Source organism: Stenotrophomonas sp. STEN009 (genome assembly GCF_056760395.1).
On the sequence record NZ_JBRRES010000002.1, the window covers coordinates 115,344 to 206,441 of the forward strand.

Here is a 91,098-nt window from a genome sequence, read left to right on the forward strand (position 1 = left end):
CATTCGTGGGTGTGCGCCAGGGCGAACAGGACCAGCTGAGCATCAGCACGCAGCTGGTGGCCGGAACCCGCCGCCTGTTCGGCTATGGCAGCAATGGGTACGACTTCAGCCAGAAGCGGGCGTGGGCCGATCCCAGCTTCGTGGCACTCAAGGCCGATGTGTCGAATACGCATACCTTCGGCAGCGATTGGCAATGGTATGCACGTGGGGCCCTGCAGGTGACCGATGCGCCACTGGTCTCGGCCGAGCAGTTCGCCGCCGGTGGCATGTACACCGTGCGCGGCTACCTGTCGGCCGAGGCGATCGGTGACTACGGCGGTGTGGCGAACCTGGAATGGCGCACCCCGGCATGGCCGCTGTGGAGCGGCAGCCAGCTTCGCGTGTACAGCTTTGCCGACGCGGCCTACCTGCGCCTGCGGCGGCCGCTGCCCGAACAGCGCGACCAGTACAACCTGGCCTCGGTCGGGCTCGGCGCGCAGCTGCGCCTGGGAGATCACCTGCAGTTGCGCCTGGACTATGCGTGGCCCTATGCCGATGGGCCGGTGACCCGCAAGGACGACCCGCGGCTGCATTTCAACATCAGCACCAGTTACTGACCCTTCCCTTGAACATGCGTTCTCCGGAGACCCCTCGCATGGACCGTTTGCTTTCCCGGATGTTGCTGCTGCTGGCCGCGCTGATCGCGCTGCCCGCCGCTGCGGCCGATGCCAGCTGGTGGCAGGCCGAATGGAAATACCGCAAGCCGATCACGATCGACGCAGGCCCGCAGGGTGCCGGTCTGGCAGGCGATCCCGGTCGAACCCCGCTGCTGCTGCGCCTGCATACGGGCAACTTCGGTTTCGACGGCACCCAGGATGCCGGCAGCGATCTGCGTTTCGTGTCGGCGGACGGGCGCACCGTGCTGGCGCACCAGATCGAACAGTTCGACCCGGCGCTGGGGCTGGCCCTGGTGTGGGTGGATGTGCCGGCCGTCAGCGCCGCCGCACCTCAGACGATCTGGATGTACTACGGCAACGACAAGGCGCCGGCCAGTGGGAATGGACAGCAGGTATTCGATCCGGACTACACGCTGGTCTACCACTTCGCCGACGCCAATGCCCCGGCACGTGACACCACGGCCTACGGCAACAATGCGGGCGCAGTGGTGCCGGCCGCCGAAGGTTCGGTGATCGGTCGCGGCGTGCAGTTCGCCGGCACTGCGCTGCCGCTGCCAGCCAGTGCTTCGCTGGCGCAGGAGGCCGGCGCGCCATTGACCGTGTCCGCGTGGATCAAGCCGGGTGCACAGAATGCGGCGCAGGCCATCTATGCCCGTCGCGATGGCAGCGCGGAACTGCTGCTGGGCATCGACAACCGGGTGCCGTTCGTGCAGCTCAATGGCCAGCGCAGCACGCCTGCGCAGCCGATTCCGGAGGGACAGTGGGCGCATCTGGCGCTGACGGCAGAGAAGGGGTCGCTGCAGCTGTATCTCAATGGCCGCGTGGTGGCGCAGCTCAGCGGCGAACTTCCCGCCCTGTCCACCGCAGCGGTGGTGGGTGCTGATGCGCCGGGTGCCGAGCAGCCGCTGGCCAGCTTCGACGGTGCGCTGGATGAACTGCGGATTTCGCGGGTCGCGCGCCCGGCGGCGCTGCTGCTGGCCGATGCCACCGCGCAGGGCGCTGACTCACGCCTGATCAGCTATGGCGCCGATGAGCAGTCCACGGGCCAGAGTCACTTCGGCTTCATCCTGAAGGCGATGCCGTTCGATGCCTGGGTGGTGGTGGCCATCCTCGGCCTGATGATGCTGATGTCGTGGGCGATCATGATCGCCAAGAGCCGTCACTTCGGCCGCACCGGCAAGGCCAATGCGGTGTTCACTGATGCTTTCGGCAAGCTGGCCGGCGTGCCGCTGCGCACGCTCTCGGACATGGACCGGCAGGGCCAGGCACCGGCGGCCATGCGCGACGGTTCACTGTGGCGCATCTACCAGGTGGCCATCGATGAGATGCAGCAACGCCACCAGCGCGACGGCAACGGCGGCTATCTGAGCGCGGCGACCATCGCGGCGATCCGCGCATCGATGGATGCGGTGATGGTGCGCGAGCAGGAGGCGATGTCGCGTCGCATGAACTGGCTGTCCACCACCATCGAAGGCGCGCCCTATGTGGGCCTGTTCGGTACGGTGATCGGCATCATGCTGGTGTTCGTGGTCGCGGCGATGGCCGGTGCGGTGGACATCAACTCGGTCGCGCCGGGCATGGCGGCGGCCTTGCTGTGTACGGCCGCCGGCCTCGGCGTCGCGATCCCGGCACTGTTCGGCTACAACTGGCTGGGCGCACGCGCCGAGGCCATCGGTGCCGACATGGCCGTGTTCATCGACGAATTCGCCGCCCGCCTGGCTGAAGAGCAGGACGGGCGCGGCCCGGCCACGGTGCAGGGCTGAGGAGCGCGTCATGGCCCAGAAGGCGAAGTTCGGCATCAAGAAGCGCGAGAAGGGCATCAACGTGACGCCCTTCGTCGATGTGCTGCTGGTGGTGCTGGTGATCTTCATCCTCACCAGCAACGCCTCCATTCCCGGCATCGAGGTCAACCTGCCGAAGGCCAGCAACAGTGTGGCGCTGGAGAAGCCCAAGACCAAGGCGATCACCATCGATCCCAGCGGCCAGGTGTTCCTTGACGCCTACCCGGTGACGATGGCCGAGCTGGAGGACCGCCTGCGGACAGAGCGTGCGACCTCGCCGGACTTCCCGGTAATCGTGCGTGGCGACGCCCAGGTGCAGTACGCGCGCGTGGTCGAGGTGCTGGATCTGCTGCGGCGGCTGGAACTGGCCCAGGTTGGCCTGGTCACCGGCAAGGCACAGGGCTGAGGCATGACCGGCCCTCATTCCCCACGGCCGGAGCCCGGCATGCGTGACCGCCCGCTGCTGGTGACCGTCGCGCTGGTGCTGGCGGCGCTGCTGGTAGTGGGCGCCGTGCTGTGGTGGCTGCTGTTCAAGGACACGGCCAGCACCCGCCGCCCCGTGGTGCAGCCGCCGATGCTGGCGTTGCCACCCCCGCCGCCACCCCCACCGCCGCCGCCTGAGAAGCCCCCCGAACCGGAGACCCCGCCGGAGGAGACCCTGCCCGAGCCGGAGCCGCTGGATCAGCCGACCCCGGCCGAGGAGCCGACGCCGACGCCGGACAACGCCGACCCGGTGACCATGAACGCCGACGCGCAGGCGGGCGGTGACAACTTCGGCATCCAGGCGGGCAGTGGCGGCGGCGCGTCCGGTACCGGTCGCGGTGGTGCCGGCAATGCCACCTATGGCCGCTATCTGGGTTACCTGATGCAGCAGGCGATTGCGCGCGATGCGCGGGTCAAGCGCCTGGCCTTCCAGTTGCAGGTGAACGTGTGGCTGGCGCCGGATGGGCGCCTGGAGAAAGTAGAGCTGGTGCGCGGCAGCGGCAATGAAGAGGCCGACGCCGCCGTGCTCGACGCGCTGCGCCAGATCGGCCGGGTGGACCAGCCGCCGCCACCTTCACTGGACTTCCCCGCGCGCGTGCTTGTGCAGGGCCGCAGGCCGGGGGCGTGAACCGTGATTTCCCCGATTTCCCTTCTTCCGATGAGAACCGTGATGAACAACCACGTCCGCGCTCGAACCGACTCCCGCCCGTCGCGGCCGGCCCGACGGGCGCTGCTGTGCTGCGCTGTGCTGCTCAGCCTGGCGGCGCCGGCCGGTGCAATGGCTGCTGAGACCACCATGATCAAGCTGATCAAAGGCCTGATGGCCACTGGCGCGCTCAAGCCCGAGGACGGCCAGGCGCTGCTGGTGCAGGCCGAAGCCGAGGCAGCAGCAGCCCAGCGCGGTGCTGCCGGTGCTGCATCGGCCAGCAGTGGAGGCATCGCGCTTGAGGCGGGCGATGTGCGTGTGCCCTATGTGCCGCAGAGTGTCCGTGATGGCATCCGCGACGAAGTGCGCCAGGACGTAATGGCGCAGGCGAAGGCGGAGGGCTGGGCGGCGCCGAATGAGGTCGCCGAATGGACACAGCGCATCAAGGTGACCGGGGACGTGCGTGTGCGCAGCGAGTCGCGCTTCTATGGCGATGACAACAGCGGCATCGTCAGCAACTGGGCCGCGGTCAATGCGGGCAGTGGATTCGACACCAACACCAATACCAACCTGCAGCTGCCGCCCTTGCTCAACACCCGACAGGACCGCCGTAACCTGTGGCGCATCCGCGCCCGCCTGGGGGTCGAGGCCATGATCGGCGATCACACCACCGCTGGCATCCGCCTGGCCAGCGGCAGCAGCAATGGCCCGGTGTCCACCACCGAGCAGCTGGGGGGCGGCCTGAGCAAGAAGGACGTGTGGCTCGACCAGGCATGGCTGGCCTACAGTCCGGCTGACTGGGTGACCGTGCGTGGTGGCCGTTTCGGCAATCCGTTCTGGAGCAGCGACACCCTGTTCTCCAACGATCTGAACTTCGATGGACTGGCCGCCAACCTGAAGTACGGGTTCGGCGACGGCGATCTGGACCTGTTCGGCACCCTTGCCGTGGCGCCGCTGGAGTACACCTCGGACAGCCTGCAGAGCCGCAGCGGAGAGAAGTCGCCGAACGAGAACAAATGGCTGTCCGGCGCGCAGGCTGGCGTGAACTGGCGCTTCAACGACGACAACGCACTGCGGGCCGCACTGGGCTACTACGACTTCAAGAACATCAGCGGTCGGCTGTCCTCGCCCTGTGCCCTGTACTCCGGCGCCGTCGGCTGCGACACCGACTGGTCGCGCCCGGCGTTCATGCAGAAGGGCAACACCCTGATGCTGATCCGCGACATCGCGCTCAATCCGATGGATCCGGCCGGCACGCCGACGCCGCAGTATGTCGGCCTGGCGTCCGCCTTCCGCCTGGCCACGCTGAACCTGCGTTGGGATACCCGGCTGGCGCAGGACATCGGACTGCGCCTGGAAGGCGACTTCATCCGCAACCTGGCGTACGACACGCAGGCGATGTTCCGCCGCGCCAACAACGGCATCGTCAACAATTTCGGTGCGGGTGAAGCTCCCGGCATCGATACGTTCCGCAGCGGCGACACCGCGTGGATGCTGCAGGCAACGTTCGGCGCCACCGACCTGAAGGAGAAGGGGCAGTGGCAGGCACTGCTGGGCTACAAGCGGATCGAGGCCGATGCGCTGCCGGATGCCTACAACGATCCGAACTTCCATCTGGGTGGCACCAACGCGCGCGGCTATTACGTGGGTGGTGCCTATGCGTTGGACGCGCGCAGCTGGATCAGCGGCAAGTGGATGGCTGCCAAGGCGGTGTCGGGCCCGCCGCTGGCGATCGATGTGTTCCAGCTGGAGTTCAACACCGGCTTCTGAGCCGCCAGCGATGACGGGCCGGCACGAAACGTGGCGGGGGTGCAGCGATGCGCCCGTCTAGGGAAAGGAGACCACGCGTGGCAACAAGGAGGAGTGTGATGAGCCGTCGCAAGCTGTTCGAAAATCCCGGGACGTCCAGCCAGATGCTGGGCATCGGTCCGGCCTATGTCTCGGTGGAGGGCCTGCGCCAGCACCTGGCCGAGTTCCTGCTGTACGCCGGCCGCCCGGTGGTGATCATGCGCGGGCGCAGCGAGGTGGGCTATTTCCTGCCGTCCCGCTGCTGGCGCCAGCGTGACGACGATCCGCTGGCGGCCGCCGCGGCCAACCAGATGCTGGATGCCGCGGGTTTCCAGGCCGAGGACATCCAGCAGGTGGAGCGGGAGTTCAACGCGATGCGCCGGCGCACCGTGCTGCACCCGCGCCGTTAGCGCTTTCCGGGAGCGGCGTTCTGGCCGCGTTCGCTGGTGATGCGCGCCCCTTCGCGCATCACCAGGGTGACCGGGGTCTTCTCGACCACCTCCAGCAGTCGCTGCCATTGGGCATCGTCCAGCGCAGCGCTGGCATGCAGTATGCGGTGCACATGGAAACGGCCATCAGGATCGCGCTCCGAACGCAGTTCGGCATGGAACTCACCCAGCTCCCAGCCCTTGCGCTGGGCGTACATGCGCAGGGTGATGGCGGTGCAGGCGGCCAGTGAGGCCAGGTACAGGTCGAACGGGGCGAATCCCTTGCCCTGGCCGCCCAGCGAGGCCGGCTCGTCGGCGTTGACATCGAAGGTGCCGTTGCTGATGTGGTGCAGGTAGTTGTCAGCCGTCGAGACAATGCGTGCGTAGGCCATGGGCTTCTCCTGTGCGGGGGATGTGGGGCCGGATCAGGCGCGGTGCCGCGCGGCCATCACCGGTGATGATCGGGTGGCAGGGCTATCGTGACAATGGGACTGACGATCCCGGGAGTGGCGGGTGCCGTGGTGCGGGCTGGGCGTGATGGGGTGCCGCGCCCTACAATCACGTCCCGGACCGTCGCCATCACGCCCATCATTCCCCGGTCCGGCCTGGCACCTATGTCTCCCAATGCCCTGGCGCTGGTCGAGCTGTTGATCCGCGAGCGCCGTGCGTTGTCACGCTTCATCGCGCGCTACCTGGACCCGGCCAGCACCGAGGACACCCTGCAGAACCTGTACCTGAAGGCCAGCAGCGTGCCCGGCGATCCGCCGATCCTTGAACCGCGCGGTTACCTGTACCGCATGGCGTACCATCACGCCCTCAACCGCAGCCAGGCCGACGCACGCGAACGGCGGGCGATGGCCGAGTACGCGTGCGAGGTCGGCGATGCCGTTGGTGGTGAGCAACAGGCGCTGGACCAGGCGCAGCTGCGCGAGATCACCCGGACCATCCTTGCGCTGCCGCCGCAGGTGCGGGAGTGTTTCGTGCTCAACCGCTACCTGGGCCTGAGCGAGCGTGAGATCGCCGCCCGTCTGGGCATTTCCAAGAGCCTGGTCGGCAAGCATGTGCTGCGCGCGGCAATGCTGATCCAGCAGCACCAGCAGGGCGCACGCCGATGACCCGCAATTACCGTGGGCAGAGGCCGCCCGCCCTTGTCACAACAGTCACGCGCACCAGTTCGTGGTGCGACAGGCTACGACCATGACCACGTCCGAACCCTCGCCGCGACAGGCCAGGCATGCGTTGCGCTGGGTGATCCGGTGCAGTGCAGGCCCGTTGCCGGACCGGCAGCAGCGGGCCCTGCAGCGATGGCTGCAGGCCGATCCGCGCCATGCCTTGGCCTGGCGCCGTCAGCAGGCATTCTGGGACGGCCTGGACGCGGCTGGGCCGGAGGTGCTGGCCGCACTGCCGGCACTGACCTCCGATCGCCAGGGCCTGCGCCCGATCGCCCCGCGCAGGCGCCTGTCTTGGTGGTGGGCCAGCGTGGCCGCGGTGGTGCTGGCGGTCCCAGCCCTCCCCGGGGTCGCATTGTGGGCGCGCAGCGATCTGCGTAGCGGCGATGCACCCCGTGTGGTGCAACTGGAGGATGGCAGCACGATCGTGCTGGATGCCCGCACCGCGCTGGCCGTCGCATTCGATGGGGATCAGCGGCAACTGCGGCTGCTGCGCGGCCAGGCGTGGTTCCGGGTCGCGCATGAAGCGCGGCCGTTCCGGGTCGAGGCCGGCGGTGGTCTGATGCGCGACATCGGTACCGCGTTCAGCGTTTCGTTGCAGGACGCGGTGGTGACCGCCCAGGTCAGCGAAGGGGTAGTGGACGTACATCCCGGTGATGGCAGCCTGCAACGGCTGCATGCAGGGCAGGCACGCGCGTTCCGTGACGGACGCTGGCTGCAGCCGGTGAGCAGCCTCGCCAGCGACGCGGTGGCACCCTGGCGGCGCGGTGAGGTTGCCATCGACGATCTGAGCGCGGCACAGGCCATCGAACGGTTGGCGCGCTATCGGGCCGCACCGGTCTGGGTGCTGGGGACAAAAGCGGAGCAGATCCGCGTCAGTGGCCTGTTCCATCTGCGCCAGCCGGACCCGGCCATCACCGCAGTGGCGGCCCAGGCGGGCCTGCGCGTGCAGCGGCTGCCGGGTGGCGCGCTGGTGGTCTGGTGATGCCGGCAGGGTTTAGATCGCGATGAAAAAAGCCTGAAAAAAGCGTGGGCAGCCTGCAGCGTGCGCTGTCTATAGAGGTACAGCCAGAGCGAAACACCGTTTTTCCTCAAGCCAGACACACCACCGGCAGCAGCTGTGCCCGTGGTTTCCCCACGCTTGAGGAGTTCCGTCCATGCCGTCCACGGCGTCTGCCTGTCACCGTCGCGCCACCACACTGGCCCTGGCCATCTGCACCGCACTGCTGCCGCTGGCCCGGGTGCCGGCCGCGCAGGCGCAACCCAGCACAGCGGCGGCGCTGCGCCAGTACGCCATCCCGGAGCAGTCGCTGGCAGACGCGGTACGCGCGTTCGGGCGCCAGGCCGATGCGCAGGTGGTGTTCCGCAGCGACCTGGTCGAAGGGCGTCGTTCCAGCGCAGTGCAGGGCCAGTACAGCCAGATGCAGGCGCTGCAGCGGCTGCTGCAGGGCAGTGGGGTGCGTGCCCAGCGAGGCCTGGATGGCACCTGGAGCCTGCGCGCCGCGGCGGACGCAGCGCAGGCATCGGCCGAGGGGGAAGGGGTGCGGGTGACCGATACGCTGGACGTCGCCGGTCGCCTGCAGCCGGAAGGCGGCGAAGCGCGCGATCGCCGTGGCTATGACGACGTGTTCGCGCTGGACCTGACCACGGTGTATTCGGGGCGGGACCGGGTGGAGCGCTTCCGCGGCGCCAACCCGGCCGACGTGGTCAAGGATCTGGTCGGCGTTTTCAGCGGCGATGCGCGCAACAGCGGCGCGCTGGACATCAACATCCGCGGCATCCAGGGGCCGGGGCGGGTGCCGGTGAGCATTGACGGCGGTGAACAGGCCCTCACGGTCTGGCGGGGCTACAACGGCGTCAGCAACCGCAACTACATCGATCCCAACCTGATCGGTGGCATCCAGGTCATCAAGGGGCCCGGCCTGGTGCGTGACGTGCACAGCGGCATCGGCGGCGCGCTGGTCATCAGGACCATCGACATCGATGACGTCGTGCCGGCAGGCGAACGCTTCGGCGGGGAGCTGAAGATAGAAGGCAGCAGCAACGCGGTGGCGCCACGCCTGCCACGCCTCCACAGCGGCGAGGACTACCGGACGGTGCCGGGTTTCCCGCAGGGGTCGCCGAACTCGCCCTATGACGACCGTACCCTGGTGGTGCCGGTGCAGTCGCGCAGCGGCAACAATCCATTCGATGGCGAGGACCAGGCGTGGCGACTGGCGCTGGGCCTGCGCGGCGAGACGGTGGACGTGATGGCGGCCTATGCCTGGCGCCGGCGTGGCAACTATTTCTCCGGCAGCCAGGGCAGCGACTACTACGACCAGGACCCACGCGAGCAGTACGAGTACCAGGGCATCGACTACATCACCACGCTGGCCCGCTACTTCAAGCCGGGTGATGAAGTGCCCAATACGTCGAGTGAACAGGAGTCGTGGCAGCTCAAGGCGACGTGGCAGATCAATGACGACCAGCAGCTGAAGGCGAGCTGGCGGCACACGCTCTCGCACTACGGCGAGATCATGCCTTCGCGCATCCTGTCGGCGCCGGACTACGGCCGCATCCAGTGGCCGTTGAGCCGCGTCGACTCGGATGCCTGGAACCTGGAGTATCGCTGGCAGCCGGCCGGCAGCCGCTGGCTGGATCTGTATGCCAATCTGTGGCGCACCGAAACCGACAGCGATACCTATACCGCGGGCGGCTTCCCCAACTTCGCGCCGGGCAATCCGCAATGGGACCCGGAAGCCAGCCCGATCCTGCGCAACACCGCTCTGGCCAACGCGCGCAACGATCGCACCGGCCTGACGGTCAGCAACCGCTTCGCGTTGCACTCCAGCCTCGACCTGACCGTAGGGGGCAACTGGCAGTACGAGAGCCTGGGTTCGCGCGATCCCTACTTCGGCACCACTGATGGCTGGCGCATGTTTCCGCGTGCCGGCCGCCGCCAGGAGGGCGAGGGCTACCTCAACCTGGAATGGCGGCCGCTCGATGTCCTCACCCTCAACGCCGGCGTCCGCTACAGCCGCTACTGGGCCTTCGACGACTTCCTCGACGCGCACCCGGAGCTTCTGACCAAGGGGGTGGGCAGCAAGCAGGCTACCTATCGGGTCAACGAGCTGCCCGAGCGACCGGCCAGCCTGCAGGCAGAGATCGATGCGCTGGAAGCAGAACGCGAGTTCTGGGAGAGCATCGGCATGGGCTCGGTGATCGATGATTCGATCCGGGGACTGCTGGCCTATTACGAAACACCGCAGGCAGTGGAGCACAACATCGCGTGGCTGCCCGACGCCAACGGCAACTATGCCCGTGCCACCAACCCGTGCCTCAACGGCGAGGTGGCTGCGATCCCGGGCGTACTGCCGTTGTTCGCCGGCAGCGACCTGGTCTGCAGCATCGGCAACACCGTGCAGGCGCGGCCGGTGGATGGCAGCAACCGGCGCCAGCGCGATCACGCGTGGCTGCCCACTTTCTCGGCGACGGCGCATCTGTCGCCTGCCGCGCGCATCTACCTGCGCTACAGCGAAGCAGTGCGTTTCCCGAGCATGTTCGAAAGCACCATCGCCTTCTCCAGCAGCCTCAACCCGCTGTATGACCTCAAGCCGGAGCATGCCTACAACTACGAGCTGGGTTACGTGCACGACCTGTCGGCGCTGTTCGGAAACACCGCCGACGCCGACGTCAAGCTGGCCTATTACGTGCACAAGACCCGCAACGTGATCGAGCGCGATGCCTACTTCCTGTTCGACAACATCGACAAGCAGACCATCCGCGGCATCGAACTGCAGGCGCGCTTCGACAACCGCCGCTTCTTCACCGATCTGGGCATCGCCCGCACGCTGGAGAACGAGGTCTGCGACGAGAGCAGTGCCGTGCTGCTGGATGCCAACCGTGGCCTGGTCCCGAACTGCGTGCAGGACGGGTTCGTCAGCGGCTACCTGCTGACCCAGGCGATTCCGAAGCTGTCGGTCAACGCGTCACTGGGCACCCGCCTGTTCGACGAACGACTGGAGCTGGGCAGCCGCATCATCCACTACCGGCGCCACGAAAACCCGGACCTGCAGGCCTACCGCGACCGGTTGCTGGCCGGTGGCAGCAGCCTGCTCTGGCAGAACGTGCCCTTCACCTGGGGAAACATCACCACGGTGGATGCGTATGCGCGCTGGCGCTTCAACGAGCACGCCAGCGTGGAGCTGGTCGGCAGCAATCTCGGCAACCGCTACTACGTCGACCCGGCCACGCGGTCCACGCTGCCGGCGCCGGGCCGCACCCTCAAGCTGGGCATCACCGCACGCTTCTGAGCACCTGCATTCAAGCGTTGTACCCGTAGTTCCCTCAACCCAAGGAGCAACACCATGAAAATGATCTCCCGTTCCGTCCTGGCGGTCGCCGCCTCCTTCGCCCTGGCCGGCGCGGCGCAGGCAGCCGACATCGTCGGTGCGGCCAGCCCGGTGACCGATGCCGAGCTGTATGTCGCCGTCGGTGATTCCCAGGTCAACGGTGGCCCGCACTCGGCCGGCAAGGCCGGTATCGGCGTCGGCACCGTGTCCAACGCCCGTCGCGTCGATTTCCAGGGCCTGGCCAGCTATTCGGTGCCGACCACCATCAATGGCACCACCGTGCGCACGCTGGCCATGCCGATCACCGGTGCACCGGGCAGCCACGCGGGCATGGGCCACTTCAACTTCGTCAAGGTCGGCAGTGGCGATGTCTGGTTCGGTGAATGGTCCAAGGACGGCGCCGCAGGTGGCTTCAACAACCGCCAGGTCTACTTCGTCGGCGACCGTGCCGGCACCACCCTGCCGGCCGGCGTGGCCACCTACAGCGTGGCTGGCCTGAACAAGTTCAACGGCAGCAACCTGCTCAGCGGAACCTTCCGCGCCAACTTCGGCACCGGCACTCTGCTGGGCGGCCTCAGCGGCGGTGGCCTGTCGGTCAACATCAACGCCACCATCAACAGCGCCACCGCCTCGTTCGCAGGCGCGGCCACCGCCAACGGTTCGGTCAGTGGCACCACCCAGGGCCAGTTCTTCGGTGCCAATGCCGCCACCCTGGCCGGTATCGCCACCTTCGCCGGCAACAGCCAGTACGACACCGCCTTCGGCGGCAGCAAGAACTGATCGCCACGCCCCTGACGGGGCAGGGCAGGGACAAGCCGCGATCCGCCAGTCCCTGCTTCGGCCCGCTGCATCGCTTCACACCGGATCGACCATGCGCCTCCCTCTTTTCTGCCTCCTTCTGCTGGCGCTGACCGCCACGGCGCACGCCCAGCAGGATGACCTGCGCCGCGTGCTGGAGCAGGGCAACGACGTGCGCCATCAACGCCAGGACCAGCAGCGGCTGCAACAGGCCGAACCGGATCGGCCGACCGTCACCCTCGATGGCCGGACCCTGCGCGTGGAGCGCACGGTCGACGACCTGGGCCAGGCGCTGTACCTGTCGTTGCAGCACCAGCAATGGCCCGCCGCGCAGGCCTTCCTGCACGAGTACATTGAACTTCCCGGCCATGACCCGCTGCTGCGCCACTACGCGCAGGGCGCGCTGGCGCGGGTTGCGGGCGAGCATCATCGCGCGGCCCTTGAGTACGAGGCCCTGCTGGCCCGGCAGCCGGATTTCCTGCCTGCGCGGCTTGAACTGGCGCGGGTCTACGCCGAGGACCAGCGTGACCGGGAGGCGACGTCGCTGTTCACCGCGATCGCCGCCGACATCGATGACCGCGACCCTGCCACCGCCGGCGTGCGCGGCCGGGTGCAGGGGTATCTGCAGGCGCTACAGGCGCGGCGGCGCTGGAAGGGCGCACTGTCCGCCGGACCTGCATGGAGCGACAACATCAACCGCAGTTCGGCCAGCCGCACCTGCCTGTTCGGCGTGGGCGAGGACTGCATCATCGAGCGCAGGTTGCCCGATGCCCAGCGCGCACCGGGGGTGGACTACGACGGCAGCCTGGAACGCCGCTGGGCACTGGCCGGCCACCACGGCCTGTATGTGCGCGGGTTGGCCTTCGGCCAGGCATGGAAAGACAACCGCGCCTACAACGAACTCAACGCCACTGTGCAGGTGGGCTACAGCTGGCGCAGTGCGCGGCACACCCTGCTGCTGGCCCCCGGCTACGACTATCAGGCACTGGGTAACCGTACCCTGCAGGGCGCCGCAGGCGCGCATGCGGAATGGCAATACGCACTGGACCCGCGCAGCCTGCTGAAGCTGGAGGCGGACTGGAAGCGCCAGCGCTATCGGCAACCGGGGCTGGCCGACAACTACGATGGCGCGATGGGAGCACTGTACGCCACCTGGTTCCGTGCGCTCACTGCGCGCTGGACCGTCTTCGCCGGCATCGATCTGGCCGACAGCGGGGCGGCCGACGCGGCCAATGCCTATCGCCAGCGCGGCCTGCGCGTCGGCGCGGCGCGGCAGTGGAGCGGCACGACTGCCACGCTGTTCCTTTCGCTGCGCGAGCGCAGCTACGATGCCTGGAGTCCGCTGCTGGAAGCGCGCCGGCACGACGACGAGCAGAACCTCATCGCGCTGGTACGCAGCGAACGGCTGGCGGTGGCAGGCCTGGTGCCCAGCCTGAGCCTGCGCTACACCCGCATCGACAGCAATGTGGACTGGCTGTACAGCCATGACCGCAGCCTGCTGAGCCTGAAATGGGAGCGTGCGTTCTGACCGCGGGCCGGGCACACAGCGTGTTTGGCCAAGGTGAATGCGATCTCGCTGTTGTCTTCATCCGTCATCACGCGTTCTTGTAGGGCAACTCGCGCATCCTGCGGGCATTGCGGCCGGATGGGCCGCGCGTGTCAGGGAGTACAGCGTGCTGGAGTCGGGCGATGAACGGGAGGGGCTGCAGGGGCTGCGGGTGCTGGTGGCCGAAGATGAATTCGCCATTGCGATGTTCCTGGCCGACTATCTGCAGCTGAAGGGCGCGCACGTCGTGGGCCCGGCCGGTGACCTGCGCGAGTTGGCGCGTCTGGTCGATGATCACCCGATCGACGTCGCCCTGCTGGACATCAACCTGGGTGGTGAGCAGGTGTACCCGCTGGCCGACCGCCTGTCCGAGGCGGGGACGCCGTTCCTGCTGACCTCCGGTTACGACGACAACCTGCCGAGCCGCTTCGCCAGCGCGCCGCGCTGCCCCAAGCCCTACCATATCGACGCGTTGGCCCGGCAGCTGGCCGGACTGGTCGCCGCACCGCGGGCTGCTGCGGGCAAGGTCTGACTGCGCGGCATGGGCCGGCGATTGGATACCGCTGCTCGCTCGTCCGTGCGCGGCACAGCACCTCCGGCGCATCGTCTGGGTGGACTGCATGACGGCATGGCTGTGCGCATCGCGCGCCATGACTGGTCAGGGACGCCGCTTGGCCCGACTGGGCGGTGGCCGGCGCATCTGCGCGCCACCGTGGACATGATGCTGGCTCATGGGTTTCCCATGATCATCCTGTGGGGCCAGGAGCTCATCCAGCTCTACAACGACGGCTATGCCGAGATCCTTGCCGACAAGCATCCCGCTGGCCTGGGGCAGCCCACCCGCGACTGCTGGCCCGAGGTCTGGCACATCAACGGGCCGATCTACGACCGGGTCTGGCAGGGTGAGACCGTCACGTTCGAGGACAAGTTGTACCCGCTGGCCCGGCAGGGCCGGCTGGAGGACGTCTGGTTCACCATCACCTACAGCCCGCTCCGCGGCGAGGAAGGGCAGGTGGGCGGTGTGCTGGTCACCATGTTCGAGACCACGGCAGCGCACGTGGCACAGGCCGCGCGTGAGCGCGAGGAGCGGCGGCGGCAGGAGAGCGACCGGCGCCTGGCGCTGGTGTTCAAGGTATTGCCGGTCGGCCTGTGCATTGTCGATGCGCAGGGGCGGATGCAGCTGTCGAACGACCAGATGCGCGCGTATCTTCCCAGCAGCCAGGTGCCCTCGGCCGATCCGGTCAACCAGCACCGATGGCAGGGCTGGCATGCCGATGGCAGCCCGATCGCACCCGAGGATTTCGCCATTGCACGGGCCCTGCGCGGAGAAACCGTGGTGCCCGGACTGGAGTTCCAGTTCACCCACGATGATGGGTGTGTCCGCTGGACGCGGGTCGCGGCGGCGCCGCTGCGAGATGTCGACGGCGAGGTGACCGGCGTGTTCGCCATCGCGGTGGACATCGATGATCTCAAGCGTGCCACCGAGCGGCAGGCGGTATTGCTGGCCGAGCTGCAGCACCGCGTGCGCAACATCATGGCCACGATCCACGCCATCGCCTGGCGCACACGCGAGTCGGTCGACAGCGTGGACGAGTACGCTGACCGCCTGTGCGCACGCCTCATGTCGCTTTCTCGCACGCAGACCCTGCTCACCCGCAGCGCCAATGCCGGGGTGAGCCTGCGTGGCATGCTGGACCAGGAGATCGCGGTGCAGGGACACGCGCCCGACGGATTCCTTCTGCAGGGCGAGGAGGACGTGCTGCTGCCGCCCAAGGCGGCCGAGGTGCTGTCGCTGGCGGTCCATGAACTGGCCAGCAACGCGCTCACGCACGGCGCATCGGTGCACAGCGATACGCGGATCGAGGTGTCCTGGTCGGTGCAGGACATCGACGGTGAGGCTTGGCTGGACCTGCACTGGTGCGAGCGGCGCGCGGTGAACGACGACTGGGTCGTCCCTTCGCATCGCGGGCTGGGTCGGGCGCTGGTCGAACAGCGCATTCCCTACGAGCTTGGCGGTAGCGGCGAACTTGCGTTCTCACCCCAGGGCGTGGATGCGTGGATCCGCTTGCCGCTGCGCGAGCGCGACAGCCTGCTGCAGACTGATGCCACCTCCAGCCTGTCGCCGCCGCGCGGGTAGCGCCTGCGTTCCTTCAATGGCTGGCCGGGTCAGTGCGTGGCGGCTGCGCCGATCAGGGTGCAGGCGAGCGCCATCGCGACCGGTACCGCCAGATGACGCGTCGCCAGCGCGGTGCCCGTGGTCATCAGCGAAGCCAGGGCAATGCCGAGCGCGAGCACCGGCTGGCCCTGCAGGAACTGGTGGATGCAGCCGGCGCATCCAGCGACGGCCAGGCCAACGGCGAAGCAGACATGGAGCAGGGAGGCAGCATGCATGGGGGTTCCTCGCGGTGATGCCGTGGGTAGCGGCCGGCGCCGGGGCAAGTTGAGCCGCGATCTTCCATTCCAACGAATGGATCACATTGTGTGCGCGCCACGGTTACGGTGGGCGACCTAGGGTGGTGCTGCAGAAACATTCGAAACCCGTACGAGGAGGCAGCGATGGCACGAACGATTCCCGAGGGGACGCTGGTGGTGGTGGCCGATGGTGGTTCGGCCCGGGTGTTCACCAATGTCGGCAGCGCGCAGCAGCTCACGCTGAAGCAGGAGGGCGAACTGCGGCTGCAGGACATCAGCGAGACGGGCGTCTCCGGGCAGGGCCCGGCCGGTGCCGTTCCCAAGGACATGTCCATCGCCCAGCTCAACGAAGCGACCTTCGCCAAGCAGGTGGCCGAACAGCTCAACGAGGATGCGCTCAACAACCGCTATGCCCACCTGCTGCTGGTGGCCGACCCCACCACGCTCGGACGGATCCGTCCGCTGCTGCACAAGGAGACGCAGGCACGGTTGCTGGGCGACATCGCCAAGGACCTGACCAACGCGCCGCTGGCAGACATCCAGCGCAGCCTGGCGGGGTAACGCCTGTGCCCTTCATGCGCACGCACCTGTCCAGCGAGCCGTCACGCGCCGAAGTGGAGGGGCGCGACGGCTGGCAGCTGCTGGAATTCGGCGCGCCCTGGTGCGGCCATTGCCAGGCGGCACAGCCGGCGCTGCAGGAGGTCGTGGAAGCACATGATCTGGCGCACTGGAAGATCGAGGATGGGAAAGGGCGGGCGCTCGGGCGCTCGTTCCAGGTGAAGCTGTGGCCCACGGTGATCCTGCTGCACGACGGCCGGGAAGTGGCACGCGTGGTGCGTCCGCGCGTGCGTGCCGATCTCGCCGCGCTGGAGGGCGCGCTGCCGGACTGAGGGCACGCTGCACCGGGGACTGCGGCCGCACTGCAGCATGCGATGCACGGGCACTGGTGCTAGCATCGGTACACCATCTGAATCGATCCAAATGCCGATGCCCACGCTGGACCGTCGTCTCCTGATCGCCTTCGCCGCCACCGCCATGCTCGCCTCCGGCGCGGCCTGGGCAGCGCCTTCGAAGTCCGCCGCCGACAAGGCGTATGCCTCGGTGGACCCCTTCATCGGTACCGGTGGTGAAGGGCATACCTACCCCGGCGCGACGATACCCTTCGGCATGGTCCAGCTCAGCCCGGACACGCGCATCCAGCCGCGTGAGAAGGCCTACGGCTGGGCCGCCGGATACCGTTATGACGACAGCAGCATCGTCGGCTTTTCGCACACCCACTTCTCCGGCACCGGGCATTCTGATCTCGGCGACATCCTGGTGATGCCGTTCACCGGAAACCCGGGATTGGAACGCGGCGACCCCGAACGGCCCCGCAGCGGCTATGCGTCGCGCTTCCGCCATGACGACGAAAAGGCCGAACCGGGCTACTACGCGGTGACCCTGGACGATTACAAGGTGCGCGCCGAACTGACCACCAGCGCCCGGGTCGGTGTGCATCGCTACGCCTTCCCCAAGGGCGTCGATGCCAAGGTACTGCTGGACATGCGGACCAGCATGTACGACTACCCGGGCAAGGTGCTGTGGTCGCGGGTGCGGGTGCGTACGGACGGCACCATCACCGGTTTCCGCGAGACCCGCGGCTGGGCGCCGGGGCGCCAGCTGTATTTCGCCATGCGCTTCTCGCAAACGTTGGCAGGCCATGCGCTGCACAACACCGAGCAGGACATCGTGTACAAGGGCTTCCCGCCGCCGGGTGAGAAAGATCCGGCACAGCGCGCACAGATCGAAGGCCGCCAGCTGGTCGGCACGTTCGATTTCGGCAGGCTGGATGCTCCGCTGGTGGTGAAGGTGGCGATCTCGCCCGTGAGCGAGGCCGGTGCGATCGCCAACCTGGATGCCGAGGTCGCCGACTTCGACTTCGACCGCGTGCGCGCGCAGGCCCGGCAGGAATGGACGCAGGCACTATCGGTGCTGGACATCGATGCGCCGGAGCATGCGCGGCGTAGCGCCTACACCGCCCTGTACCACACGATGCTGGGGCCGACGCTGTTCATGGATGTGGATGGCCAGTATCGCGGCCCCGACAACGCCGTGCATGTCGCCAAGGGGTATGCCCACTATTCCACGTTCTCGTTGTGGGACACCTACCGGGCGCTGCATCCGCTGCTGACTCTGGTGCAGCCGGAAAAACGCAACAGCGACTTCATCAACTCGATGCTGGCTCACCACGAACACAGCCCGTACGGCATGCTCCCGGTGTGGTCGTTCCACGGCCTGGAAGACTGGTGCATGATCGGTTACCACGCGGTGCCGGTCATCGCCGACGCCTATGTGAAGGGCATCCGCGGCTTCGACGCCGCAAAGGCGCTCGACGCGATGGTGGAGACCGCCAATTACGGTCCCTACGACGGCATCGCGCAGTACCGTGAGCTGGGGTATGTGCCCATCGATGAAGAGGGCGAAGCGGCCAGCAAGACCCTGGAATACGCGTTCGACGACTGGACCATCGCGCGCATGGCGCAGGCGATGGGCAGGAGCGAGATCGCGGCGACATTCGACAAGCGTGCGGCGAACTGGCGCAATGCCTTCGACAAGGACACCGGCTTCATGCGTGCGCGCAAGCGCGACGGCAGTTTCCGCACCCCGTTCGATCCCAGCGCCAGCGGCTACGGCACCGACTACACCGAGGGCAATGCCTGGCAGTACTCGTGGTACGTCCCGCAGGACGTGGCGGGCCTGGCCGCCGCGCATGGCGGCAGCGACCGGCTGCTGGCGAGGCTGGACGAGGTGTTCAACGCCACGGTCGATCCGGCGGTCTTCGAGCACATGGAAGACATCACCGGCCTGATCGGCTGGTATGCGCATGGCAACGAGCCCAGCCATCACGTTGCGTACCTCTACGCCCACGCTGGTCAGCCCTGGCGCACGCAGGCGCGCCTGAAGCAGATCATGGACACCCAGTACGCCGACCGTCCCGATGGCCTGGCCGGCAACGATGACGTGGGCCAGATGTCGGCGTGGTACGTGTTCACCGCGCTGGGCTTCTATCCGGTGGCGCCCGGCTCGGGGGAGTACATCCTGGGCCGCCCGTTCCTGCCAAGGACCGCCATGCGCCTGCCCAACGGCAGGACCTTCACCATCGTGGCCGAGGGGCTGGATGACAGGCACACCTATGTGGGCAGTGTGTCCCTGAACGGCAAACCGCTGCAGCGCACCTTCCTGCGCCACGACGAGATCATGGCCGGGGGCGAGCTGCGCTTCACCATGCAGGCCGAGCCGAACAGGGACTGGCCCGGGCAGGGCGCGCAGGCGCCGTACTCGATGTCAACGCCGTAACGGTAGCGCCGGGCCATGCCCGGCGGCTTTGCCGTCACACCATCCCGCCATTGGCTCGCAGCACCTGGCCATTGATCCAGCCGCCGTCGGTGCCAGCCAGGAAAGCCACCGCGCCGGCGATGTCGTCCGGCGTGCCCAGCCGCTCCAGCGGATTCATCTGCGCCAGGCGCTCGATCAGTTCCGGCGACTTGCCCTCCAGGAACAGGTCGGTCGCGGTCGGGCCGGGTGCCACGGCATTGACCGTGATGCCACGGCCACGCAGCTCCTTGCTGAGTATCGCCGTCAGGGTTTCCACGGCCGCCTTGCTTGCGGCGTAGACACCGTAGTTCTCCAGCTTGAGGCCGACCACGCTGGTGGACAGCGCGACGATGCGGCCGCCGTCGCGGACGCGTCGCGCGCTCTCGCGCAGCACGTTGAAGGCGCCCTTGAGATTGATGGCGGTGACCCGATCGAACAACGCGTCGTCGGTGGCTGACAGCGGCGCAAGCTGCAGCACTCCGGCGCTGTTGACCACCACATCGATGCCCTTGAATCGAGCCTCGACGGCATCGAACAAGCGGCTCACCGCCTGCGGATCGGCCACGTCGGCCTGCAGCGCAATGGCTTGGCCGCCGGCGGAGACCAGCTCGGCGGCCAGGGCATCAGCCTCTTCGCGGCGGCCGGCATAGTTGATCGCAACCGCATGGCCGTCGGCCGCCAGCCGACGCGAGATCGCGGCGCCGATGCCGCGGGAGCCGCCGGTGACCAGGGCGACGGTACGGGGAGAGGAGCTGGACATGAAGGCTTCCTTCGAAGACGCGCCCGCGTGGCGCCCCATCATCTTGCTGGTTCCTGCCGCCCGGATAATCATGGAGAATCCGACAACATCATCCGGATGTTCGAACAATGGATCGATTCACCGCCCTGCGCGCTTTTGTCCGTATCGTCGAACGTCGCAGCTTCACCCGCGCTGCAGAGGACCTGGGGCTGCCGAGGGCCACGGTGACCGACGCGATCAAGGCGCTGGAGCGGCGGCTGGGAGTGAGGCTATTGCACAGGACCACGCGACGGGTGGTGCCGACCCTCGAGGGCGAAGCCTTCTATGGCCGCTGCCTGCGCCTGATCGCCGACATGGACGATGCCGAAGCCGCATTCCGTGATGTCCCGCCGCGCGGCACGCTGCGCATCGAAGTGCACGGAACGCTTGGTCGGCACTTGTTGTTTCCGCACCTGCCCGAGTTCCTGCAGCGCTATCCCGACATCGAGCTGGACGTGAGCGAGGGGGATCGCTACGTGGATCTGCTGCGCGAAGGCGTGGATGCCGCGCTTCGGGTCGGCACCCTGGCCGACAGCGATCTGGTCGCGCGGCGCCTGGCACTGCTGCGCGAAGTCACCGTTGCCTCACCGTCCTACGTGGGTTCGCATGGGCTGCCGGACAGCATCGACGCGCTGCTGTCCGGTCATCGGATGGTCGGTTTCCGTTCCGGTGCCAGCGGACAGTTGATTCCTCTGGAGTTCCAGCAGGCCGGGCAGGTGCGCCATGTGCCTCTGCCGGCAACCGTACGGGTATCCGGCGCAGATGCCTTCCTGGGGGCGGCACTGGCGGGGCTCGGCATCATCCAGGCGCCGCGCTACCGGCTGGATCCCTATATCGAACGTGGTCAGTTGCTGGAGTTGCTGGCGGAATCGCCGCCCACACCCAGCCCGTTGAGCCTGGTTCACCCGCGCAACCGCACGCCGTCGCCGCGGTTGCGGGTATTCATCGACTGGATTGCCGGCGTGTTTGCGCCGGACCGCTAGCGCCCGGCAGGGCCAGCTCGAACACGGTGCCCGATGCGTCGGAGACCACGCTCACCGATCCACCATGGGCCTGCACGATGGCGCGGGTGATCGCCAATCCCAGCCCGGCGCCCTCGTGCCGGCCGCGCTCGCCGCGGAAGAACCGGTCGAACAAGCGGGGCAGTGCCTGCATGGGAATCGGCGGACCGAGGTTGTGGACAGCAATCCGGCTCGTGGGCCCGGTGCCGTCCAGCCGCACCACGATCTCCGTACCCGGCGTGGCGTGCTGCAGGGCGTTGGAAAGCAGGTTGGCGACCGCCCGGTGCAGCATCAGGCGGTTGCCGTTGGCCTCTGCGCTGCCTTCCCGCCGCAGCGTGAGCTGGCGCTCCTCGGCCAGCAGATCGTAGAACTCCAGCAGCGCATCGACCATCGCATCCAGCGCCACCCCCTCGCGCGAGGGCAGGGCGCCGGGTGCTTCGGCCTGGGCCAGATAGAGCAGATCGCCCACGGTCTGTGCCAGCCGTTGCAGCTCTTCCGCGCAGGAGAGCAGCGTCTCGCGATAGGACTCGTTGCTGCGGGGGTGCGCGAGCACCACCTGCACCTGGGTCAGCATGTTGGTGATCGGCGTACGCAGTTCGTGGGCGAGGTCTCCGGAGAACCCGCTGAGGCGCTCGAAGTCCTGTTGCAGCCGCGCCAGCATCCCGTTCAGGCTCTGCGCCAGCTGTTCCAGTTCGACGGGCACGTGCTCGGCCGTGAGCCGGCGCTGCAGTCGTCCGGCGGTGATATGGCGGGCCTCGTCGGCCAGCGTGCGCAGTGGGCGCAGCGTCTGCCGCACGACGTAGCCCCCCAGCAGGCTGCTGGCCACGGCAGCAGTGACCAGAGCGACGGCCAGCAGGTGGCGGAAGCGCTGCAGGAAGTCCGCATGGCGCGCATCGTCGATCGCCAGCAGGGTGGCCAGGCGGCTGCCATCGGCCAGCGTCTGCCGCAGATTGAGGGCGTGCAGGCGGCTTCCGTCGGCCAGCGTCCAGTCATGGCGGCGCGGTTCAGTGTCGGCGGGTTGGGTCCGCGCATGCGCGCGCAAGGCCTCCGGCGCGGTGGAGAAGAGCACGCCGCCCTGCTCATCGACGATGTGGAAGGCGATATCGGGATGGTGGCGCAGCGCATCGCCCAGGCGCTGGGCGCGCTCATCGGACGTGCCGCTGCCGGCGAGGTCGGCGATCAACGCGGCCTTGTTCTCCAGTTCGGCGAAATCCTGTGCGACCAGATCATGGCGCGCGCTCAGATAGATCGCCACGCCCAGTGCAGCAAGCACCAGCGTACCGACCGTGGCGAACAGCACGGTGAGGCGGACGGCAATGGAGCGTCGCAGGCTCATTGCGGTTGCGCTGCTTCGACCTCGGGTGCCTCCAGCACGTAGCCCATCCCGCGCACAGTGACCACCAGCTTTTCGGCGAAGCCATCGTCGATCTTGGCGCGCAGGCGGCGTATCGCCACATCGATGACATTGGTGTCGCTGTCGAAATTCATGTCCCACACCTGCGAGGCGATCAACGAGCGTGGCAGGACCTCGCCGCGCCGTCGTGCCAGCAGCTCCAGCAGCGCGTATTCCTTCGGGCTCAGTGTGATGCGCTGGCCACCGCGCTCCACGCGCCGGCGCAGCGTATCCACCACCAGATCGGCGACGACGATGCGGTCAGGCTGAGACTGGCCCTGGCCGCGTCGCAGCAGGGTACGCACGCGTGCCAGCAGCTCGGCGAAGGCGAAAGGTTTGGCCAGGTAATCATCGGCACCCAGTTCCAGCCCCTGCACGCGGTCGGCAATGCTGCTGCGCGCCGACAGGAACAGCACCGGCACCTGCCACCCCGCATCGCGCAGGCGCGACAGGACGTTCCAGCCATCGAGACCGGGCAGCATCACATCGAGGATGACCAGCTGGTACTCGCCGCCTGCCGCCAGATGCAGGCCGTCCACGCCGTCGCAGGCGAGATCGACCACGTAGCCCGCTTCGATCAGGCCCTGTCGCAGGTAATTGCCGGTCTTGGGCTCGTCTTCGACGATCAGCAGCTTCATCGTGTGCATGCCGGCCCGCGCAGCGCCGCCCTCATGCCAGTGGGTCCAGCGTGCCGAGCACGGCCACGCAGGCCAGTACCAGCAGCCCGAGTGCGGCCTCGAAGGTGAGGCTGTGACGCAGCGAGCGCAGCGGGCGGAACTGCCAGCCGCCACGGATGGCGGTGGCGAGTGCCGGCACCAGCCGCCAGCGGTGCAGCGCGGCCAGGCCGAGCATGCCCGCGACCAGGGCCAGCTTGAACAGCAGCCAGCGCCCGTGCGCGGTGTTGAACAGGGTCTGCAGCGAGCCCTGCAGATCCACGTAGGTATAGGTGCCGGTCATCGCCAGCAGGGCCACGATTACCGTACCGGGCAGGGCGAAACCATGCGCCACCTGCCAGAGTTCATGGGTGCGTTCACGCAGGGAAGGGCCCTGGGTGCGCAGGGCCAGATGCAGCACCGCGGCGATCGCGCCGACCCATGCGCCTGCGGCGAGCAGGTGGACGGTCCCGGCCGCCAGGCGCAGCGCACCGCGGATGCCGTCGCCGGCGGCGGCGTGGCCGTTCCAGGCCAGGCTTGCCAGAGCGACCGCCGAGAGCGGCAGCAGGATGACACGGCGTGCCCCGGCCACTTTCGCGCTTGCGGCAAGCAGCGGCAGCATTGCCAGCAGCGCCAGCGCACGCACCAGTGCCGCTTCGCCGACCGGTGTGGCGGTGGTGAACCATGCGACGGTCGCTTGATCGACCGCGGCAAGCGGAAGCCCCAGCACGCCTGTCACCCGCACCGCCGCATCCAGCAGCACGACTGCCAGCGCGATCACGGCCAGTGGCAGGAAGATGCGACGCGCAGGCGCAGGGCGGATGAACAGCATCCTGCCGAACAGCAGCATCAAGGCCAGGTACAACGCCAGCCGCAGGGCATAGGGAGACAGTTCGATCACCACCGCAGCTTACTTCACGCTGAAACGATAGTCGCCGGTGACGGGGTGGCTGTCCTGGCCGACGGCGCGCCACTGCAGGCGATAGTCTCCGGCAGGCAGCGGCTTGGCGAAACTCACGACCAGCCGGTGACCATCGTCCGACACCTGCTGGGAAAGGGCAGGCATCGCCATCAGGGTGCGGCCATGGGCCATGCTCAGTTCGATGCGGGTGGCGCGCGGCATCACCCGCTCGCTGAAGGTCAGCTCGATGCGGTTGGCAGGCGCGACGCTGGCATCGGCGGCGGGCGTTGCCTTCACCAGGCTGGGGTGTGCAAGGGCCAGCGGAGCGGCGGCGACGCCCGGCAGCAGCAGGAGCAGAGCGGCGGAGCGGCGGAGCGAAGACGACATGGTGGGTGCCTGCAGGAATGGGGCGCTCAGGCTGACGGCGGGCACCTTTCGTGGCCCTGACCCGGACATTACCGATCTGTCAGGTTGGCCGGTGCCGGGCCGACCCGCCCTTCCCATCATCGGCGCGCGCGTGCGGAGGCACGCAGGGCGCGGCGGTTGCACAGGTGGGCCATCGCCAGCAGCCCACCGCCGCAGGCGGTGGCCATGCCGTGCCAGAGCAGCGATTCCTTCAGCGGTGGATACAGCGATGCGGACAACAGCAGGCCAGCCCCAGCCAGGGCCAGTCGCATCGGCAGCCAGTGGCGGTGCCGGCGCAGGCCCGCAGCGGTGCTGGCCAGCGCCAGCAGCGAGGCGAGCAACGCGAACGCCCACTCCCAGCGTGACATCAGCAGCAGGGTGGTCATCAGGGCATGGCCGGGGTGCTGGAACGAGCGCAACGCCATCATGGCCGCCGGGACGAAGGCCAGCAGCAGCGGCAGCGCGATGCAGTGCGCTGCGCAGGCCAATGACAGCCCTGCGCCGGCCAGATCGAAACGGGGATGCCAGCGTGCCGATGCTGGCGGCTGTGGCAGACCCCTTGCAGGAACGGTGGGGATGTGGTCCATAATGTTACATAGTAACACTAACGGTACCCTCATGAAGCTTCCCGCCACGTTTCTGCTGCTGCTTTCTGCGGCGTCCGCCCACGCCCATGAGGTGCGCCAGCAGGGCGCGCATGTGCATGGCCAGGCCACGGTCGATGTGGCGCTCGAACGGGGAACACTGGACCTGGCAATGCAGGCCCCCGGTATCGGCCTGCTCGATTTCGAGCGACCGCCCGCCACCCCGCAGGAGCGCGCCGCGCTCGCACGTGCGAAGGCACTGCTGAAGGAAGGCGCATGGGTCACCCTGCCGACTGCGGCCCAGTGCCGCCTTGCCGCCAGCAGCGTGGCCACCGACGGATTCGCTGCAGACCCGATGCACGATGCCGGGCACCACGGCCATGCCGGCTTCAGTGCCGGACTGCGTTTCCAGTGCGCGCATCCGTCCGCGCTGCGGGTGCTGGTGGTCCGCCTGCCGGTGCTGTTCCCTGGCCTGCATGAGGTCATCGTCAACAGCACCACGCCCGCCGGACAGGGACGGCACGTGCTGACCGCCGAGACTCTGCGCGTGGTACTTGCGCCGTGAGTGCGGCGGTCATCGATGTGCAGGACCTGCGCTTCGCCTACGGCGATCGCCCGGTACTGGAGATTCCGGCATTGCGCGTCGATGCGGGCAGCAGCGTGCTGCTGCGCGGTGCCAGTGGCGGTGGCAAAAGCACCCTGCTGGGTGTGCTGGCCGGCGTGCTGCGCGCTCGCCAGGGCCGGGTCGACGTCGCCGGACACTCCCTGCATGCGATGAACGGTCCGGCCCGCGACCGCTTCCGTGCCGACCAGCTGGGCGTGATCTTCCAGCAGTTCAACCTGCTGCCGTTCCTCAGCGTGCGCGAGAACATCGCGCTGGGTCTGCGCTTCTCGCGGCTGCGCAGGCAGCGCGTCGGCGCAGCGCTGGACGAGGAGATCGCACGGCTGCTGCAGTCCCTGCAGATCGACCCGACGCTGATGGGCCGTCCGGCGGGCAGGCTCAGTGTCGGCCAGCAGCAGCGCGTGGCAGCAGCACGCGCACTGATCGGGCGGCCGCAGGTGCTGCTTGCCGACGAGCCCACCTCGGCACTGGACCGGCACGCGGCGGACGCGTTCGTGCGCCTGATGACCCGGCAATGCCAGGCCTGCGGCACCACCGCGCTGGTGGTCAGCCACGATGAAAGCCTGCAGCCTCTGTTCGACCGGGTCATCGTCCTGGCCGAGATCAATCATGCCGGAGCTGCCCATGCTTGAACTTGCCTGGGCCAGCCTGCGCAGCCGCGCGCTCAGTGTTGCCCTCACGGTGCTGGTGATCGCCCTCAGCGTGGTTCTGCTGCTGGGCGTGGAGCGGGTCCGCACGCAGGCGCATGAAGGTTTTGCCAGCACAGTGTCCGGAACCGATCTGATCGTCGGTGCGCGCTCCGGACCGGTGAACCTGCTGCTCTATTCGGTGTTCCATATCGGCGATCCGACCAACAATGTCTCCTGGCAGTCCTACCAGGCACTGTCGGCGCTGCCGCAGGTGAAGTGGTCGGTGCCGCTCTCGCTGGGCGATTCCTGGCGGGGCTACCGCGTGGTCGGCACCACCGGCGGCTACTTCGAGCATTACCGCTACGGTGCCGGTCATGAACTGGCCTTCGCACAGGGCCGCCCCTTCGCGGATCTGTACGACGCGGTGATCGGCGCCGAAGTGGCGCAGGCGCAGAACATCACGCCGGGCGACCCGATCGTGCTGGCGCATGGCACCGGGGCGGTGCCCCTGGCCACGCATGCCGACAAGCCGTTCCGCGTGGTCGGGATCCTGCAGCGCACCGGAACACCGGTGGATGCGTCGGTACTGGTATCGCTGCCGGCGATCGAAGCGATCCACATCGACTGGCGCTCCGGCGTGCAGCTGCCCGGCCAGCATGTCAGCGCGGAGCAGGCGCGGCGGCTTGATCTGACCCCGACCAGCATCACTGCCTTCATGCTCGGCCTGAATACCCGCATCGCGACGTTCTCCGTGCAGCGCACGATCAACGACTATCCGGAGGAGGCGATGCTGGCGATCCTGCCGGGCGTCACCCTGCAGCAGTTGTGGCAGTCGTTGGGCACGGCCGAGCGGGCACTGCGGTTGATCAGCGCGATGGTGGTGCTGCTGGGAATGGTCTCGCTGGTGGCGCTGCTGGTATCAACCCTGCAGGAACGGCGCCGCGAGATGGCGGTGCTGCGCGCGGTCGGCGCGCGCCCGCGCTACATCGCCGGCCTGCTGGTGGTGGAGGCGGTGGCGACCAGCGCGCTGGCGTGCGGGCTGGCACTGGCGGCGCTGGTGCTGGCCAGTGCCGTGGGACGCAGCTGGGCGCTGGCGCAGTATGGCCTGTCGATCACCCACGTCTGGCCGGATGCGCGCGAGCTGGGCTGGGTGGCGGGCCTGCTGCTGGTCAGCGCCGTGGCGGGCCTGGTGCCGGCCGCGCTGGCCTACCGGCGCACGCTCGCCGACGGTTTGGCGTCGCCGGGATGAGCATGCGCCGGCTGGGTGGCTTGCCAGTGTTGCTGATGCTGGTTGCCTGCGAGCGGCCGGTCGACACCGGCGTGCAGGCGCTGCCGCCACCGGTGGCGGATCAGGGCGCAGCGACCGTGGAAGAGCAGGAGCTGGACTGGCTGCAGATGATGCCCGCCGACGAGCTGGCGGCGCTGGAACGTGGCGAAGGCCCTGAGGTGGAGCACAACGGCAGCCGACGCATGCCGCAGTTCGGCACGTTCCGCACCGTCGACGCCGTGCTGCAGCGCCCGGTGCGCCTGCCGGGCTACGTGGTGCCGCTCGCCAGTACTGCGGAAGGACGGCTCAGTGAATTCCTGTTCGTCCCGTATTACGGCGCGTGCATCCATGTGCCACCACCGCCGCCGAACCAGATCGTGCACGTGGTACTGGAACGGGCAATCGAGATGCCTGACATGTACGCTCCGTTCTTCCTGGCCGGAAACCTGCACGCCGAGCGCCTGGACGATGAGCTGGCAGGCTCTGCCTACAGCATGCGCGATGCACGGCTGAAACCCTATGCGCCGTGATTGCCTTGCAGGGCTCGTGGGATGCGTGCTGCTGGCCGGATGCGCCCGCGTGCCTGACGGTGCCGGACAGCAGCCGGCACCGTTGCCGGCTGCGGCGCCGTCTCCGTCGGCACGCCCGATCGACCGCTGGGACGTCCTGATGCCGGACGAGGACCGTTTCCAGCGACCGCCGCCGCAGATCGGCCTGTCACGCGACGGCATGGCCGGCGTCGGCGGCCTGATTGACGACAGCGGCGCCGGCACGCCGCCCGGTCAGGCGATCGACCACTCCCGTCCGGAGCGCGCCCGGCAGTTCGGCTCTTCGCGCGTGGTGGCATCGGTGGATGGACGTGCGGTGGACCTGGACGGTTACGTCGTGCCCCTGGGCACCACCGACGACGGACGCGTGGACGAGGTGCTGTTCGTCCCGTTCTATGGTGCCTGCATCCATGTACCCCCACCACCGCCGAACCAGATGATCCACGTGACGTTGGCCACGCCGATCACGCTGGGTGCGCTGTGGGCACCCTATCGACTCGCCGGGCGGGTGCAGGTCAAGCGCTTCGACGCCGACATCGCCAGCGCTTCCTACGATGTGGCGGCCGCCACACTGACGCCGATCCACAACTGATGCGCGGGCGTCCACTACTGGCGATGGCGCTGCTGGCGGTGACGGTCACGGCGGTCGGGTGGCTGTACCTGCGGACAGCGCAGCCGCAGCCGCCGCAGGCCACTTCCGTGGCGCCCACCGATGAGATGCGGCAGCGGATCGAGCGGCGGATGGGGGACGATGCGGCCTTCCGCAACGACGTGGCATTCCTGCTGGTGGCAACCCTGCGCGACCGCTGCCGGCCGGCAGAGGCAGGGCTGCTCGCGCGCATGGCCAACCGTGCCGCGCTGCCGGTACTGGCCGCGGTGAGTGCGGTGACTGCGGAGGATCCAGGCCTTGACCGTCCCATCTACCGTTACATCCAGCACCGCGCCGACAGTGCCCGCTGCACGGATCCGCTGCCCCTCGCAGCGGCCGGTGGCCGCGTGCTGCACGTCGATATCGAGCAGTATGCTCGCACCTTCCCGGACAGCTACTTCGATCCCACGCGCAGCAGGGCGCCGCGGGATTTCGGTGGGCATACGCTGCGCGAGCGGGCCTCCAACGCATGCAACAGCGTGGTTTATTCGGTACTGCCGCTCGGCGACGCGGACTGGCGCTGTGCGTCGCTGCGGGCGAACGCGCGGGCCCGGGTGCGCAGCCTGTGCGAGGACGAGCTGCGGCGCCAGCACGGTGACATCGCGGGCGAACTCGACATGGCCGTGGGGCAGGGCATGCAGGAACAGGTGGTCGCGGCGGTGGCGGCGTTGCCGGTGGACTGCAGGTAGCACCAGCGGCGCCTGCCGGGGCTGAACAGCGCCTGGGTCGAAACCTGAACGTGTCGCTGCAGGGCTATAACTATACAGGACATCCGGTATAGTTAATGGAACCTTCTTGCCCAGGTTTGTTTCCCATGGCCTTGTCCCAGTCCTTGGCCGATGCCCCGGCTCTGTCCCGTGCCCGGCGCTGGTCGCTGTTGTTCACGGTGGCCGCCGGCCTGCTGCTGGTGACGCTGGACAACTCGGTGCTGTACACGGCGCTGCCCACGCTGACGGCAGAACTTTCCGCCAGCGCGGGTCAGGCGCTGTGGATCATCAATGCCTATCCACTGGTGATGGCTGGCCTGCTGCTCGGTGCGGGCACGCTGGGCGACCGCATCGGTCACCGTCGCATGTTCCTGATCGGCCTGGTGGTCTTCGGCGTGGCTTCGCTGGCGGCAGCGTTCTCTGTCACCGCAGCGCAGTTGATCGCTGCCCGTGCGCTGCTCGCCGTGGGCGCCGCGGCGATGATGCCGGCCACGCTCGCGCTGATCGGCCTCAGCTTCCATGAAGAGCGTGAGCGCAACATCGCCATCGCGATCTGGGGCTCGGTGGCGATCGTCGGCGCCGCACTCGGACCGATCATCGGTGGCTGGCTGCTGCAGCATTTCTGGTGGGGATCGGTGTTCCTGGTCAACGTGCCGGTGGTGATCGTGGCCTTCGTCGCGACGCTGCTGCTGGCGCCGGAGGGGCAGCGCGACACGTCCCGGCCGTGGGATCTGCTGTCCTCGCTGCTGGCGCTGGCGGCGCTGTCGGGGCTGGTGCTGGCGATCAAATCGCTGATCGCCACGCCGCCTTCCTATGGCCTCGGCGCGGCGGCATCGGTGCTGGCGCTGGCGGCGGGCGCCGCGTTTGCCCGCCGCCAGCAGCGCCTGCCGCATCCACTGCTGGACTTCGCGATCTTCCGCAATCCGGCATTCCTGGCCGGTACGCTGTCTGCGGTGTTCACCCTGTTTGCGATGGCGGGCCTGCAACTGCTGACCACCCAGCGTTTCCAGCTGGTCGCCGGATTCACGCCATTGCAGGCGGGCCTGCTGGTATCGGTGGCGGCGCTGGGCAGCCTGCCCACCGCCCTGCACGGGCAGCATCCTGCACCGCGTCGGCCTGCGTCCGCTGATCTGCGGCGGACTGGCCGCGGGGGCACTGGGAGTGGGCGTGGTCGCGTTCGGTTTTCCGCACGGACTGGGCTGGGTCGTCGCCGGCATGGCGATCACCGGGTTCGGCATGGGCTCGGCAATCTCGGTCGCATCCACCGCCATCCTCAACAACGTGCCTGCGCACCGTGCGGGCATGGCGTCCTCCGTGGAGGAGGTCTCCTACGAATTCGGCGGCCTGCTGGCGGTGGCGATGCTGGGCAGCCTGGGCGCAGCGATGTACGGCGCCTTCCTGCCGGTATCGGCGGATGTTCCGGCACTGGCGCGGGAAGGATTCGCCCAGGCGCAGCAGGTCGCCCGCGAAGCCGGCCCGGGCGAGTGGTTCGCCGGCGCCACCGCCGCCTATGACCGCAGCTACCAGATCGTGCTGCTGGTCATCACCGCGGTGCTGGCCGTGGGTGCAGCGCTGATCGCGCGCCTGCTGCGCGGGCGGGCGGGGAGCCGCGAGGGAGCGGCCGATCGCGTAAAGTAGTGCGATGAGAACCAGCAAGCGCCAGCGCATCCTCGATGCCGCCGTCAACGTGATCAATCGAGACGGCGTGCGCGCGGTGACCTTCGAGTCGGTGGCGGCAGAAGCCGGCCTCACGCGCGGCGGCCTGCTGTATCACTTCCCGTCGCGCGAGGCACTGCTGCGCGGCATCGACGAGCACCTGGTGCACAACTGGGAGGCGTCGATGGAAGCGCTGCTCGGCAAGCGTGCCAGCGAGGCCACGGCGCTCGAGCGCTATCAGACCTTCGTCCGCGTGTCGGCGCAGAGCGCGACGCGCGCCGAGCTGATGTTCATGCTCGAATCGGTGGACCCGGAGGCCGGTGAGCGGCCGTGGAGCTCGGCCGTGCAGCGCTGGGCGCCATCGCCGCCGCCGGCCGGCGTGGTTGATCCTGCGGCGCTGGACAATTTCGTGGCACGGTTGGCGGCCGATGGGCTGTGGATCTACGAGGCCATGTACGAAGGACAGCTGGACGACGCGGTGCGCGCCCAGGTGGCCGAGCGCATCGCGGGCCTGTTGTCACCCGGCCGATGATGGGGGTTGCTCACTGACGATGGCGGGTCCCGCCATGGCCGCGTTCATGCCGTTGGCATGTCTTCCGGCCGCAACCGCTCTGGATGGGTGTACACATTGAATCCACTGCCGCGGGCGAAGCCGACCAGGCACAGCCCTGCGCTGCGCGCCAGATCGATCGCCAACGCCGTTGGCGCGGACACGGCGGCCAGTACGCTGGCACCGGCGCGCACTGCTTTGCTGACCATCTCGTAGCTGGCCCGGCTGGAAATCAGCAGCAGTCCACCGTCGATGGCGTGCTCGTTGTGATGCAGGGCGCCGATCAGCTTGTCCAGTGCATTGTGACGGCCCACGTCCTCGCGCACCCAGCCGATGCGCCCGTTGGCGTCGGCCCAGGCGGCCGCGTGGGTGGAGCCGCTGGCCGCATTCATCGGCTGGTGCTGCGACAGCGTGGCCAGTGCCCGCTGCAGGGCTGCCGGCGCGTAGGTCCGTCGTTCGCGTACCGGGGGCAGGGGCCGCAGCACATCCTCGAGCTGCCGTGTTCCGCACAGGCCGCAGCCGCCACGGCCAGGCAGCAGGCGGCCATCGGCCGGATCCAGACCGGCGCCCGGTGCCTCGGCGGCAACCGTCATCCGCAGTTCGATGCCTTCCAGCTGCGGCGCCACATCGATCGAGAGCAGCTGCGTCGGCGTGGTGATCAAGCCCTCGCTGAGCGAGAAACCGAGCGCAAAGTCCTCCAGGTCACAGGGCGTGGCCATCATCACCGCGAACACGGTGCCGTTGTAGTGCAGCGCTACCGGCACCTCTTCGGCGACCACGTCGGCCTGCGCCTGCACCTGCAGCCCGCCCTCACGCCAGCGCTGCAACGTGCGCTGCGCGGTGCCGGCGGGCGGAGAGGGCGGCGGGGGCGAGTCAGCCATGCGGAGTGTCCGGACAGAGTGAGCGTGTCATGGGCTGCTGGCCCACGCCCCGAGGATAGCGCAGTGCGTCCGTGGCAATGCAGCAGACTCCGTCGGCCCGGAGGGGGCGCGCCGGAAGATTCGGGGCGGCTCTGGCGAAGCGGTCCCGGCCGTGCTTGACTCTGTCTGTCGTGCCCTTCGCAGTCTCGTCTCCTGGCGCCAGGTCTTCGAACATGTCCGAGCAGAAACCACCCCGTTACAAGCCCTACAACCAGCCCGCAGGCGGCTGGGGTGCGGCCGGCGCCACCGCCCGGGTTCTGCTGCAGCAGAGCGTGATCGGCAACGGCTCCAGGGCACTGCTGGCGATGAACCAGCCCGCTGGCTTCAAATGTCCCAGCTGCGCCTTCCCCGACGCCGACGAGCGCAGGAAACTGGAGTTCTGCGAGAACGGGGCCAAGGCACTGGCCTGGGAGGCGACCCGGTTCCGGGCGGATCGCGAGCTGTTCGCGCGTTATACCGTCAGCGAGCTGATGGAGCGGACCGACTACTGGCTGGAAATGCAGGGGCGGCTGACCGAGCCGATGCGTTACGACGCAGCCACCGACCACTACGTGCCATGCAGCTGGGACGAGGCGTTCGCACTCATCGGCCGTCACCTGCGGTCACTGGACAGCCCGCATCAGGCCGAGTTCTACACGTCGGGCCGCACGCCGAACGAGGCGGCGTTCCTGTATTCGATCTTCGTACGCGAGTTCGGCACCAACAACTTCCCCGATTGTTCGAACATGTGCCACGAGCCGACCAGCCGTGGCCTGCCACCTTCCATCGGTGTGGGCAAGGGCACCATCGTCCTGGAGGATTTCGAGCACGCCGAGGCGATCTTCGTGATCGGCCAGAACACCGGCACCAATTCGCCGCGGATGATGGGCAACCTGGTCGAGGCGCGCAGGCGCGGCGTGCCGATCGTGGCGGTCAACCCGATGCCCGAGCGCGCCCTGATCCGGTTTGCCGAGCCGCAGGATGTGGTGCAGATGGCGACCTTCGGCTCCACCGAGATCAGCAGCGAATTCGTGCATATCCGCATCGGCGGTGATCTGGCGCTGATCAAAGGCATGATGAAGGTGATGTTCGAGCGAGAGGCACAGGGCCAGCGCGTGCTCGACCATCGGTTCCTGGATGAACATACGGTCGGCCTGGACGCCTTGCGCGCGGACGTGATGGCGCAGGACTGGGACGACATCGTCAGGGTCTCCGGCATCTCGGAGGCGCAGATCCGGCGCTGCGCCGAGATCTACATCCGCTCCAATGCCACGGTGATCTGCTATGGCATGGGCCTGACCCAGCACCAGTATGGCTCGCGGCTGCTGCAGCAGGTCGCCAATCTGCTGATGCTGCGCGGCAACTTCGGCAAGCCGGGGGCGGGGATCGGCCCGATCCGGGGTCATTCCAACGTGCAGGGCGATCGTACCGTCGGCATCGACGAGAAGCCGGCGGCAGCGTATCTGGATCGCCTTCAGGAGGTGTTCGGTTTCAATCCGCCGCGGGAGCACGGGCACCATGTGGTCGAGTCGATCGAGGCGATGCTCGACGGCAGCGCCAGAGTGTTCATCGGGCTGGGCGGCAATTTCATCCATGCCGTGCCGGACACGCCCCGGGCCTACGAAGCCATGCGCAGCCTGCAGCTGACGGTGGGTATCGCCACCAAGCTCAACCGCGGGCACCTGGTGCATGGCCGCGATGCGCTGATCCTGCCGGTAGTGGCGCGCTCGGAACGTATCGTCACGCCCGCAGGCGAGCAGTTCGTGACGATCGAGGATGCGATGTCGAACGTGACCGCATCGCGCGGTGTTCTTGAGCCGGCCAGCGACCAGCTGCTGCCGGAGGTCGAGATCGTCTGTCGCATGGCGATGGCGACGCTGCCGGACAGCAGGGTCGACTGGGCAGGTTGCAGGCATGACTATGCGCGGATCCGTGACCTGATCGCTGCCGTGTACCCGCAGATCTATGCAGGCTTCAATGAGCGCATCCGGCAGCCGCACGGCTTCCATCTGGACATTGCACCGCGCCGCCGGGTGTGGCCCACCGCCAACGGCAAGGCCAACATCCTTGTGATGCCGGGCCTGGATGTGGACGACCCGGTGGATGATCCTGACATGCTGCGACTGGCCACGGTGCGTTCGCATGACCAGTTCAACACCACCATCTACAGCTACAACGACCGCTATCGCGGCGTATACAACGATCGCAGGGTGGTGTTCATGAACATCGAAGACCGGCTGGCACGCGGTCTGGAGAAGGAGGCGCGGGTCAGCCTGGAGACGCTCAGCGCAGATGGCGTGCGGCGTCGCATCGACGGGCTGACCGTGCTCGACTACCCCATGCCACGGGGCGCGCTGGCGGGCTACTACCCTGAGTTGAATGCGCTGCTGCCGCTGGACTACTACGATCGCCTCAGCGGCACGCCTGCGGCGAAGTCGATTCCGGTACGCATGCGGGCAGACACAGGCAGCGCGGACACCGCATAGGGTCGGGCGGCGGCCCAGCCTGCCACGCCCATCGGCTATGATGCCTGCGATGAATGCTGCTGCTCTCCTGCTGCGCTGGCTGTTGCTCGTTGCCCTGGTGCTGACCGCACCGGGGCTGGCGCGGGCTGCATCGGGCGACGGTGGACAGGGCGACACGGAGTACTGCGCCGCGTCGCATGAGACGGCCGTGGATCGGGCCGGATGCTGCGGCGATCGATCATCGGGCGACTGCGCAGCCAGTGAGTGTCCGTGCCCTCCCGCGTGTACCGGCGTGCCGGCGACCTCCTCCGCCGTGGCGATCACACCCTGGCGTGAGGCGCCACGCGCTGCCCTTGCACGACGGCCTGTGCCGCCGCCCCTGACCGACGCGTTGCGACCTCCCATCGTGTGATGGCCTGCAGGCGCCAGCCGCCTGTTGTCCTGCCTGTCCCATTCCCGATTTTCCCGCGCCTTCGATGCGTGGGTCGCGGGCGTTTCGCCCGCATGCACAAAGGAACCAACACGATGAACCGTTCTCTCTCTCTCGGCCTGCTGCTGGCTAGCATTCTGTCCGGCGCCGGCTGCGCCCGTGCAGCCGAAGAGGTGGCCGCGGCGCCGGGCCATGCTCACGCAGCGGCCGATGCCGCCTCCGTCCCCGATGCGCAGCTGCCGACCGCCATCGTCCACAAGACCGCCAGCTGCGGTTGCTGTGGCGTCTGGGTCGAACACCTGCAGGCCGCGGGCTTCGCGGTGGACGTGCGGGATACCGATGACATGAACCCGATCAAGCGGCGCCTGGGTGTGCCGGTCGGCAAGGGGTCCTGCCATACCGCCGAGATCGACGGCTATGTGGTGGAGGGGCACGTTCCGGCCGAGGACATCAAGCGGCTGCTGAAGGAGCGTCCTGCGGCGCGTGGACTGGTGCTGCCGGGCATGCCGGCCGGTTCGCCCGGCATGGAGATGCCCGACGGTTATGTGCAGCCGTACACGGTGGAACTGGTGCGCGGTGACGGCAGCACCGAGCCGTTCGCCCACCACGGCCAGGGCGGCTGAGGGTCGCTGCTGCTGTGGCGGCTCACAGGCCGCCACGGCTTCAGTGCGCGTTGTCGCGCTCCCTGGCCAGCTGTGCCTCGAAACTGCGCTCGGCTGAATCCGCGTAGGCGCTGCAGCGCATCGCTGCAGCACTGGCCTTGGCGCCTGCGGCATAGTCCCAGCCGCTGGCGCCAGGGTGCGGGGTCAACAGCACGTCGCAGGGCAGGCGGCGCACGGTCGCGAAGCTGCGGCGATAGTCCTCGATCAGGTGCGGATAGCGGGGATTGCCCTGCAACCGGTAGCCCGGCGCACTGAGGCTGTCCGCATAGGCGATGCGTACCGGCCTGCCATCGCGGGTGTCGTTCCAGGTCCAGGCGGTGCTGCCCGGTGTGTGACCCGGCATGAAATGCGCGGTGAAGTGCATTCCGCCCAGCGACACGACCTCGCCGTCCATCAGGATGCGGTCGGCATTGGTCGGAGGGAAGGTGATGTCATCGCCGAAGTGCAGATCGTTGCTGCCCCCGCGCGCCAGCAGGACGGCCGTTTCGGCGTTGCTGGCGATCTGCGCGCCGGTGCGGCGCTTGAGTTCGGCCACCGCACCGGCGTGGTCGGCATGGGCATGGCTGAGCAGGATCCAGCGCAGCTGCTGCGGTGCGACGCCGCGCTGCTGCAGGTTGGCCAGCAGGTGATCGGCCATCTGCGGCATGCCGCCATCGATCAGCACCGCGCCGTCGTCGGTCTGTACCAGCAGTGCGGTCAGGTTTTCGGTGCCGATCTGCCAGGTGTGGTCGGCGATCTGCAGCGGCCTCATCGGCTGCAGCCATGAAGCATCCACCGTGTAGGCCCGCAGCTGGGGCAGGGGCGGCTCTGCTGCGTGTACCGGCGGGACCGCCACGGCAAGGACGAGGGCAGGCAGGAGAGAGCGCATCGTGAAGGTTCGCTGGGAGGAGGCGCAGAAACTAGCATGGGCCTCGTCGGTCGCGTTCCGCATAGATTTCATGGCTCCCATAAGGCTAGGCGAGCCCGGCCCGCAGCCGGTCGTACAGGCGGACCAGGTCGACCAGCGTACGCGCGCCCATCTTGCGCATCACCTGGGCGCGGCGCACCTTCACCGTGATCTCGCTGACGCCCAGGTCCGCAGCGATCTGCTTGTTGAGCCGGCCCCGGACCACGCCATCCACCACGTCGCGCTCGCCGGCCGACATCGACTCCCAGCGCTGCTGGAGGGCGCCCAGTTCGTCGCCTTCGCGGCGGCGCTGGCGATCGATGCCGATGCCCTTGTGGATCGCATCCAGCAGTTCCTGGTCGCGGAAGGGCTTGGTCAGGAACTCGATCGCACCGTCCTTGATCGCGTTGACACCCATCGCGATGTCACCGTGGCCGGTGATGAACACCACCGGCAGGTGCAGGCCACGCTGGCGCATGCCGCGGTGGAATTCCAGGCCGCTCTGGCCCGGCATGCGCACATCCAGCACCAGGCAAGCGGGCGCATCCAGCAGCGGTTGTTCGAGGAACGCCTGGGTGGACGCGAAGCCCCGTACCTGCAGGCCCATCGAGGCCAGCAGATCCTCCAGCGCCGCGCGCACCGAGGGATCATCGTCGATCACGTACACGATGGGCGCCGGCTCGACGGCCGGTGCAGCGGGTCTACGCATGGCGGTCCCCGATGGCAACAGGCAGGTCGAACACGAAGCAGGCGCCACCGCCGGCAACGCGTTCCGCGCGGATGTGGCCGTCATTGGCCTCGATCATGGAGCGGCTCAAGCTCAGGCCCAGGCCGAGGCCGCTCGACTTCGTGGTCCAGAATGCCTCGAACACGCGCTCCGGCTGTTCCGCCGGCAGGCCGATGCCACGGTCGCGCACGCTCAGGGTGATCCGTTGCCCGTCGCGCCGGCTCAGCAGTGACAGCCGGCGTTCGGCCACCGTTACGCCTTCCATCGCATCGACGGCATTGAGAATCAGGTTGCCGATCACCTGCTGCACCTGCACGCGGTCGGCCTGCACCGGCGGCAGATCCGGCTCCAGCAGCAGGGACACGGCCACCCCATGCTGGTCGAGTTCGCTGCGCGACAGCGCAAGCATTTCCTCCACGGCCTGATTCAAGTCGAAGGTGTCGCGCTGGGGTGCCGCACCCCGGGTCAGTCCGCGGATGCGGGCGATCACATCGCCGGCACGATGCGCGTCGGCGAGGATGCGTGACAGCGCCTGCCGTGCCTTGTCAACATTCGGCGGTTCCTGCGCCAGCCAGCGCTGGCAGGCGTCGGCGCTGCTGGCAATGGCCGCCAGCGGCTGGTTCACCTCGTGCGCGATGGACGTGGTCAGCTCACCGACGGTGGACGCGCGGGCGACCCGCAGCAGGCGTGCCTGCGCCTCCTGCACGGCGGCCTTGGCGGCTTCCATTTTCAGCGCCAGCCAGGTGGTGATGGCGATCACCAGCATGCCGATCACCGAATTGACCAGACCGATGCGGTAGGTGCCGAAACGCGTGAGTACGAAGCTCAGGCCGGTCAGGGCGACACAGGCCACGGCCAGGGCCAGCAATCCGCGCGGCGAAAGCACCCGCGAGGCTGCCAGGATCACCGCCGCATAGAAGCAGGCGGCTGCCACCGCGTAGTCGGTCAACGTGTCGAGCAGGAAGATCGCCACTACGGAGACGATCAAGGCCAGCAGCACCAGTGGACGGCGGGACGACAGCGAAGGCATCGGGACAGCTCCCTGGCGGGATGGAAAGGATAGCAAAGCCGGATCTGCCTTCCGCAGCAGGGCGTGTGGCCCGTGATGGCAGCGGCTGCCGCGCTGCACGTGCGCGCGATGATCTCGCGTCACTCCTCCAGGCTGGCATTCCAGAACCCCTGCAGGACGCCGGGCGTGGTGGATAACGCCGCCAGGACCGCATCCAGCTCGTCGCCGTCGGCGGTGGTGGCATACAGCACCGCTTCGATCTCCACATCGCGCTCGCCGAAGGGATGGTGGTCCACCGCGCGCACGGGGTACTGGGCCTGTTCCAGCAACAGCAGCAGGCGATCCAGTACCTCGGCCTGCTGTTCGCGCTGGCAGACGACATTGATGGCATAGACGGCTTCGCTGAACGTCTCCGGCAAGGGCTGCCGCTGGATGCGGTTGACCACCGGCCGCAGCAGCGTGTTGGCGGCGAGCACGAACAGCGTGGCCATCACCGCCTCCGGCAACAGCTTGATGCCGGCACAGGCCCCCACTGCCGCCGAGCCCCACAGGGTGGCGGCGGTGTTCAGGCCCGAGACCTGCGCGCCCTCCTTCATGATCGCGCCCGCGCCCAGGAAGCCGACACCGGAGATCACGTAGGCGACCACGTGCAGCGGCGACGGCGGCCCGCCGTACAGGTCGTGGAAACGGACAGCCAGGTCGACGAACACCGCCGCGCCGACGGCTACCAGCGTGTTGGTGCGCAGCCCTGCGGTACGTTGGCGCAGCTGGCGCTCCAGGCCGATGGCGGCACCGAGGACGAAGGCGGTGGACAGGCTCAGCAGCGAGCCGAGCGTGGCGCCGGCGTTGAACGCGGGCAGGTTCAGGTTGATGGCGGACATCAGGATCTCCCCAGGCACGGCCGGCAACGCCTACTGCCAGCCGTAGCGACGGATGTAGAGCTTCTTCAGTGCAGTGGTCAGTGCGGCATAGCCGAACAGGATCGCCACCAGGAACGGCCAGTACCCTGCCGGCAGTGCCTGCAGCCTGAAGTAGGTGGCCAGCGGGCTCATCGGCAGGATCACGCCCAGGGCCATGATCAGTCCCGTCATCAGCAGCAGCGGTGGCGCGGCGATGCTCTGCAGGAACGGCAGCTTCGGCGTGCGGATCATGTGCACGATCAGGGTCTGGGTCAGCAGGCCGACGACGAACCAGCCTGACTGGAACAGGCCCTGGTCGGCGGGTGTGCGAGCGTCGAACCCATACCACATCAGGGCGAAGCAGCTGAGGTCGAAGACCGAGCTGATCGGTCCGAAGAACACCATGAAGCGGCCGATGTCGGCCGGGTTCCATTTCAGCGGCTGCCGCACCAGGTCCTCGTCCACATTGTCGAACGGAATGGCAATCTGCGAAACGTCGTACAGCAGGTTCTGCACCAGCAGCTGCAGCGGCAGCATCGGCAGGAACGGCAGGAAGGCGGACGCTACCAGCACCGAGAACACGTTGCCGAAGTTGGAGCTGGCGGTCATGCGGATGTACTTGAGCATGTTGCAGAAGGTGCGCCGGCCCTGGATCACGCCTTCCTCCAGCACCATCAGGTTCTTTTCCAGCAGGATGATGTCGGCCGCTTCCTTGGCGATGTCCACGGCGCTGTCGACGCTGATGCCGATGTCGGCGGCGCGCAGCGCGGGCGCATCGTTGATGCCGTCGCCGAGAAAGCCGACCACCTTGCCCTGCGCGCGCAGCTGGCGTACCAGTCGTTCCTTGTGCAGCGGCGTCAGGCGGGCAAACACGCGGTGGTGCTGCAGGGCGTGTGCCAGCGCTTCATCGCCCATGCGTTCGATCTGCGGGCCGGTCAGGATCGTGTCCGCGTCGAGTCCGACCTGGGCACAGACACGGGCGGTGACCAGTTCGTTGTCGCCGGTGAACACCTTGACCTCGACGCCATGCATCGCCAGTGCCTGCAGTGCCTGTGCAGCCGATTCCTTGGGCGGATCAAGAAAGGCCACGTAGCCGATCAGGGTCAGTCCACATTCGTCGGACTGGGTGTAGGTCGCCTGCTGCGCGCTGGTTTCCTTCATCGCCACCGCCACCACCCGCAGGCCCTGTTCGTTCAGTTCCTCGGTGGTCTGCCGGACCCGCGCCAGCCGCCGTTCGTCCAGTGGCATGTCGTGGCCGTTCTCGCGCACGGTGGAGCACACCGCGAGCATCTCCTCGACCGCGCCCTTGCAGATCAGCTCATGGTGATTCCCGCATTCGGATACCACGACCGACATGCGGCGGCGCTCGAAGTCGAACGGTATCTCGTCCACCTTCCGGTAGTCCTGGCTCAGGCGCAGCGAGCTCTGCAGTTCCACGTGCTCCAGCACGGCGCGGTCCAGCAGATTGATCAGGCCGGTCTGGAAGTGGCTGTTGAGATAGGCGAACTTCAGCACGTCTTCCGAGTCACGGCCGAACACGTCGGTATGCCGTTCCAGGGCGATCCGGTCCTGGGTGAGCGTGCCGGTCTTGTCGGTGCACAGCACGTCCATGGCACCGAAGTTCTGGATGGCGTCCAGGCGCTTGACGATCACCTTGCGGCGCGACAGCAGCACCGCCCCCTTGGCCAGGGTGGAGGTGACGATCATCGGCAGCATTTCCGGGGTCAGGCCGACCGCCACCGACAGGGCAAACAGGAAGGCTTCGGTCCAGTCACCCTTGGTCCAGCCATTGACCAGCAGCACGAACGGCACCATCACCAGGGCGAAGCGGATCAGCAGCCAGCTGACACTGTTGACCCCGGCCTGGAAGGCCGTGGGTGCACGGTCGCTGGCGATGCTGCGCTCGGCCAGAGTGCCGAAATAGGTGCGGTTGCCGGTAGCCAGTACCACCGCGGTGGCCGTGCCGGAGACCACGTTGGTACCCATGAACAGCAGGTTGTGCTGATCGAGCAGGCCGGCCTGCGCATCGCCCGGATGGGCGAACTTCTCCACCGGCAGTGATTCCCCGGTCATGGCCGCCTGGGCCACGAACAGATCCTTGGCCGACAGCACCCGGCAGTCGGCCGGAATCATGTCGCCGGCCGAGAGCACGAGGTGATCGCCGGGTACCAGCTCGCGGATCGGCAGGTCCAGCAGCCGTGAGGGCCGCCGGCTGTGCAGGTGCGCACCGAAGTACTGATCGGCCAGGTCTGCCGCTTCCGTTCCAGGGGTGCGCCGCAGTACACGCGCCGTGTTCCCCACCAGTGCCTTCAGCCGTTCAGCGGCGCGGTTGGAACGCCCTTCCTGGACGAAGCGGATCAGGGTGGACAACAGCACCATCGCGGCGATCACCACCGTGGCCTTCGCATCCTCCGTCAGCCAGGAGACCGCTGCCAGCACGGTCAACAGCAGGTTGAACGGATTGCGGTAGCACTGCCACAGGTGGCGCCACCACGGCAGCGGCTTTTCGTGATCGACTTCGTTCGGGCCGAGGGCGGCCAGCCGTAAGTCCGCCTCGTGCTGGCCCAGGCCATCGGCGTGCGAGTCCAGCCTGCTCAGCAGGTGCGCTTCATCGAGCTGCGCCAAGGTGACCAGTCCGGCGGTGAGGTTGAACGGTACGCTCCCGCTGTTGCCGGGACCGAAGCCGGCTTCGGGCATCGCCCGGCGCCGGAACAGGTTGCCGGCGCGCCGGCTGCGCAGGAAAGCGTTGAACCAGGCATTGAGCAGGCTCATGGGGAACTCCTTGATGGGGCCGGCGCAGGACCGGCACGCAGGGGGCAGGGCGTCGCGTCGCCGTTCAGGCGGAGCGCAGGGCCAGTACGTCAGGCGACCAAGGCTGCATGCGAAGGCGCTGGCTGCCGCCGATGCACAGCGGCTTCATCGCGTCGCGGAGGGGGTAGGGCAGATGGCGCAGGACGCTGATGCGCTCGCTGATCGGCAGCAACGAAAGGACGTCGGCCACCACGCGTGGCGAGCCCAGCGCCAGCGAACGGGCAAACAGCACTGGGCCATGCACCCACAGCTGGCTGCGCAGGGCGGTGACATCGCGCGTACCCATCAGGCGGCGCAGGGTGATGTAGAGGGTCTTGCAGGACATGGGGGCACTCTCCAGGCAGGTGCGCCTGGCGGCCCCCCCGCACTCACGCAGGCAGGGACCGGCCGCCAGGCGCCCGGTACGGGCGGAAACAGGCAGGCAGGGGCGCGTTGCGCCCGGCAGGGTCGGGATCCATCGGCGTCTCCGTGCAGGTGGGAAGGGGCTGCCGGGGGCGTTTCCCGGCGGTGGTGCCATTGTCGGCCGCTGGCCGGGCACGGCCTAGAGGCCCGTGGGTTAGCGTCGCTATACCTTGGTATAGCGGCCGCAGTCGAAGCTGACGGAATTGTCAGGCAGGCGACAGCATGGTGCCGGAGGTTGCCACCCAGGATGACGGCAGGCCTGCGCAGACCGGCGCGGGCACCGGATTGGACCCCCTGCCATGCGATTGCCTGATGTCACTGCGCTGCTGCGCCGCCGCCACCTCGCGCTGGGAGCGGCACTGCTGGTTGCCCTGTTGCTGGCGATGTTGTTCCACGGCGTTTCCCGCGGCGACGCACAGCCCAGCGCGGCACCGCCACCGGTACCGGTGGTCACCACGCGCGTCGAGCAGCGTGATGTCCCCCACTGGCGAAGCGGCGTCGGCACGGTGCAGTCGCTGCAGAGCACCGTGCTGCGCCCGCAGGTGGATGGCGTGCTGACCGAAGTGCTGTTCGAGGAAGGGCAGAAGGTGCGCAAGGGGCAACTGCTCGCGCGTATCGATGATCGCGCCATCCGTGCCGGTCTGGGCGGTGCACAGGCGGCGCTGGTGCGCGACCGCGCCACGCTGGACGCGGCGCGCTCGGATCTGTCACGGCTGCAGCATCTGTCCAGCGACCAGCTGGTGTCGCGACAGATGCTGGAGCAGCAGGCCGCCACCGTGCAGCAGTTGCAGGCCACCGGCTGCGGCAACCAGGCTGCGGTGGACGCAGCGCAGGTGCAGCTCTCGTATACGCGCATCGTGGCGCCGATGGACGGCCGCATCGGTCTGCGCCAGGTGGATCCGGGCAATCTGGTGCGCGCCAGTGACGCGCAGGGGTTGGTGACCGTGCAGCAGACCGATCCGATCTCGGTGGTGTTCGCGCTGCCGCAGGACGCGCTGCCGCAGCTGCGACAGGCGCTCGCCGCAGGCGACGCACAGGTGCAGGCACTGGACCGCGAGGGTGGCCAGCTGCTGGCTGAGGGCACGTTGCAGGTGATCGACAACCAGGTGGACGAGGCCTCCGGTACGGTGCGGCTGCGCGCGCGCTTCAGCAATGCGTCCGATCAGCTGTGGCCCGGACAGCTGGTCAGCGTGCGGGTGCGCACCGGCCAGAGCACGGGCGCGCTGGTGCTGGATGCCGCGGCGATCCAGCGTGGCGTGCAGGGCAGCTTCGTCTACCGCGTGGTCGCTGATGGCAGCGTGGAATCGCTGCCGGTCACGGTCGGTGAACAGGACGGCGGGCAGGTGGTCGTGCAGGGTGAGCTGCGGGTCGGCGATGTGGTGGTACGCGATGGACAGTCGCGGCTGCGGCCGGGCACGGTGGTGGCCGAGGCCAAACCCGCCGCGGCGCCTGCAGCGGTCCGGCGCGGGGCGGCACCGTGAGCGCGCGCACCTCGCTGTCCAGCTGGTTCGTTCATCACCCGGTCGCCACGACCCTGTTGACCCTGGCGGTGGTGCTGCTGGGCGTGGCAGCATTGCCGCGCCTACCGGTGGCGCCGTTGCCGGAGGCTGAGTTCCCGACCATCCGGGTCAATGCCAATCTGCCCGGTGCCAGCGCCGAGACCATGGCCTCGGCGGTGGCCACGCCACTGGAAACCCAGCTGACGGGCGTGCCCGGCATCATCGAGATGACCTCGACCAGTGCACTGGGCAGCACTTCGATCACCCTGCAGTTCGATCTGGAAAAGAACATCGACACGGCCGCGCAGGAAGTGCAGGCGGCGATCAACGCCGCCGCCGGCCGCCTGCCCAGTGAACTGCCGAACATGCCGACCTGGCGCAAGGTGAATCCGGCCGACAGTCCCATCCTGGTGCTCAGCGTGGTGTCGACCCAGATGTCGATGACCGAATTGAGCGATCTGGCCGAGAGCCGCCTCGCACGCTCGATCAGCCAGATCAGCGGCGTTTCGGAGGTCGGCATCGTCGGCCAGCAGCGTCCGGCGATCCGCATCCAGGCCCAGCCGGAGCGGCTGGCGGCGATGGGCCTGACCCTGTCCGACCTGCGTGGCGTGGCGCAGAACGCCAGCCTCAACCAGGCCAAGGGTGCACTGATGGGCGAGCAGCGCACGTCCACCTTCGAAGCCAACGACCAGCTGTTCAGTGCCCAGGACTACCGGCGCCTGGTCGTTGCCTATCGTGACGGCGCACCGGTGGTGCTGGGTGATGTCGCGCAGGTGATCGACGGCGCCGAGAATGCCTACGTGCAGGCGTGGCCGAACGGCCAGCCTGGGGTCGGCCTGATCATCAGCCGGCAGCCCGGCGCGAACATCGTGCGCACCACCGATGCGGTGCTGGCCGCCTTGCCGGAACTGAGCGCGAACCTCCCGGCCAGCGTCGATGTGGAGGTGCTCAACGACCGTACGCGCACCATCCGCGCGTCGCTGCACGAGGTGGAGCTCACCCTGGTACTGACCATCGTGCTGGTGGTGCTGGTGATGGGCCTGTTCCTGCGCCAGCTTTCCGCCACGCTGATCGTCGGCGCGGTACTGGTGGTCGCGCTGGTGGCGACCTTCGCCGCGATGTACGTGGCCGGCTTCAGCCTCAACAACCTGACCCTGGTGGCACTGGTGGTTGCGGTCGGCTTCGTGGTCGACGACGCGATCGTCGTGGTGGAGAACATCCACCGTCACCGCGAGGCCGGGCTCGGTCCGGTGGACGCCGCCCTGAAGGGCGCCGGCGAAATCGGCTTCACCGTGGTCTCGATCAGCCTGTCGTTGATTGCCGCCTTCATCCCGCTGCTGTTCATGGGCGGGGTGGTCGGGCGCCTGTTCGCCGAGTTCGCGCTGACCATCACCGTGGCGATCCTGATTTCCATCGTCGCCTCGCTGACCCTGGCACCGATGATGGCCGCGCACCTGATGAAGCGCATGCCGGCGCACCGGGACAGCGAGCGGACCCTGGCCGGGCGCCTGCTGGCCGGCTACGACCGCAGCCTGCAATGGGCCCTGCGCCGCCAGCGGCTGGTGCTGGCGGGCTTCGGCCTGACCGTGGCGGTGGCGGTGGCCTCGTACATAGTGATTCCCAAAGGCTTCTTCCCCCTGCAGGACACCGCCTTCGTGTTCGCCACCACCGAGGCGGCGCAGGACATCGGCTACGAGGACATGGTGGCCAAGCACCAGCAGCTCGCGCGCATCGTTGCGGATGATCCGGCCCTGCAGGCCTACAACCACGCGGTCGGTGCCACTGCCGGCAGCCAGACGCTGTCCAACGGCCGCTTCTGGTTCGTGCTGAAGGACCGCGGCGACCGCGATGTGGACGTGCACGGCTTCATTGACCGGGTGCGGGCGAAGATGGCCAGCGTGCCCGGCATCACCGTGTACATGCGCGCGGCGCAGGACATCAATCTCGGCGCCGGGCCGGCGCGGACGCAGTACCAGTATGCCCTGCGCGGACAGGACAGCCGCGAGCTGTCGCAGTGGGCCGAGCAGCTGACCGAGCGGCTGCGGGGCCTGCCGCAGCTGCGTGACGTGTCCAATGACCAGCAGGTCGGCGCCAGCGTGACCCGGCTGGAGATCGACCGCACGGCAGCGGCGCGCTTCGGCCTGACCGCCAACGACATCGACCAGGTGCTCTACGATGCCTTCGGCCAGCGCCAGATCAACGAGTTCCAGACCGAAACCAACCAGTACCGGGTCATCCTGGAAATCGCGCCGGGCATGCTGGGGCAGGTCGATGCGCTGTCCTACTTCCACCTGCGTTCGCCACTGACCGGGCAGATGGTGCCGCTGTCGGCCGTGGCCCAGGTGCAGCCCCCGGGCAATGGTCCGCTGTCGATCAGCCATAACGGCATGCTGCCGGCGGTGAACCTGTCCTTCAATCTGGCCCCCGGCGTTTCACTGGGCGAAGCGGTCGGCCTGGTGGAGCAGGCGCAGGCGCAGATCGGCATGCCTGCCAGCATCAGCGGCCGCTTCCAGGGCACGGCACAGGCCTTCCAGGAGTCGCTGGCCAGCCAGCCGCTGCTGATCCTCGCGGCCCTGCTGGCGGTCTACATCATCCTCGGCGTGCTGTACGAGAGTTTCGTGCACCCGCTGACCATCCTGTCCACTCTGCCGTCGGCCGGCATCGGCGCGGTGCTGATGCTCTGGCTGTGGGGGCTGGACTTCTCGATCATGGCGCTGATCGGCATCGTGCTGCTGATCGGCATCGTCAAGAAGAACGGCATCCTGATGGTCGACTTCGCCCTCGACGCACAGCGCAACCGCGGGCTGGCGCCGCTGGAGGCGATCCATGAGGCCTGCCTGACCCGGTTCCGCCCGATCATGATGACCACGCTGGCCGCGTTGCTCGGTGCCATTCCGCTGATGATCGGTTTCGGTACGGGTTCGGAACTGCGCCAGCCGCTGGGCGTGGCGGTGGTCGGTGGCCTGCTGATCAGCCAGCTGTTGACCCTGTACAGTACCCCGGTGATCTACCTGGCCCTGGACCGCCTGTTCCTGCAGCGTCGCCGCGAGCGCAGGGAGGCGGCGGGCGCTGCCCTGGCGGACCCTGGATGAAACTGCTGATCGTGGAAGATGAAGGCAAGACCGCCCATTACCTGCGCACCGGCCTGGGCGAGCAGGGCTGGGCGGTGGATCTGGCTGCGGACGGTGTCACCGGCCTGCATCTGGCGCGCGAGTTCGACTACGACGTGATCGTGCTGGATGTGATGCTGCCGGGCATGGATGGCTTCAGCGTGCTGCGCGAGCTGCGCCGCAGCAAGCAGACACCGGTGATCATGCTGACCGCGCGGGACCGCGTGGATGATCGCGTGCACGGCCTGGGGCAGGGCGCCGACGACTACCTGGTCAAGCCGTTCTCGTTCATCGAACTGCTGGCGCGGCTGCAGGCCCTGGTGCGGCGTGGGCGCCAGCAGGAGCCGACCGAACTGCAGGTGGGCGATCTGCAGGTGAACCTGCTGGCCCGGCGGGCCTACCGCGATGGCTCGCGGCTGGACCTGACCGGCAAGGAGTTCGCGCTGCTGGCGCTGCTGGCGCAGCGGCGGGGCCAGATCCTGTCCAAGACGGTGATCGCCGCCCAGGTCTGGGACATCAATTTCGACAGCAATACCAATGTGGTCGAAGTAGCGATCAAGCGCCTGCGCGGCAAGATCGACGGCCCTTACCCGAGGAAGCTGCTGCATACCGTGCGCGGCATGGGCTACGTGCTGGAAGTGCGCGAGGACGAGGGTGGGCGTGGATGAGGATGTCGATCGCCCAGCGCCTGTCGGCGATGTTCGCGCTGGCCGCATTGCTGGTGTTTGCTCTGCTGGGCGTGGGCGTCTATGGCGTGCTCGAGCGGCAGGTGGTGCGCTACCAGCATGCGGAACTGCAGACCAAGCTGCACGCGGTCAGTGGCAGCGTCGCGATGTGCGACAGCACCGAGCGCTGGAACAAGGTGCGCGAGAAGGTCGGCAACCTGATCTCCGGGGACCGCGACACCCTGGTCTGGGCATGGAGCGAGAACCCCACATTCCGCATCGGCCAGGCAGAGCCGCAGGTGCAGGCCCCCGGCAAGGGTGACAACGGCATGGGCACGCTGGCGCGTGAGGGCGGGCACCCGCTGCGCACGCTGTATGAGCGGGTGCCGGGCAAGGGCGCGCGACCGGATGTGGACCTGTGGATCGGCATCGACTCGGAGCCCTATACGCAGGCGCTGCAGCGCTTCGGCGTTGCGTTGTGGGTGGCCGGCGGGCTGGGCGTGCTGCTGGTGGCCGGGCTTGGCTACTGGATCGCCCGGCTGGGGCTGGCCCCGCTGCGGGCGCTGTCCAACGAGGCACGCTCGCTCAGCCCGCAGCGGCTGTCGCAGCGCCTGGCCGCGCAGGGACTGCCGGCCGAACTGGGCCACCTCACGCAGGCCTTCAACGGCGCGCTGGATCGGTTGGAAGCAGCGTACACGCGGCTGGACGGGTTCAACGCGGACGTCGCGCACGAGCTGCGCACCCCCCTGGCCAATCTGATGGGACAGACCCAGGTGGCCCTGTCCCGTCCGCGTGATGTGGCGGCGCTGCAGGAGGTCATGCAGTCCAACCTGGAGGAACTGGAGCGCCTGCGTGCGATCGTCAACGATATGTTGTTCCTGTCGCGGGCCGGCCAGGGCGATATCGCGGTGGAAACGCGTCAGGTCCAGCTGGCAGACGAGGTCGCCACCGCCGGTGAGTTCATGGAATTCCTGTTCGAAGAGGCCCAGCTGACGTTGCATGTCGAAGGCGACGCCACCGCCCGCATCGATCCGTCGTTGTTCCGCCGCGCGCTGACCAACCTGTTGCACAACGCCGTGCAGCATGCGCGTCCAGGCAGCGACGTGCGTGTGCAGCTGCAGTCCGAAGGCGAGGGCGTGCGGGTGGCCGTGCTGAATGAAGGCAACGGCATCGCCGCCGAGCATCTGCCCCTGCTGTTCGAGCGCTTCTACCGGGTCGACCAGGCCCGTGAGTATCGGGGCGAGCGCCATCACGGGCTGGGGTTGTCCATCGTCAAGGCCATCGCCGCACTGCATGGCGGCGAAGTGTTCGTGGCCAGTTCGGACGGTCTGACGACGGTCGGCTTCACCGTGGCACGGTGAAGGAACGATTCAGCCGGGCTGGCCGAAACGGTCGGCGAAGTCGTCGGTCGCGCGCACCAGCGCGTCGGTCGTGGCCGCTTCGTTCGCACTGTGGCCGGCAATCACCATCTCCAGCCTGGCTTCCGGCCACGCCTTGGCCAGTTCCCACGCGCTGCGTGGCGGACAGATGATGTCGTAGCGGCCCTGTACGATCACCGCCGGGAGGTGGCGGATCCGCTCCACATCGCGCAGCAGCTGGCCGGGCTCAAGGAAGGCCCCGTTGCGGAAGTAATGCGCTTCGATCCGGGCCTTGGCCAGGGTATCCATCGGGTCGCTGCTGGATTCGGCGGACACCTCGTGCTGCAGGGTCGCAGCATTGTCCTCCCAGCCCAGCCACGCCGTTGCGGCAGCAATGCGGATGGCGGGGTCCGGGCTGTCCAGGCGTGTCCAGTACGCCTGCAGCAGGTTGCCGCGCTCATCTTCGGGAATGTGCGCTTCATAGCGGTCCCAGCGCTCCGGAAATATCCAGCGCGCACCGCCCTGCAGCTCGGAAAACCATTGGTTCTCGATGTCCCGCCCCAGATACACGCCGCGCACGATGAGGCCGGTGGCGCGGGCGGGATGGGCCTGCGCGTACGCCAGCGACAACGTCGAGCCCCAGGAGCCGCCATACACCAGCCAGCGCTCGATACCGAGGTGCTCACGCACCTTCTCGATATCGGCCACCAGTTCCTGCGTGCTGTTGTCGCGCAGTTCGCCGAACGGGGTGGAACGGCCGCTGCCGCGCTGGTCGATCAGCACGATGCGGTACCGCGCCGGGTCGAAGAAGCGACGATGCGTGGGTGAGATGCCGGCACCGGGACCGCCATGCAGATACACCACCGGAATGCCGTCGGGCGTCCCGCACTCTTCGACATGCAGGGTGTGCAGCGTGCTCACGGGCAGAGTGTGCTCGCGATAGGGCGTGATCGGGGGATACAGCGTGCGCATGATGGACGTCAGTGGACCGGGGTCTGACAGCATACCCCCGGCGCGCGCCTACAATGGCGTCATGTCCAGGCAGCCCACTCTCGACGACCTGCGCCGCTACGCGGTGGCGCGCACCCTGTTCCCGCCGACAACGTTGATGGCCGCGATCCGGCGGCTGGGCTTCGTACAGGCCGATCCGATCCGCGCGCCGGCCCGGGCACAGGATCTGACACTGCGGCATCGGGTGAAGGACTATCGGGCCGGTGACCTCGAGCGGCGTTACCCGCGCCTGCCGGTAGAGGAGGACTGCCTGGTCAACTACGGCTTCCTGCCGCGCGAGTACCTGGCGTTGATGCATCCCCGCGTGGCCCGGCGTGCATGGGACGCGGACACCGAACGCCGTGCGGCGGATGTGCTGGCGTTCGTGCGCGAACGTGGCAGCGTGCATCCGCGCGAGGTCGACCAGGCGTTCGCGCACGGCCGGGTGACCAACTACTGGGGCGGCACCAGCAACGCCAGCACGCATCTGCTGGAGGGCATGCACTATCGCGGCCTGCTGCGGGTGCAGCGGCGCGACAGCGGAACGCGCATCTACAGCGTGGCCGAGCATGCGCCGGCGGAGGACAGCGAGGACGGGCGCGTGCGGCGCGCGGCTGCACTGGTCGCGCTGATCGTGCGCAAGTACGCGCCGCTTCCATCGGCCAGCCTGACCTACCTGGCCCGGCTGCTGGGCTACGGCGCACCGCATCTGGCCGAGCAGACCCGGCAGGCGCTGAAGCTGGCGAAGGAACAGCTGGCGAGCGCTACCGTGGAGGGCACCACGTGGTACTGGCCGGCGGACGAGAATCCGCGCTCACGACGGCATGCGCCGGACGAGCAGGTACGCCTGCTGGCGCCGTTCGATCCGGTGGTCTGGGACCGCCGGCGGTTCGAGCTGCTGTGGGGCTGGGTCTACAGGTTCGAGGCCTACACGCCGGCGCCCAAGCGCCAGTATGGCTACTACGCGCTGCCGATGTTGTGGCACGAGCAGGTGGTGGGGTGGGCCAATGTGACTGTCCGCGACGGCCAGCTTGAGCCATCGCTCGGCTACGCGGGGCGCTCACTGGCGCGCGACCGGCTGTTCCGCAGTGCGCTGAAGGACGAGCTGCAGCGCATGGCGCTGTTTCTGGCGGGCGGGCGCGGGGCCGGGTAGCGCTCGCAGCAGGTTGCTGTGGGCGCGTTCGCGATGATCGCCGAGCGTCGTTTCGATGACGTCGACGGCGCCTGCATGACGGCGCAGGCACAGTGGTGGCTCTGCCCGCCGGCTTCAGGAGTTCTGCATGGCCCGCCGCAAGACGCTGCGCATCGCCACGTTCAACGTCAACGGTATCGGCACGCGCTTGCCCCATCTGCTTGCCTGGCTCGACAGGACATCGCCGGACGTGGTCGCATTGCAGGAGCTGAAGGCCACTGATGCTGCATTCCCGGCCGATGCGCTGGAACAGGCCGGCTACGGTGCACTGTGGCTGGGCGAACCGCGATGGAATGGCGTGGCCCTGCTGGCAAGGGATGCGGTGCCGGTGGAAAGCCGGCGGCGGTTGCCGGGCGAACCGGCGGATGTGCAGAGCCGCTATCTGGAAGCGGCGGTGCACGGCATCGTCGTGGGTGGTCTCTACCTGCCCAACGGCAATCCCCAGCCGGGCCCCAGGTTCGACTACAAGCTGCGCTGGATGAAGCGCCTTATCCGTCACGCGCGCAGCCTCGTCGATCTCCCGCACCCTGCAGTGCTGCTGGGCGATTTCAACGTCATCCCCACCGAGGCCGATGTGTACGACCCGAAGGCATGGCGCCGCGACGCGCTGTTCCAGCCGGAGGTGCGCGAGCAGTTCGAGCATCTGCTCGCGCAGGGCTGGACCGACGCCCTGCGCAGCGTGCACGGTGACAGCACGATCTACACATTCTGGGACTACTTCCGCCAGCATGCCGAGCGCGACCGGGGACTGCGCATCGATCACCTGCTGCTGAACCCGATCCTGGCGGCACGGATGGTGGATGCAGGCGTGGATCGTTGGGTGCGCCTGCAGGACAAGGCCAGCGATCACGCGCCAACGTGGGTGACGGTGCGCACCTGATCCGGATCCGGCGTTGTCCGTCAGCACTGTGGTGGGGCGTCCGCTCAGCGCGTCTGCAACGATGCCTGCAGGGCGGCGGCCAGGGCAGCATCACCTGACACCAGGTCACGCCAGCGCAGGACCACACCCTTGCGCCGGCCTTTTTCCACCAGCTTCAGGCCCTGCGGATCAAGCGTCAGGGTGTAGTGCTGGCCGTCGATCTCCAGTTCAGGCCGCAGTGGCCGGTCCAGCGGCGTCATCTGCGTGCTGCCGATGCAGGCCGGGGGGCGCGTGCCGAGACGTGCCGATGGCCGCGGACATGCCAGCGCCACGGAAAGTCGACGGCGCGGCTGATGCCGATCCGCGGGCCGATGACCGGGTCCGTCGGCGGAGGTGTGCCGTCGCGGGCAATGACCACACCGTGGCTGCCCGTCACCAGATCGGCGCCGTCGAAGCTCTTGTCCAGGCCGAATGCCTGGGACAGCTTGCCTGGGCCGCTGGCAAGATCGCGGTCGTGCCGTGCGGCTGGCCTGAGTTCCCGCATCCTGTCGATGCCCTGCACGGGCTCCGCTGCGCGCAGCAGGACTGCCACGCCCTCGTGTTCCTGCCCGCACACCACGTTGCTTCCCCAGTGGATGCCGTAGCTGAAGTACACGTACAGATGCCCGGCCTCCCCGAACATGCTGGCTGTCCGCGGCGTCGGTCCTCGGTAGGAGTGCGCGGCCGGGTCCTGGCTGCCGCCGTAGGCCTCGACCTCGACGATACGGGCCGCCCGTCCATCGCTGCGTATCAGCAGCGCATTCAGGAGTTCGGGGGCGACCTCCTGCGGCGGACGCTGGTAGAAACGGCGCGGCAGGAGCGTCCAGTGATCGGGCAGCCAGTCAGGCACGGCGGTAGCGGGTCGGCGAACGGGGGATCAGTCTGGCGCTGGCAGGGTGAAGCGGATGCGGACGCGGCGTCAATCCGGTGAACGCGGCGCGCGAAGCGCCGCACGCCGGGCGGCGTAGACTTCCGGCGTCTGCGGTTTGACGAACAGCGCCACCAGTTCCGGGTACTCACGCTTGACGGCGTTTTCGATGCGGGTGATGCAGGCCTCGATCTGCGGCGTATGCCGATCATCCTCGAACTCCGCGCTGAGCATGGCCACCACCTGCTCCGGGCCCATCTGCATGGTGGTCACGCCATTGGCGCGGCGCAGATCGGCATCGGTTTCGGCGACGGCCAGGATGCGCTCGGCCACCGCTGGATGGGCAGGCTCGCCCACCAGCAGACCCTTGGTCTCGCGTGCCAGCAGAAACGCAGTCACCGCCAGAACTGCGGCGATGCACAGCGAGGCCACGCCGTCCAGGACCGGCATGTCCAGCAGTTGCGCCGCGACCAGCCCGGCCAGCGCGAATCCGAGACCGAGCAGGGCTGCACTGTCCTCCAGAAGCACGGTGAACGTGGACGGGTCCTTGCTGCGTCGGAACGCCTCGAAGTAGCCGAGCCTGCCCTTGGTGCGGCGGAACTCGCGCAGCGCCACCCACCACGACGCGCCTTCGAAGAGGATGGAAATGCCCAGCACGCTGTAGCTCAGCACATGGTGGGTCGCCGGTTCCGGCTGGCGGATGTGCTGGATGCCCTCGTATGCCGACACGCCCGCGCCCGCCGCAAACACCAGCAAGGCCACGATGAAGCTCCAGAAATACAGCTCGCGCCCGTAGCCGAATGGATGCACGGTGTCCGGCGCCTTGCCGGCCCTGCGCAGCCCGTACAGCAACAGCACTTCGTTCAGGGTGTCGACCAGCGAGTGCACGCCTTCACTGAGCATCGCTGAACTGCCGGAGATGCCAGCGGCGATGAATTTGGCCACGGCAATGGCGAGGTTGCCGGCCAGGGCGGCATAGATGACGAGGCGGGGACCGGTGGGGGCGGACATCGCAGGGCGGTTCAAGGAAGGTTGCCTGATCTTCCTGATGCTGCCGTCCCCGGGGCGTGCAGGGCGTCCGTCAGCGACCCTTCGGATTCAGGTAGAGCCGCGCGCTGTCGGACTCGCGAAAGCCAGACCACCGTCCGCCACCCGATGCACGGAAACGGCCGTACACCGTGTTGCTGGTGTCGGTCAGCAGCAACTGGTTACCGGAAAGCACCCAGCGGTTGGCCGGGAAGAATCCCTCTGGACAGCCCGCCGGCACATAGGCGCTGTAGCCGCCGAACCACTCCATGCTCTTCAGTTCGATCGTGCAGGTGTTCCCGTTCTCCTCGCCCAGCGTCCACGTGCCGAACAGGTCGCTGTCACGCAGATCGCGGGGATGGCGGCGTTCCTGGCCCCAGCGATCGGTGTCATCGGGGACGCCGATCTCCAGATCCACGCCGGTGCTCTCGCTGTTCGATTCGGAATGCGTCCGGGAATGGGTGCTGGACTGCGAGGTCATCGAGCCGCTGCTGCCGAAGGCCGTGTCATCGCTGCGCTGGCTTTGGCTCTGGGTGGTCGAGGTCTGGGTGGTCTGCGAGGTCTCGGTGCTCTGCTGGCCAAAGCCGAAGGATGCATCCTGGGCCATGACGGGAAGGGTCAGGCAGCACAGCGCAGCCAGGCAGGTGCGCGGGAGCAGGGCGGGCATGGCGGGAACCTCGGAAGGGCGACCCGGAAAGCATGAGACCGGCAGGGTGGGAGACCGCGTGATGGTGCCATGCCGGCTGCGCAACGGCACTCGATGGCGGGCACCGTGGCGGTGCCCGTCGCCCCGGTCCCGGCCCTCAGGGCCTGGGTTTCAGCCGCGCCACGCGTCGTCGGTACTGGTAGACGTTGTCGCCCTCGATGCGGGTGGCCTCGGTGCCGCGCACCTGGCCCACCTTCTGGTCCGAGCCGCTGACGGGCGCGGCCTGCACTTCGGTTTCATGCTCGAAGGCGTGTGATTTGTCGGTATTGCGGTAGTAGCGGTACAGCGCCCAGTACAGCGCGGTCGCGCCGGCCGGACCTGCCGCCAACAGCCAGAGGCCACTGTCGTCGCTCATGCGGTCGCCATCAGAATGAGGATTGCCACTGCTTCGATGATCGTGCCGGCCGTAAGGGCTGCCAGCAGCATCTTCCACTGCTGCACGGGCACGCTTCCCATGGTTTCGCCGGTACGCCCGTTCACCGCGATGTAGTGCAGCATGCCGCCGTTGCGGCCGGGCTGATGATAGGAGTACAGCCAGACCGGCAGGTACATGGATACCCAGCGGGTGCCATGCACGTCCAGCTGTTCCTGCTCCCAGCGGACGCCCCGGTTGTAGCCACGCACCGACGCTTCCACCTGTGCGCGCGCGATCGACAGCAGCTGGTCCTCCAGCCGCGGGCGCAGCGTTTCGACATCGAGATTGCGCTTCTCGGACGTGAAGCCGGCCAGGTAGGACGCGTTCCATTTCACCGCGTTCTTGGTGTCGAACGGCAGAATGGTGTTGATGATGTTGTTGGTGTTGGCACTGATGTCCAGATTGCCGCGCTCGGCAGAGGATTCCAGCGGCAGATCGTCGACGGTGAAGTTCACCTGGCGCTCGATCTGGTAGACATCGGCATCGTATACGGTGCGCTTGTTCTTCTCGCTGCCCACGGTGTATCGGCGGGTCTGGATCTCGCCCTTGCCCGCCACGACGGCGCTGACATTGCTGTCCACGATCATGTACGGCAGGTACACGCCGACCACGTTCTCGGGCGTGAACTGATCCTTGAAGGCTTTCAGGGCGAACAGACGGCGCTTGTCGACGAACTGGCGGATGCGGGCAACCGCATCGTCCTTGCTGATGTGGAACGGCAGTACCGCATCCGGCACCGCGCCATTGGCGATCTGCTCGTTGACGCCGAACACATGCCGGCACCAGTGGCAGCGCGCCGTCATCGTGCTCTCGGTGTTGACCGTGACTTCGGCGCCGCAGCCGGTGCATTTGAAGCTCATCAGCGCCGACGCATCGGCATCGATGTCGCGTGCACCGCTGGCAATGATGGTGCCACGCAGCTGGTCGATGTTCTCGCCCAGACCGAATGCCTCTTCCACCCGGGCGCCATGCCATTCGTGACGGCAGTACAGGCAGACCAGGATGTCTGTGCCGAGCTTGGGCCGGATATCGGTGGCGCCGCATTTCGGGCACCGGTTCAGGCCGTCCTTCAACTCGGTGGCGGAGGTGTCGATGGCCAGCGGGTCCGGGGCGTCCACTTCGTCGCGGATCGCCTGCGGCAGCTGCGAGGTGTCCAGCGGGAAGCTGCCGGGTGGGGGAGGGACGTCCCGCGGAGAGCCCGGACCGTCCAACGCCGCCCCCGGCAACGGCGGAGGTGTCACAGGGCCGGAAGCGGGCAGCGGAGGCGGTCCGTTGCGTGGATCTGACATGTGCGGTTCGCGTCCTGCGGGTTACAGGCCCAGCGCCTTGGCCTTCAACGCATCATAGTCATCCTGGGTGATCAGGCCCAGGTCCAGCATCTCCTTGGCCTTTTTCAGCTTGGCCACCGGGTCATCCGCGGCTGGGGTGGCCGGCTGCTGCATGCCGCCGACACCGAACATGCCCGATGCCATGCCGACCCCCACCAGGCCTGCCGCGCCGCCGTTCTCGCCGGCGGACTGGATGCCCTGGGCGACACTGGCCTGCAGGTTGGAGTTGCCGCGCGATCCGGCCAGCGCGTCGGCGCGCTGCACGGTCTTGAGCAGTTCGCGGGTAGTGGCGTCGTATTCGATGGAGACGATCGCCGTCTTGACGATGGCCAGGCCGCGATCGCTCTGCCACTGGTAGGCCTGCTCGACGGCGGCCGACAGGCTCTGCGCGAAGCCGATCGAATCCTGCTGCAGCCGGGTGATGCGGTTGCCCTTGCCCGGATCGTTGGTGTACAGGCTGAAGGCCGGCGCCAGCGAGCCCACCACCTCATTGAACAGCTGGGTGGCGGCAGCGTTGTCCAGATCGGTGAAGTCGAACACCTTGCCCGGTTGCAGGTAGGCTGCGGGTACGAAGTTCTTCACGAACAGGATCGGATCAACGATCTTCAACGTGTACGAACCGCGGGTGACCGCGCCGACCTGGGTGTTGAGGAAACCGTCATCCCAGTAGATCTCCGACTGGGTGCCGAAACGGTTGTCCGGCAGTTCCTTCAGCGAGACGAAGAAGGCGGCCTGCTGGCTTCCCGGCTGGCCACCGAACTTGAAGCGCTCCCAGCTCTGCTTGATGAAGGTGCTGACCAGGCCATCGCCGGCGAAGAGGGACTGCGAGTTCAGGTCGTCCGAGCGCCATTCGTATCCGCCCGGTTCGGCGACGAAGGCGGTGATCGCACCGTCCTGGAACAGCAGCAGGCCGTAGCCCTCGGGCACGACGATCTTCGAGCCGTTGCTGATGATGTTGGACGACCCGTGGGTATTGGAGCCGCGCCCGGCATTGGTGCCCTGCGGGACCGCAGCGAACAGGGCTGCGGTGGCCGGTAGGCCGGTGGGCACGGTGTAGAAGTCCTTCCACTGGTCGGCCAGCACACCACCGACCGCACCCTTCACCGCCTGTACCAGACCCATGGCCAACTCCCTGTTGTTGCGTGGACAGGCACCATGCCTGTCGAGCCCGCCTGAATATAGCAGCGGGCGGGGGCGGGCGTGCCATCCCTTGCTGAATCAGGTGGCGGGCGGCCGTCGCAGCGCCTGCAGCACGGCGGCCATGTCCAGCCCGCCCAGGCCGAGCCGCTGGGCGCGGTCAAAAAGGGCATCGCTGGCCTCGATCAGCGGTGCCTTGATGCCGGCGTCGCGTGCTGCCGCAGCCACCAGCTGGCTGTTCTTCAGCACGTCGGTGATCGACGCCTGCACCGCATAGTCGCCGCGCACCATCTTGTCGAGCTTGATCCGCGAAACGTCACTGGCCATCGGGCCGGCATCGAGCACCTGCGCGAAGCGCTCCAGCGGAATGCCGTGCGCTTCGGCGAAATGCACGGCCTCGGCCAGGCCGGTCACCAGCGTGATCAGGTACAGGTTCACGGCGAGCTTCATGCGCAATGCCGCGGGAACATTGCCGCAGGGAACGCATTGCCTGCCCAGCGGCGCCACCAGCGCGGAAGCCTGTGCGACGTCCTCGTCTTCACCTGCCAGCAGGATGACCAGCTGCGCGGCTTCGGCCTGCACCCGCGAGCCGGACACCGGGGCTTCCACATAGCGCCCGCCGGCTGCGCGCACCTGTTGTGCCAATGCATGCGAATAGGACGCGGAGCTGGTCCCCATGTTGATCAGCAGGCGACCGGCAGCACGCGCGGCGAATTCGGGGCTGTCGCGTGCCAGCACGCTGTCGATCGCCGCGTCGTTGGCGAGCATGAGGATGATCGTGCCGCAGGCAGCGAACACGTCTTCAACGCCATCGGCCACTCCGACACCGGCGGCGACCGCCTCGGCGTCGTTGCGGCCCGAGCGCGACCATCCCAGTACCTGGCTTCCCGTCCGCGCCAGGTGCGACGCCATCGGCGTTCCCATCACTCCGAGCCCGATGAATCCGACAGGCATGACTGCTTCCACTGGGGACAAGGCGCCCATCATGCCGCAGGGCGCCGGCGACCGGCAGGGATTGACCGCGCGCAGTCGGGGACGCAGGCTGGGCCGGCTCATGGCCGCCCGACACCCATCGCCCCTGTCCGCATCCTCGCACGCCATTGAAGGGGTGGCGTGCGCGGAGGATGCGTGGCCCTGCCTCGTGCATGCGGGGAGGCCATGAACCAGAGCCCGGAACTGCTGCGCCGGTTGCTGCGTGCCCGCGACTGCGTGGACCGCGCCAGCCACGAACCGTGGCCGGTCGCCCGTCTGGCCGAGGTCAGCGCAGTGTCCGTGGCGCACTTCGCACGCTCTTTCAAGCAGGCGTTTGGCATACCGCCCCATCGCTACCTGCTCAGCCGGCGCATCGAGCGGGCGGTTGCCCTGCTGCGCGAGACCGAACTGCCCATCACCGAGATCGCGCTGGCGACCGGCTGGGTCAGCCTGGGCACCTTTGGCCGCATCTTCCGTGACATCACCGGCGCCAGCCCGGGTGCCATCCGCGAACGCGAGCGCGCAGGGGTGGCGGCGCAGGGTCGGCTACCGGAGTGCCACGCCCGCGCGGCGCGACGCCCTGACCTGAAGACCGCAGTTCTGGAGAAGCGGCGACGCGACAGCGCTGCTAACGTCGCCCCTGACTGAGGGAGGTCCCATGACGAACAGCGTGAATGTGGTCGGCCTGTACGTGCGCGACCAGGATGAAGCACTCGACTTCTACGTCGGCAAGCTCGGCTTCGAGGTGCACACCGATGTGCGCAACGGTGACTACCGCTGGCTGACGGTCCGCAGCCCCGGGCAGGACGGCGTCCAGCTTGGCCTGTTCCGGCCCGGCCCACCGGTCCACGACGCCGCCACCACGGCGAGCCTGCAGCAGCTGCTGGCCAAGGGGGCGATGCCGCCCCTGGTGCTCGCGGTGGACGATTGCCGGGCCACCTACGAAGCTTGGCGACAGCGCGGGGTCGAGTTCACCCAGGAACCGGTCGAGCGCTACGGCGCGGTCGATGCCGGATTCCGTGATCCTTCCGGCAATGGCTGGAAGATGATCGAGGCCCGGTCCGATGCGAGGCGGCGGCCATGAGCCGCGGGCGCGGGGCCGGCCCCACGCTGCATCCGGTTGACCGGATCAGGCCACGGTGTCGGCCGCGTGGGCGGCCAGCAGGGCCGGCAGCTCGTCCATGCGCTGGAACACCCGATGGACGCCTGCGGCGCGCAGTGCCTCCGGGGTGCTGTGGTGCGGCCCGCCCTCGCTGAAGCCGAACACGGTGGCACCCGCGGCCACGCCGGCCGCAGCGCCGGTCACGGTGTCCTCGATCACCGCACAGCGTTGCGGCTCGACGCCCAGCGAAGCGGCAGCGGCCAGGTAGACATCCGGATGTGGCTTGCTGCGCGGCATGTCCTGGCCGCTGAAGACATGGCCCTCGAAGGCGTCGAACATCCCGACCTTGCGCAGTTGCAGTTCCACCTTGTGCAGGTCCGCGCCGGACGCGCAGGCGATGCGGCCGCCGGTGGCGGCGTGGATGGCCCGCACGGCTTCAGGGGCACCTTCGATGGCGGTCAGGTCCCGCTCCAGGGCACGATTGCGCTGCTGGCGGAACTCCTCCAGCCATTCGGCGGTGAAGGGTTTTCCCGTGCGCTCCTCGATCAGGCCGGCCAATCCGGCAACGGACTTGCCGAGAAAGACCTCGCCTGCCTGGGCGGGGGTCAGCAGCCAGCCGCGCGCACTCAGCATCTCGGAGAGCACGCGGGCCACCAGCGGCTCGGAATCCACCAGTACGCCATCGCAGTCGAACAGCACCGCATCGAAGGGGTAGGGGGACATCGACAACTCCTGCCAGTGAAAAGCCCATCATTATCGCCGGTTCGCGCAGCGCCGGGTTGCCGGGCTGCGGATGGGATGCCGAGGGCGCGCCGACTACAGGCCCGGTTCCCGTCCCATGCGATGCGCCAACGCGAAGATCGCATCAGCCCCGGCCTGGGCAGCGTCCCTGTCTTCCGGCTGCAGGTCGCTGGTGAACAGGTCCTCGACCGACTCCGGCCCGCACATGCCCGACTGGCCGCACAGGCGGTTGAGCAGCGGAGAGTCGATTCCGCAGGGGACGCCGAGCCGGCATCCTGCGAGCATCCAGGCCGCTGTGGCGACCTCGCTGCCGGCGGGAACGCCCTGCAGCTGCTCGCGCCTGCCGGCTGCCGTTGAACCCATCAGGTTGGAAAGTGCCACGTACGCCTCGCCATCCTCCTGCAGGAGGACGGCTTCAATCAGTGTCCTGTGATCGGCCAGGGACAGATCAGAACGTGCATGCCTGATCTGCTCTTCTATCTGGGCCACCAGACTGCCCTGCCGGGCGGCCAGGCTTCGGTAGTGCCGGACGTTCCTGATGCTCTCGACAGTGCCAGGCGAGAACCCGGCACAGCGCCTCTGCAACCATGCGTGGCTGCGTATCAGAGCCGCACGGCGCTCGGGAGGGATGTCGATCGTCGCGATTGCCGCGGGGTCGAGGAACATCACGCACTCGTCGTAGATCCGGCTCAGGGCCAGGCTGGCGTCGGCGTCGCCGCTGCGCGAGCGCTGCTCCAGGTCGGCGATGAGCAGATCCAGGCGGGCCGCCTCGCGGTAGCGCGCCATGGGTGAAAGCACGGGCTTGGCCTGTCCGGTACCCGCGGCGGCTGCCGACGCCGGCGCACCGTGCAGCGCAGCCTCGGCTCCGGTAGTGGCCGTGGGGGATTGCGTGCTGTCCGCAGACCGCCGCGAGGCGACGACAAGCGTCATCGCCAGGAGGACCAGCAGGGCGGCCACGCACGCGGCCATCCGGGACGGGAACTTCACCATCGACCTCTTCTTGGCAACCGGATCCACCGGCACGGGCAGTGAGCTGTCTGTATGCCTGCATCGGCACGCTCGAGCCTAGCACGCCGCATTCATGTTCAAGCCCGGCGAGACGGGGCGTTGCCGCCATGTTGCGTCGCAAGGTGTCTCCCACCATTCGCACTGGTACGGTCCGGCTCGTCGCACTGCAGCGACGGGGAGAAACGACGATGCGCAAGATGCTGCTGCTGTTGATCCTGTTGACCGGCCTGTCACCTGCCGCCTGGGCGGTGACCGTCACCACCACCCATCAGACGATACCCAGCTGGGACGGAACACCGCTCGGGGTATTCGTCATCCAGCCGCAGGGGCAGGGCGAGGGACGCCTTCCGCTGCTGGTCATGCCCAGCAGTTGGGCCGTTCCCAGCGTGGAATATGTCGGCGTCGCGCAGGCGCTGGCCCAGCGTGGCTATATCGTGCTCAGCTACAGTTCGCGCGGATTCTGGGAGTCGGGTGGGTCGATCGACATCGCCGGACCCGCCACCGTCGAAGATGTCAGCGCGCTGATCGACTGGGCGCTGGACAACACCCGGGCCGATCCCGCCCGCATCGGTGTGTCCGGCATCTCCTACGGCGCCGGCACCAGTCTGCTGGCGGCGGCGCGTGATCCGCGCATCAAGGCGGTGGCCGCACTGAGCGGCTGGGCCGACCTGCAGGCGGCGCTGTACAGCAATGACACCCCCAGCGCGCAGGGCATTGCCCTGCTGGTGGCCGCCGGCCTGGCCACCGGCCGTCCCGGTGAGGAGCTGGCCACGATCAACCGCAGGGTGGTGACCGGCAACTTCCAGGGCGCGGTCGAATCGCTGCTGCCGGTTGCGGCACTGCGCAGCCCATCGGCCAGCGTGGCGGAGATCAACGCCAACCGCCCCGCCATCTTCCTGGCCAATGCCTTCAACGACAGCCTGTTCCCGCCCGGCCAGCTGGTGGACTTCTTCAATGCGTTGACTGGCCCCAAGCAGCTGCAGCTGCGTCATGGCGATCATGCCCTCAACGAGGCGCTGGGTGCGCTGGGAGTGCCGAATGAGGTCTACGCCTCGGTGGGGGACTGGTTCGATCACTACCTCAAGGGCGTGGCGAACGGCATCGACCGTGCCCCGGCCGTGCAGCTGAAGTCGCAGAAGGGCAGCTGGAACACCTATGCAGACTGGCAGGCGACCCGTGCCGGGGCGACCCAGTACGCGCTGACCGCGCCGGGCGGACTGCTGCTTCCCACGGGCGGCCTGGTCGAGAACGGGCGCAGCAGCGGCTGGAGTTACCGCATCGGCAGTGGCCTGCCGACCGCCGCCAACTCCGGTGTCGCGATGGTGTCCGGCTCCCTGCAGATGATCAACGTTGCGCCTGGCGCCTACGTGCCCTTCATCGGCCGCAATGCCGCCGGCGTCTGGCAGAGCCCGGTCTACTGGAGCGCCCGTCGCCTGGACGGCATGCCGGAAGTGCGCGTCACCGTCACCCCCAGCCGGGCCGACACCACGCTCTATGCGTATCTGTTCGTCGAGGACGTCCTCGGCAACGGGCAGCTGATCAGCCACAAGCCGTACACCCTGCGCAGCGCGACCCCAGGGCAGGCCAGCACGCTCGATCTGCGTCTTGAAGCGAGCAGCTGGAACATCCCGGCCGGAAGCCGGCTGACCCTGGTGATCGACACCGTGGACCTGCGCTATGCCGGCGTCAGCCAGCTGGGCGGAACGGTCACCTTCAGTTCCCCGGCCAACGCACCTTCAGTCCTGCGGGTGCCCTTGCACTGAGGCGATGCCGCGTTCCTCGACGGGGACGCGGCCGCGTGCGGCGGAGGAAGCGCACGGCGCCGCTGCCAGCGGCGCCTGCTGCATCCGCGTGCCATGCGCCGCATACCATCGCAGGTCTTCGATGAGGCGGGCGATGTCACTGGCCGACGCCGGGTCTGCCGTGCGTTGGCGCAGTGCCGGCATCAGGGCCCGCGCGATGGCTTCGATGCCACGCTCGCCAGCGATGGCCGCGCTGCCGCAGATGCGGTGGGCCATGTCGCTGGCCTTGCCCCAGACGCCCGCCTCGACCGCGACCTGGAGATCCTGCAGGTCGCTGTCATACGATTCCCAGAAGATCTCCAGCATTCCGCGTGCGATCTCGTCCCCCGGTCTGCGGCCCAGCCAGGCCCTGAGCTGGAAGGTGGAGAGAGGTTTGGTCACGACGTGATCGAACCCCGCCTCGGCGCACTCCTTCGCATGTTCAACGCCCTCCATCGCTGAGATCGCCAGGATGCTGGCACGTCCTTGCCGCCGCGAGTGCTCAATCGCGCGGATCCGCCGGCACAGTGCGTAGCCATCCATGTCGGGCAGGTTGCAGTCCAGCAGGATCGAGCCGAACTGAGGAGCCGTCCGGATTACGCGCAGGGCATGCGCAGCATCCGTCGCCAAGGTCACCGACAGCCCCATCGCCTCGATCTGCGCCTTGAACATCCGTGCACTGTAGATATGGTCCTCCACGATCAGTACCGATGGATTCCCGTGCGTGGCGGTCGCCTGCTGTTGGAGTGCGAGCGTGGGAGCGGAAGGTTCGCAGGCTCGCGCGTGACGTGCGGGAAGCACGACGTGGAAGCGACTGCCTTTTCCGGGGCTGCTCTCCACCTGGATGGAACCCCCCAGCCGCTGCGTGATGCGCGAGCAGATGGACAGGCCCAGGCCAGCACCGCCCAGGGCGCGTCCCTGCTGGCTCTGCCAGTAGTCGGAGAACAAGGCGTCGCGCTCCTCGGCACTCATGCCGATACCGCTGTCGATGACCTCGATGTTCAGTGTGCAGTGCCCGGACGTGCCGGCCTCCACCCACAGGCGTACACGTACGTCACCGTTGCGTGTGAATTTGATCGCGTTGGACAACAGGTTGACGACCACCTGCCGCACCACGATGGGATCGATCCACAGATCGCCCGGCTCGCCACAGGGCAGTTCCACATGGCAGGTTACGTTGCGTTCGCGCGCCTGCGGGCGGAACGCGCGCACCGACTCCTCGATCAGGGGGCGCAGCGCGACCCGCGTTGGCTCCGCTGCGCGGCTGCCTCCTTCAAATCGCGAGTACTCCAATGCGTTGTTCAGCAGAAGACTGAGGCTGGAGGCACTGGCCAGGGCTGCATCGAGGGCCTCTTCCTGCTCCGGAAGCACGGGGCCCTTGCCGAGCAGGTCGGTTGCCGAAAGCAGCGCATTGGCCGAATTGCGGATTTCATGGCTGACCACGGCCAGCATCCTTGCCTTCTCCTGCGCGGCGCGTTTGGCCAGATCCCGTGATCGCTTCATCTGGTAGGCCGCGAACGCCAGCGCCAGCAGGACGAGGGCGGCGGAAATCGCTTCCGTCCGGTAGTACAGCAGGATTGCGCCGACCGAGGGCGGCGTGCGGTACACCGTCTCCAGCCAGCCATCGATCACATCCCGGTGATGGGCGACCGAAAGCGCGCGGAGTCCGCTGTCGATGGTGTCCAGCAGCGCCTTGTCCTCGCGCCTGACCACCGCACGCACCACGATCGGCAGCTCCGCGACCGCACCGGACGCGACCAGGGTATGCTGGAAGTATCGGCGGATCACCGGGTTGTACAGCGCATCGGTTCCCAGCGCCGCATCCGCCGTTCCCGACTCGACCGCACCGAGGATCTGCGGCACTCCCGTGAACTCCAGCACCTTGATATCCGGATGATGGCGCCGGATCCAGTCGACGTACTGGCTGCCCTCGCGTACGGCGACCACGTGACCGGCCAGCGCGCCAAGCGTAGCGAAACCGGGCCCCGCCGCGCGTGAGAACAGCAGTGTCCTGCCCTCGAAGTAGGGTGGCGACACCAGGAAGCGGTCATCCTGCGGAAGATCCAGGTCCATGACCGAAGGCACCAGATCCACCTTGCCCGACTGAAGCTGACGGTAGGCCTCCGTGGGCGATCCGGTGGGTACGAACTGGAAGCGGACGCCCGCGAGCCCGGCGATGTGCATCATGTAGCGATAGGCGGAAGCACCTTTCCCGGTGGCGAAGCCAACCGCACGCCCTCCGTCCAACTGCGGATCGGCGGCCACACGGATGATGCGCGCCTGCGTGACGTCGTCGTTGCGGGAGGAGTGATGGACTCCCGTGGCAAGCGCGCAGAGCAGAAGCGCGGCTGCAGCCAGCAGCCCGGCCATTCCTGTTGATCGTTTCATCGGCCTTCCAGAGGCGGGCAAAGCACGTGAGCGGATCTCACGGGACGTTGTGCTGAAGAAGCCGTGGCGACGCGAAGCTGTCACCCCGCGGTGCTCCTCCATTTCGGTGCTGGAAGGCTAGCAAAGAGTGCCCGATGCGTCTTTGCAACTAATTGTATTGGAGAACCTGAACGAGCCGTACATCATTCCTGCCCCGGCCCGCTGCCGCCTTCCCACTACACGAGGTGCCAACGCGACCCTGGGCGCGCCCGTCGGCAGACGCGCTCATTCCAGTCCCAACTCCGATGCGAACCTGAAAAGTTCGGCATTGCTGCTCACGCCGAGCTTGCGCATTGCCGCACGCTTCTGGGTGCTGACCGTCTGCTTGGTGACCGCCAGCTCAAGCGCAATCTCATTCACGCCCTTGCCCGCCAGGAGCAGATGTACCACCTGTGCTTCGCGAGGCGAGAGCAGTTCGCCGGCGGAATCGAATCCGTTCACATCGCGGCTGGCCAGGATGGCGGGTGAGAAATACCGGCGTCCCTGGGATGCGGCCAGCAACGCTCTGGCGACATGCCGCAGGTCATCCGACTTGCTGACCACCGCGGCCACCCCGCGCGTGAGCAGAACCTGGATGATCGGCCACTGGTCCAGCGCGGTGAGAACCACGATGCGCAGTGCCGGGTACCTGCTGCACAACGTATCCACCAACGCCAGGCCATCGCAGCCGTCGCCAGCGGGCATGGAGTAGTCGACGACGGCAACATCGGCAGGCTGGACAGCGAGGAGGTCCAGCAGTTCGACGCCGTTTGCAACGCTGGCCAGGCATTGGAATCCTGCCTGCTCATCGACGATCGCCTCAACCGCAAAGCGTGTGATCGGATGATCGTCGGCAATGACAACATCCTCGACTCGGTCTTTCATAGTGTTTTCCTTCGCATTGCGTTTTCGCGAACAGGAAACTTCACGGCCAACCTGACAAGCGTCAACAGAAGGAGGCGCGAAACATGCCTGTCGAATTCATCATCGCCGATGATCACCCCGTGGTCACCATCGGCGTTGCCCGGCTCATCGCCGCACACCCGGACCTGTCCCTGCGGGGGTGTGCCAGGAATTCGAGCGAGCTCGTCAACCTGCTGGCCACCACCAGCGTGCAGGTCGCGGTGATCGACTACTCGATGCCGGGTGGCGAGTACGGAGACGGTCTGTCATTGATCCGCTTCCTCCTGCGACGCTTTCCTCGCACGGCGCTCGTCCTGCTCACCGGGAACGACAGCAGCCACATCATCGAGCATGCGCAGCGGGCCGGCGTGAAATGCATCGTTGCCAAGTCCGATCCGCTGGAGTACCTGCCACCGGCCATTCTCGCCGCGGCGGTCGGCAGGAACCACCTGTCGCCGCGGATGCTCGAACTCGCTTCGCTGCATGAGCAGTTGCCGGGCGTGGTGCTGTCCGGGCGCGAGCTGGAGGTCCTGCGCCTTCTGGTCGAAGGTTACAGCCAGCGCGAGGTGGCCCGCCAGTTGTGCCGCAGCGTACAGACCATCAGTGCACAGAAGCGCTCGGCGATGAAGAAGCTCGGCCTCAACAGCACCATCGATGTCCATCGCTATGCTGCTGCCAATGGCTGGGTGACCTGTGCCGATGGCGGATAGGCCTGCGGCATTTGCAAACTAGTTCGATTGTGGAAGTGAACTGCCATCCATACAGTGACTGCAACTTAACTCGTAGTCCGGGGGAGCGGAATGACCATTGAACTGGATGCCTGCGTAGCCGGAGTGCTTGCACGGTTCGCTGCACTGGATGTCGAGCAGCAGCGGTGGTTCCTTGATTCATTGAACGGCTACATGTATGCGTCCGCGCCGCAGCGGAGGCAGCTGCGCAGCACGTGGGAGAACCACCGTCACGACGAGATGGGCGGTCGCAGCGCCGTGCCCCGGCAGGCCTAGGCGGCCACGCGGGTGGAGTGGGGCGCCCGCACACATCATCGCTGTTCCGTGACGCCCACGATCTGCACCGATTCCCGATACAGTGCAGCAACGCCGGACCTCGCCGCGCTTGCCTGCTCCAGTAGTGTCTCTTCCACGGGCAGAAGCCCGGAGCGACATGCCTGCACCACGTCCTTGCACTCCATCATCATCCACTTCGTCTGACTGTCGTCCATCACGATTCTCGACAGCACGCGCGAGGCTTTGCGCAGTGCGATCTCCCGCGATGTTGCATGGGCACAGACGTAGGCGTAGAGCGGGGGCGCGAGGCCATGGCGATCACGCCGCAGGTCGAACTTCATCAGAAAGCACACACGCATCCGAACACCGCATCTCCGGCCTGGTCAAACGGCGCGCCATCGCGCCGACAGTGCAGCTCCAGCGGGTTTCGCTGCAGTGCAATATGGCAACAGTGCAATCAAGTCCGCGTTCTTTCCATAGAACTTTTATCAATCATTCGTTGCCGAGCTGGCCGGACAGGGCGATCCGCGCTGAACTTCGGAGTTGTTCGATTGAGTGCTCCAGCCGGCGGACATAGCATGGACGGCGCGCCGGCGCAGGAAGCGGCGAGGGGGCTGTTACCTACATGGACCATGTCGAGGGGGTCAAGACGATGTTCGCAGCGGGAGCCGGAGTACTGTCGGATCTGCGTCACTGCCTGTGCCGGGACTCCGCAACGATGCCCCATGATGAAGGTGCCATCCTGGGGCCGTCATCTGCATCGGAAGAGGCAGGCGTGCGCAGCCACATTGCCTTCCTGTGCCGATTCCCCGATCGCGATGTGCCGGTGATCACCAGCCGGTTCATGGGCCGGTCACTGACGGTGAGCATCGGGCTGGAGCCCCGTGGCGTCGGTCACGCAGGAAGGCAGGCCACCGGGGCAGAGCAGCGTGCGCTGCGCAGCGCGTGCGGCCGCGGTCGCATCCATACCGTTGCCATATCCACACGCACCGCCGCTCCGATCACCCTGCACGGCATGTTCCGTTCGGTGCCCGATGGCGAAGGCGTGATGATCCTGTGCGCCGACGATGCGGTCCGCCAGCATGTGATCGCTCTGATGGGCCTGTCGAACCACTGTTCCAGCTGCGGCGCGACCCGCTGATTCCCTGTTACAGCGTGCGCAGTACACGAAGCTGAGCCGTTCATCCGCGCGGCCCGGGATTTCGAATTATTCGGAATAGTTGCATACCCAGGCAGAGTATCCGTCCCTATCGTAGCGCCCTTCGATGAAGAGGGTGTCGGCAACGCCGCACCCCGACCTCAAGGAAGCTCCGATGAAACGCCTCATTCTGCTGGGCGCAGCCTTGCTGTTGCCCACGTTCGCCAGCGCCGAAATGCCGTCGATCCACGTCGGCGCCATGTACGAGTACCTGTTGCCCGACCAGGGCGCATTGCTGAAGCGTGTCCGCAACAGCGGTGACGCCACGGCATTCGTGCGTGTGCAGGTCACCGAGGTGCGCTACACGGTGGACAACACGCCTTACGAGGTCGATGTGGAGCCGGGTGTGTATGGCGGTGGTGGCAATGCCCTGATTGCCAGCCCTTCGCGCCTCATCGTTCCGCGCCAAGGGCAGCAGGCCACGCGGCTGCTCTTCCACGGCAATCGTGACAAGGAGCGCTATTACCGTGTCCGCTTCGTGCCTGTGCTGCCGAAGAAGGAGGACGAGTTCGCACTGACCGAGGCGCAGTCCGAGGACTATCGCCGTTCCATCGCGGCCGGCGTCAACGTGCTCACCGGCTACGGCGTCTTCGTCATCGTGCATCCGGAAGCGCCGTTGTCTGATCTGCGCACTGATCGACAGGCCGACCGCACCGTGGTGCACAACGCGGGCAACAGCACCGTGGTGCTCGACAACGTGCGCCAGTGCAGCACCGGCACCCAGCCCGGGCAATGCGGAGCGTCGCGCAGGGTGCATCTGTTGCCCGGACGCAGCGAGGCATTCGCACATCTGCCTGGCCAAGACCATCGCTTTGAAATCGTCGAGGGGAAATCCCGCAAATCCGTCCTGCTCGACTAGCAGCTTCCTCTGAAGCTGCGTCCACCGCCGCACACGTCGGCATTTTCCAACCCTGGAGCAATTGCAATGAACCTGAAGTCCATCACCGTGGCCGCCCTGGCCACCCTGACCCTGTCGCCGGCCGTCGCCTTCGCCGATCCGGAGCAGTTCCCGCTGCAGATCAACGTCACGGCCACCGTGCCGTCGCCGACCGGCCTGCAGATTTCCCCCGTGGGTGACTGGGCCGGCGAAACCCAGGACCTGCCGTGGAACATGACCACGCAGCGTCTGGAGCCGGTGCAGAAGCAGATCGACATGAAGAGCGGCCTGGGCGCGATCACTGCGCACCTTGCCTACGACGCCAAGCTGGCGGCAGACGCCGGTGAAATGCCGATGACGGTTTCCGTGGCCGGCAAGACCCTGGACGTGGGCCCGGCCGCCGCCGTTGAAGTCGCGACTGAAGTCGAGGCTGCGGCTGGCAAGCGTGCCCTCGTGTCCATCGCAGCGGCGCCGGCCGGCGGCGACTACCTGCAGGGCAACTACAGCGGCACCGTTTCGATGATGTTCGAAAGCCGTTCGCCGTAAGCACAGTCCTGTGCAGACCGGGCGCGCCCGCTCCCCCCGGGAGAGCGAGTGCGCGCCTCATTCTGACTCAACAAGAAGCCATCATGTCTCCGCGCACCCTCCCTCTCGCCATTACCCTCGCGCTGTTCTGCACCGCGCCTGCCGTGCTGGCTGCCGAGGGCGCGCTGGACACACTGAATCTGCTGGAGCAGTCCGATGCCCTGCCGGATGACTTCCGCGATCACTTCTTCGATGTGCCGCTGGTGGTCCGGGTAGAGCGGGACGGCGAGTACCTGGGTGACGCGCGCGCCGTGCTTACCCGCGACAACGCGGTGTCGTTGCTGGAGTTCACCGACGCGCACGGCAGCACCCAGCCCGAGAGCGAGCGCGAGCGTTGGCTGGCCGTGCTGGGCTCCCCTCATGCCCTCGGCCCGTGCACGAGGCCGTGCCGCGATGGGCTCGCCGGCCTGCACTACAGCCTCGAGAGCTCCCTGCTTTCAATCGCCTCCGAGGCGGCCGGCCAGGCGTTGGCGGTGCAGCGCCACCTGTCGCTGCCCGATTCCGGCAGCAGCGGCCTGATCCTGCGCCACCAGTTGAATGCCTACGGCGGAGAGGGCCAGCGGGCTGCCGGTCGCTACGCGCTCGCCGCACAGGGCAGCGTCGGCAACTGGACACTGGACGCCAGCTACCAGGCGGACCGCAGCGGCGAGGATGATCGTCGCGTCCGCCATGTCCTGCAGTCACTGCACGCGCAGCGTGAGTTCAAGGACCATTTCCTGCGTGCAGGATGGTTCCTCCCGAATTTCGACGGCGTTACGCGGCAGCCCCGTGGCGCAGGACGCACCCGTTTCACCACCTTCGGGGTGATGGCCGGTTCGTCCGATACGCTGCTGGTGGACAGTCGTTCGCCCAGCCTGTACCCGGTATACGTGACTGCCAACCGCGAGGGCAGCGTCGAGGTCTACCGTGACGGTAGCCTGATCCTGACCCAGGCGGTCCGTCCGGGGCTTCAGCAGGTGGAGACGCGACGTCTGCCTGGCGGCATCTATGAAGTGGAACTGCGTGTGATCGAGGACGGACGCGAGACGTCACGGACAACGTCCATCATCCACAAACCCACCCAGTGGCGCGATCCCAGCCGGCGTTGGCGCTACAGTGCCTTTGCCGGCGTGCAGGACAGCCTGCTGGACAGCTTCGATGATCCCGGCGCGGGCCGGCCTGCCGTGGGCGGCGTGGTCAACTATCTTGCGCATCCACGTGCGGTGCTTGGCGTTGCTGTGCAATCCATCGGGGACGAGCGCTCGCTTGCCGGTTCAGTCGACTGGCAGGTCAACGACTGGGCCAATGTCTACACGAATGCCTATACCTCCAACCGGACCGGCAAGGGCGTGGACCTGCAGGGCCTGCTGCGCTACCGCAATGGCAGCGTGGTCGCCTCGCATACGCGGAGCTGGCAGGCGCAGGGCGATCTCATCGAGCCTCCGCCGTTTCCCGGGTACACCAGCGCGCCCGTGCGCGAGGGCTGGTTGCGCACCTCCGCAGTCGGGGTCAATCACGGGTTCGGCCGGCATGGCCAGCTCTCGGCCCGGATCTCACACAGCCAGGGCATCAGCCGCGGCACCGGCTTCGACCTTTCATTCAGCCGTCGGCAGACGCTGTTCGGCAGTGACGCCAACTGGCGGGCCTCGGTCTTCGATCGCCCCGGCAGCATCAGCTCGGGCCTGCGACGCAATCGTGGCGTGGAGTTCACCTTGAACATCGCGCTCGGCCAGGATGGGCGCCGCTACAGTGGCAGCCTTGGCTCACGGACCGGGGCCCGGGGTGGCCGTGACGTCTACGCCAGCGCAGGCGTACAACAGCGCTTCGCAGACAGCATCGTGCACAGTGTCGCCGGGCAGGTCACCGTGGACAGCACCGGCATCGGCCTGGGCGGCAACGCCCACTTCGAGTCGGCTGCACTGCGCGGGGATCTCCATCTGCAGCGCTCTTCGCTGGACGGTGGTGTGAGCGGGGGCGTCAATCTGGAAAGTACGCTTGCCGTGGGCGGAGGCACCCTGGCGATCGCAGGCGACGGCCAGGCCAGCATGGTTGACACCGGCATGATCATCGATGTGCGTTCGGATCTGGCCGGCGCCACGATCCGTGCCCACGACAGCCGTGGCGGTTCCCATATCCTGCGCCCCGGCCGCAATCTGCTGCCGGTGTCCGCCTACAGGCCCGGGTCGATCCAGCTCGACTTCGATGATCACCATGCGCCTGCCGCCGCGATCCAGCCGTCGGTGCTGCCCTACCACCTCAACAAGGGTGGCATCGCCTACAACCAGGTGGATGTCGTCAGAACGATCACCGTGCTGGGCCATCTGCAGGACTCGCAGGGGCGGCCGTTGGCCGGTGCGCACGTGATCAATCATGCCGGGCGCAGTGTCGCCGAGGCCGATGGCTTCTTCGCCTTGGAGATGAGCAGCCGGATGCCGACGCTGGTGGTGCGTCATCCGGACATCAGCTCGTGCAGTTTCGAGCTGGATGGCCGCACAACCCGCCCGCGTGGGGAGATGTGGATGGCCGGCATCCTCAGATGTCCACCTTCGGCCTTGGCCGCACAGGCTGCGGCCGGCCATGCTGGAGAAGCGCCATGATGTTCCTTGCGCACTACCGCCTTCTTCGCCGGCTTGCCCTTGGCATGCTGATGCTGCTGCCCGCGCTGGCCGCGCAGGCGGCCGACGTGTACATCACGGCCGAGTTCAAGCCGGACCTGGCAAACCCCAACCAACGGGGATTCGTCAATACCACGCCGTGGAGCGGGGTCTGTGCCAATGCGCATATGGCGACCTGCATCGCCAACAACTGGTGGAGCATCGATACGACCGTCCGTGGCAGCAAGGAGGTGATCCGCAATGCGGACTACGGCCCGGACGGCTTCTATATCGCGATGCCGGCACCGCGCATCGTGACCGTCACGTCCGAGGATGGCGCCAGCAGCTTCGACCTCACCCTGCGGGTGATCGGCGCGGCGATGCGGTTCACCGACGAGGACAGGGACGGGGCGTCGAGCGGGTTCTACTCCAGCGGCGGACCGAACAACTGCTCGTATGGGGTGACAGGATCAAGTGCCTACACTGTCATGCGCATGCTCCTGCGCAGCGACGGCGGACAGGGCGCCGTCGCCTGCGGCCTGCACTGGGTGAACACCAACAACTATGCCATTCCAGCACTGGATTTCGTCTATGCGCTGGAAACCCCGGCGCCGCTGGAGATGCGCAGTGGCATCTACACCGGTTCGACCCGATTCTCGTTCGGGGGAACCGGGCAGGGCAGTGACTTCGACCTCGGGCACCGGGTATCCCTGTCCGACAGCCTGGTGAACGTGCATTTCCGCCTGGAGGTGCGCCATGCGTTCCGGTTGGATGTGGCCCCCGGCATGGATCACGCGGTGCTGGCGCCCAGAGGCGGGTGGAGCCAGTGGACCGACCATGGCATCGCACCGGCGCGGCTGCAGCAGGAAGTTCCGTTCCACATCAGCAGTTCCGGCCAGTTCAGTGTCTCGATGCAGTGCGAGCACCTGCAGGCAGACGGGCGCTGCGGGATCCGCAATACGAGCGTTGATGCCGATGACGTTCCGTTGGATGTCAGCCTGACATTGCCAGGTTTTCGTGATCGCGCGAGCGGCCGCCAGGTGGTGGATCTGCCGCTGCGGGTGAACCAGCCTCCGCCTGTATTCACCGCCGATGCCGTCATCATCGGGCGTTCGTCGACGCTTCGGTTCGCCGTGAACGGCGAGCCGGTACGCAAGATGCTGGATCACCCGGGCACCACGTATCAGGGCAGCGTCACCGTGGTGTTCGACGCAGATCCATAGCGCTGCGACGTGTGGTGTCTGGCATGATCGGCAGAGCATTCGGACGAGTGCTCTCCATCCGGTCCTTCCTGGGAACCTCTGATGCCTGACAATTTCGCCCCCCTGCGCGTACTCGCTTTCGCCGGCAGCCTGCGCCGGAACAGTCACAACCGGCACCTGATCGACGCTGCAACAGGCTCGGCGCCGGCCGGCCTGTCGCTGACCGTCCATGACAGCATCGCTGACATTCCGCTGTTCAACGAGGACCTGGAAGCAGACGCTGCGGGTGGTCCGGACGGCGTGATGCGCCTGCGTGCTGCGGTTGCTGCGGCCGACGGCGTGCTGATCGCCACGCCCGAATACAACCAGTCCCTGCCGGGCGTGTTGAAGAACACCCTGGACTGGCTGTCGCGCAACGATGCCGCGCTGGGTGAGGTGCTGTCCGGCAAGCCGGTCGCCATCATGGGCGCCACCCCGGGGCGGTGGGGCACACGGCTGGCGCAATCGCAGCTGCGCCACGCGCTGGCCGCGATGGGGGCACTCGTCATGACCTCGCCGCAGCTGTACATTGCCGAGGCGGCATCGGCACTCGACACCGCAACGAATGACTTCGATGACGCCACCCGCAAGCGGTTGCACCGCTTCCTGGAGGGGTTCCAGAGCTGGATTCACCAGTTGCGCGGGGAGCGCACGCCATGAACCACACTCGCATGAAACCGATTGGATGCCTTGCCCTTGCACTGGCCGCGATGCTGACCGGCAATGCCTGGGCCGAGTCAGACGAGAGCACCAAGCGCCCGTCGGCCGAGCAGTTGCAGCGGCTGATTGTCGACCGCTCGCCGCAGACTCGCGTCGAACGTCCTGACAGCGAGCGGATCACAGCCCGCCGCATCGACATCGTGGATGACAAGGGCGTGATCCGCATGACGCTGTCGGGGCAGACGCCGGCACCGATCATCGATGGCATCCAGTACAAGCGCGCGTTCAACGTCGCGGGCATGGTGCTGTACGACGACAAGGGCAGTGAACGCGGCGGATTCGGCACCGCTGACATCGAGGGCGGGATGGCCGTGCTGGCGCTGGATCATCCGGCCATGGATGCGATCGGCTGGCGGGTATCGCCCGATGGCGAGGTCCGGTTCTCGATCAACCAGGCGCCGCCGCCGATCCGCGATGCCGCACTGGGCAACAAGCTGGTACCGGGGGTGCAGGTTCCGACGCGTATCCAGATGGTGGTGGGCGCCGACGGCACGCCGGCCATCGCCTTGAATGACAAGCAGGACCGGACCCGCCTGCGCCTGACCGTCACTGCCGAAGGCCATGGTGCCATCGAGTTCCTCGATGCACAGGGCAGGGTGGTGCATACGCTGGCCCCGGAAGCCGGTGCGCAGTAGACGCCGGACGCGGCGGTCGATGGCATCGGTCATCTGCAGATGGATCGCCGGTGGGCTGGCAATAGCCTCGCTGGCGACAGCCGCACAGGCGGAGACTCGGGCGCGCGCGCCCATCGTGCGAACCGATGATGTGACACGCTTCTTCGCGGTGATGGACGCCAGCGGTGGCAGGCCGGATGCATTGTTGCTGCAGCGCCGCTATCTGGAGCCGGGCAGCGATGCGCTGCATCAGTTCAGCGAACTGCGTATCGGCTCGATGCAGCGGCTTGCCGATGCAATCCAGCAGAAGCCGGCGCTGTATGTGAAGGCGCGCACGTGTGCTGCGGCACTGCCGGGCATCCGCAGCGGAGTGACCCGTGCGCTGCGGAATCTCGGCGATATCGTGCCGTCGGCCCGTTTTCCTCCGGTCACCCTCCTCGTCGGACGGGGCACCACCGGTGGCGTGACCACGCCGGACGGCGTGGTGATCGGCCTGGAGACACTCTGCAACGCGGACTGGATGCAGGCCGATGTGACGGAACGCTTCGTGCACCTGATTGCGCACGAGTATGTACACGTGCAACAGCACGGTGCCGCGGTTGAAGTGCCGGCGCCTACGCTGCTGTACCAGACGCTGCTGGAGGGCGGTGCAGAGTATGTGGGTGAACTGATCTCCGGGCAGCCCGCCAACAGCCATCTGCAGCGCTGGACCGCAGGGCGCGAATGCGCCCTGGAACGGGAATTCGTCGCGCAGCGCGACAGCACCGACCTGTCGCGGTGGCTGTACAACGGCCCTGGCGACGACACCCGCCGCGGCGATCTGGGTTACTGGATCGGGCAGCGCATCGCGCGGGCGTACGTCAACCGCGCCGACGACAGGCAGAAGGCCATCGCCGAGCTGCTGGATGTAAGGCCCGAAACCGCAGAGGCGCTGTTCAGCGCCAGTGGTTGGACGCCGGCGTGCGTTCCCGGCAGTACCGCGGCGCGGTAGGCACGTCGTGCTGAAGCCATGACTTCAGGCACTGCAGGCGGTCTGCCTCCATCGCCACTCTGACCGCATGTCCCAGGAAGGAGCATTGCCTTGTCTGCCATCCGACACGTGGCGTCCGTATTGCTGGCGTTCGCGCTGTACTGTCCTTTCGCCGAGGCCAGGCAGTCGCCTGCCGAGGTGCTGGCGGATATCGAGCGTAACGGGCGTGCTGCCCATTCCGACGCTCTGCTGATCCAGAAGGACGGTGTTCCACTGCTGGATGTGGCCTCGACCAGCGAGCCGATTCACCTCATGTCGGCCACCAAGTCGATCATGGCGCTGGCGATCGGCCTGCTGCTCGATGACGGGAAGCTTGCGTCGCTGGACGAACCGGTCAGTGCGATCTATCCGGAATGGCGCCAGGGCCAGAAGCGGGACATCACGGTAAGGATGTTGCTGGAGCATACCTCCGGCCTGCAGAACGTTCCCAACGCGGGGGTCGAGCTGGAATCTGCGCCGGATCTCGTGCAGCTCGCGCTCGCAGCGGAAATCACGTCCGTGCCCGGCAGCGCGTTCTCCTACAACAACAAGGCCACCAATCTTCTGCCGGGCATCATTGCCCGCCTGGCCGGCCAGCCCGTGGATGCCTATCTGGAGGCGCGCCTTTTCAGGCCCCTGGGGATCACGCGCTACGACTGGATGAAGGATGAAGCGGGCACGCCCTTGGGCATGGCCGGGCTCTCCCTGTCAGCCCGGGACCTGGCCGCCATTGGTCAGCTGATGCTCGATGGCGGCGTGGCCAAGGACGGAACGCGCCTGATGAGCGAACACGCGATCTCCTTGATGACCGTCGAGAGTACGCAGTCTGCGGACGTCGGATTACTGTGGTGGCGGCTGCCGGAATGGGCGCGATACACGCTGCGGAATGATGCGCAGCGCACGCTCCGGGAACGCGGCGTATCTGACCGGCTTCAGCAGGCGCTGCTGGCGGCGGAAGGCAGCACCTTTGCCAGCAAGTCGGCGCTGATGGCGCATCTCAGCCAGCAGCTGGGCGACGATTGGCAGCCGTTGTACGCCACCGAGATCACCGGCCGCGGGCTGAAGATTGCCGATCTTTTCCAATCCCAGCGTGGTCCGGTCAGCGCCTACGCCGCCAATGGATATCTTGGCCAGCACCTGGTTGTCGTACCGGAGCAGCGCATCGTCGCGGTCCGGCTGATCCAGCGCAGGGAAAGCCATGCCTTCCCGGTCGACGATTACGCCACGTTTCCAGCGGAGATCATTCGCTTGGCGAAGTCGATGCCTGCGTTGGCTGCGCCCGCCACGGGCATCGGCGGGGCGCAGGATGATGTTGCAGTGCACACAGAAATACGCGGCACAGCTAGTCCCATCCGGCTATAGGAGCCCAGCGCGGCTCGACGCACACTTCGTCCCGTTAAGGCCGAAGGGAGGGGCGTGAGATGAGTCTGTACATGGGGAGACTGCGCAGGCTGGCAGTGCTTGTGTTGCTGCTGAATCCCTTGCTTGCGGGTGCGGCGCCGGCGGCATCGTCGGTGCCTGCACCCGAGGTGGTTCCGCTGTGGCCGCAGGACCACTGGCAGCAACGCGCGCGTGGCCCGGAACGGATCGGGATCGAAGGCAGTGCGAAGGGCGCGGTCTCGGGCATCAGCGATGCGCGCATGGAAATCTATCGCCCGCTGAAGCCGAACGGCTCCGCGGTGGTGATCTTCGGCGGTGGCGGCTACTTCCGGATCCAGATCGGCAGCGCCGCCAAGCCGACGGCGCAGTGGCTGCAGTCGCTGGGGGTCACGGCTGCGGTTGTCTACTACCGGCTGCCTGCCGATGGATGGGCACCTGTCTCGCCCTTCCAGGATGGCCAGCGCGCCATGCGGCTGATGCGCGCACAGGCGCCCAGCCTGGGGGTCGATCCGGAGCGCATCGGCGCGTTGGGCTTTTCCGCTGGAGGCAACGTGGCCGGGATCGTCGCCACGCGCTTCGATGCCCCGTTGTATGCGCCGGTGGATGCGGCCGACCAGCTGTCGGCGCGACCGGATTTCCTCGGCATGATCTATCCGGTCGTTTCAATGCGTGCGCCGCTGGACCAGACCCGGTCGAAGCGGGAGCTGGCGAGCCAGGACGACGCCCAGCAGGCGTATTCGGTCGAAGAACACATCCGCAAGGACATGCCGCCGGTGTTCCTGGCCCAGGCCGTGGATGACCGCATCGTGGATGTCGGCCACAGCGTGGCGATGTACCAGGCCGCGCATGCAGCGGGTATTCCGGTGGAGCTGCATCTGTTCGAGGCCGGAGGCCACAGCTGGGGGCTGGGCCGGCCCGGCACATTGGTGGCGCAGTGGCCGCGGCTCTTCGCCAACTGGGCACGCAGCCACGGCTACCTCGGGCCAGCGCCTGCGCGGCTGCCCCCGAACGGTGGCCAGGCGATGCCGGCCGCTGCACCTCAGCCCCAGCCTGCGCTGGACGACGATGGCGCGGGCGACTGAGCCGCGCACCGTACTTCATTCGGGAGAACTCCATGAATTCACTGAAGCGTGCCGCGCTCGCCGCGGCTGCCGGCGGCGGCCTGTTGCTGGCGTCACCCTCCGTGCTGGCCGCGGCCAGCGATACCGAAGCCGGGTTGCGTGCACAGGTGCAGGAGCAGGCCAGACAGCTGCGCGAACAGGCAACCCTGCTGCAGCAGCTGAGCGCACGCCTGGCTGCGCTGGAAGGGGGAACGCAGGGCGCTGCCGCAGTGCCCGGCAGCGACGCCAACGTTGACGCGCAGGTAGCCGCCGCAATCGCCGACACCCGGCAGGACGACCTGGCCATTCTGCAGGCACAGGTGGCCCAGCTTGCCGCGACCGGTGGGGGAGGCGATGGCAATGTGCGCTGGCGCAAGGGTGGCCCCGAGCTGCGCAGCAGTGATGGCCGGTTCACTTTCCATCCCCGTGGTCGCGTGCTGGTGGATTTCAGCACCACCCACGGATCCGGATTCGACGCGCGCAACGTCACCGGCACCGATCTGGCCAGCGGCCGCCTGGGCGCAGAGGGACAGATGGGACCGCTGGGCTACAAGATCGATGCGGACTTTGCTGGCAACGAGGTATCACTGAAGGACACCTACCTGTCCTGGGACACGCGGATGGGAGGGCTGCCGACAGAGATCTACGTGGGCAACAAGCTCAAGGACCGTGGCCTCGACGGTGGCACCAGTGGAGTGAACACGCCTTTCATGCAGCGCAATGCCGTGGCCTCGGTGGGCGCCCAGCAGAGCGGGTACTACGGACTGGGCGTCACCACCAAGGTGATCGGCGATGGCTGGCATGCCAGCGTCGCGGTGACCGGCGATGATATCGGCAATGACAGCACGGCCAGCGACACGATTGCGTATCTGCTGCGCGCGCACTGGAACCCGCTGCGTGGCCAGGCCGGCTTCCTGCACCTGGGCGGCTGGTACTGGTACGAGGATCTCGGCCAGGACGTCGGCAGCATCAACAAGACCTCGCCGATCGCACTGGGCTGGAACGGCAACGTGCGCGTATCGGCCAGTTCCATCGCCAACGTCACCGACAACCGCGCCTGGGGCCTGGAACTGGGTGGGGTGTACGGCCCGGTGTGGGCCTTTGCCGAACACACCACACGCACCATCGAGTCGCGCACGGTCGACCCGGTCGACCAGCAGGCCACATCGGTCTACGCAGGTTGGCTGATCACCGGCGAGCGTCCCGGATTCAGCAGCCGATCCGGCGTCTGGGGCACCACGCGCGTACTTCGCCCCGTGCAGGAAGGCGGCATCGGCGCCTTCGAGCTGGCGGCCCGCTATGACCGCTACGACTTTCTCGATGCCGCCCGCGGCGGCGAGGGCGCGGCATGGACGCTCGGGCTGAACTGGTACCTCAACAACTGGTCCCGCCTGATGCTGAACTACGTTCACTGGAAGACCGACAACAAGGTGGGCAATGCCCAGGGGCCGGATTCCGGCAATACTGTCGGCGTACGGGCGCAGGTCTCGTTCTGAGCCCGGCCGGCGATCCGGGTGCGGCACCCGCGGAGCATCCCTTGACAGGTCACGGCGCCCCCACCACGCTGCGTGCCATGCATATCGATATCAAGGCGCTGAACGAGCGGCAGTTGAAGGCACTCATCGCGGCCGCCGAGCGGCGGCTGCAACTTCTCGCACAGCGACGTTCCGCGGCCGTCGTCAGGCGTGAGCTGGTCGCCGCCGCCGCAGAATGCGGCTATTCAATCGAGGAACTGTTCGCCGGCGCCAGCGCGGTGCCCGTGCCTGCGGGCAGCGCTTCCCACAGGCGCCGGAAGACGGGCAAGGTCGCACCCAAGTATCGCGACCCCGAGAACCGGCGGAATACCTGGACCGGTCGCGGGCGCATGCCGCGCTGGCTAGCGGACAAGACCCGGCACGGTCGCAGCGCGACCGATTTCCTGATTCCGGGCCTGGCCAGGCCGACGACGGGCAAGGATGTGGTCATCGGGCGCAGGAGTGTGTTCAAGCAGAAGTGATGGCGCCCCCTAGTAGCTCCCGAAACGGATCTGCACTGCACCGTCCACCACGTTCACGACGCCGATCTCCGCAGGGCCGAGCTCGACCACGGCGGGCCAGGAATGGCGGAAACCCAGCGGCCATGCGGGAGGCGTCACCGTGCGCCAGCTCGATCCGCTGTCCTCGCTCCAGCTGACTTCGTTCAGGCACGAGGTCACGAGCATCACCCCGCGCGTACTGGTCATGACGTGGGGGCCGCAGCGCTGGTCGGCGAGCGGCGTACCGAGGCCGGCCGGCCAGGTCCGCCCGTCCGTCGAGACCTTGTACGACACCGGGCATTGCGGGTCATCGCCGCAGGTCTCGAACACCATCAGGTAGCCACCGGCGGGGCGGCGTGCCATGACGGGCATGCCGGGCCGGAGCTGCCCACCGCCGGGCTGTTCGGCAATCGTCATCACAGGTCCCCAGGTGCGCCCGCCATCGTTGGACAGGCGCTGTGAAACGACCTGGTTGTAGGACGGATGCTCGTCGGCACGGGTTTCATCGGCATACACCACCGACAGCGTGCCGTCGTCCAGGCGCGTCAACACCGGCTCCCACACGCCGCGGTCCTTGCGCCCGTTCGGTGCCTCGTTGCCGGCGAGGGTGCTCAGGAAGGTCCAGTGTGCTCCAAGGTCGTCGCTGGCATAGAGATGCAGCCGGTAGGAGACGCCTTCGACCAGCGAACGCATCGCCAGCAGCACACGCCCCTCCGGCAGCACCAGCAGTTCGCCGTTGTCGATCATCCGGCCGGGCTCGGCCACGTCGGACCAGGGCGCCCAGCTGCGGGCCCGGTCACTGCTGATCGAGAGCTGCAGGGTGGTCGGCTGCCCTTCATTGAAGCGCGTGGTCACTGCCAGCCAGCGGCCATCCGGCAGCTGCGCCAATCGCCCCCAGCCCGCGTTGCGGGCGGCCACGGTGGCGGTGCCGGTCCATGTGATCTCCGCTGCGTGCAGCACAGAGGCGAACCCGCTCAGGGCCAGCAGGGCCAGGCAGCGCATACCACTGCACAGAACCAATGCGTGTCGGACAGTCAGGCGCATCGAGGTCACCAGTAGGTTGCGTAGAGGGCCACCAGGATCGCCAGCACCGCCAGCGAGGCGACGTTGAACGATGGGGCGGTGGCATAGCTCACATCGTCGGTGCGGATCCGGTCGCGATCGCCACTGGCGCGGGTGCCCAGCGCGACGCCTACGCCCAGCAACAGCGTGACCAGGAACACCACGCCCATGCGGTCCATGAAGGGCAGCGAGGGCCACAGCAGCTTCAGGGCCAGCGACAGTACGAAGGAGCCGACCGCCGCAGCCAGCGCACCGGCTTCGTTCGCACGCTTCCAGAACAGGCCCAGCAGGAAGATCACCACGATGCCGGGGGTGAAGAAGCCGGTGAACTCCTGGATGTACTGGAAGCCCTGGTCGAACCCGCCCAGCAGTGGGCGCGCGGTCAGCACCGCCACGATGATCGAGACGGACGCCGCGAACCGGCCAACACGCACCAGTCTGGCTTCCGAGGCATCGGGCGCGCGCTTGGCATAGAAGTCGAGCGTGAAGATGGTGGCGACGGAATTGATCTTCGATGCCAGCGACGCAACGATGGCGGCCACCAGCGCGGCGAACACCAGGCCCAGGATGCCGCTGGGAAGCAGCGCCAGCATCGTCGGGTAGGCCGCGTCCGGGCGTTCCAGGCCGGGGGCGAGCATGACCGCGGCGATGCCGGGCAGCACCACGATGGCCGGAATGAGCAGCTTCAGGAACGCAGCGAATACCACGCCCTTCTGCGCCTCACGCAGATCCTTGGCGGCCAGTGCGCGCTGGATGATGTACTGGTTGAAACCCCAGTAGCTGAGATTGGCGATCCACATGCCGCCCAGCAACACCGACAGCCCGGGCAGATCCTTGTAGAACGGGTTGTCCTTGCTGAGGATCATTTCAAAGCGTTCGGGATGCTGCTGCCACAGCTGCATGAAGCCGTCGGTGACGCTGCCGTTGCCGATCTGGCCCAGCGTGATGAAGGTGACCAGCAGTCCACCCAGAACCAGCAGCGAGACCTGCACGATGTCGGTAAGCGCGACCGCCTTCAGGCCGCCATACAGCTGATAGGCCAGTGCGAAGGCGCCCAGCAGCACCAGCGCCACGTCCTGGTTGAGGCCTGCCACGCCGGCAATGGCGATCGAACCCAGCCACAGGATCGAGGTGAGATTGACGAATACGTACAGGCCCAGCCAGAACACGGCCATCAGCGTGCGGATGCGGTTGCCGTAGCGCTCCTGCAGGAACTGCGGCATGGTGGTGATGCCGTTGCGCAGGAAGATCGGCAGGAACCATTTGCCGACGATCAGCAGCGTGATCGCCGCCATCCATTCATAGGATGCGATGGCCAGGCCGATGGCATAGCCCGAGCCGGACATGCCGATGATCTGTTCGGCCGAGATGTTGGCCGCGATGAGCGAGGCACCGATCGCCCACCACGGCAGGCTGCGGCTGGCCAGGAAGTAGTCCTGGGCCGACTTCTGCCGGCCGGCCTTCTCGCGGGAAACCCACTGCGCGAGGATGAAGATGCCAGCCAGATAGGCCAGCACGATGCTGATATCCAGGGTGGAAAGGCTCATGGAAGCTCCGCGATGGGTCCGCGCTGTGGGCACGGCGGCACGTCATTGGGGTTGCCGGCGAACCGGGGTTCGGGAACGCCGGCGATGCCGGCGTCGGTGGCGAACAGATGGCCGGCGAAGGGGTCGCGCGCGCGCGCCGTCGCGTCCAGGCCGTCGTGTGCGCTGGTGATGAACATCGTTCGCAGCATGCTGCCGCCAAAGACCGGGCGGGTGGGCTGCGCGACCGGGACGGAAAGCGTGCGGTCCTGCCGGCCATCGGGCCGGTAGCGCACCACGCGCGAACCGCCCCAGCGAGCATTCCAGAGTCCGCCTTCAGCATCGACCACACTGCCATCGGGCTCGCCATCCTCGGCGCGCAGATCGGCGAACACTGTTACCGCACCCGGGCTGTCGCCGTAATCGCAACGCAGGATCTGCTTCTGCAGCGAGTCGCAGAAGTACAACGTGCGGCCGTCCGGACTGAACGCTACGCTGTTGGCAATCGCCACGGTCGGTAGCGGAAGCGTCTCGAGCACGAGCTCGGCGGTGAGCCTGTAGAAAGGTGCGACGGCCTGCTTCGGACCGTTCGTGGGCTCATGCAGCATGCCGAACACGAAGCGGCCCTGGCGGTCACAGGCGCCATCATTGGCGCGCAGACGCGCCCCTGTGTCGGGCAGCACAAGCACGTCACGCAGCTCGCCGCGCGCCGGATGGAAGAATGCCAGCCGCGACGCCAACGCCAGCAGCAGCCAGCCTTCGGCTTCGCACAATGCCAGTGCGGCCAGCCGCTCCGGCATCGGCCAGCGGGTGAGCGCGCCGTCACCGGGGCGATAGCGCCACAGCTGCGCCTGCGCGATGTCGGTCCAGTACACCACCGATTCGCGATCACACCACAGCACGCCTTCGCCCAGGGTGTTTGCGGCCGGCACCGCGACAGTGGCGGACCCGCTCACACCCAGCCTCCGTCGATGATGAAGTCCTGGCCGGTACACATGCGGCTGTCATCGGCGGCCAGGAACAGGGCGGCGCGCGCCAGGTCATCCGCGCGCAGATAGCCCGGCAGGCATTGCGCACGACGCAGCTGTGCTTCGCCCTCCGCGTCCAGCCACAGCCGCTGCTGCTTCTCGGTGATCACCCAGCCCGGTACCAGCGCATTGATGCGGATGCGGTCCTGCCCCAGTTCCCGGGCCAGGCCGTTGACCAGGCCGTGGACCGCGGATTTGGCCACCGCGTACAGCGGATACCCGCTGTTCTTGATCATCCAGCCCGTCGAACCCAGGCAGATGATCGAACCGCCGCCGAGGGCGCGCATGTCCGGCACCAGCGCCTGGATGGCGAAGTACTGGTGGCGCAGGTTCACCGCCATGCTGCGTTCAAAGTCCGCGATGCCGGTGTCGGCCAGGGCATGACGGGCATCGTTGGCGGCATTGTTGACCAGCACCGAGAACGGTCCAGCCAGGATGCGCGCGTGGGCGATGGCGGACCGGAGTGCCTCGATATCGGTGATGTCGCAATGCAGATAGCGCGGGGCAGTCGCAATGTCGCCCAGGCTTTCCAGCAGTGCTTGGGCGCCGCTGTCGTCGATGTCGAGAAAGACGACCTTCGCACCCTGCCGCGCGAAGTGCTCGACGAAGGCGGCGCCGATGCCGGTGGCACCACCGGTGATCAGCACCGCGCGGTTCTCAAGGCTGGGATAACGTGCGTGATCGGTCATGGCGCTCACCATTCGGCCACGCTGCCATCGGCATGGCGCCAGATGGGGTTGCGCCAGCGGTGGCCTTCGGCGGCTCGCTCGTCAACGTAGGCCTGGTTGATCTCGATGCCCAGCCCCGGGCCGTCGGGAATCCTGACGAAGCCTTCCCTGTACTCGAAGGGCGCGCGGTCCACCAGGTAGTCCAGCAGATCGTTGCTGGCGTTGTAGTGGATGCCCAGGCTCTGTTCCTGGATGAAGGCGTTGTAGCAGACCGCATCCAGCTGCAGGTTGGCCGCCAGCGCGATCGGACCGAGCGGGCAGTGCAGAGCGATGGCGACGTCGTAGGCTTCGGCCATGGCCGCGATCTTGCGGGTTTCCGTGATGCCACCCGAGTGCGATGGATCCGGTTGCAGGATGTCCACGCCACCGGTCTGCAGTACGCGCTTGAAGTCGAAGCGGGAGTACAGGCGTTCGCCCAGCGCGATCGGCGCAGGCGAAAGGGCGGCCAGTTCCGGGATGGCTTCCAGGTGCTCGGAAAGCACCGGCTCTTCGATGAACATCAGCCCGAAGGGCGCCAGCTCGCGCATCAGCACCTTGGCCATCGGCTTGTGCACGCGGCCATGGAAGTCCACGGCCACTCCCACATCGCGGCCCACCGCATCGCGCACGGCCTGTACGTTCTCCAGTACCCGCGTGACCTTGTCATGGCTATCGACGAACTGCACTTCCTCGGTGGCGTTCATCTTCACCGCAGTGAAACCGCGTGCCACGGCGTCGCGGGCGGCACGGGCGGTGTCGGCCGGCCGATCGCCGCCGATCCATGAGTACACGCGGATGCGGTCGCGCACGGGGCCGCCCAGCAGGGCATGCACCGGCACGCCCAGTGCCTTGCCGTGGATGTCCCACAGCGCCTGGTCAATGCCCGCCAGTGCGCTCATCAGGATCGGACCGCCACGGTAGAAGCCGCCACGATAGAGCACGTTCCAGTGGTCTTCGATGTGCCGGGGGTCCTTGCCGACCAGATAGTCGGACAGCTCTTCCACGGCCGCCGCCACGGTGTGCGCGCGTCCTTCGACGATGGGCTCGCCCCAGCCGCAGATGCCGGCGTCCGTATCGATGCGGACGAACAGCCAGCGCGGGGGCACCAGGTAGGTCGTGATGGCAGTGATCTTCATGCGGGGGAGTCCGTGTTCGTTCTGTTCCAGGCGTCGATGAACGCACGCGCGCGGCGTGCGACGTCGTCCGCGGGGGTCTTGGGGGCATACAGGGCGGAGCCGATACCGAAGCCGGCGGCACCTGCCTGGCGGTAGGCGGCCATGCGCTCCGGGGTGATGCCGCCGACGGGCAGCAGCGGCGTGCCGGCGGGAAGCACGCTGGACCACGCCTTCAGCACCGGGGGGGGCAGTTGTTCGGCGGGAAACAGTTTCAGTGCATCCGCACCGGCCCGCAGGGCAGCGAAGGCTTCCGTAGGCGTCGCCACGCCGGGCGTGCAGACCATGCCGCTGGCGTGGGCGGCGGCGATGACCTCCACGTCCGCGTGCGGCATCACCACCAGCCGGCCACCGGCGTTGTTCACGTCCTGCACCTGCGCGGTGGACAGGACGGTGCCGGCACCGATCAGGCAGCGATCGCCGAGCTGCTTTGCGAGCAGTTCGATGCTCTGCAGCGGCTGCGGCGAGTTCAGCGGGACTTCCAGGATGTGGAAGCCGGCCTCGGCCAGCGCCGCGCCGATGGCGGGCGCTTCCTGCGGGGTGAGCCCGCGCAGGATGGCAACCAAGGGGAGGGGTTGCATCCAGGCGGTGCTCATGGTGTTTCCTTCAGCGTGGGGGTTTTCTGGACAGCCGCGCGCCCTTCAGATTGGCGCGGGAGTCGGCAATCATGTCCAGCATGGCGGCGCGCGCCGCGTCCGGCTGTTTCTGCCGGATGGCGTCGTACACGTCGAAGTGGCGCGGCAGCGAGTACTTGAAGTCCTGCGCGGTCTGCGCCGAGAGCAGGAAGAAGGTGCCCAGCGCCGCGTCGATGACCGAGAACAGGGATGCCAGCAGTTCGTTGTTGGTGGCTTCCAGCACGCTCTCGTGGAACATCAGGTCGGCCTTGGCCCACGCATCCTGGTCCGGTGCATCGGCCATGGCCTGGTACGCGCTCTTGATCCTGGCCAGCTGCGCGGGCGAACGCCGCTCGGCTGCGGAAGCCGCAGCCGCCGGTTCGATCACCTCGCGCATCTCCACCAGCTTTTCCACGAAGTCCTGGGTGGGCATCAGCGCGCAGCGCCACGCCAGGATGTCGCTGTCCAGCTGCTTCCAGTGACGCGGGTCGCGCACCCGCGAACCGGTTTTCTGCCGGGTTTCGATCAGCCCTTTGGAGCCCAGCACCTTCAGGCCCTCGCGCAGGGCGGAGCGGCTGACGGACAAGGTCTGTGACAGCAGCTCTTCCCTGGGCAGGAATTCGCCCGGCTGAAGTGCGCCGCTGATGATCCGCTGCCCGATCTCCTGGGCCACTTGGTCGTAGAGGTTGCGTACCTCGATCGGTTTCACAGGCATCCCTTTGGCTTGGTGCACCGCAGGCTGCGGTCACTCCTATTATCCGACAAAAGGACGGGTGCAGGGTGTGAGGCATGTGGGGGAGCGTCCTCATCAGAGCTTGAACCGGAAGCCCATGCCCAGGGTCTTGTCCTGGTAACGGATGTCGCGCGGCCGCGTGTTGCCGCTGCCCCAGTACTGGTGCAGGTTGTTGCCCAGCAGGTTGGTGGCCGAGAACACCACCGTGGCGCGCGGGGTCACGTCGTAGCTGATCGAGAAGTCCAGCGAGCTGGCCGGCTCGACCTGGTCCTCCGTTCCGGCGACCGTGGGCTGGGTGAAGAAATCGATGTACCGGCTGCGGTAGCCGTAGGCCAGGCGCGCACTCAGGCCGAAGTTCTCGTAGAACAGCACGGCGTTGTAGTTGTTCTTCGAGACGTTCTGCAGCGGCCGCGAGATCACGGGTCCGCCAAGGAACTCCGGAGACTTGGTATCGCCTTCGATGTAGGTGTAGTTGAACTGCGCACCCAGGCCGCTCCAGGCGCCGGGCAGGAAGTCGAAGGTCTGCTGGTAGGCCAGCTCGACACCCTGCAGATGGCCGCTGCCGGCGCTCTGCGGGGATGACAGCTCGTAGTCCTCTCCGGCGATGACCACATTGGTGATGTAGTTCTGGATGTAGCCATCGATGTCACGATAGAACACGCCCGCACTGACGTAGCCCACCGGGGAGAAGTACCACTCCAGCGACATGTCGTAGTTGGTCGACTTGATCGGGCTCAGGTCGGGGTTGCCACTGCTGGCCACGCCCGCCCGGTTGACGGTGCCGGGGTTCAGCGAGATCGACGGGTTCAAGGCACCGAAGTCCGGATAGCTCAGTGTCTTGGCCGCCAGCACGCGCAGCTGCCAGGCATCGTTGAAGTGCAGGTTCAGGCTCGCGTTGGGCAGGGCATTGGTGTCCTGCGTGCTGCGGGTGATGGCACTGTAGACACCCGTGCCCGCGTCGAACGAGAAGGCGTTGAGTTCACGCTTGATCTTCTCCGCACGCACGCCTACCAGGCCATCCACGCGCAGGCCGCCCAGATCGAAGTCGTACTTCGCCTGCAGGTAGCCGGCGCTCTTGCGTTCTTCGATATCGAAGAAGCGGCCGGGATTCTCCGCCGCCAGTCCGTCCGGCAGACCGTAGTAACGGCGCAGCGCGTCGGCGTTGTCGATCAGGTAGTCGTAGCAGGGCGTCAGGAACGACTGGCTCAGTGCGGAGTTGCCGCGCTTGCTGTAGAAGAAGCTGCTGGCCGGGAACAGCCCCACCACCTGGTTGGCCGGGTTGGGCGAGGCGGTGATGTTGCCCGTACCGGCACCGCCTGGCGGCGGCGTGCTAATTTCCACGCTGCCCTTGGCGCTGGCGGTACGGTCGGCATAGCGCAGGCCGAACTGGAGGTTGGCGATCGGGCCGTCGAGGAACTCGAACGTTCCGTCGCCGCGCCAGCTGTTTTCCTCGCCGCGCGACTCGCCCCAGGTCTGGAACAGGCCATTGAGGTAGAAGCGCGACGGATCCATGGCCGGGTTGCCGGCCAGGTGCCAGTTCTGGTGCTTGCCCGAGGTGCCGTCCCATACGGTGGTGATCGGCCCGGCCAGGAAGGTGTCGATGATGAAGTTCTCATCGCGGTAGTAGCCGGACGTACGGGCCACTTCGGTGGACAGCCGCAGCTGGTCGCCGCGCCACTTGAAGCCCAGCGCGTTCTGGATGTCCTGGCCGCGCTGCTTGTGCGCCTGGGTGCTGCTGGCGGCATAGCTGTCGCCGGTCCATGTACCTGCGGTGGCGTCGCAGATGGTCTGGCCGGAGAGCGGCCCGTCCAGGCGGTTGGCATAGCAGTTGTCGCCGACCTGCAGCCCCGTCGGCGGCACCACCCCGACCGGGAAACTGAACAGGAACGCCTGGTCATAGTCGTCTCGCACGAAATCATAGAGGCCCTCGACATAGACCTCGGTGCGTTCGCTGGGTTTCCACTGCAGGGCATAGTTGAACGCACTGCGCTTGCGGTCGCCATGGTTGTAGTTGGTGCCCCAGCCATTGGGGGCGGCGATCAGGTTGCCGTCATCGGTACGTGCCGGCGTGCCATCCGGATTCTCCAGCACCTTCGGGAAGTCACCCCACACCGCATCGTACGCATAGCGCTTGCCGACATAGCCGAAGTTGACCATGGCGCCGATTTCGCCGGCATCGGTGTCCCAGCGGTTGCTCAGCAGCAGGCTGGCGGAGGGATCGATGTCGCCACCGTACTTGCTGTGCGTACCGGTCACGGTGCCGGCGATCTCCGCACCGTCGAAATCCAGCGGGCGGCGCAGCTGGATGTCCACCAGGCCCGCGATGCCGCCCAGTGGCAGGCTCGCCTCGCTGCTCTTGTAGACGTTCAGGCTCTTGATGGCGGTGGCCGGCAGGTTCTGGAAGGCGTAGCCGCGGCCGGAGCTGCTGAAGATCTCACGGCCGTTGAGGGTGCTGATCACGTTCGGCAGGCCGCGGATCACCACCCCGGTGGTCTCGCCCTGGTTGCCTTGAGCCACCTGCACGCCGGTAACGCGCTGCAGGGCGTCGGCCACGCTGTTGTCGGGCAGCTTGCCGATGTCTTCGGCAACGATCGAATCAACGACCATCTCCGCCTCCTGCTTGATCGACTGGGCGGTCTGCAGGCTTTGGCGCAGCGCGGTCACGGTGACCGTGTCCAGGTTGACGGCCTCCTGCGGGCCGGCCTCCTGCGCCTGCACCAGAGAGGGCAGGGCGAGGGCCGAAAGGATGGCCAGGGAAAGCACGGTGCGGGAAGAACGAGCGGTCATGGCGGTATCTCCGGATTCCGGAAAGCAGTCGCGGTTGAGTGGCGCGCCCGGGGGCGCAGGGGGGGGGGCCGGGGGGGGGCATACCGGCAGCGGGGGGGGGCGCGGGGTGGGGCCCGCGGGGGGCACC

General features: G+C 67.5%; 86 protein-coding genes and 1 pseudogene (1 of these 87 cut by a window edge). 50 read left to right on the forward strand and 37 right to left on the reverse strand.

What is annotated here, in order from left to right; all coding sequences use genetic code 11:
• The 6 genes from ACVOMM_RS01545 to ACVOMM_RS01570 form a co-directional block, all read left to right on the forward strand.
• Positions 1-596: the 3' portion of a ShlB/FhaC/HecB family hemolysin secretion/activation protein gene (locus ACVOMM_RS01545; protein ID WP_180875258.1), read on the forward strand. It extends 1,027 nt beyond the left edge of the window; the window shows 596 of its 1,623 coding nt (coding positions 1,028-1,623); its start codon lies beyond the left edge, outside the window; it ends in the stop codon at positions 594-596.
• A gap of 38 nt (positions 597-634) precedes the next feature.
• Positions 635-2,419: a DUF2341 domain-containing protein gene (locus ACVOMM_RS01550; protein WP_180875257.1), complete on the forward strand. Its 1,785-nt coding sequence runs from the start codon at positions 635-637 to the stop codon at positions 2,417-2,419.
• Between the two features lie 10 nt (positions 2,420-2,429).
• Positions 2,430-2,843, forward strand: coding sequence for an ExbD/TolR family protein (locus ACVOMM_RS01555; RefSeq protein ID WP_053516303.1), 414 nt, complete (start codon positions 2,430-2,432; stop codon positions 2,841-2,843).
• 39 nt (positions 2,844-2,882) lie between these two features.
• Positions 2,883-3,548 (forward strand): cell envelope integrity protein TolA, encoded by a 666-nt coding sequence (gene tolA, locus ACVOMM_RS01560; RefSeq protein ID WP_180875256.1) that lies wholly within the window; start codon positions 2,883-2,885, stop codon positions 3,546-3,548.
• Positions 3,549-3,590: 42 nt separating this feature from the next.
• Positions 3,591-5,336 carry a putative porin gene (locus tag ACVOMM_RS01565; RefSeq protein ID WP_346475127.1) on the forward strand — a complete coding sequence of 582 codons (1,746 nt, stop codon included), beginning with the start codon at positions 3,591-3,593 and terminating at the stop codon, positions 5,334-5,336.
• A 98-nt stretch (positions 5,337-5,434) separates the two neighbouring features.
• Positions 5,435-5,764 carry a hypothetical protein gene (locus ACVOMM_RS01570; RefSeq protein ID WP_065182343.1) on the forward strand — a complete coding sequence of 110 codons (330 nt, stop codon included), beginning with the start codon at positions 5,435-5,437 and terminating at the stop codon, positions 5,762-5,764.
• On the opposite strand, the gene ACVOMM_RS01575 is transcribed toward ACVOMM_RS01570, so the two are convergent.
• Positions 5,761-6,174, reverse strand: coding sequence for an OsmC family protein (locus tag ACVOMM_RS01575; RefSeq protein ID WP_180875254.1), 414 nt, complete (start codon positions 6,172-6,174; stop codon positions 5,761-5,763). The genes ACVOMM_RS01570 and ACVOMM_RS01575 overlap by 4 nt on opposite strands.
• Positions 6,175-6,396: 222 nt before the next feature.
• Here ACVOMM_RS01575 and ACVOMM_RS01580 point away from each other — a divergent pair, with 222 nt between their 5' ends.
• From ACVOMM_RS01580 to ACVOMM_RS01610, 7 genes are all read left to right on the forward strand, one after another.
• Positions 6,397-6,897 carry an RNA polymerase sigma factor gene (locus tag ACVOMM_RS01580; RefSeq protein WP_053516292.1) on the forward strand — a complete coding sequence of 167 codons (501 nt, stop codon included), beginning with the start codon at positions 6,397-6,399 and terminating at the stop codon, positions 6,895-6,897.
• Between the two features lie 82 nt (positions 6,898-6,979).
• The gene (locus tag ACVOMM_RS01585; protein ID WP_180875253.1) at positions 6,980-7,936 is read left to right on the forward strand and encodes a FecR family protein; all 957 of its coding nucleotides are present in this window, start codon (positions 6,980-6,982) and stop codon (positions 7,934-7,936) included.
• Positions 7,937-8,108: 172 nt separating this feature from the next.
• Positions 8,109-11,243 (forward strand): TonB-dependent receptor, encoded by a 3,135-nt coding sequence (locus tag ACVOMM_RS01590; protein ID WP_481525799.1) that lies wholly within the window; start codon positions 8,109-8,111, stop codon positions 11,241-11,243.
• A gap of 54 nt (positions 11,244-11,297) precedes the next feature.
• Positions 11,298-12,062, forward strand: coding sequence for a Slam-dependent surface lipoprotein (locus ACVOMM_RS01595; protein ID WP_065176177.1), 765 nt, complete (start codon positions 11,298-11,300; stop codon positions 12,060-12,062).
• Positions 12,063-12,153: 91 nt separating this feature from the next.
• A complete protein-coding gene (locus ACVOMM_RS01600) occupies positions 12,154-13,608 on the forward strand; it encodes a surface lipoprotein assembly modifier (protein ID WP_164152784.1) in 1,455 nt (484 codons plus the stop codon).
• Between the two features lie 145 nt (positions 13,609-13,753).
• Positions 13,754-14,158 (forward strand): response regulator, encoded by a 405-nt coding sequence (locus ACVOMM_RS01605; RefSeq protein WP_065176179.1) that lies wholly within the window; start codon positions 13,754-13,756, stop codon positions 14,156-14,158.
• Between the two features lie 9 nt (positions 14,159-14,167).
• Positions 14,168-15,763, forward strand: coding sequence for a sensor histidine kinase (locus ACVOMM_RS01610; RefSeq protein WP_481525800.1), 1,596 nt, complete (start codon positions 14,168-14,170; stop codon positions 15,761-15,763).
• A gap of 29 nt (positions 15,764-15,792) precedes the next feature.
• On the opposite strand, the gene ACVOMM_RS01615 is transcribed toward ACVOMM_RS01610, so the two are convergent.
• Positions 15,793-16,017: a hypothetical protein gene (locus ACVOMM_RS01615; RefSeq protein ID WP_053516280.1), complete on the reverse strand. Its 225-nt coding sequence runs from the start codon at positions 16,015-16,017 to the stop codon at positions 15,793-15,795.
• A 165-nt stretch (positions 16,018-16,182) separates the two neighbouring features.
• Here ACVOMM_RS01615 and ACVOMM_RS01620 point away from each other — a divergent pair, with 165 nt between their 5' ends.
• The 3 genes from ACVOMM_RS01620 to ACVOMM_RS01630 all read left to right on the forward strand — a co-directional run bounded on the left by ACVOMM_RS01620 (position 16,183) and on the right by ACVOMM_RS01630 (position 19,374).
• Positions 16,183-16,599 carry a baeRF12 domain-containing protein gene (locus ACVOMM_RS01620; RefSeq protein WP_053516277.1) on the forward strand — a complete coding sequence of 139 codons (417 nt, stop codon included), beginning with the start codon at positions 16,183-16,185 and terminating at the stop codon, positions 16,597-16,599.
• Between the two features lie 5 nt (positions 16,600-16,604).
• On the forward strand, positions 16,605-16,928 hold the full coding sequence (locus tag ACVOMM_RS01625; protein WP_481525801.1) for a thioredoxin family protein: 324 nt from the start codon (positions 16,605-16,607) through the stop codon (positions 16,926-16,928).
• 91 nt (positions 16,929-17,019) lie between these two features.
• The gene (locus tag ACVOMM_RS01630; RefSeq protein WP_481525802.1) at positions 17,020-19,374 is read left to right on the forward strand and encodes a GH92 family glycosyl hydrolase; all 2,355 of its coding nucleotides are present in this window, start codon (positions 17,020-17,022) and stop codon (positions 19,372-19,374) included.
• A gap of 34 nt (positions 19,375-19,408) precedes the next feature.
• Here ACVOMM_RS01630 and ACVOMM_RS01635 read toward each other — a convergent pair whose 3' ends face one another.
• Positions 19,409-20,152, reverse strand: a complete 744-nt coding sequence (locus ACVOMM_RS01635; RefSeq protein WP_481525803.1) for an SDR family oxidoreductase — start codon at positions 20,150-20,152, stop codon at positions 19,409-19,411.
• 107 nt (positions 20,153-20,259) lie between these two features.
• Here ACVOMM_RS01635 and ACVOMM_RS01640 point away from each other — a divergent pair, with 107 nt between their 5' ends.
• On the forward strand, positions 20,260-21,153 hold the full coding sequence (locus ACVOMM_RS01640; protein WP_065176182.1) for a LysR family transcriptional regulator: 894 nt from the start codon (positions 20,260-20,262) through the stop codon (positions 21,151-21,153).
• Here the strand turns inward: ACVOMM_RS01640 and ACVOMM_RS01645 are convergent.
• The 5 genes from ACVOMM_RS01645 to ACVOMM_RS01665 form a co-directional block, all read right to left on the reverse strand.
• Positions 21,113-22,507: a heavy metal sensor histidine kinase gene (locus tag ACVOMM_RS01645; RefSeq protein WP_111186898.1), complete on the reverse strand. Its 1,395-nt coding sequence runs from the start codon at positions 22,505-22,507 to the stop codon at positions 21,113-21,115. The genes ACVOMM_RS01640 and ACVOMM_RS01645 overlap by 41 nt on opposite strands.
• Positions 22,504-23,202 carry a heavy metal response regulator transcription factor gene (locus tag ACVOMM_RS01650; protein WP_263174407.1) on the reverse strand — a complete coding sequence of 233 codons (699 nt, stop codon included), beginning with the start codon at positions 23,200-23,202 and terminating at the stop codon, positions 22,504-22,506. Before ACVOMM_RS01650 ends, ACVOMM_RS01645 begins: the two co-directional genes overlap by 4 nt.
• Positions 23,203-23,233: 31 nt before the next feature.
• Positions 23,234-24,118 (reverse strand): copper homeostasis membrane protein CopD, encoded by an 885-nt coding sequence (gene copD, locus ACVOMM_RS01655; RefSeq protein WP_111187011.1) that lies wholly within the window; start codon positions 24,116-24,118, stop codon positions 23,234-23,236.
• 9 nt (positions 24,119-24,127) lie between these two features.
• A complete protein-coding gene (gene copC, locus ACVOMM_RS01660; RefSeq protein ID WP_053516266.1) occupies positions 24,128-24,505 on the reverse strand; it encodes a copper homeostasis periplasmic binding protein CopC in 378 nt (125 codons plus the stop codon).
• A gap of 116 nt (positions 24,506-24,621) precedes the next feature.
• On the reverse strand, positions 24,622-25,110 hold the full coding sequence (locus ACVOMM_RS01665) for a MerC family mercury resistance protein (RefSeq protein WP_481525804.1): 489 nt from the start codon (positions 25,108-25,110) through the stop codon (positions 24,622-24,624).
• 31 nt (positions 25,111-25,141) lie between these two features.
• On the opposite strand from ACVOMM_RS01665, the gene ACVOMM_RS01670 reads away from it, so the two are divergent.
• From ACVOMM_RS01670 to ACVOMM_RS01705, 8 genes and pseudogenes are all read left to right on the forward strand, one after another.
• On the forward strand, positions 25,142-25,672 hold the full coding sequence (locus ACVOMM_RS01670) for a ZrgA family zinc uptake protein (protein WP_481525805.1): 531 nt from the start codon (positions 25,142-25,144) through the stop codon (positions 25,670-25,672).
• Complete coding sequence (locus tag ACVOMM_RS01675; protein ID WP_065182332.1) at positions 25,669-26,361, forward strand: ABC transporter ATP-binding protein; 693 nt, start codon at positions 25,669-25,671, stop codon at positions 26,359-26,361. Before ACVOMM_RS01670 ends, ACVOMM_RS01675 begins: the two co-directional genes overlap by 4 nt.
• Positions 26,354-27,607 (forward strand): ABC transporter permease, encoded by a 1,254-nt coding sequence (locus ACVOMM_RS01680; RefSeq protein ID WP_481525806.1) that lies wholly within the window; start codon positions 26,354-26,356, stop codon positions 27,605-27,607. The genes ACVOMM_RS01675 and ACVOMM_RS01680 overlap by 8 nt, the downstream gene beginning before the upstream one ends.
• Before the next feature lie 2 nt (positions 27,608-27,609).
• Positions 27,610-28,155 carry a DUF3299 domain-containing protein gene (locus tag ACVOMM_RS01685; protein ID WP_279941634.1) on the forward strand — a complete coding sequence of 182 codons (546 nt, stop codon included), beginning with the start codon at positions 27,610-27,612 and terminating at the stop codon, positions 28,153-28,155.
• The gene (locus ACVOMM_RS01690; RefSeq protein ID WP_481525807.1) at positions 28,145-28,765 is read left to right on the forward strand and encodes a DUF3299 domain-containing protein; all 621 of its coding nucleotides are present in this window, start codon (positions 28,145-28,147) and stop codon (positions 28,763-28,765) included. The genes ACVOMM_RS01685 and ACVOMM_RS01690 overlap by 11 nt, the downstream gene beginning before the upstream one ends.
• Positions 28,765-29,511, forward strand: a complete 747-nt coding sequence (locus tag ACVOMM_RS01695; RefSeq protein WP_481525808.1) for a hypothetical protein — start codon at positions 28,765-28,767, stop codon at positions 29,509-29,511. Before ACVOMM_RS01690 ends, ACVOMM_RS01695 begins: the two co-directional genes overlap by 1 nt.
• Positions 29,512-29,636: 125 nt before the next feature.
• Positions 29,637-31,167: pseudogene (locus tag ACVOMM_RS01700) on the forward strand (MFS transporter).
• Between the two features lie 4 nt (positions 31,168-31,171).
• A complete protein-coding gene (locus ACVOMM_RS01705; RefSeq protein ID WP_481525809.1) occupies positions 31,172-31,717 on the forward strand; it encodes a TetR/AcrR family transcriptional regulator in 546 nt (181 codons plus the stop codon).
• A 44-nt stretch (positions 31,718-31,761) separates the two neighbouring features.
• Here the strand turns inward: ACVOMM_RS01705 and fdhD are convergent, their stop codons facing one another.
• Positions 31,762-32,616: a formate dehydrogenase accessory sulfurtransferase FdhD gene (fdhD, locus tag ACVOMM_RS01710; protein ID WP_065182327.1), complete on the reverse strand. Its 855-nt coding sequence runs from the start codon at positions 32,614-32,616 to the stop codon at positions 31,762-31,764.
• A 212-nt stretch (positions 32,617-32,828) separates the two neighbouring features.
• Between fdhD and ACVOMM_RS01715 the strand changes: the two genes are divergently transcribed.
• Positions 32,829-35,120, forward strand: a complete 2,292-nt coding sequence (locus ACVOMM_RS01715) for an FdhF/YdeP family oxidoreductase (protein WP_180875240.1) — start codon at positions 32,829-32,831, stop codon at positions 35,118-35,120.
• Positions 35,121-35,624: 504 nt separating this feature from the next.
• Entirely contained in the window at positions 35,625-36,152 is a 528-nt protein-coding gene (locus tag ACVOMM_RS01720) for a DUF411 domain-containing protein (RefSeq protein WP_081358907.1), read from the forward strand.
• A 40-nt stretch (positions 36,153-36,192) separates the two neighbouring features.
• On the opposite strand, the gene blaL1 is transcribed toward ACVOMM_RS01720, so the two are convergent.
• The 6 genes from blaL1 to ACVOMM_RS01750 form a co-directional block, all read right to left on the reverse strand.
• Entirely contained in the window at positions 36,193-37,059 is an 867-nt protein-coding gene (blaL1, locus tag ACVOMM_RS01725; RefSeq protein ID WP_481525810.1) for a L1 family subclass B3 metallo-beta-lactamase, read from the reverse strand.
• 85 nt (positions 37,060-37,144) lie between these two features.
• A complete protein-coding gene (locus tag ACVOMM_RS01730; protein WP_476341396.1) occupies positions 37,145-37,786 on the reverse strand; it encodes a response regulator in 642 nt (213 codons plus the stop codon).
• On the reverse strand, positions 37,779-38,834 hold the full coding sequence (locus ACVOMM_RS01735; RefSeq protein WP_065176099.1) for a sensor histidine kinase: 1,056 nt from the start codon (positions 38,832-38,834) through the stop codon (positions 37,779-37,781). Before ACVOMM_RS01735 ends, ACVOMM_RS01730 begins: the two co-directional genes overlap by 8 nt.
• A gap of 119 nt (positions 38,835-38,953) precedes the next feature.
• Positions 38,954-39,694, reverse strand: coding sequence for an MgtC/SapB family protein (locus ACVOMM_RS01740; protein WP_065176105.1), 741 nt, complete (start codon positions 39,692-39,694; stop codon positions 38,954-38,956).
• A 30-nt stretch (positions 39,695-39,724) separates the two neighbouring features.
• Entirely contained in the window at positions 39,725-42,484 is a 2,760-nt protein-coding gene (gene mgtA / locus ACVOMM_RS01745) for a magnesium-translocating P-type ATPase (RefSeq protein WP_481525811.1), read from the reverse strand.
• A 64-nt stretch (positions 42,485-42,548) separates the two neighbouring features.
• Positions 42,549-42,848, reverse strand: a complete 300-nt coding sequence (locus tag ACVOMM_RS01750; protein WP_065182320.1) for a hypothetical protein — start codon at positions 42,846-42,848, stop codon at positions 42,549-42,551.
• A gap of 376 nt (positions 42,849-43,224) precedes the next feature.
• On the opposite strand from ACVOMM_RS01750, the gene ACVOMM_RS01755 reads away from it, so the two are divergent.
• Genes ACVOMM_RS01755 through ACVOMM_RS01770 form a run of 4 tightly spaced genes read left to right on the forward strand, consistent with a single transcriptional unit; the run spans position 43,225 to position 49,560 of the window.
• Positions 43,225-44,406 carry an efflux RND transporter periplasmic adaptor subunit gene (locus tag ACVOMM_RS01755; protein ID WP_481525812.1) on the forward strand — a complete coding sequence of 394 codons (1,182 nt, stop codon included), beginning with the start codon at positions 43,225-43,227 and terminating at the stop codon, positions 44,404-44,406.
• Positions 44,403-47,516: a multidrug efflux RND transporter permease subunit gene (locus ACVOMM_RS01760; RefSeq protein WP_111186906.1), complete on the forward strand. Its 3,114-nt coding sequence runs from the start codon at positions 44,403-44,405 to the stop codon at positions 47,514-47,516. Before ACVOMM_RS01755 ends, ACVOMM_RS01760 begins: the two co-directional genes overlap by 4 nt.
• Entirely contained in the window at positions 47,513-48,202 is a 690-nt protein-coding gene (locus ACVOMM_RS01765) for a heavy metal response regulator transcription factor (RefSeq protein WP_481525813.1), read from the forward strand. The genes ACVOMM_RS01760 and ACVOMM_RS01765 overlap by 4 nt, the downstream gene beginning before the upstream one ends.
• Positions 48,203-48,204: 2 nt before the next feature.
• Positions 48,205-49,560, forward strand: a complete 1,356-nt coding sequence (locus ACVOMM_RS01770) for a heavy metal sensor histidine kinase (protein WP_227255275.1) — start codon at positions 48,205-48,207, stop codon at positions 49,558-49,560.
• Between the two features lie 9 nt (positions 49,561-49,569).
• On the opposite strand, the gene pip is transcribed toward ACVOMM_RS01770, so the two are convergent.
• Positions 49,570-50,529: a prolyl aminopeptidase gene (gene pip, locus ACVOMM_RS01775; RefSeq protein ID WP_481525814.1), complete on the reverse strand. Its 960-nt coding sequence runs from the start codon at positions 50,527-50,529 to the stop codon at positions 49,570-49,572.
• A 61-nt stretch (positions 50,530-50,590) separates the two neighbouring features.
• Between pip and ACVOMM_RS01780 the strand changes: the two genes are divergently transcribed.
• Positions 50,591-51,700: a DNA glycosylase AlkZ-like family protein gene (locus ACVOMM_RS01780; protein ID WP_180875232.1), complete on the forward strand. Its 1,110-nt coding sequence runs from the start codon at positions 50,591-50,593 to the stop codon at positions 51,698-51,700.
• A gap of 127 nt (positions 51,701-51,827) precedes the next feature.
• Positions 51,828-52,619, forward strand: coding sequence for an exodeoxyribonuclease III (locus ACVOMM_RS01785; RefSeq protein WP_180875231.1), 792 nt, complete (start codon positions 51,828-51,830; stop codon positions 52,617-52,619).
• A gap of 44 nt (positions 52,620-52,663) precedes the next feature.
• Here the strand turns inward: ACVOMM_RS01785 and ACVOMM_RS01790 are convergent, their stop codons facing one another.
• From ACVOMM_RS01790 to ACVOMM_RS01825, 8 genes are all read right to left on the reverse strand, one after another.
• Positions 52,664-52,858, reverse strand: a complete 195-nt coding sequence (locus ACVOMM_RS01790) for a hypothetical protein (protein WP_180875230.1) — start codon at positions 52,856-52,858, stop codon at positions 52,664-52,666.
• Positions 52,855-53,487, reverse strand: a complete 633-nt coding sequence (locus ACVOMM_RS01795) for a DNA-3-methyladenine glycosylase (protein WP_065176091.1) — start codon at positions 53,485-53,487, stop codon at positions 52,855-52,857. Before ACVOMM_RS01795 ends, ACVOMM_RS01790 begins: the two co-directional genes overlap by 4 nt.
• 69 nt (positions 53,488-53,556) lie before the next feature.
• Positions 53,557-54,516 (reverse strand): cation diffusion facilitator family transporter, encoded by a 960-nt coding sequence (locus ACVOMM_RS01800; protein WP_180875229.1) that lies wholly within the window; start codon positions 54,514-54,516, stop codon positions 53,557-53,559.
• Positions 54,517-54,586: 70 nt separating this feature from the next.
• Positions 54,587-55,198 (reverse strand): AprI/Inh family metalloprotease inhibitor, encoded by a 612-nt coding sequence (locus ACVOMM_RS01805; protein WP_481525815.1) that lies wholly within the window; start codon positions 55,196-55,198, stop codon positions 54,587-54,589.
• A gap of 136 nt (positions 55,199-55,334) precedes the next feature.
• Positions 55,335-55,592, reverse strand: coding sequence for a hypothetical protein (locus ACVOMM_RS01810; protein WP_053515893.1), 258 nt, complete (start codon positions 55,590-55,592; stop codon positions 55,335-55,337).
• Positions 55,589-56,941: a TFIIB-type zinc ribbon-containing protein gene (locus tag ACVOMM_RS01815; protein WP_180875227.1), complete on the reverse strand. Its 1,353-nt coding sequence runs from the start codon at positions 56,939-56,941 to the stop codon at positions 55,589-55,591. The genes ACVOMM_RS01810 and ACVOMM_RS01815 overlap by 4 nt, the downstream gene beginning before the upstream one ends.
• A gap of 21 nt (positions 56,942-56,962) precedes the next feature.
• A complete protein-coding gene (locus tag ACVOMM_RS01820; RefSeq protein WP_065182307.1) occupies positions 56,963-58,102 on the reverse strand; it encodes an SPFH domain-containing protein in 1,140 nt (379 codons plus the stop codon).
• Positions 58,103-58,198: 96 nt separating this feature from the next.
• The gene (locus ACVOMM_RS01825) at positions 58,199-59,071 is read right to left on the reverse strand and encodes an NAD(P)-dependent oxidoreductase (RefSeq protein WP_481525816.1); all 873 of its coding nucleotides are present in this window, start codon (positions 59,069-59,071) and stop codon (positions 58,199-58,201) included.
• 204 nt (positions 59,072-59,275) lie between these two features.
• Here ACVOMM_RS01825 and ACVOMM_RS01830 point away from each other — a divergent pair, with 204 nt between their 5' ends.
• Entirely contained in the window at positions 59,276-59,737 is a 462-nt protein-coding gene (locus ACVOMM_RS01830) for a helix-turn-helix transcriptional regulator (protein WP_180875225.1), read from the forward strand.
• Positions 59,738-59,747: 10 nt separating this feature from the next.
• Complete coding sequence (locus ACVOMM_RS01835; protein WP_053515885.1) at positions 59,748-60,173, forward strand: VOC family protein; 426 nt, start codon at positions 59,748-59,750, stop codon at positions 60,171-60,173.
• A gap of 45 nt (positions 60,174-60,218) precedes the next feature.
• Here the strand turns inward: ACVOMM_RS01835 and ACVOMM_RS01840 are convergent, their stop codons facing one another.
• On the reverse strand, positions 60,219-60,914 hold the full coding sequence (locus tag ACVOMM_RS01840) for an HAD family hydrolase (protein WP_180875224.1): 696 nt from the start codon (positions 60,912-60,914) through the stop codon (positions 60,219-60,221).
• 93 nt (positions 60,915-61,007) lie between these two features.
• Entirely contained in the window at positions 61,008-61,922 is a 915-nt protein-coding gene (locus ACVOMM_RS01845; RefSeq protein WP_180875223.1) for a hypothetical protein, read from the reverse strand.
• A gap of 206 nt (positions 61,923-62,128) precedes the next feature.
• Between ACVOMM_RS01845 and ACVOMM_RS01850 the strand changes: the two genes are divergently transcribed.
• A complete protein-coding gene (locus ACVOMM_RS01850; protein ID WP_180875222.1) occupies positions 62,129-63,703 on the forward strand; it encodes a S15 peptidase family protein in 1,575 nt (524 codons plus the stop codon).
• Here the strand turns inward: ACVOMM_RS01850 and ACVOMM_RS01855 are convergent.
• Positions 63,677-66,109: an ATP-binding protein gene (locus ACVOMM_RS01855; RefSeq protein WP_481525817.1), complete on the reverse strand. Its 2,433-nt coding sequence runs from the start codon at positions 66,107-66,109 to the stop codon at positions 63,677-63,679. The genes ACVOMM_RS01850 and ACVOMM_RS01855 overlap by 27 nt on opposite strands.
• A 264-nt stretch (positions 66,110-66,373) precedes the next feature.
• Entirely contained in the window at positions 66,374-67,012 is a 639-nt protein-coding gene (locus tag ACVOMM_RS01860; protein WP_065182300.1) for a response regulator, read from the reverse strand.
• A gap of 83 nt (positions 67,013-67,095) precedes the next feature.
• Between ACVOMM_RS01860 and ACVOMM_RS01865 the strand changes: the two genes are divergently transcribed.
• Both ACVOMM_RS01865 and ACVOMM_RS01870 read left to right on the forward strand, forming a co-directional pair.
• Positions 67,096-67,740 (forward strand): LuxR C-terminal-related transcriptional regulator, encoded by a 645-nt coding sequence (locus tag ACVOMM_RS01865; protein WP_065182299.1) that lies wholly within the window; start codon positions 67,096-67,098, stop codon positions 67,738-67,740.
• Between the two features lie 90 nt (positions 67,741-67,830).
• Positions 67,831-68,034 carry a hypothetical protein gene (locus ACVOMM_RS01870; RefSeq protein WP_193395817.1) on the forward strand — a complete coding sequence of 68 codons (204 nt, stop codon included), beginning with the start codon at positions 67,831-67,833 and terminating at the stop codon, positions 68,032-68,034.
• 35 nt (positions 68,035-68,069) lie between these two features.
• Here the strand turns inward: ACVOMM_RS01870 and ACVOMM_RS01875 are convergent, their stop codons facing one another.
• On the reverse strand, positions 68,070-68,375 hold the full coding sequence (locus tag ACVOMM_RS01875; protein ID WP_154582308.1) for a hypothetical protein: 306 nt from the start codon (positions 68,373-68,375) through the stop codon (positions 68,070-68,072).
• A 434-nt stretch (positions 68,376-68,809) separates the two neighbouring features.
• Between ACVOMM_RS01875 and ACVOMM_RS01880 the strand changes: the two genes are divergently transcribed.
• The 12 genes from ACVOMM_RS01880 to ACVOMM_RS01935 all read left to right on the forward strand — a co-directional run bounded on the left by ACVOMM_RS01880 (position 68,810) and on the right by ACVOMM_RS01935 (position 81,327).
• Positions 68,810-69,175: a hypothetical protein gene (locus ACVOMM_RS01880; protein WP_146256258.1), complete on the forward strand. Its 366-nt coding sequence runs from the start codon at positions 68,810-68,812 to the stop codon at positions 69,173-69,175.
• Positions 69,176-69,347: 172 nt separating this feature from the next.
• Entirely contained in the window at positions 69,348-70,091 is a 744-nt protein-coding gene (locus ACVOMM_RS01885; protein WP_481525818.1) for a CS1 fimbrial subunit B flags: Precursor, read from the forward strand.
• A 66-nt stretch (positions 70,092-70,157) separates the two neighbouring features.
• Complete coding sequence (locus ACVOMM_RS01890) at positions 70,158-70,655, forward strand: CS1 type fimbrial major subunit (RefSeq protein ID WP_053515864.1); 498 nt, start codon at positions 70,158-70,160, stop codon at positions 70,653-70,655.
• Positions 70,656-70,738: 83 nt separating this feature from the next.
• Positions 70,739-73,270 carry a TcfC E-set like domain-containing protein gene (locus tag ACVOMM_RS01895; protein ID WP_481525819.1) on the forward strand — a complete coding sequence of 844 codons (2,532 nt, stop codon included), beginning with the start codon at positions 70,739-70,741 and terminating at the stop codon, positions 73,268-73,270.
• Positions 73,267-74,490 (forward strand): hypothetical protein, encoded by a 1,224-nt coding sequence (locus ACVOMM_RS01900; protein WP_180875206.1) that lies wholly within the window; start codon positions 73,267-73,269, stop codon positions 74,488-74,490. Before ACVOMM_RS01895 ends, ACVOMM_RS01900 begins: the two co-directional genes overlap by 4 nt.
• Positions 74,491-74,571: 81 nt before the next feature.
• A complete protein-coding gene (locus tag ACVOMM_RS01905) occupies positions 74,572-75,168 on the forward strand; it encodes an NADPH-dependent FMN reductase (protein ID WP_180875205.1) in 597 nt (198 codons plus the stop codon).
• Between the two features lie 11 nt (positions 75,169-75,179).
• Positions 75,180-75,863 (forward strand): hypothetical protein, encoded by a 684-nt coding sequence (locus ACVOMM_RS01910; protein WP_053515858.1) that lies wholly within the window; start codon positions 75,180-75,182, stop codon positions 75,861-75,863.
• A gap of 19 nt (positions 75,864-75,882) precedes the next feature.
• Positions 75,883-76,833, forward strand: coding sequence for a DUF2268 domain-containing putative Zn-dependent protease (locus ACVOMM_RS01915; RefSeq protein WP_180875204.1), 951 nt, complete (start codon positions 75,883-75,885; stop codon positions 76,831-76,833).
• A 90-nt stretch (positions 76,834-76,923) separates the two neighbouring features.
• Positions 76,924-78,213, forward strand: coding sequence for a serine hydrolase domain-containing protein (locus tag ACVOMM_RS01920; RefSeq protein WP_481525820.1), 1,290 nt, complete (start codon positions 76,924-76,926; stop codon positions 78,211-78,213).
• A gap of 59 nt (positions 78,214-78,272) precedes the next feature.
• Complete coding sequence (locus ACVOMM_RS01925; RefSeq protein ID WP_481525821.1) at positions 78,273-79,313, forward strand: alpha/beta hydrolase; 1,041 nt, start codon at positions 78,273-78,275, stop codon at positions 79,311-79,313.
• Between the two features lie 32 nt (positions 79,314-79,345).
• A complete protein-coding gene (locus tag ACVOMM_RS01930; RefSeq protein WP_481525822.1) occupies positions 79,346-80,827 on the forward strand; it encodes an OprO/OprP family phosphate-selective porin in 1,482 nt (493 codons plus the stop codon).
• A 77-nt stretch (positions 80,828-80,904) separates the two neighbouring features.
• Positions 80,905-81,327, forward strand: a complete 423-nt coding sequence (locus tag ACVOMM_RS01935; protein ID WP_065182287.1) for an H-NS histone family protein — start codon at positions 80,905-80,907, stop codon at positions 81,325-81,327.
• A 9-nt stretch (positions 81,328-81,336) separates the two neighbouring features.
• Here the strand turns inward: ACVOMM_RS01935 and ACVOMM_RS01940 are convergent, their stop codons facing one another.
• From ACVOMM_RS01940 to ACVOMM_RS01975, 8 genes are all read right to left on the reverse strand, one after another.
• On the reverse strand, positions 81,337-82,389 hold the full coding sequence (locus ACVOMM_RS01940; protein ID WP_180875197.1) for a sialidase family protein: 1,053 nt from the start codon (positions 82,387-82,389) through the stop codon (positions 81,337-81,339).
• A 5-nt stretch (positions 82,390-82,394) separates the two neighbouring features.
• Entirely contained in the window at positions 82,395-83,954 is a 1,560-nt protein-coding gene (locus ACVOMM_RS01945) for a sodium/sugar symporter (RefSeq protein ID WP_111186935.1), read from the reverse strand.
• Positions 83,951-84,886, reverse strand: coding sequence for an SMP-30/gluconolactonase/LRE family protein (locus tag ACVOMM_RS01950; RefSeq protein ID WP_481525823.1), 936 nt, complete (start codon positions 84,884-84,886; stop codon positions 83,951-83,953). Before ACVOMM_RS01950 ends, ACVOMM_RS01945 begins: the two co-directional genes overlap by 4 nt.
• Complete coding sequence (locus ACVOMM_RS01955; protein ID WP_481525824.1) at positions 84,883-85,647, reverse strand: SDR family NAD(P)-dependent oxidoreductase; 765 nt, start codon at positions 85,645-85,647, stop codon at positions 84,883-84,885. Before ACVOMM_RS01955 ends, ACVOMM_RS01950 begins: the two co-directional genes overlap by 4 nt.
• A gap of 5 nt (positions 85,648-85,652) precedes the next feature.
• Positions 85,653-86,801 carry a galactonate dehydratase gene (dgoD, locus tag ACVOMM_RS01960; protein WP_065182278.1) on the reverse strand — a complete coding sequence of 383 codons (1,149 nt, stop codon included), beginning with the start codon at positions 86,799-86,801 and terminating at the stop codon, positions 85,653-85,655.
• Positions 86,798-87,433 (reverse strand): 2-dehydro-3-deoxy-6-phosphogalactonate aldolase, encoded by a 636-nt coding sequence (locus ACVOMM_RS01965; protein ID WP_065182277.1) that lies wholly within the window; start codon positions 87,431-87,433, stop codon positions 86,798-86,800. Before ACVOMM_RS01965 ends, dgoD begins: the two co-directional genes overlap by 4 nt.
• 10 nt (positions 87,434-87,443) lie before the next feature.
• Positions 87,444-88,160, reverse strand: coding sequence for a FadR/GntR family transcriptional regulator (locus ACVOMM_RS01970; RefSeq protein WP_229765774.1), 717 nt, complete (start codon positions 88,158-88,160; stop codon positions 87,444-87,446).
• Positions 88,161-88,259: 99 nt separating this feature from the next.
• A complete protein-coding gene (locus ACVOMM_RS01975; RefSeq protein ID WP_481525825.1) occupies positions 88,260-90,971 on the reverse strand; it encodes a TonB-dependent receptor in 2,712 nt (903 codons plus the stop codon).
• Positions 90,972-91,098: the final 127 nt, after the last annotated feature.

Excerpts from the sequence above, each read along its gene's own strand:
- mgtA (WP_481525811.1), bottom strand. The coding sequence starts at position 42,484 with ATGAGCCTGCTCAATGCCTGGTTCAACGCTTTCCTGCGCAGCCGGCGC.
- ACVOMM_RS01840 (WP_180875224.1), bottom strand. The coding sequence starts at position 60,914 with ATGTCCCCCTACCCCTTCGATGCGGTGCTGTTCGACTGCGATGGCGTA.
- copC (WP_053516266.1), bottom strand. The coding sequence starts at position 24,505 with ATGTCGTCTTCGCTCCGCCGCTCCGCCGCTCTGCTCCTGCTGCTGCCG.
- ACVOMM_RS01935 (WP_065182287.1), top strand. The coding sequence starts at position 80,905 with ATGCATATCGATATCAAGGCGCTGAACGAGCGGCAGTTGAAGGCACTC.
- ACVOMM_RS01720 (WP_081358907.1), top strand. The coding sequence starts at position 35,625 with ATGAACCGTTCTCTCTCTCTCGGCCTGCTGCTGGCTAGCATTCTGTCC.
- ACVOMM_RS01705 (WP_481525809.1), top strand. The coding sequence starts at position 31,172 with ATGAGAACCAGCAAGCGCCAGCGCATCCTCGATGCCGCCGTCAACGTG.
- ACVOMM_RS01600 (WP_164152784.1), top strand. The coding sequence starts at position 12,154 with ATGCGCCTCCCTCTTTTCTGCCTCCTTCTGCTGGCGCTGACCGCCACG.
- ACVOMM_RS01945 (WP_111186935.1), bottom strand. The coding sequence starts at position 83,954 with ATGAGCCTTTCCACCCTGGATATCAGCATCGTGCTGGCCTATCTGGCT.
- ACVOMM_RS01735 (WP_065176099.1), bottom strand. The coding sequence starts at position 38,834 with ATGCCTTCGCTGTCGTCCCGCCGTCCACTGGTGCTGCTGGCCTTGATC.
- ACVOMM_RS01875 (WP_154582308.1), bottom strand. The coding sequence starts at position 68,375 with ATGAAGTTCGACCTGCGGCGTGATCGCCATGGCCTCGCGCCCCCGCTC.
- ACVOMM_RS01780 (WP_180875232.1), top strand. The coding sequence starts at position 50,591 with ATGTCCAGGCAGCCCACTCTCGACGACCTGCGCCGCTACGCGGTGGCG.
- dgoD (WP_065182278.1), bottom strand. The coding sequence starts at position 86,801 with ATGAAGATCACTGCCATCACGACCTACCTGGTGCCCCCGCGCTGGCTG.
- ACVOMM_RS01750 (WP_065182320.1), bottom strand. The coding sequence starts at position 42,848 with ATGTCCTGCAAGACCCTCTACATCACCCTGCGCCGCCTGATGGGTACG.
- ACVOMM_RS01855 (WP_481525817.1), bottom strand. The coding sequence starts at position 66,109 with ATGAAACGATCAACAGGAATGGCCGGGCTGCTGGCTGCAGCCGCGCTT.
- fdhD (WP_065182327.1), bottom strand. The coding sequence starts at position 32,616 with ATGGCTGACTCGCCCCCGCCGCCCTCTCCGCCCGCCGGCACCGCGCAG.
- ACVOMM_RS01930 (WP_481525822.1), top strand. The coding sequence starts at position 79,346 with ATGAATTCACTGAAGCGTGCCGCGCTCGCCGCGGCTGCCGGCGGCGGC.
- ACVOMM_RS01805 (WP_481525815.1), bottom strand. The coding sequence starts at position 55,198 with ATGCCCGCCCTGCTCCCGCGCACCTGCCTGGCTGCGCTGTGCTGCCTG.
- ACVOMM_RS01695 (WP_481525808.1), top strand. The coding sequence starts at position 28,765 with ATGCGCGGGCGTCCACTACTGGCGATGGCGCTGCTGGCGGTGACGGTC.
- ACVOMM_RS01850 (WP_180875222.1), top strand. The coding sequence starts at position 62,129 with ATGCGCAAGATGCTGCTGCTGTTGATCCTGTTGACCGGCCTGTCACCT.
- ACVOMM_RS01555 (WP_053516303.1), top strand. The coding sequence starts at position 2,430 with ATGGCCCAGAAGGCGAAGTTCGGCATCAAGAAGCGCGAGAAGGGCATC.
- ACVOMM_RS01800 (WP_180875229.1), bottom strand. The coding sequence starts at position 54,516 with ATGTCCGCCCCCACCGGTCCCCGCCTCGTCATCTATGCCGCCCTGGCC.
- ACVOMM_RS01790 (WP_180875230.1), bottom strand. The coding sequence starts at position 52,858 with ATGACGCCGCTGGACCGGCCACTGCGGCCTGAACTGGAGATCGACGGC.
- blaL1 (WP_481525810.1), bottom strand. The coding sequence starts at position 37,059 with ATGCGCTCTCTCCTGCCTGCCCTCGTCCTTGCCGTGGCGGTCCCGCCG.
- ACVOMM_RS01905 (WP_180875205.1), top strand. The coding sequence starts at position 74,572 with ATGCCTGACAATTTCGCCCCCCTGCGCGTACTCGCTTTCGCCGGCAGC.
- ACVOMM_RS01870 (WP_193395817.1), top strand. The coding sequence starts at position 67,831 with ATGACCATTGAACTGGATGCCTGCGTAGCCGGAGTGCTTGCACGGTTC.
- tolA (WP_180875256.1), top strand. The coding sequence starts at position 2,883 with ATGCGTGACCGCCCGCTGCTGGTGACCGTCGCGCTGGTGCTGGCGGCG.
- ACVOMM_RS01645 (WP_111186898.1), bottom strand. The coding sequence starts at position 22,507 with ATGAGCCTGCGACGCTCCATTGCCGTCCGCCTCACCGTGCTGTTCGCC.
- ACVOMM_RS01785 (WP_180875231.1), top strand. The coding sequence starts at position 51,828 with ATGGCCCGCCGCAAGACGCTGCGCATCGCCACGTTCAACGTCAACGGT.
- ACVOMM_RS01820 (WP_065182307.1), bottom strand. The coding sequence starts at position 58,102 with ATGGGTCTGGTACAGGCGGTGAAGGGTGCGGTCGGTGGTGTGCTGGCC.
- ACVOMM_RS01765 (WP_481525813.1), top strand. The coding sequence starts at position 47,513 with ATGAAACTGCTGATCGTGGAAGATGAAGGCAAGACCGCCCATTACCTG.
- ACVOMM_RS01965 (WP_065182277.1), bottom strand. The coding sequence starts at position 87,433 with ATGAGCACCGCCTGGATGCAACCCCTCCCCTTGGTTGCCATCCTGCGC.
- ACVOMM_RS01595 (WP_065176177.1), top strand. The coding sequence starts at position 11,298 with ATGAAAATGATCTCCCGTTCCGTCCTGGCGGTCGCCGCCTCCTTCGCC.
- ACVOMM_RS01915 (WP_180875204.1), top strand. The coding sequence starts at position 75,883 with ATGGCATCGGTCATCTGCAGATGGATCGCCGGTGGGCTGGCAATAGCC.
- ACVOMM_RS01895 (WP_481525819.1), top strand. The coding sequence starts at position 70,739 with ATGTCTCCGCGCACCCTCCCTCTCGCCATTACCCTCGCGCTGTTCTGC.
- ACVOMM_RS01665 (WP_481525804.1), bottom strand. The coding sequence starts at position 25,110 with ATGGACCACATCCCCACCGTTCCTGCAAGGGGTCTGCCACAGCCGCCA.
- ACVOMM_RS01910 (WP_053515858.1), top strand. The coding sequence starts at position 75,180 with ATGAAACCGATTGGATGCCTTGCCCTTGCACTGGCCGCGATGCTGACC.
- ACVOMM_RS01770 (WP_227255275.1), top strand. The coding sequence starts at position 48,205 with ATGTCGATCGCCCAGCGCCTGTCGGCGATGTTCGCGCTGGCCGCATTG.
- ACVOMM_RS01730 (WP_476341396.1), bottom strand. The coding sequence starts at position 37,786 with ATGCGTAGACCCGCTGCACCGGCCGTCGAGCCGGCGCCCATCGTGTAC.
- ACVOMM_RS01815 (WP_180875227.1), bottom strand. The coding sequence starts at position 56,941 with ATGTCAGATCCACGCAACGGACCGCCTCCGCTGCCCGCTTCCGGCCCT.
- ACVOMM_RS01955 (WP_481525824.1), bottom strand. The coding sequence starts at position 85,647 with ATGACCGATCACGCACGTTATCCCAGCCTTGAGAACCGCGCGGTGCTG.
- ACVOMM_RS01650 (WP_263174407.1), bottom strand. The coding sequence starts at position 23,202 with ATGAAGCTGCTGATCGTCGAAGACGAGCCCAAGACCGGCAATTACCTG.
- ACVOMM_RS01620 (WP_053516277.1), top strand. The coding sequence starts at position 16,183 with ATGGCACGAACGATTCCCGAGGGGACGCTGGTGGTGGTGGCCGATGGT.
- ACVOMM_RS01715 (WP_180875240.1), top strand. The coding sequence starts at position 32,829 with ATGTCCGAGCAGAAACCACCCCGTTACAAGCCCTACAACCAGCCCGCA.
- ACVOMM_RS01670 (WP_481525805.1), top strand. The coding sequence starts at position 25,142 with ATGAAGCTTCCCGCCACGTTTCTGCTGCTGCTTTCTGCGGCGTCCGCC.
- ACVOMM_RS01690 (WP_481525807.1), top strand. The coding sequence starts at position 28,145 with ATGCGCCGTGATTGCCTTGCAGGGCTCGTGGGATGCGTGCTGCTGGCC.
- ACVOMM_RS01940 (WP_180875197.1), bottom strand. The coding sequence starts at position 82,389 with ATGCGCCTGACTGTCCGACACGCATTGGTTCTGTGCAGTGGTATGCGC.
- ACVOMM_RS01740 (WP_065176105.1), bottom strand. The coding sequence starts at position 39,694 with ATGTCCGCCATCAACCTGAACCTGCCCGCGTTCAACGCCGGCGCCACG.
- ACVOMM_RS01860 (WP_065182300.1), bottom strand. The coding sequence starts at position 67,012 with ATGAAAGACCGAGTCGAGGATGTTGTCATTGCCGACGATCATCCGATC.
- ACVOMM_RS01825 (WP_481525816.1), bottom strand. The coding sequence starts at position 59,071 with ATGCCTGTCGGATTCATCGGGCTCGGAGTGATGGGAACGCCGATGGCG.
- ACVOMM_RS01640 (WP_065176182.1), top strand. The coding sequence starts at position 20,260 with ATGGATCGATTCACCGCCCTGCGCGCTTTTGTCCGTATCGTCGAACGT.
- ACVOMM_RS01585 (WP_180875253.1), top strand. The coding sequence starts at position 6,980 with ATGACCACGTCCGAACCCTCGCCGCGACAGGCCAGGCATGCGTTGCGC.
- ACVOMM_RS01610 (WP_481525800.1), top strand. The coding sequence starts at position 14,168 with ATGGGCCGGCGATTGGATACCGCTGCTCGCTCGTCCGTGCGCGGCACA.
- ACVOMM_RS01685 (WP_279941634.1), top strand. The coding sequence starts at position 27,610 with ATGCGCCGGCTGGGTGGCTTGCCAGTGTTGCTGATGCTGGTTGCCTGC.
- ACVOMM_RS01580 (WP_053516292.1), top strand. The coding sequence starts at position 6,397 with ATGTCTCCCAATGCCCTGGCGCTGGTCGAGCTGTTGATCCGCGAGCGC.
- ACVOMM_RS01590 (WP_481525799.1), top strand. The coding sequence starts at position 8,109 with ATGCCGTCCACGGCGTCTGCCTGTCACCGTCGCGCCACCACACTGGCC.
- pip (WP_481525814.1), bottom strand. The coding sequence starts at position 50,529 with ATGCGCACGCTGTATCCCCCGATCACGCCCTATCGCGAGCACACTCTG.
- ACVOMM_RS01615 (WP_053516280.1), bottom strand. The coding sequence starts at position 16,017 with ATGCATGCTGCCTCCCTGCTCCATGTCTGCTTCGCCGTTGGCCTGGCC.
- ACVOMM_RS01755 (WP_481525812.1), top strand. The coding sequence starts at position 43,225 with ATGCGATTGCCTGATGTCACTGCGCTGCTGCGCCGCCGCCACCTCGCG.
- ACVOMM_RS01680 (WP_481525806.1), top strand. The coding sequence starts at position 26,354 with ATGCTTGAACTTGCCTGGGCCAGCCTGCGCAGCCGCGCGCTCAGTGTT.
- ACVOMM_RS01975 (WP_481525825.1), bottom strand. The coding sequence starts at position 90,971 with ATGACCGCTCGTTCTTCCCGCACCGTGCTTTCCCTGGCCATCCTTTCG.
- ACVOMM_RS01630 (WP_481525802.1), top strand. The coding sequence starts at position 17,020 with ATGCCGATGCCCACGCTGGACCGTCGTCTCCTGATCGCCTTCGCCGCC.
- ACVOMM_RS01830 (WP_180875225.1), top strand. The coding sequence starts at position 59,276 with ATGAACCAGAGCCCGGAACTGCTGCGCCGGTTGCTGCGTGCCCGCGAC.
- ACVOMM_RS01845 (WP_180875223.1), bottom strand. The coding sequence starts at position 61,922 with ATGGTGAAGTTCCCGTCCCGGATGGCCGCGTGCGTGGCCGCCCTGCTG.
- ACVOMM_RS01570 (WP_065182343.1), top strand. The coding sequence starts at position 5,435 with ATGAGCCGTCGCAAGCTGTTCGAAAATCCCGGGACGTCCAGCCAGATG.
- ACVOMM_RS01865 (WP_065182299.1), top strand. The coding sequence starts at position 67,096 with ATGCCTGTCGAATTCATCATCGCCGATGATCACCCCGTGGTCACCATC.
- ACVOMM_RS01925 (WP_481525821.1), top strand. The coding sequence starts at position 78,273 with ATGAGTCTGTACATGGGGAGACTGCGCAGGCTGGCAGTGCTTGTGTTG.
- ACVOMM_RS01575 (WP_180875254.1), bottom strand. The coding sequence starts at position 6,174 with ATGGCCTACGCACGCATTGTCTCGACGGCTGACAACTACCTGCACCAC.
- ACVOMM_RS01550 (WP_180875257.1), top strand. The coding sequence starts at position 635 with ATGGACCGTTTGCTTTCCCGGATGTTGCTGCTGCTGGCCGCGCTGATC.
- ACVOMM_RS01885 (WP_481525818.1), top strand. The coding sequence starts at position 69,348 with ATGAAACGCCTCATTCTGCTGGGCGCAGCCTTGCTGTTGCCCACGTTC.
- ACVOMM_RS01810 (WP_053515893.1), bottom strand. The coding sequence starts at position 55,592 with ATGAGCGACGACAGTGGCCTCTGGCTGTTGGCGGCAGGTCCGGCCGGC.
- ACVOMM_RS01635 (WP_481525803.1), bottom strand. The coding sequence starts at position 20,152 with ATGTCCAGCTCCTCTCCCCGTACCGTCGCCCTGGTCACCGGCGGCTCC.
- ACVOMM_RS01900 (WP_180875206.1), top strand. The coding sequence starts at position 73,267 with ATGATGTTCCTTGCGCACTACCGCCTTCTTCGCCGGCTTGCCCTTGGC.
- ACVOMM_RS01890 (WP_053515864.1), top strand. The coding sequence starts at position 70,158 with ATGAACCTGAAGTCCATCACCGTGGCCGCCCTGGCCACCCTGACCCTG.
- ACVOMM_RS01835 (WP_053515885.1), top strand. The coding sequence starts at position 59,748 with ATGACGAACAGCGTGAATGTGGTCGGCCTGTACGTGCGCGACCAGGAT.
- ACVOMM_RS01565 (WP_346475127.1), top strand. The coding sequence starts at position 3,591 with ATGAACAACCACGTCCGCGCTCGAACCGACTCCCGCCCGTCGCGGCCG.